The organism is Lysinibacillus cavernae, assembly GCF_009724685.1.
GTDB lineage: Bacteria > Bacillota > Bacilli > Bacillales_A > Planococcaceae > Lysinibacillus > Lysinibacillus cavernae.
The window spans coordinates 115343-230685 of record NZ_WMEF01000006.1 but is presented as its reverse complement, the minus strand read 5'-3'; the positions used below and the strand labels follow the sequence as shown (position 1 = coordinate 230685).

Annotated in this window: 114 protein-coding genes, 1 other RNA gene, 3 riboswitches and 1 other annotated feature (2 of these 119 running past the window's edge); of the genes, 66 read left to right on the top strand and 49 right to left on the bottom strand. The window is 36.3% G+C overall.

From position 1 onward, the window contains the following. Positions 1-363, top strand: the 3' portion of a protein-coding gene (locus tag GJU32_RS14240; protein ID WP_155592626.1) for an ABC transporter permease. 327 nt of this gene lie to the left of the window's left edge; only the last 363 of its 690 coding nucleotides appear in the window; its start codon lies beyond the left edge, outside the window; the stop codon is at positions 361-363. Between the two features lie 492 nt (positions 364-855). On the opposite strand, the gene GJU32_RS14235 is transcribed toward GJU32_RS14240, so the two are convergent. After that, positions 856-2121, bottom strand: a complete 1266-nt coding sequence (locus GJU32_RS14235) for an Nramp family divalent metal transporter (protein WP_155592625.1) — start codon at positions 2119-2121, stop codon at positions 856-858. A 211-nt stretch (positions 2122-2332) separates the two neighbouring features. Here GJU32_RS14235 and GJU32_RS14230 point away from each other — a divergent pair, with 211 nt between their 5' ends. From GJU32_RS14230 to GJU32_RS14200, 8 genes are all read left to right on the top strand, one after another. Next, the gene (locus GJU32_RS14230; protein WP_155592624.1) at positions 2333-3028 is read left to right on the top strand and encodes a response regulator transcription factor; all 696 of its coding nucleotides are present in this window, start codon (positions 2333-2335) and stop codon (positions 3026-3028) included. Further along, entirely contained in the window at positions 3018-4313 is a 1296-nt protein-coding gene (locus tag GJU32_RS14225) for a HAMP domain-containing sensor histidine kinase (protein ID WP_155592623.1), read from the top strand. The genes GJU32_RS14230 and GJU32_RS14225 overlap by 11 nt, the downstream gene beginning before the upstream one ends. Beyond that, complete coding sequence (locus GJU32_RS14220; RefSeq protein WP_155592622.1) at positions 4310-4981, top strand: PepSY domain-containing protein; 672 nt, start codon at positions 4310-4312, stop codon at positions 4979-4981. The genes GJU32_RS14225 and GJU32_RS14220 overlap by 4 nt, the downstream gene beginning before the upstream one ends. A gap of 90 nt (positions 4982-5071) precedes the next feature. Continuing rightward, positions 5072-5596, top strand: coding sequence for a PepSY domain-containing protein (locus GJU32_RS14215; RefSeq protein WP_155592621.1), 525 nt, complete (start codon positions 5072-5074; stop codon positions 5594-5596). A gap of 222 nt (positions 5597-5818) precedes the next feature. Then, positions 5819-5969, top strand: a riboswitch (cyclic di-AMP (ydaO/yuaA leader). Positions 5970-6087: 118 nt separating this feature from the next. Beyond that, entirely contained in the window at positions 6088-7911 is a 1824-nt protein-coding gene (locus GJU32_RS14210; protein ID WP_155592620.1) for an APC family permease, read from the top strand. Between the two features lie 164 nt (positions 7912-8075). After that, a riboswitch (purine riboswitch) is annotated at positions 8076-8177 on the top strand. After that, positions 8146-8292, top strand: coding sequence for a hypothetical protein (locus tag GJU32_RS23415; RefSeq protein ID WP_230875050.1), 147 nt, complete (start codon positions 8146-8148; stop codon positions 8290-8292). Its footprint overlaps the riboswitch before it by 32 nt. A 21-nt stretch (positions 8293-8313) precedes the next feature. Beyond that, positions 8314-8898, top strand: coding sequence for a xanthine phosphoribosyltransferase (locus GJU32_RS14205; protein ID WP_155592619.1), 585 nt, complete (start codon positions 8314-8316; stop codon positions 8896-8898). Next, entirely contained in the window at positions 8898-10196 is a 1299-nt protein-coding gene (locus GJU32_RS14200) for a nucleobase:cation symporter-2 family protein (protein ID WP_155592618.1), read from the top strand. The genes GJU32_RS14205 and GJU32_RS14200 overlap by 1 nt, the downstream gene beginning before the upstream one ends. Before the next feature lie 221 nt (positions 10197-10417). Here GJU32_RS14200 and GJU32_RS14195 read toward each other — a convergent pair whose 3' ends face one another. Continuing rightward, a complete protein-coding gene (locus GJU32_RS14195) occupies positions 10418-10573 on the bottom strand; it encodes a hypothetical protein (RefSeq protein ID WP_155592617.1) in 156 nt (51 codons plus the stop codon). A 196-nt stretch (positions 10574-10769) separates the two neighbouring features. Here GJU32_RS14195 and GJU32_RS14190 point away from each other — a divergent pair, with 196 nt between their 5' ends. After that, a complete protein-coding gene (locus GJU32_RS14190) occupies positions 10770-11291 on the top strand; it encodes a DUF2179 domain-containing protein (RefSeq protein ID WP_155592616.1) in 522 nt (173 codons plus the stop codon). 51 nt (positions 11292-11342) lie between these two features. On the opposite strand, the gene GJU32_RS14185 is transcribed toward GJU32_RS14190, so the two are convergent. Next, a complete protein-coding gene (locus tag GJU32_RS14185; RefSeq protein ID WP_155592615.1) occupies positions 11343-12632 on the bottom strand; it encodes a DUF2252 domain-containing protein in 1290 nt (429 codons plus the stop codon). A 182-nt stretch (positions 12633-12814) separates the two neighbouring features. Between GJU32_RS14185 and GJU32_RS14180 the strand changes: the two genes are divergently transcribed. After that, positions 12815-13381, top strand: coding sequence for a YitT family protein (locus tag GJU32_RS14180; RefSeq protein ID WP_155592614.1), 567 nt, complete (start codon positions 12815-12817; stop codon positions 13379-13381). A 35-nt stretch (positions 13382-13416) separates the two neighbouring features. On the opposite strand, the gene GJU32_RS14175 is transcribed toward GJU32_RS14180, so the two are convergent. From GJU32_RS14175 to GJU32_RS14160, 4 genes are all read right to left on the bottom strand, one after another. Beyond that, entirely contained in the window at positions 13417-14313 is an 897-nt protein-coding gene (locus GJU32_RS14175) for a DMT family transporter (protein WP_155592613.1), read from the bottom strand. A gap of 102 nt (positions 14314-14415) precedes the next feature. After that, entirely contained in the window at positions 14416-15576 is a 1161-nt protein-coding gene (locus GJU32_RS14170) for a PucR family transcriptional regulator (protein ID WP_155592612.1), read from the bottom strand. 171 nt (positions 15577-15747) lie between these two features. Then, positions 15748-17166, bottom strand: a complete 1419-nt coding sequence (locus tag GJU32_RS14165; protein ID WP_155592611.1) for an amidase — start codon at positions 17164-17166, stop codon at positions 15748-15750. Beyond that, positions 17156-17341, bottom strand: a complete 186-nt coding sequence (locus tag GJU32_RS14160; RefSeq protein WP_009373346.1) for a hypothetical protein — start codon at positions 17339-17341, stop codon at positions 17156-17158. Before GJU32_RS14160 ends, GJU32_RS14165 begins: the two co-directional genes overlap by 11 nt. Positions 17342-17668: 327 nt before the next feature. Here GJU32_RS14160 and GJU32_RS14155 point away from each other — a divergent pair, with 327 nt between their 5' ends. The 3 genes from GJU32_RS14155 (at position 17669) to GJU32_RS14145 (ending at position 21265) form a co-directional block, all read left to right on the top strand. After that, positions 17669-18550, top strand: a complete 882-nt coding sequence (locus GJU32_RS14155) for an EAL domain-containing protein (RefSeq protein WP_155592610.1) — start codon at positions 17669-17671, stop codon at positions 18548-18550. Then, the gene (locus GJU32_RS14150; RefSeq protein WP_155592609.1) at positions 18528-19478 is read left to right on the top strand and encodes a GGDEF domain-containing protein; all 951 of its coding nucleotides are present in this window, start codon (positions 18528-18530) and stop codon (positions 19476-19478) included. The genes GJU32_RS14155 and GJU32_RS14150 overlap by 23 nt, the downstream gene beginning before the upstream one ends. A gap of 392 nt (positions 19479-19870) precedes the next feature. Next, positions 19871-21265 (top strand): L-cystine transporter, encoded by a 1395-nt coding sequence (locus GJU32_RS14145; protein WP_155592608.1) that lies wholly within the window; start codon positions 19871-19873, stop codon positions 21263-21265. Between the two features lie 61 nt (positions 21266-21326). On the opposite strand, the gene GJU32_RS14140 is transcribed toward GJU32_RS14145, so the two are convergent. The 3 genes from GJU32_RS14140 to GJU32_RS14130 all read right to left on the bottom strand — a co-directional run bounded on the left by GJU32_RS14140 (position 21327) and on the right by GJU32_RS14130 (position 23664). Next, a complete protein-coding gene (locus GJU32_RS14140; RefSeq protein WP_230875049.1) occupies positions 21327-21623 on the bottom strand; it encodes a hypothetical protein in 297 nt (98 codons plus the stop codon). 131 nt (positions 21624-21754) lie between these two features. After that, positions 21755-22294 (bottom strand): SLOG family protein, encoded by a 540-nt coding sequence (locus tag GJU32_RS14135; RefSeq protein ID WP_196426707.1) that lies wholly within the window; start codon positions 22292-22294, stop codon positions 21755-21757. Between the two features lie 230 nt (positions 22295-22524). Continuing rightward, entirely contained in the window at positions 22525-23664 is a 1140-nt protein-coding gene (locus tag GJU32_RS14130) for a DUF418 domain-containing protein (RefSeq protein WP_155592605.1), read from the bottom strand. A gap of 103 nt (positions 23665-23767) precedes the next feature. On the opposite strand from GJU32_RS14130, the gene GJU32_RS14125 reads away from it, so the two are divergent. Next, on the top strand, positions 23768-24469 hold the full coding sequence (locus GJU32_RS14125) for a response regulator transcription factor (protein ID WP_155592604.1): 702 nt from the start codon (positions 23768-23770) through the stop codon (positions 24467-24469). Then, positions 24466-26109, top strand: a complete 1644-nt coding sequence (locus tag GJU32_RS14120; protein WP_155592603.1) for a sensor histidine kinase — start codon at positions 24466-24468, stop codon at positions 26107-26109. Before GJU32_RS14125 ends, GJU32_RS14120 begins: the two co-directional genes overlap by 4 nt. A 128-nt stretch (positions 26110-26237) precedes the next feature. Here GJU32_RS14120 and GJU32_RS14115 read toward each other — a convergent pair whose 3' ends face one another. Next, the gene (locus GJU32_RS14115) at positions 26238-27149 is read right to left on the bottom strand and encodes a TetR/AcrR family transcriptional regulator (protein WP_155592602.1); all 912 of its coding nucleotides are present in this window, start codon (positions 27147-27149) and stop codon (positions 26238-26240) included. A gap of 157 nt (positions 27150-27306) precedes the next feature. On the opposite strand from GJU32_RS14115, the gene GJU32_RS14110 reads away from it, so the two are divergent. The 8 genes from GJU32_RS14110 (at position 27307) to GJU32_RS14075 (ending at position 36016) form a co-directional block, all read left to right on the top strand. Continuing rightward, on the top strand, positions 27307-28821 hold the full coding sequence (locus tag GJU32_RS14110; protein WP_155592601.1) for a DHA2 family efflux MFS transporter permease subunit: 1515 nt from the start codon (positions 27307-27309) through the stop codon (positions 28819-28821). Between the two features lie 165 nt (positions 28822-28986). Further along, the gene (locus GJU32_RS14105; RefSeq protein WP_155592600.1) at positions 28987-30006 is read left to right on the top strand and encodes a serine hydrolase domain-containing protein; all 1020 of its coding nucleotides are present in this window, start codon (positions 28987-28989) and stop codon (positions 30004-30006) included. A 17-nt stretch (positions 30007-30023) separates the two neighbouring features. Next, positions 30024-31310: an ABC transporter substrate-binding protein gene (locus tag GJU32_RS14100; protein WP_155592599.1), complete on the top strand. Its 1287-nt coding sequence runs from the start codon at positions 30024-30026 to the stop codon at positions 31308-31310. Positions 31311-31394: 84 nt separating this feature from the next. Next, complete coding sequence (locus GJU32_RS14095; protein ID WP_196426704.1) at positions 31395-32336, top strand: carbohydrate ABC transporter permease; 942 nt, start codon at positions 31395-31397, stop codon at positions 32334-32336. 12 nt (positions 32337-32348) lie between these two features. After that, a complete protein-coding gene (locus GJU32_RS14090) occupies positions 32349-33176 on the top strand; it encodes a carbohydrate ABC transporter permease (RefSeq protein ID WP_155592597.1) in 828 nt (275 codons plus the stop codon). Beyond that, the gene (locus GJU32_RS14085; protein ID WP_155592596.1) at positions 33163-34161 is read left to right on the top strand and encodes an N-acetylglucosamine kinase; all 999 of its coding nucleotides are present in this window, start codon (positions 33163-33165) and stop codon (positions 34159-34161) included. Before GJU32_RS14090 ends, GJU32_RS14085 begins: the two co-directional genes overlap by 14 nt. A gap of 21 nt (positions 34162-34182) precedes the next feature. Then, positions 34183-35088 (top strand): N-acetylmuramic acid 6-phosphate etherase, encoded by a 906-nt coding sequence (murQ, locus tag GJU32_RS14080; protein WP_155592595.1) that lies wholly within the window; start codon positions 34183-34185, stop codon positions 35086-35088. A 46-nt stretch (positions 35089-35134) separates the two neighbouring features. After that, positions 35135-36016: a MurR/RpiR family transcriptional regulator gene (locus GJU32_RS14075; RefSeq protein ID WP_155592594.1), complete on the top strand. Its 882-nt coding sequence runs from the start codon at positions 35135-35137 to the stop codon at positions 36014-36016. An 86-nt stretch (positions 36017-36102) separates the two neighbouring features. Here the strand turns inward: GJU32_RS14075 and GJU32_RS14070 are convergent, their stop codons facing one another. The 3 genes from GJU32_RS14070 to GJU32_RS14060 all read right to left on the bottom strand — a co-directional run bounded on the left by GJU32_RS14070 (position 36103) and on the right by GJU32_RS14060 (position 40480). Beyond that, positions 36103-37185, bottom strand: coding sequence for an ABC transporter ATP-binding protein (locus GJU32_RS14070; protein WP_155592593.1), 1083 nt, complete (start codon positions 37183-37185; stop codon positions 36103-36105). Between the two features lie 105 nt (positions 37186-37290). After that, entirely contained in the window at positions 37291-38151 is an 861-nt protein-coding gene (locus GJU32_RS14065) for a PucR family transcriptional regulator (protein ID WP_155592592.1), read from the bottom strand. A 142-nt stretch (positions 38152-38293) separates the two neighbouring features. Then, positions 38294-40480, bottom strand: coding sequence for an MMPL family transporter (locus GJU32_RS14060; protein WP_155592591.1), 2187 nt, complete (start codon positions 40478-40480; stop codon positions 38294-38296). 124 nt (positions 40481-40604) lie between these two features. On the opposite strand from GJU32_RS14060, the gene GJU32_RS14055 reads away from it, so the two are divergent. Then, positions 40605-41225, top strand: coding sequence for a TetR/AcrR family transcriptional regulator (locus tag GJU32_RS14055; protein ID WP_155592590.1), 621 nt, complete (start codon positions 40605-40607; stop codon positions 41223-41225). 225 nt (positions 41226-41450) lie between these two features. Next, the gene (locus GJU32_RS14050; RefSeq protein ID WP_155592589.1) at positions 41451-41747 is read left to right on the top strand and encodes a cupin domain-containing protein; all 297 of its coding nucleotides are present in this window, start codon (positions 41451-41453) and stop codon (positions 41745-41747) included. Positions 41748-41792: 45 nt separating this feature from the next. On the opposite strand, the gene GJU32_RS14045 is transcribed toward GJU32_RS14050, so the two are convergent. After that, positions 41793-42575, bottom strand: coding sequence for a class I SAM-dependent methyltransferase (locus tag GJU32_RS14045; protein ID WP_155592588.1), 783 nt, complete (start codon positions 42573-42575; stop codon positions 41793-41795). Between the two features lie 102 nt (positions 42576-42677). Here GJU32_RS14045 and GJU32_RS14040 point away from each other — a divergent pair, with 102 nt between their 5' ends. From GJU32_RS14040 to GJU32_RS14025, 4 genes are all read left to right on the top strand, one after another. After that, the gene (locus GJU32_RS14040; RefSeq protein ID WP_155592587.1) at positions 42678-43349 is read left to right on the top strand and encodes a Crp/Fnr family transcriptional regulator; all 672 of its coding nucleotides are present in this window, start codon (positions 42678-42680) and stop codon (positions 43347-43349) included. Positions 43350-43670: 321 nt separating this feature from the next. After that, positions 43671-44099, top strand: a complete 429-nt coding sequence (locus GJU32_RS14035; RefSeq protein ID WP_155592586.1) for a helical membrane plugin domain-containing protein — start codon at positions 43671-43673, stop codon at positions 44097-44099. 45 nt (positions 44100-44144) lie between these two features. Beyond that, on the top strand, positions 44145-45329 hold the full coding sequence (locus GJU32_RS14030; RefSeq protein ID WP_155592585.1) for an NAD(P)/FAD-dependent oxidoreductase: 1185 nt from the start codon (positions 44145-44147) through the stop codon (positions 45327-45329). 158 nt (positions 45330-45487) lie between these two features. Continuing rightward, complete coding sequence (locus GJU32_RS14025) at positions 45488-46432, top strand: methyl-accepting chemotaxis protein (RefSeq protein ID WP_230875052.1); 945 nt, start codon at positions 45488-45490, stop codon at positions 46430-46432. A 52-nt stretch (positions 46433-46484) separates the two neighbouring features. On the opposite strand, the gene GJU32_RS14020 is transcribed toward GJU32_RS14025, so the two are convergent. Next, a complete protein-coding gene (locus tag GJU32_RS14020) occupies positions 46485-48146 on the bottom strand; it encodes a M20/M25/M40 family metallo-hydrolase (protein ID WP_155592583.1) in 1662 nt (553 codons plus the stop codon). Between the two features lie 240 nt (positions 48147-48386). Between GJU32_RS14020 and GJU32_RS14015 the strand changes: the two genes are divergently transcribed. Continuing rightward, the gene (locus GJU32_RS14015) at positions 48387-49115 is read left to right on the top strand and encodes an IclR family transcriptional regulator (RefSeq protein ID WP_155592582.1); all 729 of its coding nucleotides are present in this window, start codon (positions 48387-48389) and stop codon (positions 49113-49115) included. 39 nt (positions 49116-49154) lie between these two features. On the opposite strand, the gene GJU32_RS14010 is transcribed toward GJU32_RS14015, so the two are convergent. Further along, positions 49155-50402: an MFS transporter gene (locus tag GJU32_RS14010; protein WP_155592581.1), complete on the bottom strand. Its 1248-nt coding sequence runs from the start codon at positions 50400-50402 to the stop codon at positions 49155-49157. Positions 50403-50468: 66 nt separating this feature from the next. Continuing rightward, positions 50469-50733, bottom strand: a binding site (T-box leader). A 52-nt stretch (positions 50734-50785) separates the two neighbouring features. Continuing rightward, the gene (locus tag GJU32_RS14005) at positions 50786-51385 is read right to left on the bottom strand and encodes a hypothetical protein (protein ID WP_230875048.1); all 600 of its coding nucleotides are present in this window, start codon (positions 51383-51385) and stop codon (positions 50786-50788) included. 88 nt (positions 51386-51473) lie between these two features. On the opposite strand from GJU32_RS14005, the gene GJU32_RS14000 reads away from it, so the two are divergent. Next, positions 51474-52442 (top strand): quinone oxidoreductase family protein, encoded by a 969-nt coding sequence (locus GJU32_RS14000; RefSeq protein ID WP_155592580.1) that lies wholly within the window; start codon positions 51474-51476, stop codon positions 52440-52442. 52 nt (positions 52443-52494) lie between these two features. On the opposite strand, the gene GJU32_RS13995 is transcribed toward GJU32_RS14000, so the two are convergent. Both GJU32_RS13995 and pdxR read right to left on the bottom strand, forming a co-directional pair. Then, positions 52495-53301, bottom strand: a complete 807-nt coding sequence (locus GJU32_RS13995; RefSeq protein ID WP_155592579.1) for an EcsC family protein — start codon at positions 53299-53301, stop codon at positions 52495-52497. 105 nt (positions 53302-53406) lie between these two features. Further along, complete coding sequence (pdxR, locus tag GJU32_RS13990) at positions 53407-54768, bottom strand: MocR-like pyridoxine biosynthesis transcription factor PdxR (protein WP_155592578.1); 1362 nt, start codon at positions 54766-54768, stop codon at positions 53407-53409. 97 nt (positions 54769-54865) lie between these two features. Here pdxR and GJU32_RS13985 point away from each other — a divergent pair, with 97 nt between their 5' ends. Both GJU32_RS13985 and ldmS read left to right on the top strand, forming a co-directional pair. Continuing rightward, positions 54866-55456 carry a GNAT family N-acetyltransferase gene (locus GJU32_RS13985; protein WP_155592577.1) on the top strand — a complete coding sequence of 197 codons (591 nt, stop codon included), beginning with the start codon at positions 54866-54868 and terminating at the stop codon, positions 55454-55456. Between the two features lie 107 nt (positions 55457-55563). After that, entirely contained in the window at positions 55564-56736 is a 1173-nt protein-coding gene (gene ldmS / locus GJU32_RS13980; RefSeq protein WP_155592576.1) for an L-aspartate--L-methionine ligase LdmS, read from the top strand. On the opposite strand, the gene GJU32_RS13975 is transcribed toward ldmS, so the two are convergent. From GJU32_RS13975 to GJU32_RS13960, 4 genes are all read right to left on the bottom strand, one after another. Next, positions 56733-57440, bottom strand: coding sequence for an ABC transporter permease (locus tag GJU32_RS13975; RefSeq protein ID WP_155592575.1), 708 nt, complete (start codon positions 57438-57440; stop codon positions 56733-56735). The two genes, ldmS and GJU32_RS13975, sit on opposite strands and share 4 nt — an antisense overlap. Further along, positions 57437-58285, bottom strand: a complete 849-nt coding sequence (locus GJU32_RS13970; protein ID WP_155592574.1) for an ABC transporter ATP-binding protein — start codon at positions 58283-58285, stop codon at positions 57437-57439. The genes GJU32_RS13975 and GJU32_RS13970 overlap by 4 nt, the downstream gene beginning before the upstream one ends. 147 nt (positions 58286-58432) lie before the next feature. Beyond that, positions 58433-59392 carry a LytTR family transcriptional regulator DNA-binding domain-containing protein gene (locus tag GJU32_RS13965; protein WP_155592573.1) on the bottom strand — a complete coding sequence of 320 codons (960 nt, stop codon included), beginning with the start codon at positions 59390-59392 and terminating at the stop codon, positions 58433-58435. Positions 59393-59402: 10 nt separating this feature from the next. Beyond that, positions 59403-59981: a dienelactone hydrolase family protein gene (locus tag GJU32_RS13960; protein ID WP_155592572.1), complete on the bottom strand. Its 579-nt coding sequence runs from the start codon at positions 59979-59981 to the stop codon at positions 59403-59405. 238 nt (positions 59982-60219) lie between these two features. Here GJU32_RS13960 and GJU32_RS13955 point away from each other — a divergent pair, with 238 nt between their 5' ends. The 5 genes from GJU32_RS13955 to GJU32_RS13935 all read left to right on the top strand — a co-directional run bounded on the left by GJU32_RS13955 (position 60220) and on the right by GJU32_RS13935 (position 65859). Beyond that, positions 60220-61221 (top strand): iron-siderophore ABC transporter substrate-binding protein, encoded by a 1002-nt coding sequence (locus GJU32_RS13955; RefSeq protein WP_196426703.1) that lies wholly within the window; start codon positions 60220-60222, stop codon positions 61219-61221. A 278-nt stretch (positions 61222-61499) separates the two neighbouring features. Further along, positions 61500-62549, top strand: coding sequence for an NAD(P)/FAD-dependent oxidoreductase (locus GJU32_RS13950; RefSeq protein ID WP_155592570.1), 1050 nt, complete (start codon positions 61500-61502; stop codon positions 62547-62549). A gap of 80 nt (positions 62550-62629) precedes the next feature. Beyond that, on the top strand, positions 62630-63442 hold the full coding sequence (locus GJU32_RS13945) for a helix-turn-helix domain-containing protein (protein ID WP_196426702.1): 813 nt from the start codon (positions 62630-62632) through the stop codon (positions 63440-63442). Positions 63443-63547: 105 nt separating this feature from the next. Next, positions 63548-65062, top strand: coding sequence for a DEAD/DEAH box helicase (locus GJU32_RS13940; protein WP_155592568.1), 1515 nt, complete (start codon positions 63548-63550; stop codon positions 65060-65062). 17 nt (positions 65063-65079) lie between these two features. Further along, positions 65080-65859, top strand: a complete 780-nt coding sequence (locus GJU32_RS13935) for a YqhG family protein (protein WP_155592567.1) — start codon at positions 65080-65082, stop codon at positions 65857-65859. Positions 65860-65898: 39 nt separating this feature from the next. On the opposite strand, the gene GJU32_RS13930 is transcribed toward GJU32_RS13935, so the two are convergent. Further along, positions 65899-66219, bottom strand: coding sequence for an ArsR/SmtB family transcription factor (locus GJU32_RS13930; RefSeq protein WP_155592566.1), 321 nt, complete (start codon positions 66217-66219; stop codon positions 65899-65901). After that, the gene (locus tag GJU32_RS13925) at positions 66219-66641 is read right to left on the bottom strand and encodes an SRPBCC family protein (RefSeq protein WP_155592565.1); all 423 of its coding nucleotides are present in this window, start codon (positions 66639-66641) and stop codon (positions 66219-66221) included. Before GJU32_RS13925 ends, GJU32_RS13930 begins: the two co-directional genes overlap by 1 nt. 254 nt (positions 66642-66895) lie before the next feature. Here GJU32_RS13925 and GJU32_RS13920 point away from each other — a divergent pair, with 254 nt between their 5' ends. Both GJU32_RS13920 and GJU32_RS13915 read left to right on the top strand, forming a co-directional pair. Then, entirely contained in the window at positions 66896-67534 is a 639-nt protein-coding gene (locus GJU32_RS13920) for a LysE family translocator (RefSeq protein WP_155592564.1), read from the top strand. A 55-nt stretch (positions 67535-67589) separates the two neighbouring features. Continuing rightward, positions 67590-67793 carry a helix-turn-helix domain-containing protein gene (locus GJU32_RS13915; protein WP_155592563.1) on the top strand — a complete coding sequence of 68 codons (204 nt, stop codon included), beginning with the start codon at positions 67590-67592 and terminating at the stop codon, positions 67791-67793. Here GJU32_RS13915 and GJU32_RS13910 read toward each other — a convergent pair. After that, positions 67786-68469, bottom strand: a complete 684-nt coding sequence (locus GJU32_RS13910; protein ID WP_155592562.1) for a hypothetical protein — start codon at positions 68467-68469, stop codon at positions 67786-67788. The genes GJU32_RS13915 and GJU32_RS13910 overlap by 8 nt on opposite strands. 262 nt (positions 68470-68731) lie before the next feature. On the opposite strand from GJU32_RS13910, the gene GJU32_RS13905 reads away from it, so the two are divergent. The 5 genes from GJU32_RS13905 (at position 68732) to ytxJ (ending at position 71988) form a co-directional block, all read left to right on the top strand. After that, positions 68732-69616, top strand: a complete 885-nt coding sequence (locus GJU32_RS13905) for a LysR family transcriptional regulator (RefSeq protein WP_155592561.1) — start codon at positions 68732-68734, stop codon at positions 69614-69616. A 107-nt stretch (positions 69617-69723) separates the two neighbouring features. Then, positions 69724-70431, top strand: a complete 708-nt coding sequence (locus GJU32_RS13900) for a CoA transferase subunit A (protein ID WP_155592560.1) — start codon at positions 69724-69726, stop codon at positions 70429-70431. Further along, the gene (locus tag GJU32_RS13895; protein WP_155592559.1) at positions 70431-71069 is read left to right on the top strand and encodes a 3-oxoacid CoA-transferase subunit B; all 639 of its coding nucleotides are present in this window, start codon (positions 70431-70433) and stop codon (positions 71067-71069) included. The genes GJU32_RS13900 and GJU32_RS13895 overlap by 1 nt, the downstream gene beginning before the upstream one ends. A gap of 69 nt (positions 71070-71138) precedes the next feature. Next, positions 71139-71552 (top strand): VOC family protein, encoded by a 414-nt coding sequence (locus GJU32_RS13890; RefSeq protein WP_155592558.1) that lies wholly within the window; start codon positions 71139-71141, stop codon positions 71550-71552. A gap of 97 nt (positions 71553-71649) precedes the next feature. Next, the gene (gene ytxJ / locus GJU32_RS13885; protein ID WP_155592557.1) at positions 71650-71988 is read left to right on the top strand and encodes a bacillithiol system redox-active protein YtxJ; all 339 of its coding nucleotides are present in this window, start codon (positions 71650-71652) and stop codon (positions 71986-71988) included. A 48-nt stretch (positions 71989-72036) separates the two neighbouring features. Here the strand turns inward: ytxJ and GJU32_RS13880 are convergent, their stop codons facing one another. Together GJU32_RS13880 and ssrS are read right to left on the bottom strand one after the other, a co-directional pair. Then, positions 72037-72498, bottom strand: coding sequence for a hypothetical protein (locus GJU32_RS13880; RefSeq protein ID WP_230875047.1), 462 nt, complete (start codon positions 72496-72498; stop codon positions 72037-72039). A 164-nt stretch (positions 72499-72662) separates the two neighbouring features. Continuing rightward, a non-coding RNA gene (gene ssrS, locus GJU32_RS13875) (6S RNA) lies at positions 72663-72855 on the bottom strand. A 247-nt stretch (positions 72856-73102) separates the two neighbouring features. Here ssrS and GJU32_RS13870 point away from each other — a divergent pair. Then, positions 73103-73441 carry a zinc ribbon domain-containing protein YjdM gene (locus tag GJU32_RS13870; RefSeq protein WP_155592555.1) on the top strand — a complete coding sequence of 113 codons (339 nt, stop codon included), beginning with the start codon at positions 73103-73105 and terminating at the stop codon, positions 73439-73441. A 61-nt stretch (positions 73442-73502) separates the two neighbouring features. On the opposite strand, the gene GJU32_RS13865 is transcribed toward GJU32_RS13870, so the two are convergent. Beyond that, positions 73503-74015: a zf-HC2 domain-containing protein gene (locus GJU32_RS13865; RefSeq protein WP_155592554.1), complete on the bottom strand. Its 513-nt coding sequence runs from the start codon at positions 74013-74015 to the stop codon at positions 73503-73505. A 102-nt stretch (positions 74016-74117) separates the two neighbouring features. Beyond that, a complete protein-coding gene (locus tag GJU32_RS13860) occupies positions 74118-74756 on the bottom strand; it encodes a YfbR-like 5'-deoxynucleotidase (RefSeq protein ID WP_155592553.1) in 639 nt (212 codons plus the stop codon). A 172-nt stretch (positions 74757-74928) separates the two neighbouring features. On the opposite strand from GJU32_RS13860, the gene GJU32_RS13855 reads away from it, so the two are divergent. Continuing rightward, positions 74929-75369 carry a DUF2269 family protein gene (locus GJU32_RS13855; RefSeq protein WP_155592552.1) on the top strand — a complete coding sequence of 147 codons (441 nt, stop codon included), beginning with the start codon at positions 74929-74931 and terminating at the stop codon, positions 75367-75369. 30 nt (positions 75370-75399) lie between these two features. Here GJU32_RS13855 and GJU32_RS13850 read toward each other — a convergent pair whose 3' ends face one another. The 5 genes from GJU32_RS13850 to GJU32_RS13830 form a co-directional block, all read right to left on the bottom strand. Next, positions 75400-77241 (bottom strand): FtsX-like permease family protein, encoded by a 1842-nt coding sequence (locus GJU32_RS13850; protein ID WP_155592551.1) that lies wholly within the window; start codon positions 77239-77241, stop codon positions 75400-75402. Beyond that, positions 77231-77992 carry an ABC transporter ATP-binding protein gene (locus GJU32_RS13845; RefSeq protein ID WP_155592550.1) on the bottom strand — a complete coding sequence of 254 codons (762 nt, stop codon included), beginning with the start codon at positions 77990-77992 and terminating at the stop codon, positions 77231-77233. Before GJU32_RS13845 ends, GJU32_RS13850 begins: the two co-directional genes overlap by 11 nt. A 102-nt stretch (positions 77993-78094) precedes the next feature. Then, a complete protein-coding gene (locus GJU32_RS13840; RefSeq protein WP_155592549.1) occupies positions 78095-79081 on the bottom strand; it encodes a sensor histidine kinase in 987 nt (328 codons plus the stop codon). Further along, entirely contained in the window at positions 79078-79767 is a 690-nt protein-coding gene (locus tag GJU32_RS13835) for a response regulator transcription factor (RefSeq protein WP_155592548.1), read from the bottom strand. Before GJU32_RS13835 ends, GJU32_RS13840 begins: the two co-directional genes overlap by 4 nt. Positions 79768-80088: 321 nt before the next feature. Next, positions 80089-83130 (bottom strand): ATP-binding protein, encoded by a 3042-nt coding sequence (locus GJU32_RS13830; RefSeq protein ID WP_155592547.1) that lies wholly within the window; start codon positions 83128-83130, stop codon positions 80089-80091. A gap of 303 nt (positions 83131-83433) precedes the next feature. Here GJU32_RS13830 and GJU32_RS13825 point away from each other — a divergent pair, with 303 nt between their 5' ends. After that, positions 83434-84450 (top strand): GGDEF domain-containing protein, encoded by a 1017-nt coding sequence (locus GJU32_RS13825; protein WP_155592546.1) that lies wholly within the window; start codon positions 83434-83436, stop codon positions 84448-84450. 47 nt (positions 84451-84497) lie between these two features. Here the strand turns inward: GJU32_RS13825 and GJU32_RS13820 are convergent, their stop codons facing one another. Next, positions 84498-85631: a response regulator gene (locus GJU32_RS13820; protein ID WP_230875046.1), complete on the bottom strand. Its 1134-nt coding sequence runs from the start codon at positions 85629-85631 to the stop codon at positions 84498-84500. A gap of 45 nt (positions 85632-85676) precedes the next feature. Continuing rightward, on the bottom strand, positions 85677-85859 hold the full coding sequence (locus GJU32_RS13815) for a putative motility protein (protein ID WP_155592544.1): 183 nt from the start codon (positions 85857-85859) through the stop codon (positions 85677-85679). A 299-nt stretch (positions 85860-86158) separates the two neighbouring features. Between GJU32_RS13815 and GJU32_RS13810 the strand changes: the two genes are divergently transcribed. From GJU32_RS13810 to nhaC, 5 genes are all read left to right on the top strand, one after another. Continuing rightward, positions 86159-86920, top strand: a complete 762-nt coding sequence (locus GJU32_RS13810; RefSeq protein WP_155592543.1) for a 3D domain-containing protein — start codon at positions 86159-86161, stop codon at positions 86918-86920. Positions 86921-87020: 100 nt separating this feature from the next. After that, the gene (locus GJU32_RS13805; protein WP_155592542.1) at positions 87021-87572 is read left to right on the top strand and encodes a superoxide dismutase family protein; all 552 of its coding nucleotides are present in this window, start codon (positions 87021-87023) and stop codon (positions 87570-87572) included. A 215-nt stretch (positions 87573-87787) separates the two neighbouring features. Next, positions 87788-87931: a hypothetical protein gene (locus tag GJU32_RS23195; RefSeq protein ID WP_196426701.1), complete on the top strand. Its 144-nt coding sequence runs from the start codon at positions 87788-87790 to the stop codon at positions 87929-87931. Positions 87932-88325: 394 nt separating this feature from the next. Then, positions 88326-89435 (top strand): amidohydrolase, encoded by a 1110-nt coding sequence (locus tag GJU32_RS13800; RefSeq protein WP_155592541.1) that lies wholly within the window; start codon positions 88326-88328, stop codon positions 89433-89435. A gap of 279 nt (positions 89436-89714) precedes the next feature. Beyond that, positions 89715-91163 (top strand): Na+/H+ antiporter NhaC, encoded by a 1449-nt coding sequence (gene nhaC, locus GJU32_RS13795; protein WP_155592540.1) that lies wholly within the window; start codon positions 89715-89717, stop codon positions 91161-91163. A 56-nt stretch (positions 91164-91219) separates the two neighbouring features. On the opposite strand, the gene GJU32_RS13790 is transcribed toward nhaC, so the two are convergent. Then, positions 91220-92461 carry a hypothetical protein gene (locus GJU32_RS13790; protein WP_155592539.1) on the bottom strand — a complete coding sequence of 414 codons (1242 nt, stop codon included), beginning with the start codon at positions 92459-92461 and terminating at the stop codon, positions 91220-91222. Between the two features lie 80 nt (positions 92462-92541). Here GJU32_RS13790 and GJU32_RS13785 point away from each other — a divergent pair, with 80 nt between their 5' ends. Beyond that, the gene (locus GJU32_RS13785; RefSeq protein WP_155592538.1) at positions 92542-93654 is read left to right on the top strand and encodes a mandelate racemase/muconate lactonizing enzyme family protein; all 1113 of its coding nucleotides are present in this window, start codon (positions 92542-92544) and stop codon (positions 93652-93654) included. 12 nt (positions 93655-93666) lie between these two features. Beyond that, the gene (locus tag GJU32_RS13780; protein ID WP_155592537.1) at positions 93667-94347 is read left to right on the top strand and encodes a GNAT family N-acetyltransferase; all 681 of its coding nucleotides are present in this window, start codon (positions 93667-93669) and stop codon (positions 94345-94347) included. Between the two features lie 60 nt (positions 94348-94407). Here GJU32_RS13780 and GJU32_RS13775 read toward each other — a convergent pair whose 3' ends face one another. Next, positions 94408-95118 carry a Fe-S oxidoreductase gene (locus tag GJU32_RS13775; protein ID WP_155592536.1) on the bottom strand — a complete coding sequence of 237 codons (711 nt, stop codon included), beginning with the start codon at positions 95116-95118 and terminating at the stop codon, positions 94408-94410. A gap of 119 nt (positions 95119-95237) precedes the next feature. Between GJU32_RS13775 and GJU32_RS13770 the strand changes: the two genes are divergently transcribed. Then, a complete protein-coding gene (locus GJU32_RS13770) occupies positions 95238-95669 on the top strand; it encodes a DUF4395 domain-containing protein (protein WP_155592535.1) in 432 nt (143 codons plus the stop codon). A 312-nt stretch (positions 95670-95981) separates the two neighbouring features. On the opposite strand, the gene GJU32_RS13765 is transcribed toward GJU32_RS13770, so the two are convergent. The 3 genes from GJU32_RS13765 to GJU32_RS13755 form a co-directional block, all read right to left on the bottom strand. Next, the gene (locus tag GJU32_RS13765; RefSeq protein WP_155592534.1) at positions 95982-96944 is read right to left on the bottom strand and encodes a DMT family transporter; all 963 of its coding nucleotides are present in this window, start codon (positions 96942-96944) and stop codon (positions 95982-95984) included. A gap of 225 nt (positions 96945-97169) precedes the next feature. After that, positions 97170-98399, bottom strand: coding sequence for a peptidase T (gene pepT / locus GJU32_RS13760; protein WP_155592533.1), 1230 nt, complete (start codon positions 98397-98399; stop codon positions 97170-97172). A gap of 29 nt (positions 98400-98428) precedes the next feature. After that, positions 98429-99079, bottom strand: a complete 651-nt coding sequence (locus GJU32_RS13755) for a lysoplasmalogenase (RefSeq protein ID WP_155592532.1) — start codon at positions 99077-99079, stop codon at positions 98429-98431. Between the two features lie 132 nt (positions 99080-99211). Here GJU32_RS13755 and GJU32_RS13750 point away from each other — a divergent pair, with 132 nt between their 5' ends. Next, positions 99212-100891, top strand: coding sequence for a hypothetical protein (locus tag GJU32_RS13750; protein WP_155592531.1), 1680 nt, complete (start codon positions 99212-99214; stop codon positions 100889-100891). 45 nt (positions 100892-100936) lie between these two features. On the opposite strand, the gene GJU32_RS13745 is transcribed toward GJU32_RS13750, so the two are convergent. After that, the gene (locus GJU32_RS13745; RefSeq protein WP_155592530.1) at positions 100937-101362 is read right to left on the bottom strand and encodes a hypothetical protein; all 426 of its coding nucleotides are present in this window, start codon (positions 101360-101362) and stop codon (positions 100937-100939) included. A 203-nt stretch (positions 101363-101565) separates the two neighbouring features. Beyond that, on the bottom strand, positions 101566-102297 hold the full coding sequence (chrR, locus tag GJU32_RS13740) for a class II chromate reductase ChrR (protein WP_155592529.1): 732 nt from the start codon (positions 102295-102297) through the stop codon (positions 101566-101568). 360 nt (positions 102298-102657) lie between these two features. Here chrR and GJU32_RS13735 point away from each other — a divergent pair, with 360 nt between their 5' ends. Beyond that, the gene (locus tag GJU32_RS13735) at positions 102658-104181 is read left to right on the top strand and encodes a succinate CoA transferase (RefSeq protein WP_155592528.1); all 1524 of its coding nucleotides are present in this window, start codon (positions 102658-102660) and stop codon (positions 104179-104181) included. Positions 104182-104244: 63 nt separating this feature from the next. Here GJU32_RS13735 and GJU32_RS13730 read toward each other — a convergent pair whose 3' ends face one another. Both GJU32_RS13730 and GJU32_RS13725 read right to left on the bottom strand, forming a co-directional pair. Next, on the bottom strand, positions 104245-105726 hold the full coding sequence (locus GJU32_RS13730; protein WP_155592527.1) for a DASS family sodium-coupled anion symporter: 1482 nt from the start codon (positions 105724-105726) through the stop codon (positions 104245-104247). Positions 105727-105922: 196 nt separating this feature from the next. Beyond that, entirely contained in the window at positions 105923-106555 is a 633-nt protein-coding gene (locus tag GJU32_RS13725) for a glycerol-3-phosphate acyltransferase (RefSeq protein WP_155592526.1), read from the bottom strand. A 156-nt stretch (positions 106556-106711) separates the two neighbouring features. Continuing rightward, a riboswitch (SAM riboswitch) is annotated at positions 106712-106824 on the top strand. A 115-nt stretch (positions 106825-106939) separates the two neighbouring features. On the opposite strand from GJU32_RS13725, the gene GJU32_RS13720 reads away from it, so the two are divergent. From GJU32_RS13720 to GJU32_RS13710, 3 genes are all read left to right on the top strand, one after another. Continuing rightward, a complete protein-coding gene (locus GJU32_RS13720) occupies positions 106940-108241 on the top strand; it encodes an O-acetylhomoserine aminocarboxypropyltransferase/cysteine synthase family protein (protein ID WP_155592525.1) in 1302 nt (433 codons plus the stop codon). Positions 108242-108574: 333 nt separating this feature from the next. Next, the gene (locus tag GJU32_RS13715; protein WP_155592524.1) at positions 108575-108961 is read left to right on the top strand and encodes a hypothetical protein; all 387 of its coding nucleotides are present in this window, start codon (positions 108575-108577) and stop codon (positions 108959-108961) included. A gap of 478 nt (positions 108962-109439) precedes the next feature. After that, positions 109440-110426 (top strand): homoserine dehydrogenase, encoded by a 987-nt coding sequence (locus GJU32_RS13710; protein ID WP_155592523.1) that lies wholly within the window; start codon positions 109440-109442, stop codon positions 110424-110426. Between the two features lie 63 nt (positions 110427-110489). Here GJU32_RS13710 and GJU32_RS13705 read toward each other — a convergent pair whose 3' ends face one another. Further along, positions 110490-110720, bottom strand: coding sequence for a MerR family transcriptional regulator (locus GJU32_RS13705; RefSeq protein ID WP_155592522.1), 231 nt, complete (start codon positions 110718-110720; stop codon positions 110490-110492). A 156-nt stretch (positions 110721-110876) separates the two neighbouring features. Between GJU32_RS13705 and GJU32_RS13700 the strand changes: the two genes are divergently transcribed. From GJU32_RS13700 to GJU32_RS13685, 4 genes are all read left to right on the top strand, one after another. Next, positions 110877-111740 (top strand): DMT family transporter, encoded by an 864-nt coding sequence (locus GJU32_RS13700; RefSeq protein ID WP_155592521.1) that lies wholly within the window; start codon positions 110877-110879, stop codon positions 111738-111740. A 76-nt stretch (positions 111741-111816) separates the two neighbouring features. Further along, the gene (locus GJU32_RS13695; RefSeq protein ID WP_155592520.1) at positions 111817-112509 is read left to right on the top strand and encodes a response regulator transcription factor; all 693 of its coding nucleotides are present in this window, start codon (positions 111817-111819) and stop codon (positions 112507-112509) included. After that, on the top strand, positions 112487-112642 hold the full coding sequence (locus GJU32_RS13690) for a hypothetical protein (RefSeq protein WP_155592519.1): 156 nt from the start codon (positions 112487-112489) through the stop codon (positions 112640-112642). Before GJU32_RS13695 ends, GJU32_RS13690 begins: the two co-directional genes overlap by 23 nt. A 15-nt stretch (positions 112643-112657) precedes the next feature. Then, positions 112658-114862, top strand: a complete 2205-nt coding sequence (locus tag GJU32_RS13685) for a sensor histidine kinase (RefSeq protein WP_155592518.1) — start codon at positions 112658-112660, stop codon at positions 114860-114862. Positions 114863-114896: 34 nt separating this feature from the next. On the opposite strand, the gene GJU32_RS13680 is transcribed toward GJU32_RS13685, so the two are convergent. Then, on the bottom strand, positions 114897-115343 hold the 3' portion of the coding sequence (locus GJU32_RS13680) for an acyl-CoA dehydrogenase family protein (protein WP_155592517.1). 702 nt of this gene lie beyond the right edge of the window; 447 of the gene's 1149 nt are visible here — the last part of the coding sequence; its start codon lies beyond the right edge, outside the window — the gene reads right to left on this strand; its stop codon occupies positions 114897-114899.

The window sequence follows — 115343 nt, the reverse complement described above, 5'->3', positions numbered from 1 at the left end:
TTTACTTTTAGTATGATCATTATTTCCAATGCTATTATTACAACTATTTTCTGTATTGTTAGCGATAGATTTGAATTAATTCCTGATGTGCTATCAAATTCATTAATCATACAACACATCCCTTCTGTATTTATGAATGCAATTGCAGCATCGGGTATAGCTTTAATCCCATTGTATTTCGGTATGAGAAAATACTCCATTCCAACAACGATCATTTCATCTATTTTTATTGTAGCTGTGACTTCATCCAATACAGGTAACTTTACTTTGAACGATATTATTATTATTCCAATTACTTTAGCAATTATAGGTCTCGGGATTGCCTATTTAGCCATTCGAAATGTGGAGAAGGTCGACGTCTAATCAAATAAAAAGCAGGTACTCTCTACAGTCTTTTTTCTTTTACAATGAAATAAAGTAAAGCCGTTGATTTCCACTACGGGCGGACGCTTTCCGCGGGAGTCGCCGCCCTTCATTCCAATCAACTTCTACATAAAGAACTCCTTATTCATATGTTGATAAAAAGTAAATTTTCGAGGTGATTAACCATATGACGAAGAATCATAGCTAGAGGCTGCTATTGATTTTTCTTTCATATATCCGCGTAAAGAAAACTATTGAGTATGTCTTTGCGGATGCTTACTTTGCTACCACGAAATTAAAGAAACTGGCTACTCGGAATGGCAGGCAACTTAAAAGAATTCTTATGCTTGGAGATTATGTTTAACGGGTAGAAAATCACCATTTTTAAACATACTCATAGAAGAAAAAAAGACAAAAGGAATCGAGTATGAACTTCTCGATTCCTTTTGTGGACAGTCTGAAGCAGGTAATCTCTAGAGTGCCTGTTTTCTATTATCCAAATATTGTTTCCCACAGTAAATAAATATTCAATGTAACGACAATGCCAACTACAAACCAGCCTAAAATCGTTGTAATACGATGGTTGACTAGGCTACCCATGATGTCTCGTTTACTAGTAAACATAACAAGAGGGACAAGTGCAAATGCAATACCGAAGGATAAAACAACCTGACTAAGAACGAGAGCATAGGTTGCATTTACACCAGATGCAATGATTGCTAACGGAGGGATCATGGTAATCGCTCTACGTAAATAAAGTGGTATTTTTCTTCGAATGAATCCTTGCATGACTATGTCACCCGCTAAAGTACCTACAGAGGAACTAGCTAGCCCTGCAATGAGTAAACCAAGACCAAAGGAAATGGCTGCCATTGGGCCGAGAGCATCTTTTAAGCCGTTAAAGGCTACATCTAAATCTTCTACTACCATGCCTTGTGTGTGGAAGACTGCTGCGGCAATAATTAACATACTCATGTTGATGGCTCCAGCAATAACCATAGCAATGATAATATCAATAAACTCAAAACGGAAAATGCGTTTTTTTTCAGCATCATTACGACCTATAATACGACTTTGCGTTAAAGATGAGTGTAAGTAAATAGCATGAGGCATGACAGTTGCTCCTAAAATACCTGTAGCAAGTAAGAGCGAGTCTACACCGTCGAACTGAGGTGTGAACATGCCAATCGCTACATCACCCCATTCTGGCTGTGCTAAAAATGTTTGGAAAGCAAATGCTAATACGACAATTAAAACCATGCCAGAAATACCTGCTTCAAAGGCTCTAAACCCTCTTCTCTGAAGTTCTAAGATAGCAAATGAACCAACTGCTGTAATCAATGCTGCTGGAAGCATTGGGATATTGAATAATAAATAAAGACCTAATGCTGCTCCTATAAATTCAGCGAGGTCAGTCGCAATGATAACTAATTCAGCCTGTATCCATAAAAAAATGGATGTTTTTTTAGAAAAATGCTCGCGGGCTACTTCAGGTAAATTTTTTCCTGTCGCAATCCCAAGCTTTGCAGATAAAGATTGAATTAATACGGCCATTAAATTGGAAAAGGCTATAACCCAAAGTAACAAGTAGCCATATTGAGAGCCTGCAGTCATGTTAGTGGCAAAATTACCAGGATCAATATAGGCGACGGCTGCAATGAATGCAGGTCCTAGAAATGGTAAAAAGCGTCGCCAGCCTTTAATATCTCCATCTAAAACCGCCTCGGCAGACGATTTTGTGACTCGTTTGTAAACCATATTATTCCCTCGTTTCAAAAAGTATCGTTAATGAAATAAAGTTTCCTATAGGAAAATAAGATATTAGTATTCTAACGCTAGGATTTAAAAAAGTGAAGTGGTTTGTTTCAGTTGTTTTACATAAGTATGTGCAATTCTCATCATTTTCTAATTAGACTTTCACCACTAGCATCGTTTACGATGAAAAGAAAAGGATAAGGAATGATTCGACATGACCAATCGAATTTTAATTATAGAAGATGAAGAAAATATCGCGAGAGTGCTGCAGCTAGAGCTTCAATTTGAAGGCTATGAGGCAGAAATGGCCCATACAGGAACAGACGGCTTACTCCAATATCGTGAGCAACAATGGGATTTAGTCCTGCTAGATGTCATGCTTCCCGAGATGAGTGGTATCGATGTGCTAAAGCGTATTCGTGCAACAGAATCACAAACACCAGTTATTATGCTGACTGCCAAAAGTGAGGTAGAGGATAAGGTAAAGGGGTTAGATCTAGGAGCAAATGATTATGTGACAAAACCGTTTGAAATTGAGGAATTACTAGCACGTATTCGTAATGCTTTACGGTTTTCTCAAAAAGCTAGTCCACAGCAAGTTGCCATCACGTTTGGCCATTTATCTATAAATGAGCAAACAAGAGAAGTTGTTTATTATGGTAAGGGAATCCAATTGACTCCTCGTGAGTTTGATTTGTTGTTCTATTTATTAAAACACCCAAAACAGGTACTGACAAGAGAACAAATATTAGAGGCTGTATGGGGCTATGACTATTATGGGGATACAAATGTTGTGGATGTTTATATTCGTTATGTACGACAAAAGCTTGAGGCTGCTAATGAAACACCTATTATTCAAACAGTTCGTGGTGTAGGGTATGTGCTAAAGGAACATCGTTATGAGACTTAAAACGAAAATTCATCTATTAACAACATTATTAATGCTAGTTATTTTAATGGCAACTAATAGTGGAATTTATTTTTTGTATGAGAAATTTACCTATAATACGGAATATAACCAACTTCAGACACGTGCAAATGATCTAAGCTCTACATTAAGCCAGTTAAATGCTCAAACCAACCTACAGCAAGTATTAAGAGCATATATGCCGACAGAGGGTGCTATTTATATTTATGAGGGAGAGCGTTTGAAAACTAAGGTTCAGGCTTCACTCGAAATGCCAGAAGGTCCTTCCATTACCTATAAAATGCCTGCAATTTGGATAGACGGAACAGTTGTGGACATAACATTACAGCAATCCACAGAAGGAGTAAAGCGTACATTAGACTTGTTAAAAGTTATATTAGTAGTCGTTTCAGTCATTGCAACGATTCCAATCTTTTTAGCAAGCCTAGCACTTGGGCGACTTATTTTATTACCGTTAGAACGTTTAAATGCTACCATGCGTAAAAGTGCAACAACGGGAAATTACGAGAAAATGGAAATAAAAGAAAAGGGTGGAGACGAGTTAACAAACATTAACCGTACTTTTAATATGATGATGGAGAAGCTTGAGCAGCATTATCAAAAGCAACAAGAATTTGTGTCAAATGCTTCCCATGAATTGAAAACACCCATTACCGTCATTGAAAGCTATGCAAAACTACTCTTAAGACGAGGTTTTGACAATCGTGAAGTAGCTCAGGAATCATTACAAGCCATTGCCAATGAATCCTCACGCATGCATGATATGGTGCTGCAATTGCTAGAGCTAGCTAAAAATACCGAGCATCTGGACGTTCATTTTGAACAGCTAGAGCTTGCGCCGTTCTTAAATAAAGTTGCTTCACAAATGCAGCAGGCTTATCACCGTACATTTATAGTTGAGGTGGAAGTACCAAGATTTATTTACAGTGATGAAAAAATATTGAAACAACTACTCTTTATTTTGCTCGATAATGCTAGGAAATATAGTGAGGATGAAATACGTATTCTCGCAACAGAAACAACCAATGATGTACGCATTACTATTCAAGATTTTGGCATGGGTATACCAGCAGAGCATATTCCGCATTTATTTGAGCGTTTTTACCGTGTAACAGGAGATCGTAATCGTAAGACAGGTGGTTCTGGCCTGGGTCTTGCTATAGCCCATGAAATTGCAGAACAATTGGGGATAACGATAGTTGTGAAAAGTACACTTGGGGAAGGATCGAGCTTTACCCTATGTATACCAAAGGAGGGGCCGCAATGAAAAAGTGGATTTTGACGATCGTTGTTATTTTCCTTCTTTGTAGTGGCACGCTTTGGTTTATTCAATATCACTATTTTCATGTTGAACCGCTTAGCGAAGCGGAAGCTATTAGCCATATTGAAACAATCTATAAAGGTCATGTTACACAAGTGAAGAAACAAGAAAATACCTATGTGATGATCTTTACACGAGACAAAGTACAGTATACAGCTACACTCGATGTCACGACACAACAAGTGACTGATTTATCAGTGAAAGAAGGACAAACTAAACGGTTGTTAACCGAAAAGCAAATAAGAAAAATAGTCAAAAGTGAATATGACGATGTAGAAAGTGTCCTGTTAACCGATTCGGTTTATACGGTGCGTGTTGAAAAAGAGAAAAAGCAAAAAGATGTAACCCTAGATGGCTACTCGGGTGAAGTATTATCTGAGAAAGATGTGGAGCCACAAGAACAACCTGTTGAAGAGCCAATTATTTCTGAACAGCAGGCCATTCAAATCGCGCTTGAGCAATTAAAGGGTGAGGTGGACTCAGTTGATTTTGAAGAAACCTCAGAGGGTGGTTACTATTTAGTTGAAATTGAAACACAGGATGACGAAGCCACTTTTCAAATTCATGCTGTCTCTGGAAAGATTCTGTCCGTTACATGGGATGACGATCAATAAATCATTCTCATGAAATTCTAATGTTCCTCTTAGAGTTCTATCATCTTTGCTTGGTAAGCTAAGAATAGATAAAACAAAGGAGAGATGGACATGAAAAAAATGATTATGATTCCAGCATTAGTAGTTACACTTGGTGTAGGTACAGCGATCGGCTCGACAACATTATTATCAGGAAATGCTCAAGAGAAAAAGGTATTAACAATGCAGGAAATCGAAAAAAAGGCCTTAGCAGTAGTTGATGGGACAGTAGCGGATATTGAGTTTGACCAAAATAAATATCGCTCGATTTATGAAGTAGAGGTGCATACTGCTACAGAAGAATATGACTTGAAATTCGATGCCTACACTGGAAAATTACTAAAGCAGAAAAAAGAACGTCAAGATAACGATGATTGGGATGACAATATTCCAGCAGCCACAACGACTACTAAAACAATTACTAAAGAGCAGGCTATTGAAACAGCCCTAACAAAGGCAAAAGGTACAGTGACAAAAATAAAGCTTGATGATGGCATCTATGAAATTGAATTGAAAGACGGCCAGTATGAATATGAAGTAGATGTTGATCCAATTACAGGTAACATTATCAATTTTGAACAAGATATTGAAGACTAATATGGAGAGCTATCTTAAAAGTAGAGCATACTTTTAAGGTAGCTTTTGTTGTATCGCAGGAATTTACTTGGCATTTGAGGGTAAATGCATCTCTCCGTGTGTATGGAGTACTTACAATGATGTTTGCAAAAAGTCTATGTATTTCCCTAGTAAAAATGAAAAATTTTCTTCTTTACTTTTTCAATTGACAGGCGTAATATAACATCATTATAAAAGTTTCCAATTTCTAAATCGCTGAAGCAACTAAACGCGGGGGACCCATTTTTAACGGATGGCAAAAGCCATCCTTGGGGTGAATCTCTTCCAATTGGAAGGGTAGGGCTACTCAGGCCCGAATCCGACAGCTAACCTCGTAAGCGTTAAGAGCAGAAAAGAGAAGCTTGGCAGACGGATGAGCGTCTACAAGTCGTATTTAGTGATGACTTGTAGGCGTTTTTTGATGTTATTTAGAAACGCGAAACACAATCTATGAAACTAGAAGGTGTTTATCAATGAAATCCTCATTCAAACGTTATGTAATCGGAAAACCACTAAGATCCGATGCGTTAGGGGAACAAAAGCTTAGTAAAACAAAGGCATTGGCTATATTATCGTCAGATGCTTTGTCCTCAGTAGCCTATGGACCAGAGCAAATTTTAATTGTCCTTATGACAGTTGGTACTCTAGCGTTTTGGTATTCTTTACCGATTGCGGCTGGGGTCGTTGTTCTACTTGTGGCACTGATTTTATCCTATCGTCAGGTTATTTTTGCCTATCCACATGGGGGAGGCGCATATGTAGTATCGCGGGAAAATTTAGGAGTAAATGCAGGTCTCGTGGCTGGGGGGTCCTTACTCGTTGATTATATTTTAACAGTAGCCGTAAGTGTTTCGGCAGGTACAGATGCAATCACATCGGCATTTCCAAGTCTTCATCCATATAATGTACCAATCGCTATATTTTTCGTGATTTTCTTAACAGTTTTAAACTTACGTGGTGTAACAGAATCTGCATCTATCTTGGCCTATCCAGTCTATCTGTTTGTGGGCGTTATGCTATTGTTAATTGGGATTGGGCTTTACAATGTAGCAACAGGTCAGGTACCAGCAGAGCTGCATCCAAAGGTTGGGACTCCGGTTGCAGGGATTAGTTTATTTATTTTATTAAAGGCATTTGCGTCAGGAAGCTCAGCCTTAACTGGGGTAGAAGCGATTTCAAATGCCATTCCTAATTTTAGAAATCCTGCCCCAAACAATGCTGCTAAAACGCTTTTAGCAATGGGCGCCATTTTGGCAGTTTTATTTGTTGGTATTGTTAGTTTAGCTTATTTTTATGGGGTAGCACCAACAGCAGAAGCTACAGTGGTTTCTCAGTTAGCAGAAGCAAGCGTTGGTCGAAATCTCTTTTATTATATTGTACAGGGTACAACGGCAATGATTTTGGTGCTTGCTGCCAATACAGGATACTCAGCATTTCCATTGCTTGCTGTTAATTTATCGAAGGATGGTTTTATACCTAGAATATTCCAAATTCGTGGGGATCGCCTTGGTTATTCGAATGGCATTATGATGCTAGGTGTAGCTGCAATTGTCTTAATCATTTTATTTGAAGGTGCAACAGAGCATTTAATCCCGCTATATGCAGTGGGGGTATTTATTCCGTTTACATTAGCGCAAACGGGTATGATGCGAAAATGGTGGCGTGAAAAACCTAAAGGTTGGGTAGCTAAATTTACGATCAATACAATTGGGGCAGCTATCTCTTTCATCGTAGCAATGATGTTTTTTGTGACAAAAATGCCTCAAGTATGGCCGGTGTTTATCTTTTTACCAATTATCATTTTTGTATTCCATCGCATTAAGCACCATTATCAAGCCGTTGGAGAACAGTTAAGACTGAATTATGAGGAATTGGCTACTATTGAGGGGAATGTTTTCATTGTGCCAGTAGCTGGTTTTACGAAGGTAGTTGAAAATTCCCTACATTATGCTAGATCACTTAAGGTTGATAAAGTAATTGCCTTTTATGTAGCTTTCGATCAAGAAGAAGCAAAAGCTTTTGAAGAGAAATGGAAGGTTTGGCAACCTGATGTACGGCTAGTCACTTATTATTCACCCTATCGTAGTATTACACAGCCATTGATTAAATTTATTGATAAAGTAGAGCATCAATGTACTAAAACAGGTCATAAAGTAACAGTTGTTATCCCTCAATTTTTACCGAAAAAAGGGTGGCATCATATGTTACACAACCAATCGAGTCTACTTATCCGCACGACACTGTTATTTCACAGAAATGTCGTCATTATGACAGTACCTTTTCATTTATCAAAATAATACTAGCAAGCTAGAAAATAGTCTGTTATAATCAGTACGTTGATTGAAAACACGAACGTTTACAATTAAAAAGTTGCAGAATGCCATTGATTTCCGAAAAATTAAACTATTTTAGTGCGAGATATAGGTTCTTTACCGAATATAGTGATTAATTGGTTATTCTGATAGTTTCATACATTTTCACTCATATAATAGCGAGGATATGGCTCGCAAGTTTCTACCGATTTACCGTAAATGAATCGACTATGGGTAGCAATGCTTTTAGAGAACTTCAGTTTTAATGGTGTTTTCTATTCGTTTCGACGTTTTTACGCTGAATGCTTTGCTCCACTCGTAGCTGAATGGAATAAAGGTATTCAGCGTTTTTTTATTACTATTTAAAGAGAGAAGGATATAAAAGAAATGAAGTTATTACAGGACAAAATAATGCAAGAAGGTAAAGTATTATCGTCATCCGTATTAAAAGTTGATTCATTTTTAAACCATCAAATTGACCCAATGTTAATGAAGGAAATTGGCCATGAATTCGCTAACCGCTTCTCTGACCAAGTGATTACAAAGATTCTAACAATAGAATCTTCAGGTATCGCTCCATCTGTCATGTTAGGACTAGAAATTGGTGCGCCTGTAGTGTTTGCTCGCAAACGCAAATCATTGACACTTTCAGATAACCTTTATTCATCAAAGGTACATTCATTCACAAAAAATGAAACAAATGATATCTCAGTATCACGTAATTTCTTAAATGAAGACGATAATATTTTAATTGTTGACGATTTCCTAGCAAATGGTGAAGCAGTAAAAGGTTTACTTGATATTGCTGCGCAAGCCGGTGCCAATGTTGTTGGTGTGGGTATTGTAATAGAAAAAGGCTTCCAAGATGGTGGGAAATTATTGCGTGAGCAAGGTGTTCGCGTTGAGTCATTAGCAATTGTAGATTCTCTTGAAGACGGCAAAGTGACATTTGCTACGGAGGCTCGCGCGTAATGAATACCTTTAAATCAACGACGCTAGCGATTCAACATTTACTTGCAATGTATGCAGGAGCGATCTTAGTGCCACTGATTATTGGTGGAGCGATAGGCTTTGATTCAACTCAAATGACGTATTTAGTGGCGATTGATATTATGATGTGCGGGATCGCAACACTTCTACAAGTGTATTCAGGTAAATTTATCGGTATTGGTTTACCAGTAGTACTCGGTTGTACATTCACAGCTGTAAGTCCAATTATCGCTATTGGTACAAACCCAGAGCAAGGTATCACAGATATTTATGGTTCCATTATTGCATCTGGTGTAATCGTTATGATAATTGCAGGTTTCTTCGGTAAACTTGTGAAATTCTTCCCGCCAGTAGTAACAGGTTCTGTTGTATCAATTATCGGTATCTCATTATTACCAGTTGCTTTAAATAATATGGCAGGCGGACAAGGAGCAGAAGATTTTGCATCTGCCTCTAATGTCGCTTTAGCGTTTATTACACTCGTTATTATTTTAGTAATATACCGTTTTTCTACAGGTTTTGTCCGTGCTATTTCGATTTTAATCGGTATTGTAACGGGAACGATTCTAGGTGCATTCATGAATAAAGTTGATTTTAGCCCAGTTACTGAAGCCGATGCGTTGCATATGGTACAACCATTTTACTTTGGTATGCCAACATTTGATATTACCGCAATTATTACAATGACACTTGTAGCAATGGTATCTCTGGTTGAATCATCTGGTGTTTATTTTGCACTAAGTGATATTTGTAATAAAAAATTAGATTCAAAGGATTTAGCACGTGGCTATCGTTCAGAAGGTCTTGCTTCAGTAATCGGTGGGATTTTTAATGCCTTCCCATATACAACATTCTCACAAAACGTGGGACTAACGCGTATGTCAGGCGTTAAGGACCGTAAAGTTATTTACATCACAGGTGGTTTACTAGTAGCACTTGGCTTCCTACCAAAAATAGCAGCGTTAACAACGATTATTCCAACGTCTGTATTAGGTGCAGCTATGCTTGCGATGTTCGGTATGGTGATTACACAAGGTATGGGCATGCTTGTACCCGTTATGAATGAGTCAGCAGAGAATGCGATGATTGCTGCAATTGCAGTAAGTTTAGGTGTCGGTGTATCCGTAGTTCCTGGCATTTTTGATGCACTACCAACAAGCGTTTCAATCTTAACGTCAAATGGTATCGTTTGTGGTTCGGTGACAGCGATTATCTTGAATATTTTATTCAATATGATTGGGCCAAAGCATAAAAAAGACCCGATGCATGGGGAAGCGTAAAGAGAAAGTTAAATACCCCGCATATTTTGATGAAAAAGATGATGTCACCTCCTCTTAGCTAAGAGGAAGTGACATTTTAATTTGAAAAAGAACTATTTCACATTTTCATCAAACACGAGTCGAGACTTTTCGTCTTTGTATATAGAATAAGTCCACCCGCCATCTCTGAGTACTGTTTATTTTTACAAAAAACAAATAGGTTTGTTTATCAGTACAAACACTTACCCGAAAATAGTAGGGGATTTATTGTTATCGATACCACTATCAATAGCAATGACTTTCTCTTGTTCTGCTATTTTCTTATAATCATCACTCTCCACTGTTTTTGAATCATGGATTTTTTCTTCCGAATTTGCTTCGTACCATGGGTCAATCAAAAACCACTTTCCAAAAATATATAAATTTGTGCATATCACATCGCAATATAAGTGTGAAAATACACTAATAGTATCATTTGCGATGTTTAATATCGGGTTATTAGGGAATTTAAAAATAGGGTCGTTTTTAATAGAATGTAACTCTCTATTTCAACATACACTTATATATAACTACTTTGAGAAAGGTCTAGTACAAATGCAAAGTATCGTTTTAATTTTAATACTTCAATTAGTTTATGTACCTTTTTTAACATTACGAACAATATTTTTAGTAAAGAATATCACTTCACTTGCTGCGATATTTGGTATGCTGGAGATGTTAGTGTATGTATTTGGCCTTTCACTCGTTTTTAGTGGAAAACAAAGCATGTTAGCCATGGTCGTTTATGCAGTTGGATTTGGGTTAGGGATATTTTTAGGGGCCAAAATTGAGCGTAAGCTAGCAATAGGCTATGTCTATACAACCATTAATACGCAAAATAAGAATGAGGACCTGGTAAGATTTCTTCGTAATGAAGGGTTTGCGGTCACGATTTATGTTGGAGAAGGGCGAGATAGTAATCGCTATAAATATGAAATCTTAACGAAGAGAAATCGTGAAGGGGAGCTCTTTCAAATAGTAGAGCAATTTGAGCCCAATGCGTTTATTATCTCATACGAGCCTAAGTCATTTAAAGGCGGTTTCTTACTTGCTCGTATGAAAGCCAAGCAAAAGTAATTTTTATAGGTAAGGACCTCTGCTAAAAGCCGAGGTCCTTTTTTCAATAGCCTAATTAAATTTAACTTCAACCCAATTTTTAAATAAATCAAAATCTGTGTAAACCATTTCTTTGTAGCTCATGGCTTGTAAAATCGTATGTTCTACAAATACATTGCGTTCTTTGCCGATAGCTTTTAAAATTTCCTCCTCACTGTGGTAGGTAAAAACATGAGAATAATCAATATCAGCCCGTGCATGTATTTTTGCAGCAATTTGCCCCATGATTGCTGTTGTTGTAAAGTAATCCTCTAAATCCTTATAGTTTTTAGGCTTGATTTTCTTTTTAAACGGAGAACGTTCTCGAATATAAAATTCCTGTCCATTCATGGTGATATAGGATAAATGTGGGTCCTCTAAATGGTGCATGGCCTTTTGTGTCCCAACCACTCGCGCACCTTGATGTTCATAATGAGCCCAAAATAGTTCGTGATAAGGAAGGAAATAAGCCGGAATCGCTGTACGTACTTCCTTCATTTCGAGCACTAGGTCGTCCACTCCTGATGCATCTTTATCGCCTTCCACTAAGATATAGTAACGTTTTAAACCGATAGAAGCTGTGCCAGAGCCATACTTACAAGCAATATCCTTGATTTTATAAGTAGCGAGTGCTTTTGAAATGGCGCTATATTCCTCAGCGCTAACTGGTTGAATTTCTTCATTCCATAAGAATACGCGTTGTCCATCCTCGTTACTATACGAAATATCCTGTAGAAAATGGGATCGTTGGCGTTTCTCAAGCTTTTTCAATAGTTTTCTTGCTGGCCCTTTTGTATTGTCCTTTGTAAAAACCAGTGTTAGTGGATCATCCAGTTTGCGCTGAAATCGTTTTAGTTGATCGATATAGCTATTTAGAAAATGCTGGATAGCTGTTTCCTGAGCTGCATTATGTAAACCTTGCTCATCCAAATAAAGTGCAATGCTCACACTCATACGAGTAATATCATATAAATAAGAGCCGACATAGCCTTCATCAAAGTCATTGACATCAAAGACTATGGTGCCATCTTCATTTTGGAAAGCACCGAAATTGTCCATATGCATATCACCTTGAATCCAAGTGGGTCTTCTATCGGGTGTATGGAAGATTGAAGTAGTTTTTGTCATATCAAAATAAAATAAATAGGCACTGCCACGGAAAAAGCGGAATGGACTTTCAAGCATTTTACGATACTTTTCCAAACGCTGTGTATCTGTTAATTTCATTCTTTGAACGTCAAATTCCTCGAAAATCGTTTCTAATTGCCTCTGTCTTAAATTTGTTCTAGTATGTTTAACCTGTTCTAATAAAGCATGTTCCATTAAGTATTCCTCCTTTGTTAAATGAAAATTTACCTGTATATACGTTAAATAATGAAATAGGTTTCGAAGAAATTTAGCAAATGTACTCGATAAAAATCACTATTCATCTAGGGTTATTTCATAACATGTTCGATAACCTATTTTCATACTATAAGACATGCTCAGTCACGGAGGGGGGTTGTATGTATTTTAAAAAAAGTCTTGTCATTATAATAGGAAGTATTTCTTTGTCGTTAGGAATTAATCTATTCTTAACGCCTTATGAAATTCTAGATGGAGGAGTTGTAGGGTTAGCGCTAATATTACATTATTTATATAAGCTGAAAATCGGTTTAATGATCATTGTAATTAGTATTCCGATTTTTATTATTGCTTGGTTTAAATATAGAGCTTATTTTTACAATAGTGTCCATGGCTTAATTACATCTTCCTTTATAATCGATTTGCTAAAGCCGGTAAGAAATCTTGTTCATATCGATGCTCTTTACAGTGCCATTTTCGGCGGAATTCTTGTAGGTTTTGGTATTGGCTTGATGCTTCGATTTCAGACAAGCACTGGGGGGACAGATTTAATTGCTCAATTTATATGTGATAAAACGGGTATCAATGTTGGGATATTAATATTTTTTATTGATTCCATCGTCATTGTTGTAGGTGGCTTCTTATTATCCTCCACTACCTTTTTATTATCCATTATTACGGTATTAGTGGTGGGCATAACGACAAGCATTATTACTAGTAAAGTTTAATGACTATAAAAAATAGTTCCAGTATAAAACTGAAACTATTCGGGGTTTTGATTATCAAGTGTTTTCATAAGCTTCTTTTTAGGGTGTGCTGGTTTGACTTCTGCAATTAGTATAGCCAGTAAAATGAGTACTGCGCCTACAACCATTCGGCTTGTTAAGATTTCATGCAAGAAGATGACGGATAATACCATACCGAAAAAAGATTCAGTCGACAGGATAATTGCAGCCTTCGTTGCAGTTGTATATTGATTGGCCACATTTTGGAATAGGTAAGCAATGGTCGTAGAAAAAATGCCTAGATAAATAATAGAATAGATCGCTTCTTTTTCAAGCGAGGTAGGGATCTCACCTTGGCTAACGACAACAAGAACACCTATAAAGGAGGCCGTAAGGAATTGAATAATGGTTAGGGCAATAGCATCTTCCTTTTGAACAAAGAGGTTTGTACAAAAGATATCGAAGGCAAAAGCAACAGCACAAGCTAAAGAAAGTGCATCACCAATATTCATTGTCAATGTGCCTTGCAATGATAAAAAGCCGATTCCAACGATAGCTATAATCGAGCCGACTATTTCATAACCATCAATGCGGCGTTTATAAACCGCATACGCGATTAAAGGTACAATAATAACATTAACTGCGGTTAAAAATGCATTTTTAGACGGCGTTGTATATTGAAGCCCGACTGTTTGAAGGGCGAATGCTATATACAAAATGGTACCTAATAAAGCTCCCTTCCAAATTACTGATTTTGAAGCTTTTTTTAATCGAGAACCAAATAAAACTGTTAAAATAACTGAAGCTAATAAAAATCTACCAGCCATTACTTGATAAGCCGTTAAATATTCTAAGGCAATGGCCGTTATAACAAATCCACTACCCCACACGATTGCCGTAATCAATAGCATGCCATCAGCTATGTAATTTTTCATGTTTCTTCCTCCTAACTTCAATAGAATAGCATAAGGGTGAAGAAAAGAATTTGATTTTATTTCTAAATATTCAGGCGTTTTTTTGTACTTATTCCAAAGCGATTATTCTACATTCAATTTGCTGTGTAATAAGTACAATTTAACGGCTGCAGCTAAGCGTTCATAAAAAACATAATCATTATCTAGAGGCGCTACTAGTTGACGTATTTTAGCCATACGATAGCGGATTGTATTTGGGTGGCAGAAATGTGCTACAGCTACTTCCTTGATATTTCCCTTTTTCATGATATAGGTTATCGCAGTTTCCTTTAAATCTTGATCCGCCTTGTCTTCAAGTAAAGGAGCTAAAAAGGAATTGACGTAATCCATTGCAAATATTGGCTCTTTACGATGCAACTCGATTAATAAACGATCGGATGCGAGATTCTTATAATGACAGCTTGGTAGCATATCAATTTCAGCGAAAATACTGGCAAAAAAGGCTTCTCGTAAAGCAACAGGGCATCCTGTTTGGATTTCGTAGCAACCGCTATAGCCAAAAGTAATGCTATCAGTTGATATGGCGTATAATGCTAACCATTCATGTAAAACCTTTTCAAATTGAAATTGCTGAGATGTATGTGTCATGATGATAAAAAGGCTTTGTTTATAGGAACTAATCAAGCCAGATTTTACTAGAGGTTCTAACGATAAAAAGGTTTGCATCCAATTAGGGTGGATTGAATCCTTCGCTCGTAAATTTGCCACAAATACATACTTTTCAAAGGGTCTGTTGAGCTGCTGTAAAATGGACTTGATTTGCTCTTGTGCAACATCTTCCTCCATTAATCTTCGTAGAATAGTTTCTAAAAAGAACGAATAATCCTGTGTTTTGGCATAGGCCATCGTTTCTAAAATGATTTTTTCAAAAAACTCATCTCCACCAAATCTTAATATGGGGAAATTTTGTTCTTCGGCATAAGTTAAAACCTCTTCAGGCAAATTTTTAAAAATAACAGGTTTATAAGCTAATGCGCTTGCCCCAAGCTCAATTAGATTTTTAACAGCATTTAATAAATATTCAGGTTTTTGTTTTGCAAATAATAAACTGCTTAGCACAACACTGTTGGGAGTGAAAATCGTATCTCGGACATGGTGGATATCTGGTGAAAATTCAAAGTCTAAAATCTCTACATTTTGAACAGCTTTATGCAAACCGTTGTAACCAGCAACAACAGTGAAATCTTTTGTAATGGGTAGTTGTAAAAAGTTCTCTACATTCATGAGTACATCATTGCCTTTCCTGTAGTAAGCTACTTTCTTCTATTATAAAATTACTTGTTCATAAAAAACATTAATATTGCAATATTAGCATAGGTGATAGTACGCCAAACAAAAAAATCTGCTCATTCAGCGGAGTACCGTGAAGGGAGCAGATTTTTTAACACGTATTATTTAAATGTTAGCAAAAATATTTGGTTTCCTGTTTCTCAGTGGATTCGTTTGCTCAATGGCATACCCCACATTCAAAATGCGTCCTTCTTTAAAGGCAGGCCCTATAATCTGTAGACCTATTGGTAAGTTTCCTTTGAAGCCACAAGGAACGGAAAGGGCAGGTAAGCCTGTTAAGTTACTAGGACCTGTGAAGCGAATAATATTATCGATTAAATCCACTTTTTTGCCGTTTAGCTCTGCAAAATCATCACCGATCGTACTTGCTACAACAGGGAGAGTAGGGGTAATGAGCACATCTACCACATTAAAAATTTCTGTAAACTCCTGCTTGATTTGTCGACGCACCTGTTGAGCCTGTAAGTAATCGACTGCAGAAGGCAATTCACCAAGCTCAAATAGTAGGCGTATATCGTCTCCGAAATCTTGAGGTCTCTTTTGTAAATCGGAATGGTGTATAGCTGCTGCCTCGGATAGGGACGTAACCAACTCTGCCCATTCTGCATATTGTAAGGAAGGAATTCGGACTACTTCCACTTTTGCTCCTTGATCTACTAAGCTTTGAATACTTGCTTGAACAGCTTTTTCTACGTCAGCATCCACATTTTTAAAGAAGTATTCTTCATTAATGCCAATGACTAAGTCCTTAATATTGCCTGAAAGTTGCTGTACGTAATTGTCAGTTGGCACATCAATACAAGTAGGATCTCGATGATCAAAACCAGAAATGACTTCAAGCAAGCCCGCTGCATCTTTTACTGTCTTTGTCATTGGACCAATATGGTCTAAGCTCCAAGCAAGAGGGTAACAGCCGTATTTACTCACACGACCATGTGTAGGTTTTAAACCAACGATCCCGCAAGCTGAAGATGGAATTCGGATGGAGCCAGCTGTATCAGTACCAAGTGAAGCAACACTGGCTCCTGCTGCAACAGCTGCCCCAGAGCCTCCACTAGAACCGCCCGGAATTTTATCTAAATCCCATGGGTTACGAACTGGTCCATAATGAGGATTGTTATTGGTAATTCCCCAAGCATATTCATGCATACTTAATTTTCCAGTGAAAATAACACCAGCGTCACGAAGCTTTTCTACCACTGTTGCATCATAATCTGAAACGAAGTCCTGATGAATTTTTGAGGACATCGTTGTTATTTTATCTTTAAAATACAAGTTGTCCTTTAAGGCCATAGGAATCCCATGATACATTCCTTTATATTGGCCTTGGAGAATCTCCTGTTCAACTTCTTTGGCTTTTGCTAATGCCTCTTCCCGATAAAAGGCCATATAGGAATTTATTTTAGGCTGACTTTCCTCGGCAAAGTCTAAAATAGCTTTCGTTAATTCCACGGGAGATAGCGTCTTCGATGCAAGTAAAGGTGCCAACTCTTCAACGGATTTTAAATGTAAATCAGTTGTCAATGTGATCACCTCCAGGAATACTACGTACTGCGATATCTGCATCATCAATCGCAATACCTTCTAAATTGCTACGAAGTGATTGCATACCTTCCCAACGTGTTTTTAATAGTTCAAGGTGTTCAGGTTTCGGTGTAATTCCTTTGTTCTCCAATAATTGTTGAATAGACAAGCTCATTAACAGGATCCTCCCTTGAATGAATTTATATCTAAATAGGTTTCCCTACTAAGACCAATAAGGTAAAAACACAAAAAAATATAATAGGTAATATAAACCTATTATTACAATCATACACTAATAATAGTTTATATCAAATATATTATTTGTAATAGAGTGAATGTTGTGAAATATTAACTATTTTTACTTTGATAAAAAATCGTGGTTTTCGTGAAGAAATCTCTTGAAATCTAATATTAGAGCTGGCTGTTTTTACATACGATTCACAGTCTATTTACAATCAAAGGGTACAATGAATCTTAATAACCAATTTGAAGAGGTGCAAGAATGGATTCTGCTGTGGGACAAAGTATAAAAACTAATAACATATTTTCTTTTTTTAAATATTTATATCGGCAACATCAAAGTAATACGTTATATATAAAACGTTTAAAAGCATTGAAACAAATTATTCAGCATAACGATTTACATACATACTTTCAGCCTATTGTAGATTTACAATCAAAGCAAACTGTGGGATTTGAAGCGTTAAATCGACCAGTACCTTCAACATTATTTAATAGTGTGGATCAGTTTTATGAATTTGTAGGGCAAACAGATTGCGTATTTTTATTTGAATGCTTTTGTCGAAATATTTCCCTACAACGTTTCAAGGAACGCTTACACAAAGGATTGGTAGATAAAAACTTTTTAGTGTTTCTTAATATACATCCGAATGTTCTACTAGATAAAAAATATCACAGTGGAGAAACGTTACAATTATTAAAGGAGCTGGGTATTAAACCTCAGCAAGTAGTTTTTGAATTAACTGAGCGTAGTGCCGTGATAGATTTTGTAGAGTTTGAACGTGTATTATCTCATTATCGATCTCAGGGTTATCGCATAGCAGTAGACGATGTAGGCTCAGGCTACAATAGTTTAAAAACACTTATTTATTTAAAGCCAGAATTCATAAAACTAGATCGCTCATTAATCCAATTCATTGATCAAAATAGTGAGCAGCAGCAACTTGTCACATTGTTGATGAAATATGCTGAACAGGCTGATACTAAAATTATCGCTGAGGGGATTGAACGACAAGAAGAGCTTGTTTATTTGCATAGTATCGGCATTCACTATGCACAAGGTTATGCGATAGGAAAGCCTGAAATGGAAATACATATGGGGAAAATAAGGATGGGTGACCATGAAGATAGGGGAAGTCATTGAGAAGGTTCCATGTATTGATGAATTTGTGAAAAATAAAGAAGTAGATGTACTCTTTACAAGTAATCCTTCATTGCGCAGCGTTGTTGTAGTTCGTGATGAAAAACCAATTGGGCATATTACACGCACACATTTCTATCAAAAAATTGGTACTCGTTATGGCTATCATTTATTTATGGGACGGCAAAATCAGCTTATTATCAAAGAAAATCCTTTAATTGTAGAACGCAATATGCCTCTAACAGAGGTTAGTACATTAGCGATGTCTAGACCTCCCGAGGACTTATATGATGATGTCATCGTAACAAAGGACGACTTATATTATGGTATGGTTAGTATTCGAGAGCTGTTGCTAAAGCTCGTCGATACACAGGTAGCCATTGCAAGCTTTTTGAATCCATTAAGTAGTTTGCCAGGCAATAAATTAATTGATGAAAAGCTAGAAGAAGCATTAATGAGACCACAATTTAGTTTAATATATTTCGATTTAGATCATTTTAAATCTTACAATGACACATATGGTTTTAATAAGGGAGATAAAATTTTACTGTATTTAACAGATATCTTAAAAAGACATATCTGTAGTGTGGGGGATTTTTTGGGACATATAGGTGGCGACGATTTTGTAGCCATTCTTCCGTATTATGAAGTAGAAAAGATTTGCCAAAAAATCATAGATGAATTTGATGCCAACATTTTGAACTTTTATGAATTAGAGGATTTAGTACATGCACAGATTTCCAATAGGGTTGGTGAACTGGAGCCTTTAACATGCACTTCCTTATCTATTGCCGTTATTACAAATCAATATCAGTATTTTGATTCAGTAGAACATTTATCTAATGCAGTGACACACGTCAAAAAGCAGTGTAAAAAAATCACTGGAAGTTGTTACCTCATCAATAAACAAGCAACCTACTTCGTGCATTAAACGATGTGGGTTTTTTATGTTAGCAGGAGGGATGTTACGGGTATAAATTGATAATCACATAGCGATTTAACAGTTCTTGTCACCATCTTTTAAGTATTTGACTAAAATATAAATACAACCGAAATGAGCAATCCTATCAAACATATAGTTTAGCTGTATTTTGTTAAAAGTCAGCCTCATGAAAGTTTTTCGGAAGACTGTATCTAAATCCTTTCTATACTTGTTCCTTTGCCTACATCTAACTTAATTTATTGTTTTTAGGGCATAATCAAAGGAAAGAAGTCGCTTTTATTTTAGGAATTTATTAATCTTAATAAAACATACTTGAATTATAGGGATTATGGGTATATAATTCGATTACATTATTATAAAACATCTTAGGAGGCATTCCATTGTCGAATTTACAAATCATTCTTAACGTAGCAGTGTTGCTTGTGTTCGTTGGAATTTTATATGTTATGAACAAAAAACACGTTAAGTTTTCAAATCGTGTTTTTGCAGGTCTAGGTTTAGGGATTGTACTTGGTCTTGGACTTCACTTTATCTACGGTATTGATTCTGAAGTATTAGCCAAAACAACATCTTGGTACAATATTATAGGTACTGGGTATGTTAAATTGCTACAAATGGTAGCAATGCCATTAGTATTTATCTCCATTTTAATTGCCTTTACAAAAATGAAAATTGGCAAAAACTTTGGGAAAATGGCAGCTCTTATTTTAGCTATTTTAATTGGTACAACAGCGGTTTCAGCAGCTGTAGGTATTCTTTCTGCAACAGTATTTGATTTAGATGCTACACAAATTTTACAAGGTGATGCAGAAACTGCACGCGGACAATATCTTGAAGAAAAAACAACGGGCTTAGCCGCTCCTGATCTACCAACTCAGATTATTGAGTTATTCCCAGCAAATCCATTCCTTGATTTAACTGGTGCTCGTTCTACTTCAACAATTGCAGTTGTGATCTTCTCAGCATTCCTTGGTTTCGCTTATTTACGTGTGGCACGTAAGGATGAGGGAACAGCTGCTACGATTAAAAAAGGTTTAGATGCTATTTATGCACTTGTAATGGGTGTTGTAACAATCGTGTTACGTTTAACACCATACGGAATTTTAGCTATTATGGCTCGTACTGTAGCAACATCAGATTTCGGTGCTATCTACAATTTAGGTAAATTTGTCATTGCTTCTTATGTGGCACTAATCATTGTGTTTTTAGTACACTTATTAATTCTTTCACTAAGTGGTTTGAACCCAATTACGTATATGAAAAAATCTGCGGAAACATTATTATTCGCCTTTACATCACGTTCAAGTGCGGGTACTTTACCGATGAATATTAAAACACAAACAGGTCGTCTAGGGGTATCTGAAGGTATCGCAAATTTCTCAGGTTCTTTCGGATTATCAATCGGTCAAAATGGCTGTGCAGGTGTGTATCCTGCCATGTTAGCAATTATGATTGCACCAACAGTTGGCATTAATCCTCTTGACCCTGTGTTTATTATTACAGTTATCGCAGTAGTAGCGGTTAGCTCGTTTGGTGTAGCAGGTGTTGGTGGTGGTGCAACATTTGCAGCAATTCTTGTATTATCAGCTCTTGATTTACCAATTGCACTTGCAGGTGTATTAATCTCTGTTGAGCCCTTAATTGATATGGGACGTACAGCGTTAAATGTCAGTGGTTCAATGACAGCTGGTGTTACAACAGCGCGTGTTACTAAAGAATTGGATACAGAAGTATATAATAATAAAGAATTAGGTGCTCAAGTAGCAGACCTATAAGATAAAATAAGCCCCCTTAAAGGTAACACTTTAAAGGGGTTTATTATTTGATTGAATACTTTTATATTATTTTTACATAAAAATCTTTGCCGTTGATTAAGTCATTTACCTCAATATTATAATTATCTTTATAGTAATCATAAATATTATAGGCTAATCCGGAGTGCCCATTTAAATAGGTTCCCATTTTAATCTCTTTACGAGGATTATGGAAATCAAAATATAAGCGTGAATCATTGCTCATTGTATTCAAAATAGCTAGAAATTCTTGTTCTTCAATATGAATTCCCCGTGTATATCGACACTCTCTGCGATACGTATCATGAGCGACATTTACGGGAGAAGCTTCAAGAATCATTTCAATATGTTTATTCAAATGATAACAGCTCCTTTCAAAATATTGGTAGCACCCATGGGAATAATCAGCTACTGTTATAGATAGTATTTAATTCTAGTATATAATTGTCAGAAAATTATATCAATATTTTTCTACCAGTCTTGTTGCTGAATTTCTTCTGCTATCACTTGTAAATCATAGGCGTTTACTATTAAAAGAGTATAGTCATGAGATTCCATATATTTTTCAGCAAGTCGTTTGATATACTTCGGAGAACCTTCATTTTCTTCATCGTAAATTAATAAAAGACCGTCTGTATTTTGAATAATGAATTTATCCTTCTCTATAAATTGCCACGGTGCTTCGTATGGTTTTTTTGTAACGCTTGTTACAAAATCAGCTTGCGCAATCATTGCTTGATACTTTTCTTTTTTTTGGTCCTGCCAATTTTTCTCTTGCTCTAAAAAGGGTGTAATGACCGCATATTTTAAGTTTGGGAATTCTTTTTTTAGCATTAAAACAACCTCAGCACTCCAAGATTCTACGCCCTGCTGACCACTGATAATAACCCATTCGAGCCCTTCATCAAGTAATATACGGAGACGGGCTTCCAGTGCTTTTTTTATGATGACAATGCCAGGATGCTTATCATTAAAAATACCAAGTTCATGTGGTTTATAGCCAGTAATCATAATACGCTGTAACAACAAAATACCCCCTAAGCTGTATAGTTGTAGTACTAGTATACAGTAGGGGGCAAACGAAAACGAATTCCAAGATATTGTCTATTAAAATGCAAATAGTGTTAAAATCACTGCTACAGTCGCACAAATACCTAAAAACCACCATGTGTCTGTAAAGTCTTCTTTTGTGTCACTATTCATAAAAACAATTCCTTTCTAATTTACCTATATAAGTTGTTTTACTTTACCTGACCAGACCAAGACCAATTCGTCCATATTCGTAAGATTGTTTCAAATGGGCCACGTTTAAATTTCTTTAAATAGGTAAGGCTGAAAACACATTGCAAGCTGTAAACAACGATTCCGAATAAGATACCACCGAAAACGCCTAGTTTTCCGTATAATCCAAGACCATAGCCATAAAAAACAGTTGTACAAATAATGGTTTGTAGTAAATAATTGGTTAATGACAGTTTACCTACACTTTCGAATGCAGGAGCAAGTAGCTGTACAGGGCGGGTTTTATAAATTAATGCTGCAAGGCACATATAGCCAATTGCTAATAACTGAGAACCACCCATTAACAAGATGGAAGAAAAATCACTTTCTATAAAACTTACACTTTTACATACGAGTCCTATAGGAACTAGGAGAGCACCTAGCTTATACCATTTCATCTCCTCGTCCATCTTTACAAAGGCTTGCTTTTTAGCAAGTGCCATACCGAAAAGGAATAACGGTGCATAGAACATGGGTGCAAAAATTAATAGTATGAAGATGAAAGCTGGATCTTCCATTCCTGGTGGTTCAGCATTTGCACGAAAATCAAAAATTTCTAAATAGCTTCCATTAGCGTATACATCATCCGCCTGTTCAATGTAGGTATCTAGTTCCTTTTGTTCCTTTTTAGAAGCTTCCATAGAATTGTATGTTAATGCCGTTGTTAGAACAAAAAGGATACCAGCCCATATAAATAATGTTTTTGGCTTACGATTAATAAATGGGATCAAAAATAAAGTCATACAGCCATAAGAAAAGAGAATATCGCCTTCCCATAATAAAATGGAATGTAGTAAACCAAGAGCAATCAAGCCAGTTGCGCGGCGTAAAATAGACCAGCGACTTTTATTCTTTTTTCTGCGAATGGATTCAATTAATTTAATAAGCGAGAAGCCAAATAAAATAGTGAAGATAGGCATAAATGAGCCTTCAATCACAATCTTTACAAAATATAAAGCTCCATTATCTAAGGTAGAAAGATTTTTTAACTCATCTTTACCATACATCCCAAACTGGAAAATCAACAAATTCGCCATTAAGATGCCAAATAAACTAAACCCACGCATTGTATCAATGAAAGTAACACGATTAGTTGTCATTGCGTTTTATCTCCTTAATTGGTTATCTTATACATAGAATAGTTGAGGAAGCTTATGGTGAAATAATGACTACCTTAAAGTAATCTTAAAAGTAGGTGAGGAAATGCAGGAAGCATCGATTTTAGTGTTAGAGGATGAACGTGCGATTGCTGAAATGATTGAAATCATATTAAGAAAAGAAGGAATTGTAAATATTACATTATGTAACACGATAGAAGAGGCAAAAGAAGTGGTTAGTACTAAAAAATTTGATTTTTATCTATTAGATATCATGTTGCCAGATGGTAGTGGACTGGATATGGCAAACTTCATTCGGGAGAAAAGTGATGCCCCTATTTTTTATTTAACCGCAAAAAGCAGTGATGCAGATAAGCTTCGGGGTTTTATGAATGGTGCTGATGATTATATTACAAAACCATTTAACCCACTAGAACTTGTAGCAAGAGTAAAGGTACAGCTAGTGCGTTATATGAAGAAAAAGGGTGTACCAGAAAATCACTTATTTACTTGTAGCTGTTTTACTTTTGATATTGACGCAGCAGAAATAACGGTAGACGGTGTGAAGGAAATTATCAGTGGACGCTTGTTTCATTTATTGAAATATCTATGTGACAATGCAGGGCAAGTGTTATCAAAGGAACAAATATACGAACGTGTATGGGGAGATTGTTTGTTTGATGATAATACAGTGATGGTACATATACGAAAACTGCGGGAAAAAATTGAAAAAAATCCTGGAAAGCCAACGTGTATTATAACGGTGAGAGGAATTGGTTATAAACTTGTTGGAGATGTTTCGTCATGAAACCTGCTGGAAAACTAACACTCCGTTTTGTATCGTACTTCATTGTATTTTATCTGTTGATCATTTCTGGTTTTATTATAAGTTTGGTGTTTTTTGCTATATTTATTAATGACCGTGTTGGTGACAATATACATGTCATGAGCTCCTTTGAAATTGAAGATGATGCCGTTGTGGAAAAAGGAAAAACCGCTAAAATTGCCGACTATTTAGTGAAACGAGCAGAGGAAAATACAGGGCAACTTTATCTATTTGATCAATCAATGGCTATTGTTGATTATACAGGTGATGTATGTGGCTTATGTGGTAAGTCCGATAGTGAAATAATTGCATTGAAACAACCGGGCATGCACACATGGGAACTCCCTAATTATTACTTATTATTTATTCCGACCTCTCCTGTCCAACCACTTTTTGAGGAGGCACTTGAAAATTGGATGGCGACAGGGGATATTTCAGCTGTAACACTTCAACGTTTAAAAGAAAATAAAGCTAGTGTTGAAATTTATGATGCTCAATGGAATCGGACTGAGGTCACAGGCGAGCGTTATGAGAAACTGAATAAGCCGCAGTTACTAGAGGAAAAATACGATATCTTCGAGCATGAGGAGCTTAAGCAAAGCACAGCATTAGCGGATGGCGCTACATTTGTTGTGCGAATGCCTAATCCATCCTATAAGCCATTTGAAGAGCCCTTTAATAAGGCAATGGTATTGTTTATTTCTGTCTTCTTTGGTGGGCATATTATTTTGCTGCTCGGTGTTATCTTTTTATCTATTAGTATTTCACGACAATTCGTTCGCCCACTTGTCTATGTGATATCCCGTATTGAGCGACTGACCCAATTCGATTACAGTGATATAAGTGATAAGAACATACATCATAAAAAAACAGGTAAATTAAAACGTAAATTTAAACTTTTCCAACCTGTTGAGGAGTCACTCAATCACTTATCTGAACGACTTGATTCAAATGAAAGACAGATCAAGCATTCAGAACAGTTGCGTGAGGAGTGGATAACGGGTTTATCGCACGATTTAAAAACGCCCTTAAGCTCAATTTATGGCTATTCAACAATGCTTGCATCAGAAGATTATGATTGGACAAAGGATGAGATGCGTATTTTTTCACAGACCATGCAAGAAAAGGCGACATATATGGATGCACTCATTCAGGATTTAACCTATACGTACCAATTAAAAAATAAAGCCATTCAGCTTGATAAAGTGTTGCTGCCGCTAGCAACATGGTTACCACAATTCGCAGATGAACAGGTATGCGTGAAAGTTTATGGGGATTTATTGCTGCAGGCAGATGAGCTTTTACTCAAGCGGATTATGGATAATTTAATCACCAATGCGAAAAAGTATACGCCTGAAGGCACGAAGGTCATTGTAGAAGCGCAACATACTGGTAAAGAGGTGATGCTAACCATCGCTGACCAAGGTCCAGGCATTCCTCAGGAGGAGCTCGATAATCTATTCGAACGCTATTACCGAGGAACGAATACGACAGCTGATATTACAGGAACAGGGCTAGGGCTAGCTATTACGAAGCAACTCATTGATTTACACAATGGCACAATTAGTGTTCGTTCAGGGCAAGATGGCACGGTCTTTGTGCTGAAATTTCAATGTCACTAATGTTGATGTCTATGCTTCCCATGGATGCCAGATAGTTTCGAAGATGTTGTTACAGAACGGGATGTTTTTAGCCTTATTTAACATAATAAAGAGGTATCAAAGTGTTTTATTTGATACCTCTTTTTATTTTATCTGTTTTTAGTGCAGCGTTCAGCTGGTTGTTCAATTTTTACATAACGCCATAGGTTATTAGCGATGTCACGGGCTTCTGCGATATGTTCTGTTCCGACGAACGCTTTACGAAAAGGTGTAAGAAGTGATTCGATGATAAAAAGCTTTGGTTTTTCACTTTGTAGTTCCTCTAATAAGAATTGTGCATATTCCAAACCTTCCATTGTTTCGTTGTTAGATAATCCCTTCGTAAAACCTTGTAATTGTTCAATAACCATTTCCTTTGTAACCGTTTTATAATTCACTACATTTTGTATGGTATTAATCATTTCAACACTCACGATGATTTCTTTTGACTCAAGCATAGTGGGTATAATTACGCTAATATTGCGCAACGCTACACGTACAATGGCTTCTCGATTGATATATTTATAATCAGCAATAAAGACTGCACGCAGAGTGAGGTTAATCATACCGAGTGTTTGCACAGCACATTCATAGCTAATGGGGCTAATTTCTTCACCAAAGACCTGTACTAGACGATTGGCAAGCCACTCTAATTCTTGTAAGTGGTAGTTTATAATAATTTTTTTTAGTTCTTTATCTCTTGATTGGAAGACGGATTCGAAAATTTGAATTAAATTATGTTCACGATTGACATACATGAGAACAGCGACTTGCTGTGTCAATACTTCTAAATCTGTAGGATCCTTGCCATAGATGAGTTCATGGCGGCGATTACTGGCTTCTTCGCGCCCATCATCCAAAATGGCGATTAAGCATTCGTTCTTTGAAGCAAAGTGATTATAAAATGTACCCTTTGAAATTTTAGCCGCATTGATGATGTCATTAATCGACGTATCTAAAAATCCTTTTTCAATAAAAAGTTCACGGGCAGCTGTAATAATTTGTCTTTTTCTTTTGTTCATAACCTCACCTTTTTTATTATATTATACTCTTATTCTACACTTAAAACGCTTATATATCAACGTTTATAAAAAATATAAACTTATTTGTTGAAAAAAGTAGACTACGAGTATAAAATAAGTTTTATCGTAAAACACAAGAAAGAATTGAGGGATATAAATGAATAGTGAGCAAACAATGAAAAAGCCCCCTTATGGCATGATAGCTATTCTATTCGTGGGTGCTTTTGTTGCTTTTCTTAACAACACATTGTTGAATGTGGCTTTACCAACAATCATGAAGGATTTTGGGATAACCTATTCAAAGGTTCAATGGCTCGCAACGGGTTATATGCTAGTTAGCGGTATTTTAGTTCCCGCTTCAGCATTTTTTGTGACACGCTTTAAAAATAGACATTTATTTATTACAGCGATGTCGGTCTTTACTATAGGTACAATTATGGCAGGCTTCGCCCCTAACTTTGGTGTGCTGCTAGCAGGTCGTATGGTGCAAGCAGCTGGAGCTTCCAGCATGTCACCACTTTTAATGAATGTTATGCTAACAAGCTTCCCAAAAGAGAAACGTGGAGCAGCAATGGGGATCTTCGGTTTAGTTATGATTATGGCGCCAGCAATTGGTCCTACATTGTCAGGTTATATTGTTGAGCATCATGATTGGCGTATGCTCTTCCAAATGATTATTCCGTTTGCCATTATTAGTTTGTTATTTGGTGTTTGGAAATTAAGAAACGTGATGGAGACACGTGAAGTTCACTTAGATTTCCTTTCAGTACTTTTATCAACAGTTGCATTCGGTGGTATTTTATATGGTTTTAGTACAGCTGGGGATAAAGGCTGGTCAAGTCCATGGGTGTACGGCACAATTACAATTGGCTTTATCGCCTTAATTATTTTCGTCGTTAAACAATTGAAAATGGATGAGCCATTACTGGAATTACGTATCTATAAATATCCAATGTTTGCATTAGGGTCTGTCATCTCGGTCATTGTCTCAATGGCAATGTTCTCAGGGATGATTTTAACTCCAGCTTATGTGCAATCTATTCGTGGTATTGAACCATTTGAAGCGGGCTTGATGATGCTTCCAGGAGCGCTTGTAATGGGGATTATGTCACCAATTACTGGTAAGCTTTTCGATAAGTTTGGTCCACGTGTATTGGCCATTATTGGATTGACTATTACAACAATCGCTACATTCGGTTTAACGAAATTAGAAATTGATTCAAGCTACACTTTTATCGTATCGATGTATACAATCCGTATGTTCGGTATGTCTATGGTAATGATGCCTATTATGACAAACGGCTTAAACCAAATACCACAAATGATGAACCCACATGGTACAGCTATTAACAATACATTACAGCAAGTATCAGGAGCAATCGGTAGTGCTATTTTAGTTACATTTATGAATAATCGTACAAAAGTCAAAGCTGAAGAATTAATTGTCGAGGCGAAAGCAAATGCAGCACAAGCAGGTGCAGCACCTACACCAGAGCAAATGCAACAGATGCAAGATCAAATTATGCAAACTGCTTTATTAGATGGTATTACACACTCATTCTTAATTGCAGCTGGTATAACAGTGATTGCAGTCGTGCTTGCATTCTTCTTAAAACGCGTAAAGGTCGAAAGTGCAGCGGCTTCAATGGATTTAAAAAAACCAACTAAATAGTTAATAGAACCCCTGTTGCAGATAAATCATCTACCTGCAACAGGGGTTTTTTATTGTGCTCATATGAAAAAAAATTTTAGGATTGTTGTTATTTTTTATCATTTTATTTTATATGATAATACTAATTTACAGAAAATTTAGTTATTTTGGTAACGAGGTGTTTACTTGGTAGATGAATATTTAAATGAATTAGTGAGAGAACAGGAAATTCCGGGTGCAGTATTAATTGTTCAACAGCAACAAAGAAGGATCGTATCCCGCAGTTATGGTGCATATATAGCTGAAGATGGCAGCAAGCAAGCCATTGTAAGCAATACGTTGTTTGATTTAGCTTCATTAACAAAAGTTGTTGCCACACTACCAGCTATTTTATTGCTGATGAGTCGAAATCAAATCTCTGTAATAGAGCCAGTTCAAACCTATTTGCCTGAGTTTAAATATGCTGGTATTACGATCCAACATTTGTTACAGCATTGCTCAGGGCTGCCCGCAGATTTAACACCGACAGTGAAGAGGCATCACAAGCGTGACATCATGCAGGAGGTATTGGCGAGTGAAGTAGTATGTCAGCCAAATGAGCAAGTACTATACAGTGATTTGGGAATGATTTTAGTAGGGAAGGTTATCGAAAAAGTCACAGGAAAGTCTCTGAAAAGTTTCGTAGAGCAAGAGATTTTTAAGCCATGGGGTATGCACCAAACTTGTTTTCAACTACCAGAGCATAAAAGAGGGCTTGCGGCATCTACAGAAATGGTGGCAGGTAATTTTGTGCAGGGGGTTGTACATGATGAAAAAGCGCTACTATTAGAAGGAGTCGCAGGCAGTGCGGGTTTATTTTCATGTGCAGAGGATTTAGCAAAGTATGCGGAAATTTGGTTAGGTATTAGGAAGCCAACGGTTATGCCTTATGAGTGGATGGAGTTGGCCTATACGAAAACTTTCAGAAATAGGGGACTTGGGTTTGAAGTATGGGAAGGGGACTACTCATCATTTTGTTTTGGTAGGGGGTGGACCAAGGGGTCATTTGGCCATACAGGTTTTACAGGCACAAGTATTTGGATGGACCCTGTTCAAAAGGCATTTGTTATTTTACTAACGAATGCAGTGCATTATGGGAGAAATTCAAACATGAGGAGTATTAGAGAGAAGCTTCATACGATGATTTATAAAAAATTACTGATATGAAGGGTGGATAAGTTGATATGAAACAAAAGAGCAAATGGTTATTGCCGTTTCTTTTATTATTCGTTGTAGCTTTAGTAGGCTGTACCTCAGAAGAGAAAACAACGGTCTCAACAACACCTGATAAGGAAGAGAAAACAGGAGAGGTATCCTTGACGATAGGGAGTTGGCGTACAGAAGATGTTGCCAAATATGAAAAAGTAATTGCTTTATTTAATGAGCAACATCCTGATATACACATTTCATTTAACCCAACTAAAAATACAGAGTATAACACAGTCCTCAATACAGCTTTACAAGCTGGAGAAGGTCCAGATATTTTTCACTTACGTCCCTATGCAGCTGGCTTGAAGCTTGCTGAAGCAGGTTACGTTGAGAAAATAAATGGCTTAAATGGCTTGAATGCATTTCCTGAAGCAGCATTAACGGCTTCTCGTGATGAACAAGGGAATCAGTATGGCGTACCGATTAATTTAAGCTCAACCCAATTTTTCTATAATAAAAAAATCTTTAAAGATAATAACCTTGAAGTACCTACTACTTGGGATGATTTCATAGCATTAAATGATCAATTATTAGAAAAGGGCATTACGCCAATTGCAATGGGCACAAAGGAAGGCTGGTTATTATCATTGCTGCACGGTATTGTAGGTCCAGCAATTTATGAAGGAAATGACTTTTACCAAGCAGTACTTGCGGGAGAAAAAGACTTTACAGATGCGCGATTTATCGAATCAATACAAGTAATGAAGGACTTGAAAAAATATTATCCAGCCAATTCAGAAGGCTTAGGAATGGATGATATTCGTACATTGTTCGCTTTAGAAGATGCAGCGATGTTCCCACTAGGTAGCTGGGAAATTCCTGTTGTCTTAGAAATGAATCCAGATTTAGATTTAGGTTACTTCCCGATTCCCTCAAAAGAAGGCAATAAATCAGTGACAACTTGGGTAGACGGGTCATTTGCTATTAATGCAAATTCAAAAAATAAAGAGGCAGCTAAATTGTTTTTAGAGTTTTTAACGACAAAGGAATTTGGTGAGTTGTTTGTGAAGGAGTTTTCTATGATTAGTGCTATGCCTGGTATTACTTCTGATGATGCATTATTAAATGATATTAGTAATGCCACTGCAAATGAAGCAACACCATATATGTGGGTTACTAATTTTACTGGTGGGGATCCGACAACGAAGAGCTTGCTTGAAAGTGAGCTTCAAGGTATGTATTTAGGTCAAGTAACACCTGAAGAGGTAGCCGCAAAAGTGCAGGAAAACGCTAAAACCTGGTTTACACCATTTCAAAAATAATTAATGCATCAAGCCAGACCCCTGAAGCGTCACAGAGTGTAGGGGTCTTCTTGTCTCATTATCAATAAAAGGGGGCTGTTCATCATGAGAGAACCTACAGCTTCAACGTTAAAAAGAAAATCGTGGGCAAGGTGGACTATACACCTCTTCCCAATTCCGGCATTAATACTTTACGGAATGTTTGTCCTTTACCCCATATTAGCGGCATTATCCTATAGTTTTTTTGAATGGAAAGGGATGGCACGTGGAGATTTTATTGGCTTCCGAAATTTTGTGACCCTTTTTACGACAGAACCATACGGCTCCATGTTTTGGAACGCTTTCAAACATAATGTCTTGTATTTTGTCCTGCAGATGGTTGTCATGAATGGGTTAGCTTTCTTTCTTGCTTTTATTATCTATCAAAAAATTAAGGGAGCCGAGTTTTTTAAGGCGGCCTTCTTTTTACCGCGATTATTATCAGTAATCGTTGTAGGTTTCTTATGGAAGCTCATTCTGAATCCTAATTTTGGTACTTTAAATGTCATATTAGAGAAACTAGGTCTGGAAACTTTACAAAAAGCGTGGCTCGGTGATCCTGGCACAGCTTTAATTGCGATAATATTGGTCAATTGTTGGTTTGGACTAGGCTTTGGCGTTTTAATTTTCTTAGCTGGCTTCCAAGGTATACCCAGTGAGCTAATTGAAGCAGCGAAGTTAGACGGTGCAAAGGGCTTTACCTTATTACGTACCATTTATTTGCCTTTAATGGTGCCGTCTATCATGATCATGGGCATTTTAACATTTATTCAATCTTTTGAGGCATTTGAACTTGTTTATGCGATGCAAGGTTCCATGGGAGAGCCCTATTATTCTACAGATACTTTAGCTGTGTTTTTCTATCGTTTGGCATTTGGTAGTTCCACAGCTTCTGGGACGACAGCTATTGGGTTAGGGTCTGCGTTAGCGACAGTACTATTCCTATTTATATTAGTTTGTACGACGGTATTTTTACGCTTTGCCAATAAAAAGGATGTCCAAATGTAAGGGGTGTGTATAGTGAAGCATGGCGCTATTTGGGTTAGACCGTTTTATTATCTAGTAGTATTTGCCGTGGCTACCATTAGTTTATATCCTATTTTGTTAATGATTTTATCTTCATTTAAAAAGAGCGTGGACATTTATAAAAATCCATTGGGCTTGCCAACTAGCTTTAGCTTAGATACTTACCGTACATTATTGTCTAAAATTCCATTCACTACGTATTTTATGAATAGTATTTTTGTCAGCGTTATATCGGTTATATTGATTGTCGTTGTATGTTCATTGGCTTCGTTTTACATTGCCCGCTTTAATTTCTCTTGGAATCATGCATTATTCTTTATTTTCTTATTAGGCATGATGATTCCTATAAAGCTTGGAATCGTACCGCTCTTCATTTTAATGCGTGATTTAGGGCTGATTAATTCTTTGTGGTCTTTAATTTTGATGAATACCGCAACAGGGATACCATTATCCATGCTGATCTTAACAGGCTTTTTTAAAACGATGCCATATGAACTGGAGGAGGCTGCCCGTATAGATGGGGCAGGGAATTTAAGAGTCCTTTGGCATGTAGTGTTACCACTAATGAGACCAGCACTGGGGACAGTGGTTATTATCAATTTTATCGCAGCATGGAATGATTTTTTCTTCCCGCTTATTTTTATTACAGAGAAAATGAAACGGACGATACCTGTTGGAATGATGTCACTTTTTGGGGAGCATTCGGCAGATTGGGGCTCGCTTTTTGCAGGTCTAACCCTTGCATCATTACCAATGATCCTATTATTCTTTATTGCTTCAAAGCAATTTATGGAGGGGTTGACGGCTGGTGCCATTAAATAGGCAATACATTATTGGGGTAGATGGTGGCGGGACGAGAACCCGGGCAGTCATTGGTACAAAAAATGGTGAAGTACTTGCCTTTGTTGAAGGTGCAGGAACGAATATGAAATCAACGCCACCAGATGTGGTAAGGCAAGAGATTTTGAAAATACTAGCACAGTTATTACAAAAGGCAGGTTTGACAAAGAGTGATGTCTCAATGATTTTCTTATGTGTGGCAGGAGGAGATCGTTATGTAGATATAGCTCGCTGGGAAAAGTGGGTTGACACCATTTTCTCTGGTACCACCTGTAAGGTTAAGATCACCAATGATGCGGTAGCGGCACTTACTAGTGGTACATTTACACAGGAAGGCCTAGTTGTTATAGCAGGTACAGGTTCGATCGTATATGCTGTTGAAAAAAATCATCATGTCAGTCGTGTCGGAGGATGGGGCCATTTACTAGGAGATGAAGGCAGTGGTTACTATATAGGGCAAGAAGCTTTGCGTGCTATTGCACAACAGTATGATGTTCTTGGCTCGAATGGTGATGTGTTTGCAGATACTATTTTGGAGCAGCTAGCAATATCAGACCCTACTGAAATCATTACGCTAATTTATGAACATCCACAGCCACGCGTATGCATAGCCTCTATAGCTCGAACTGTATTACGTTTAGCTGAACAAAATAATGAAAGAGCGAAAGATATTATCGAAAAGGCTGTTATCTATTTAGTCCAATTAATCCAAACGATGTTGAAAAAAGAGCCACAGGTAAGCAATTTTCCTATTGTAATATGTGGTGGTTTATTTGGAAATCTTTATTTTGTTCAATGTTTTCAAGAGAAATTACAGCAAGCTACTATTCATAATCGACTAATACTACCTGAAGTACCGCCTGTAATAGGGGCTTTCATTAATGGGCTTTTCTGTGAGGGAATTCAAATGACGGAAGCTTTACAACGAACGATAAAAGAAACTTGGATGAGCATAAATGAAAAATAGCGTAGGAGGGATTTGATTCTAATGGAACGAATGACAAAACTGACGACTGAGGGCTATCATCCGGAAACAACAAATCTAGATTTAATGTCCATTGCTGAAATTGTAAAGCTGATGAATGAAGAGGATAAAAAAATTCCGCAAGCCATAGCTAAGGTTTTACCTGAAATTGAACAAGCAATAACAGTTGTTGTTCATGCACTGAGTAATGGGGGGAGATTATTTTATGTTGGGGCAGGGACAAGTGGACGAATTGGTTTACTAGATGCAGTCGAATGCCCACCTACATTTAGTACCTCCCCAAAGCTTGTGCAGGCTGTTTTAGCTGGTGGGACAGAGGCAGTGATGATTGCTATAGAAGGTGCAGAAGATGATATATCCTTAGGAGAAGCGGAATTAGAGAAACAACAGCTAACAAATCACGATGTAGTGATTGGCATTGCGGCTAGTGGTAGAACGCCTTTTGTTAAGGGTGCATTAATTTATGCACAGCAACTAGGGGCAAAAACAATTAGCTTGGTCAGTAATTCACATTCCGTCATTAGTCAGTATGCAGATATTGCAATAGAGGTGCTTACAGGGCCTGAAATTCTAACAGGTTCTACAAGACTAAAGGCTGCTACTGCACATAAACAAATACTGAATATGATTACAACAGCTACAATGATTAAGCTTGGAAAAGTCTATAAAAATTTAATGGTGGACGTCCATGCTAGTAACTTTAAATTGCGAGAACGTGCCAAACAAATTGTCTGTGAAGTTACAGGTGTTTCTTATATTCAAGCTGAAAGTGTTTTAGAACAAACGAATTTTCAAGTGAAGCTCGCGATTGTGATGTTACTGACAAATACCACAGTAGAAGAAGCGTCAGAACTATTGGTTCAATCTGAAGGGCATGTACGGAGGGCAGTGGAGTTAAGGAAGTATTGATGAGAGGGGTGAATAGTAGCTACATACTAGAAACGGAGTTGGAAAAATGGAAAAAATCAATGCTGGTTTAATTATGCTTGCGGAAATGCGGGAGAAGTTACCACCTTCGGAAAAAAAGGTGGCCAGCTATATTTTAGACTATCCAACACAGGCCATAAAAATGACCGCGGTTGAACTGGGAGAGGCGAGTCACACAAGTAGTGCGGCTGTCATTCGTCTGTGTAAGTCTTTAAATATCAGCGGTGTTCAAGAGCTGAAATTGCGTATTGCTGGTGATTTGCAACAAAAGAAAACAGTGGATCGTGACATTGAGGCAAACGAACCGTTGCAATCGATTGTAGAAAAGGTGACGATGCAAAGTAGTGAAATATTGACTCAGACAGCTAATTTAATAGATACTGCTGAATTAGAACGTGCAGTATCTGCCTTGTCACAAGCCCGTAGAATTATTTTTTTTGGTGTAGGTGCGTCGGGTATAACAGCAATGGATGCGGATCAAAAATTTTTAAGAATTAATAAAAATAGTAGGGCATTTATGGATTTACACTTAGGAGCTACTGCGGTTGTCAATGCACAGAAGGGGGATGTGATAGTGGGAATTTCCTTTTCTGGAGAAACACATGAAGTGGCCAAAATCCTTGAAATAGCTAGTGAAACACCGGCAACTACAATCAGTTTAACGCGTTATGGTAGTTCACTTGTATCTAGTTTAGCGGATATTTGTTTATATGTATCCCCAAATGTTGAAGCCACCTTAAGAAGTGGTGCAACATCCTCACGTCTTGCTCAGCTACTTGTCATTGATATTTTATTTATGGGGGTAGTGACGAGTGCCTATGAACAGACAATTGACTATTTAGATGAAACACGTTTAGTCATTCAAGGACTGCAGAAAAAAGTGGCGAAACGAAAAAATAGAATAAAGTAAACGAAGACGATTCTATTATCTATAGTATCGTCTTCGTTTTTTATCTTGATTTAGCTACAGTAGACGTTTTCCTCTAGAGCGTCCGCTTAAAGGCGCTCTTCTGTTTCGGGGTCAAAGAAGTGGATTTTTTCTTCCTTCATGACAAAAGAAACCCTATCGGATGGATGTAAATGGCTATCAGCCTGTACTCGTGCAATGAAATGTTGATTGGTTAAAGTACAATAAAGGTAGGTTTCAGCACCTAGTAATTCAGCAACATCAATGGTTGCTGTTAAAGCAAAAGGAGAAACGACATCAGTAATTTGTAAATCCTCAGGACGTATACCCATAACGATCTCTTTCCCTAAATAACTTTTTTCCTTTAACAAGGGCAAGTACATGGATGGAATAGGGAAGCTTTGCTCTCCTAAAAGGATCTCCGTATCTGTAAGTCGGCAATAGAATAAGTTCATAGATGGTGAACCAATAAAGCCTGCCACAAACATGTTCAGTGGTGTATTATATACTTCTTTTGGCGTCCCAATTTGTTGAATAAGGCCATCCTTCATCACGACGAGACGCGTAGCCATTGTCATAGCCTCTGTTTGGTCGTGGGTGACATAGATAGTTGTTGTTTGAATTCGTTGATGGAGTTTCTGGATTTCTGCACGCATTTGCACACGTAATTTAGCATCCAAATTAGAAAGAGGTTCATCCATTAAAAATACTTTAGCGTCTCTGACAATAGCTCGGCCAAGTGCCACACGTTGACGTTGTCCACCTGATAAAGCTTTTGGCTTTCTTTTTAAATAATCCTCTAACCCTAATATCTTAGCAGCCTCTTTGACGCGGTGATCTATTTCTTTTTTATCGACCTTTCGGAGCTTTAAGCTAAATGCCATATTATCGTAGACTGTCATATGTGGATATAAAGCATAGCTTTGAAATACCATGGCAATGCTACGATCTTTTGACTCCACATCATTCATTAGAACATCATCAATATATAGTTCTCCTTTTGATATGTCCTCTAAGCCAGCAATCATACGCAAAGTTGTGGTTTTTCCACAGCCAGATGGACCTACAAACACAATGAATTCTTTATTATGAATATGCAGATTAAAATCAGTTACAGCCTGAATATTTTTATCGTAAATTTTATAGATATGCTCTAACCGTAATTCCGCCATAACGCTACACTCCTTTGTAAGACATAACTTCATTGTAAATGACTTCAGCATAGAGTGATAGGGAAACAGTGCACAGTGTTGAGGTCATAAAATGTGCTGCTTGCCCTAATGTGATTCTAAGAAAATGATTGCGAGATAAACTTCTATTCGATGAGAAAATTGCCGAATGTCTTTTTGCGTCAATTGTAGAAATTTTTCTAAGCGATTTTGTAGTGTATTGCGATGCATGTACATTTTTTTAGAAGCCAATGTGATATTCCCCTCATATTCTATCAATTGCTTTATCATAAGGAGTAATTCAGGCTGAGAGATGGCATTTTTTAAGATAGAGGAGATGAAAATCTCTTTCTCATGAGAATCTATACGCTGCGCGACATATGGAACTAAAAGCTCTTGCTGTGTGAGTACATGCTTTGGTGTATAAGTCCAGATAAATTGTTGAAGTTGGACATACCAGTTAAATCGCTCCTTAGTTTTGGCTATGTCTGGTATAACATCAGACACGAACATCTTAAAATGAACCTCTAAATCTTCCATTAATGGGTTAAGATAATGATCAAAATTTAATATTTCGTCGCTATCAATACATTCGATTATGACAAATAATTGGGGATGCAGTGATAGCAATAAAATATCCTTTCCCAGTAAAGCTTCAAAGACTGTTCGGAGTAATGCAAGTGCTGTAAAATCTTTGTCGAAGTGAAGAAATAACAAACGATGTAGAGGAAGGATAGACGGGGCAATATCCGTTTGATCTGTAAAATAATCAAGCCAAACCTTATCGTTGTCATGTGGCAGGGCAATGGGGTCTGAAAATATTTGCAAAAGCTCAAATTCACTTGGTGTCACCGTATGTGTCGGGATTTCATAAAGCTGGTTGTCAAAATTAAATACATAGTTGCCATCAGTTCTACCTGAAAAGGGGTTTAATAATGGGAAACGTTGCTGTAGTTTATGAAGGTCCATTAATGCCACTCCTTTATTTTAATAGTACGTAATGAGGGTAATTTAATATAATTATATGATGAAATGTTTATAGTATTAATATAAAAAACACGGATATTAGCGAGTATGATAGACATACTTATCTAATATCCGTGTTATTCGTTTAAGCGTCTTTTTTAAATAACTTACCTGGCCAAAATGCATATTTACCTAGTACCGTTGTGATTGCCGGCACAAGCAATGGACGTACAATAAATGTATCGAGAAGCACACCAATGGCTGTAACGACACCAAATTGAACAAGCACCTGAATCGGTAATGTTGCCAACACAGCAAATGTACCAGCTAAGATGAGTCCAGCAGATGTAATAACACTTCCTGTTCGGACAACACCTTCTTCTACAGCTGTTAAATGATCAGCAGTTTGACGCTTTTTCCAAATTTCCGAAATCATAAAGATATTATAATCCTCTCCGAGTGCTACTAAAAACACGAAGGCATACAGCGGAATAGCTCCGGAAATGGCTTCTGCACCCATGATATGATGCAAGATTAACCACCCAGCACCTAATGCACCAAAGTAGGAAATAATAACAGTGGCTAATAAATAGACAGTAGCAGTAATAGAGCGTAAATAAACAAACAATAATAATGCGATTAAAGCAATCATGGTTGGCATGATCACGGTTTCATCACGCTTAGTTATTTGTTGTGTATCGTATTGACTGGCTGTTTCTCCACCAATCCAAACATGCTTCTCTGCATTAGAGAGCCCTTGTGCCTCTAACATTTTAATAACCTCTGCTTGAAGCTCCGGAATATGTGCTAATGATTCCTGAGCATAAGGGTTGATGTTGAAAGTTAATTCGTACAATTGAATAGCCGTATTTTTTTCGCCAATTTGTACATCTGCAACACTATCAATATAAGAAATATCGGCCAGTTGTTGCTGTAAATTAATTTCAGTACCTTCTGTATCAATGACTAATTGAACAGGTGCTAGCTCTCCAGGAGAAAAATTCTCTTCTATTAAAGTAAATCCTTCTCGGGACGGCATATCTTTTGGGAAGGATGATAGTAAATCGAACGTATATTGAATACGTGGAACGAATGCTGCCAATCCTCCGAGTAAGATGACTGTTACAGCAATAACGATCCATGGCTTATGCGTAACAAAATGGCCGATTTTATGACTAATCTTATGTGAAGGTTTATGCTGCTTTTTACCTTTTGTATTTGCCATTTCCTCGGTACGTGGGATGAAGGGAAAGAAAGCTACACGACCAATGATGACAAGAATAGCTGGTAGGACAACAAGTGCTGCAATTCCCATTACAAGCACGCCAAAGCTAAATGGCACGGCAAAGCGCTGGAATGCACCATAATGAGCAAGACTAAGTGTAGCTAGACCAATGACAACCGTCAAAGCACTCATTAAAATTGCACCACCTGATTCTTTGACAGTAAGCTTCATAGCAGCAGTCTTATCCTCAACATAGAAGAGAATTTCTCTATATTTAGAAATTAAAAATAAACAATAGTCAGTACCTGCACCAAACAGTAAAACAGTCATAATGGAGACTGCTTGTGAATCCTTATCTATCCATCCTTGATCAGCAAAGAAACCAAGTGTCGGACTAATAACACCATAGGCAAGACCTACAACAATTAAAGGAATAATAGCAAGTAATGGTGAACGATAAATGATAATAAGTAATACTAAAACGAGCAATACGGTTGCTATTAATAATTTCACATCTGCTTGTGAAAATAAACTGACAGCATCCGTGGCAATTCCAACTGGTCCGGAAAATCGGACATGGAGTGCGTCACTGGATAATTTCTCATCTAATTGAACTTGATTGTCTTCCATTATCTTTGTTAGATGATCTAAACTACCCTGTAACATATCTGTAGCAACATCCTTTTCAAAAAACACTGGTGTAACAATTGTTGTACCATTTTCGGAAGAGGAAGCCATTAAAGCCTGAGGCGGCATTTGATCAAATGGTGGGACCATTGTTTGATAGGCTAAAGGCTTTGCCTGAAGCTCGCTATAAACACCTTGGATAGCCGTAAAATCATCAATGCTTAGACCACTGTCACGATGCCAAACTAGTAATAGAGGTGTTCCCGCATCATTAGGGAATTGCTCAGCAATAATCGCCGCTGCTTGCTCAGACATTTCAGTATCAGGTAAATTTTTACCTGATTCACTTTCTATACTATTGATTTGTGGCCAAGCAAACGACAACACAACTACTAATAACACCCATAAGGCTAATGCTAATAAGCGTCCCTTTTTACTTGCAACCATTGAGCCCCATTGCTCAAGTGGATGTTTTTTCATGAGAAGACCTCCATTCATGTAAGTGATTTAATTATATATACTAGAAGGTTAATTAATCAACCTAGAAATATTCATATGTTATACTATGTGTAAAAAGTATGCTTAATTTAAGGAGGCGAACTTGTTGAAACAATCACCGCGTGTTCTCGGGAGACCTCGCCATGATGAAAATGCGAAACCAACAAAAGATCTTGTCCTTGAAACGGCCACAAGACTTTTTATTAAAGAAGGCTACAAAAATATTTCGATGGATGATGTAGCGAAAGCTTGTAACGTAACAAAGGCGACTATCTATTACTACTACCCAACTAAAGGTGAATTATATACATCTGCATTAGTTGCCATGATGGAGCGTATCAAGCTATCTATCCTACAAATTTTAGAGCAGCCTACACCATTTAAAGAGCGACTCGAACAGCTTGTTGCAGTGCATTTATCAGCGACTATCGATATTGATATGAAAAATTTTATGAAAGAGGCTACCATCAATTTATCGGAACCACAGCTGAAACAAGTACAAGCATCTGAAAATGATATGTATCAAACAATAGAGCAGGTAATACAAGTAGAGATGGAGAAGGGCACGATTCGAAAAGGAAATGCTAAATTTTTCGCTCATAACTTTATGGCACTGATGACCGTAGGCTATTTTAAAGATGGCGACGGTAACACTTTATTAGGATCAGTAGGTGAGACTGCTAAAGAAGTAACAAATTTCTTTTGGCTGTCCGTTCAAAATGATTAAAACGAAAAAATTATATAAAAGGAGTTATCTCATTAATTTGAGGTAACTCCTTTTATAGTGATTTAGGTCACATACATTTATAAGAATTCTCCTTTATAGTGTGGTTACAGGCTATAAGGAGTTGAAAAAGAACAGCTTTTTTTATAAGGGAAACAATTGAATATTGGGGACGACAGCCATATATATTGATCAAAATATAATGAAGTTGGATATGGAGGAATGACAATGACAATAATACAGATTCAAGCAATGTTAGAAGAAAAGACAAAACATATTGGTAAATTAGGGAGTATTGTTGGTGCAGATATTTTAAATATTCAATTGCGCGCAGGTGAAAAAATTCCAGAGCATCATACAGACAATGAAGTTCTCATCATTGTGCAATTTGGTGAAGTTCGCTTTATTGTTGAAGGTGTAGAGGAAATTTTAACACAAGATACGATTTTAGCCTTAAAACCATCTGAAAATCACAGCTTAGAAGCTATTACAGATGTTCGGGTTATTGTGATTAAATTGAAGTAAAGAAAAAAAGCTCCTAGTATGGAGCTTTTTCTATGTTCAATTTTGTTATTGTGGCAGACGTGCAACGATAGAGATGCCTTGTAGATATTGATTATGCTTCATAAACGTTTTACGCATAAACAATACACGTTTACGAGCTTTAGAGTTCGATACAATATTTTTGATAATTTTTAGGACACCGAAAATGCCTTCATCTTCAACTAAACGTTTGGGATAGAGGAGATGCATGGGTGCTGTTTCTACATGCTCTATAATAAAGCCATGTTGTCTTAAAATAGCTTGCCATTCTTCTACTGTTAATGGTAAGGCATTTACCTTAATAGCGTTAACTAGATCTTTACGAATATGTTCACGCTGCATGCTATCGATGGTAGAAGGTGTTAAGCACATTTCATGTATGGCATATGTGCCACCAGGCTTTAATAATCTTTTTGCCTCACTAATTATGGCATTTTTCTGTTTAGTAGATTGCATGGTCAACATTGCTTCGCCGTATACAACAGTAGCACAAGTATTTGGCAAACCCGTTTGCTCAGCACTACCAACAATACAACGTTGATTTTCTCCATTTAAATAATCGTTTACCTTTTTAGCAGCTTCCTCATCACGTTCAACAGCTATATAGCTTGGATTCTTTTCTAATGTCATTTTTGCAGTAATACCAAGCCCAGGTGCAAATTCCACTACAAAGTCTCGTTCTGTAATGGCTAAATGCTCAAGCATTTGTCGTGTCATTTGAATGCCACCAGGGCGAAGTACGGTTTTTCCTAAGCTTGCAAGCAGCCAATGCCCAGGCATTTTTTCATAATTTAAAGTATGTTTATTCATTGTTGAAATCCTCCTTTTATTGAAAACGATTATTATTCTCATTATTATATAGGTAATGCAATCATTAATAATGTGATCTATATCAAATTTGGAGGTATATAAATGGGCTGCCAAAAACAATATTGCTTTTCAAAGGTTCCAATATTTCAAAGTTTAAAAGATCATGAGATGGAAGAAGTATCACGTACTATTACACATCAACATTTTGATAAAGGGGAAATTATATTATTTGCAGGTGATCGCAAGAAAAAATTATTTATTGTTAGGCATGGACGAGTAAAAGTATCTCATATATCTGTAGATGGTCGAGAATATGTAATGAGAGTATTGGAAGCAGGAGACTTTTTTGGTGATGTCACATTGTTTAGTGATGAACCGCAAAAATCGACAGTAGAGGCTCTGGTAAAAACAGAAATTTGCTCGCTTGATGGTGAGGAACTTATGAAAATATTAGCAGGTACACCAGTTACCTTGTTTCATATGCTCGCTCAGCTTTCTGCACGTTTAGAGGAGACGGAAAATCAATTGAGTGAAGCTGTTTCTAAAGAAGTAAGCGAAAGACTGGCTGCTTTTATCCTAAAATCGGCTGCTACGGTCAAAAGCGATACATTTTTATTGTCACTTACAAAAAAAGATTTAGCCTCCTTATTGAATACTACAAGAGAAACATTAAGTCGCCGCTTGTCTGTATTTCAAAAGGAAGGGTATATAGAGATGACAGGAAAAAGAATTAAAGTTAAAAATTATTATGCGTTGGAAAATTTATTATTGTAAGGCAGTTAATAGTTGACAAAATCAATGAATTTTGAAAAGATTGTCGAAATTGTGATTTAGCTCATTGAAATAATGTACAAACAGTCTTATAATGAATGTTGTAATGTCACCAAGACAAGATAAGGATGGTATTATGATGCGCTTTTTACAAAATAAAGTTAACATTATAATAACGAGTCATACGAATTGCTATCCAGCCCTTGAGACTGGTGAATGTATAAGATATACGTGCTGTAACGACTGTTAAGATCGACCTTAATGGTCTTTTTTACATGTAAGCAATAAAAAAATAGTATTAGTGATGGCAAAGGAGAGTTCAAAATGTCAGAATCGAATAACCAAATACAGGCTGAGCAATTAACTGTGAGTAAAGAACAATTAGATGTGCTAGATCAATTATTAAAGCCTGAAGTTCAAGAATCTCTTACTACTTTAGTTGAGCAATTACCGAAGCTAACTGAAATGATGACGTTATTAACAAAATCATATGAGTTTGCTCAAGCTGTTGCAACTGATGAAGTACTTAAAAATGATACTGTTGGAGCAGTAACAGAATTCGCTGGACCAGTAGTAGGCACTGCGAAAAACCTTGCAGCCACTGCAATTGAAGCCAAAGACCGTGCATCTGAAAGCCAAGAAGTGATTGGTTTATTCGGTCTTGTGAAAATGTTAAAAGACCCACAAGTTCAAAATGTTTTCCGTTTCGTTAATGCTTTCTTACAAGTAAACGCAGAACGTAAAGCTAAATAAGACTAGAGGTATATTCAATTCGTAAGGACGGAGGATTAATTAATCATGTCAAAAGAAATCGTCATCTTAGGTGCAGGTTACGCTGGCGTTTTAACTGCATTAACAGCACGTAAGTATTTATCAGCTGATGAAGCTAAAATTACTGTAGTAAACCAATTCCCAACACACCAAATTATCACTGAGCTTCACCGTTTAGCTGGTGGTACAATTGCAGAAGGTGCTGTTGCTTTACCACTTAAAAAAATCTTTAAAGGTTTAGATATCGATCTACACATTGCGAAAATTACAAATTTCAATGTTGATAATAAAAAGGTTGATTTAGATAATGGCTATACATTAACTTACGATACACTTGTAGTATCTTTAGGTAGCCAAACTGGATTCTTCGGTATCCCTGGATTAGAAGAAAACTCAATGGTTCTTAAATCAGTAAATGATGCCAATAAAATTAACAAGCATATCGAAGACCGTATTAAAGCATATGCACAATCTAAAGATGAAGCAGATGCAACAATCGTTATCGGTGGTGGCGGTTTAACAGGTGTTGAGCTTGTTGGTGAAATCGTGGACAACTTCCCGAAAATCGCTGCAAAACATGGTGTTAACTTTGCTGATCTTAAAATTAAACTTGTTGAAGCTGGTCCTAAAATTTTACCAGTACTTCCAGATGCACTTATCCAACGCGCTACTGAAAGCTTAGCAAAACGTGGTGTAGAGTTTATTACAGGTACGCCTGTAACAGGTGTTGACGGTAATGTCATTTCGCTAAAAGACCGTGAACCAATTGTTGCAAATACACTTGTTTGGACAGGTGGGGTAGCTCCACTTCCAATGGTAGGTGAATCAGGTCTAGCAGCTGATCGCGGTAAAGCAACAATTAATGAATTCTTACAATCTACATCTCATGAAGATGTATTCGTTATTGGTGATGCATCTGTAGCATTACCAGGTGACGGAGGCCGTCCACTATACGCTCCAACTGCACAAGTTGCATGGCAAATGGGTGAATGCGCTGGTTATAATGTATTTGCACAATACAAAAACCAAGAGATGAAATCATTCTCAGCAGTAAACTCTGGTACACTTGCGAGCCTAGGTCGTAAAGATGCTGTTGCTACAATTGGTGCTAGCAACACAGAGCTTAAAGGTCTTCCTGCAACATTAATGAAAGAAGCTTCTAATATTCGTTATTTAACACATATTAAAGCTTTATTCGGTTTAGCATATTAAGAAAAAAATATCACTACTATCACAATTTTGCGCTGATAGTAGTGTTTTTTTTTTGAAATTGTCTACAATTGAGATATTTGTTTATTATTCACTTTAAAACCAGTAAAATAAGTACATATTCAATAATCTATTTTCTGAGGTGATGGGCTGTGTTAACAATGTTTCAATCAAAAAAAGAAGATATAGAGCAATTTAAGGCTAAAATTGATGAACTGAATGCAAAGCTGGATAAGAAAGATCATGAATTTCAGATTTTTTTAAATGAGCTACATAAAGAACTAATTTCGACGATTGGACAACATGATATAGTTAATAACCAACATATCATTTTAGGTGAAATGGTTACTGGAATATTAAAAGAATTTAATAAAGTAGAAAATAGCACTATTCAATCAAATACAATATCTGAACATGCCCTTGAAAAAGGAAACTCTTTAATTGTTTCATCAGATAAAATGGTTTCGTTATCTATCGATAGCAAACAAGCGGTTAAGGAAGTTCAGCTTGTAATTGATGAGCTAGGTGAGCAATCAAGAAAAACAACGAATAGCATGAACCATTTAAGTGAACGCTCAAAACAAATAACGGATATTGTGAAAGTAATCAGTGAGATTTCTAATCAAACCAATTTGCTTGCTCTTAATGCATCAATAGAAGCAGCACGAGCTGGTGAACATGGAAAAGGGTTTTCAGTTGTTGCGGAAGAAGTACGAAAATTAGCAGAAAATACAAAATCAAGCACAGAGGATATTGTGAACCTTACGAAAAAAATAGAAGATCAAATCTCTGAAGCCTATGAAGATAATAAAAATAATATGCAATTAGTGACGGAGGGGCTACAAAAAAGTACGGATACCTCTGAGCAGATTAATGTATTACTCCAAATCATTATGAATGTGCAAGGTGAAGTGAAGGAGTTGCTTCAATATATAGATAGCCAAAAAATATCGACAGAAGATGTCATGAGTAAATTCCAAACGACGACAGCGTTATTTGATGAAACGAATAAAGTTTTAACAGAACACATTGATGAATCAGAAGTTGTAACAAAAAAATTACTAGAAGCTGTGGATAAAGTGAAATGCTTCCCAAATAAAATGTAGATACATAAAAAGCACCATTCTATTTCAGCAAATAGAATGGTGCTTTATTATCTTAAAGATTTGATTTGAATAACGCTCTAGTTGTTTGCTGTATTAGCTTTGGCAGAACGCCAAAGGAATAAGGTTTATACACTCGCTCAGTCCATTTGTGACCGTCTTTCCCATAAACACCCATTGTAACGGAAGGGATATCTAGTGTTTTTATTTTTTCAAATGGTAGTGGATAAAGTGTCTCCCATTTTGGGAAATTATTAAGCAACGCATGTAGTTCTTCTTGTGTTGCATGTATAGATAAAAAACTTCCATCAGCCAAGTAAGGGAAAAATCGTTTAACTTGGAACTGCTCACCCGTTTCACTAGCCATCTCATCGACAACTTGTGAAATGGTTTGTTTTAATACTTGATCCCTTACCACATTTTCCTTTAAATAATTGTGTGGTAAAAACGGTGGTGCAAAGAATAAGACAACACGAGGTTTATGTTCTGGGTCTGCCTTTTGTAGGGCATCCACGATGGCAAATGATTGTTGGCGTAATTCTTTTCCTGTATTCTTTTTCAATATATCCGTAATAATAAGCTCTGTCTGAATGCCTTTTTCATTTAAATATGAAATTAGTTCATCATACGTCACAACCTCAATATGCCAAGATAAAGGGCTTTTAGGTACATTGGAGCGTTCAACATATTTCTCATATTGAAGTTGTAAATATTGTTCTGCCTCAGTACATGCCTGCTGTGTAACAGATTTAAGTTTTTCAACGACAAGATCTGGTGATTCTTCATATAAGAAGTAGTTAAAATAAATTTGGCTTATGGATGCCGTTTGAACTGTATAGGATTCCTTTGTATCACGTTGATATAAACAAGTAGGTGGGAGTATCGTTTCACCTGCAATTTGCTCAGTCATTGCTAAATTATTATGAATACGCTCCGTAATTTTAGCTGCTATATAGTTTGGATCAATACCACTTAATGTATCGCCTACATGCACCTCACGTCCATAAATATAGAATGATGGAAGTAGCTTGCCAGCAACCCCTGTATAAATATAACGATGTGGGTCGCCACCGTATAAAGGTGTTGTAAAATCTGTATTGATGGCCATTAGAAAATCCAGCTCTTGTTCTATTTTTAAACGGCTAAGTTCATCCAATGCATCAATAATCCCATCATGCTCAGATTCTTCACCACCATTTAAAATAAGAAGTAAGTTGCCCTCTAATTGTTCAAGATGATGTGCGAAATAGTGTATATTTGCAATATGAACGGCAGCTCCACTTTTCATATCTACAGCTCCACGTCCAAACATCCAATCGCCACTTTGAGCATCCTTCTTTACATCAGCATTGCCTTCAGATATTTTAAAGAATTCCTCAAGCTTGGAAGGAGAAAAAGCAAACTCTTTCAAATGACCATAATCCTCTATATCAACAGTATCTAAATGAGCGTGATAGATAATTGTCTTTTTAGTTTCTTTAGGACTTTTAACGAAGGCAAAGAGATTTTTACGTCCTATTGGATCATGTTTGACGTTTGTTGTCCAAAGAAATGAAGGATTTTCATGGTAGTAGGGAAATGCTTGCATTTTTTCATAGATAAACTCAATAATTTTTCCTTCACCATGAGTACCATTAATGCTATTAATAGCTACTAATTCTTTTGTAAGCTCTTCAATTTGTGTTGCGATTGGTAATTGTCTTAGTTGTTGATACATATATTTTGCTCCTTTTTTGTTCGACTAGGTATCATTCAAAATAGCAACCGTTTTCACTAAATGTTTTCGTTATATGAAAATTAATCCGTATAGTGGAATATAAGTTCATCATATAAGAAAATAACGTAATCGTCAATTTTAGTTTTTATAAAATTCTGTGTTTTTTTATTAAATTATTGGCTTATATGTCTATTTAAATGAGTAAAAATTCGTTAAAATGAATAATAGGGGGGAGTAGTGATGATTCAATCCATTGAAAGAGCAATGATGATTATTGATGTACTAGCTAAACAACCTAAGAAATTCTTTTCTGTTCAAGATATCTACAATGAAACAGATTTACCTAGCAGTACAATTTATCGTTTATTGTATACATTAGAAACTTTCGATTTAGTAGAAAGAAATGAGGAGAAAAAGGAATTTCGTTTAGGGTATACATGGTTACAACTCGGAATGAAAATGTACCATCATACGAATATTCGTGAAAAAGCTCATCCATTATTAGAGGAGCTTGCAAACAAGGTTCGTGAAACTACATATCTAAATATACCAAAACAGTTTTCCTCAATTATTATTGATCGAGTAGATAGCCCAAAAAATGTCCGTATCATTGATATGATTGGTGAAAAAATTCCATATCCCGTTGGGGCAGCCAATAAAGTGCTACTGACTTTTTCAAATAGAGAAGTACAAGCTACTTTTTTTGAGAATATGAATGTTCTTGAGAAAAGTGAGTTAATGGAACAACTTCTCCTCATTAAAGATAAAGGATACGCTATTAGCTACGGAGAAAAAACAAAGGGAACTGTTTCTGTTGCCGCGCCTGTTTTTGATTTGGATGGTAAACCAATTGCAGCAATCAGTGTAGAATGCTTTGAGTATGAAACAGATGTTGAAAAATTAGAGAGTATTGCAAAAGAGGTAACCAAAACAGCATACCTTCTTTCACAAGAATTGGGGCATATGTAGATAGGTCTTTCCCACTTAAGGAAAAGACCTATTTTTTCTTTAGTCACGAAATTCGGAAATGTTTTCATAGAAGAGTGACTTAGAAGGTCGTATAGCTAATAGGAATAAAATGATGGCTACAATTAACATAACAAGGGAAGCACTCATGACAACAAAACGGATTGTAATTATCTCTGCAGCAACGCCATAAAAAGCTGTCAATAGTATGATGAATAGAGCTTCAAAGAAACCATAAATACTTCCTATTCTTCCCATGCTTTCGGCTGGGATATTATTTTGATAAAATGTGTAGAATCCTGTATTCGCAAAAGCAGTTGCAAATGATAATAGAAAGCAACCTAAAGCAGCTATAGGAAATGTATAGGAAGAAGTAAACACCAAATAACCTAATGCTGTTAGAAGAGACCCCATACCAATCAGCCATGCAGTAGACACCTTTTCAACGATAGTGGAATTAGTTATAGAGCCCACTAATACACCTACACCTGCAATGCTGACTAAAATCCCATATTCCCCCTCAGATAAAGCAAGCACTTGAGTTGCAAAAGCAGCCTCTAAAGAGTCAGTTGCTGTCATTAAGACGATAATGCCACTAAATAACAAATAAATCATCGTAATATAGGAATTTTTTAAGCTAAACTGTATGACCATCTTCCAATCATGGAGCAACACTTTATTAAGTGAAGATTTTTCTGTATCACTAAAAAAAGCTAATTGTTCATGTGCTTCAACATTCGGCATTTTTGTCGTTATACAGGCCGATAAAAATAAAGCAATAGCATTTAAGTATATAGCCATATTTGGCGTACCGAGTGTAAATAGAAAACCGGCAATGGCTGGCCCAGTTAGAAAAGCGCCAGAGTCCAGCAAGCTGCGTAGTGAGTTAAAACGCTTCCGGTGTGCTATAGGTATCAATTTAGTGATATAGGTCATAGAGGTTGGATGATACATAGAACTAGCAGCTGTAATGATAAAGACTAAGGCATAAATCCACACTAAGCTAGAAAAGAAGGGAAGTATCACAATTAGTATAGATTGAAAAAAATTTAAAAGTATCATTAGATTTTTTTTATTAAAGCGATCGATTAGGCTCCCTGACCAAAAATTAGTGAACAAGGATGAGATCGCTCTAACAATGTATAAGCCAGAGACAGCAAGAGCTGATTCTGTAAGATTTAATACAATAAGATTTAAGGCGATAAAATAGATCCATCCTCCGATGCTGGAAACACCAATACTACATAATAGGATGGCAGGATAGCGCCAGGCCTCTAAAGATTTCTTCATATAAATTCCTCCCTAAGCAAAGTCATGATTTGCAAAATAAAAAATCCCACCCCCAAGACCATTAGTCTTAGGGACGAGATTGCGGAATTTATACTCACGTGGTGCCACCCTAGTTCACTATTATGTCGCCATAATAGCCTTTTCAGTACGGCATAAGTGCCTATGCTTATACTGTAACTCTTTAACGGGAGTTCCCGTCGCACCATCATTCAAATAGAAATCCTATGCGCTACTCCGAGGCTTGTTTCAATAATTCGTTCTTGCTCGTTTTCAGCGACTCGAGCTCTCTGGGAAGAACAGCCTTATTTACTCTTCTCTTCAATGTATTTTTGATAGTGTAGCATATGTATCTAATTTTGGTAAAGAGTACTATAAAAATATTACTAATTATTTTGTAGAAAGACTTTTAATTGTGTCATAAGGGACTGGCAAAATTGAATGGATAAAGCAACATTAGAAGCGACTTCAAGTGAATGATCGAGGTTTTCATAAACGACAAGATCCAATGTAGTTAGCTGTGCTACTTTTTCCTGTGAATAATGGGGGTCTGCTGTACCGATTGCCAAAAATGCTTGTTTGTCTAGTAGATTTGTCATTGTATGCTCCAGGGACAGCAATGGTGTGAAGAGTACATAACAAGTAGAGAAAGCGGAAGCCTTCTGCATATAAAAGTCGATAATAGGCAAGGTTCCTAATGATTTTCCCAGGTAGATGACTTTTGAGTAGGATTTTGATTGTATGATATGCGCTACAAGAGGATCGACGACGCTATAAACCATTTTCGATATAGCTTGTGGTTCCTGTTCGAATTGGTGTTGCTCAAATGTATAATTAATTTGGATGACAGCAAAGCCAAGCTCTAGCATAAGAGACCTAGCATAATAAAGTATAAGTTTTTCATAATTATAGCCGGTACCAGAAAACATAAAGCATATCTTATCACTTTTACTGTCAAAAAAGTCGTAGGATACACCGTTGTACATACATTGCTGTGGTTTGATTTTTATGAAGATTCCTCCATCACTTCTATATTTAGTATATAATTTTACTATAACAAGGAGGGAGACAGACATGAAAGCGATTGTTATGAATGAGTTTGGTGCATCTGATGTTTTAAGATATATAGAATGTCCAAAGCCTAGTATCTCTAAAGACGAAGTCCTAATACGCACAACGTATACGAGTGTGAACTATGCGGATATAAAAAACCGTACAGGCAATAAGGCTAAAGCCAATTTCCCGATGATTCTTGGTTTAGATGTTGCAGGTGTTATAGAAGAGGTTTTCGATGATAACAGTAATTTTCAAAAGGGCGATCAAGTCATCGCATTTCCGAAAAATGGAGCTTATGCAGAATTGGTTGTAGCGAAGGAGCAACTTGTTTATAAAGTTCCAAGTGATGTACCTCTTGAGAAGGTGGCAGCTGTACCAACTGTGTCATTTTTATCGTATATCTTAACACATCAGATAGCACCTATTCGTCAACAGGATTCGGTTTTGATTCATGCTGCTTCTGGTGGCGTTGGGACAATGCTCATTCAAATGGCAAAAAAGCTAGGGGCTAAACAGATTATTTGTACGGTGAGTAATTTGGAGAAGGCCGCTATTGTTTATCAACTTGGTGCGGATCACGTTCTTACTTACGATCAATTCAGTACACATGTCAATCAACTTACAGATGGTAGTGGTGTTGATCTTGTGTTTGATTCCATTGCAGGGGCTGTAACAGAAGAAAGTTTAACTTGTTTAGCACTTTATGGCACACTTGTACAATTCGGCAATAGTGGTGGCAGAGCAGGAAATATAAAAACATCTGATTTACATAGTAGCTGTCGTAATATAAAAGGATTTAGCTTAGGCATGACTAGAGCTTCGAAACCAGAAATACTACAACAAGTTGCGCAGGATATTTTTACTTTATTAAAAGAGGATAGTTTCCAAGTGCCAATTGCTAAAGTTTTTGCCTTAGAGGAAATGCAAAAGGCACATGAATTGATGGAAAGTCGTCAGCATCAGGGAAAAATTCTCATTAAAATATAAAAAGTTAGGAAAAAGATGACGCTCAAGTAGGAAAGAGTGTCATCTTTTTTTATCAACTTTCTAATTCATTTAATTTTTCATAAATACGTCTTTTTCGGTAGAGCATAATGCCTGTCTCAGCAACATCTTGAATCATCCCTTTATTGGCAAAGGCACCAAAGACCATGCCGGCAATTGGAATCATTTGAAACAACTTTTTCCAGCCTAGCTGATCTCGATACGTGTAAAATACTTCCTGCCATCCTTGAAGTTGTGAAATCATATTATCAGAAGCCTTTTGAGTGCTATTCATAGTAGCAAGCTCCTGTAAAATTGCTTCTTTACCAACAATATCAGCAGAAGTAAACTGTAGGCACTTGACAATAAAAATACGCTCCATTTTATCATTAGGGTCATAACCATGAATAATCGCTATTTCTTGCAATGTTTTTAGCGCTGTCCCTAAAATAACAGGAATATCAATAGCCAAAGTAAAGATTCCACCAAATCCAGTAGAAGCTCCTTGAACGGTAGCGAATTTCACACGCTCATTTTGTAATTTATCACTGAGGGTAATCATGTCCTCTAAAGGAATTTGTCCAATATCAGATATAGTCAAAATATGCTGTGTAGAAGAATGGTTGCGAATTTTTTGCATCATGGCTTGTTCATTGATTAAATATTTTCCGCCCGACTGAATATAATTCCCTAATTCATCCACTAGTAAAGCAATTTTATTTTGAATAAAGGCAGGTGTCATTTTATCTAATAGCTTGAATGGTATTCTTCCTAATTTCTCCCAAAACCATAAATCCTTTTGGTCTTTTTCCCACACTTGAATCTCTTGTAAATGCTGTTCTAATAGCTCACGATTCTCCATTATCTTCTAATCCCCTTATGTGTCCATATACCTTTACATACGAAAAAAAAATGATAAGGTTTCGCATTATTAAAAGAGGATTTCGACAAGTTAATGAAATCATCGTTATTGCCAAACAGAAGCAAGAAGTGCAATGCCATCATTAATTTGTTGAAAAGTCAGTCCACCGTAGCCCATAAGGACCATTGCTTCTTTCATTCCATTTTGATAAGAGGAAGAGCATGGGTAGACTAGAATTCCTACCTCTTGTGCAAGCTCGATCGCTCTTTCTTCAGAGAGATGTTGGGGTAACTTCATGACAATATGTAGCCCAGATTTTTCACCGATTACTTGAAATTCGTTTGAAAAATGCGTAGAGATGGCTGTTAGTAAAGTTTGTTGTTTTTTTCGATAAATCGTCCGCATTTTTGCTAAATGCTTATCAAATAATCCTTGGGCTAAAAAATCTGCTAAAACAAGCTGATCCACTTTGGAGACAACGGACTTTTGCTCATGATGAAAGTTTATAAATGCTTGCACTAGAGATTTTGGCAGTATCATATAACTAATGCGTAAAGATGGAAGCAACGTTTTCGAGAATGTTCCGAAATAGAGGACATGATGAAGCTGATCCATTTTTGCTAAAGAGGGGATTGGAAGCCCCTTATAACGAAATTCAGCATCATAATCATCTTCTATAATAAGTGCCTCGTTCGATTGAGCCCATTGTAATAATGCAGCTCTTCTCTCCATTGTCATAATCATGCCCAAGGGAAATTGATGTGCTGGTGTTGTGTATAACATGTGAATTGTTTTTTGAGGAAGTGTAATACCCGATTTATCCACAGGTATTGCTACTGTAGACAATCCACATTGTTGTAAAATCGCACGTACTCGTTTAAAGCCTGGTTCCTCTAAACCAACACGAGTCGTTGAACCAAAGAAGTGACAGAGGGCTTGAAGCTGGCTTTGGGTTCCACTATAAACAAACACTTGCGAAGCATCACAAACAACCCCACGGGAACGTTCTACATAGCGAGCAATCTCTGTTCGTAAAATTGCCTCTCCTTCCCATGGGCTTGTTGATAAGTTATTCATATTAAAATGCTTTTTTATAAGCTTGTGCCAAACGGCGTAAGGAAAAGCCTTGTTATCCACATGCCCATTATTAAAATCATATTGTATGTCGTTTGGAGTGATTATACTCGGGGGAGAATCATGTTGCTGTACTTGTTGTAACCAATCTAATTCAAAGGGAGCGATATAATAACCTGATCGCTCCTTGCTATAAATATAGCCTTCTGCAAGTAATTGTTCGTAGGCTTCCTTTATGGTATGTACACTTACATCCAGTGTTTGAGAAAGAGCCCGTTTAGAAGGTAATTGCTCATGAGCGAGTAACCTTTTCGATAATATAGACTGCTTTATTTCTTCGTAGATTTGTATATATTTTGGTGAATCGCCCGTAAATGAAATGGCAAGCTCCACAATAAAAACCTCCTCTGGTATGGCTGATTTTTTAGTAATTGGTTATATCTATCATATCAATTTTATCGTTAAATAACTAAAAAAGGAGTGAAGTGTTGTGGAATTTATCGCATTAGAAAACGAAGTAGTAAAACTAAAACCTTTAGAGCCGTATGATATACAAGGGATATTAGAGGCAGGGAGTTATCCAGAAATTTGGTCTCACATGTCCACAGCTTTAGAAAAAAGGGAGGATGTGAATAACTTTGTGGAAAACGCACTAATAACAAGAAGCGGAAAAACAGAATTTCCTTTTGTTATTGTGGATAAAAAATCAGGCGATATTATAGGATCTACTCGATTTATGGATATTGATGATAAACACCAGCGCCTAGAAATAGGTAATACATGGTTGACACCCTCATACTGGCGCACAGCTATCAATACCAATTGTAAATATTTATTATTACAATATTGTTTTGAGCAACTTCATTTACAAAGAGTTCAAATAAAAACCGATCATGAAAATGTCCGTTCTCAAAAGGCTATTGAGCGTATAGGTGCAACAAAAGAAGGTATACTGCGCAATCATATGATTCGCAAGGATGGAACAACTCGGCATACAGTCATGTATAGTATTACAAAAGAAGATTGGCCACAGGTAAAGAAACATATAGAAGAGCTATTAGTTCGATTTGCTGGGAATTAGGAATAATATGGTATTTTAATAATCTAAAAAACTATTTTTTCTTATAAAAAGTGTCAAAAAACAATGGGAGGGGTAGAGTACCTAAAACTTGAAAGAGGGTAATCTACTTGAAACCAAAATTCACATTAAGACAAATTTACGGTGAAAATGCTGTCTATACACCAAGAACACCTTACAGTGATAATCCGTGGATGATGGACGATCCACATAAGCTAGATGCTATAACTTCTAGAGAAGTAGCTATTGCTGATATCCCTGTTTTAGTACACCGAGCCACACAAACCGAAAAAGCCCAAGCGCTTCATCAATTAGCGGGGTTACCGTGGGTCCAACAACCTTATAGCTACGACACACAGGAGGAGTATTTGGCACAAATTCAATCTTGGTGTGAGGAAGGTAAGGCGATTGTTTGTCAGTATATACATGACTTGGAGCACATGGATCGTCAATGCTACTGGATGGATGCGGAAAAATTTAATGAGCTGAATACAAAAGCATATATTGATCATTTAATCGATAGCAAATTTGTGCCAAGTCGTTTAAATGTTGAGACCCATAAACTCTCGGATGCCATAAAAAATTGGCAGCCACCTGTTGTGCTAAAACCTGGAGATGATTCTCCAACATCAGGAGGGTATGGCGTCACCATATGCCATAATAAAGAGGATCTAACAGAAGGATTACGGCAATTTCGAATGACTGGGACTGAAAGTATAATAATTGAAGAGCTACTAAAGACAAAGGACAATTATAGCTGTCAATTTGTTTATTCAGAGGAGCTAGGCATTCAATACTTAGGAGCTTCCCAGCAAATAACGGATGACAATGGCATATATCAAGGAAACATCATTGTAGATAAAGTGCCTGAAAAAGTAATTGAAGCAGGAAAGCATATTATGAAACGTGGAGTAGAGGAAGGCTTTGTTGGTGTGGCAGGCTTTGATTTAATTGTCACAGAGGCAAGTGATGTTCAAGCGATAGACTTAAATTTTCGTCAGAATGGTTCTACCTCGATGCTGATGTTTCATGATGCTTTAGGCAAGCCTATCAATAAATTTGCTTCTTATGCAGCACAAAATCCGCAAAAGAATGACTATTTCTTTCAAACAATTAAACAATTTATTGAGCAAGGAGTTTTGTTTCCTTTATCTTTTTATGATGGAGATTATTTTGAAGAGCCCGTTCCTTCTAGATTTGTTGGTATATGGTATGCAGATACATTAGATGAGATTGAAATGCTTGAGCAGGAATTATTAGATGAAGAAAAGAATGGTCATTAATCGACCATTCTTTTCTTATAGATAATTGCTGTGAAAAACCAAGAAAGAAGAGACCAGATAATAATGGTAATGAGAGGAATAATCACATCTGTGATGGAATACTTACCTTCTAACGCATCCGCTAAAAGTAATAATTGTGTGCTAGGCAGCCACTCAGCTATTTTTAGGATGGGATAAGCAGTTGCTAAAGTTAGGGCAAGTGGTCCAAACGAGAAAATAAAGACAACTGGTAAAACGATAATTGATCCTTCCATAATGGATTTAGCAAATAATCCACATAATGTCCCAAGTGCAATATAGAAGACTGCAGAAAGGATTAATGCAATCGATAAAACGAATAGATTGGCAGGCGTATATCCGACAAGAAAAATAGACATTGCAAGAACGACAATAGTGACGATCAGAACAAATAAGCTTTTACCAATTAAAATATCGCCAAGTGAAGCAGGGGAAAGCATGAGACTACGCAATGTGTTTTTCTCTTTTTCCTCTGCTATTAAACAGCATTGTATATAGGTTGTTACCATCGAGAAGGTAATATTGATTGGTAGGAAATAAGCATTTATAGAAGATGTACCTGATTGATTATATAAGAATGCTAAAATAAGTGGCATAAGTACCATTATTGATACGGCATAGTTACGTGAGAATTCCTTATAGTCTTTCACCAATATAGCTTGAATACGTGTCATTGAAATATTCATACTAAATCACTCCCTGTTATTTGCATAAAAATATCACCTAAAGTCGGCTCGTTTGTATTGATTCTTGTCACTTCGTTGGCTTGCATCCATTGATACAACTTCTCTGCATCCTGAGAACCATTTTGGATAATTTCTTGTGTACCATTTTTGAGTTCAACTGTAATGGAGTCGGTGCCAAATTCCTGCTTTAAGTCATTAGGAGCACCAATTGCCCGAATTTTTCCCTTATGTAGGAAAGCCACACGGTCACAAAGTATTTCTGCCTCACCCATATCATGTGTTGTTAAAAAAATGGTTGTACCCATGTTATTTAATTTTCGTAAACCATTATAAATATGCTGCGTATTGACAGGATCAAGTGCAGAAGTAGGCTCATCTAAAAATAATAATTCGGGTTTATGCATAATAGCGCGAGCAAGTGTAACACGTTGAATCATTCCCTTTGAAAGCTGACTGATTTTCTTTTTTCGATCTGCATATAGGTTCACAAAATCTAGAGCTTCTTTTACAGAAGAGTCAGGTAGCTGATATAAATTACTATAAAGTAATAAATTCTCCTCAATTGATAGTCTAGTATACAAACCGCTATTATCTGTTAAAATACCAAAACGTTTACGATTTTGACTTTGTTTCATTTCACTAGCTGGTTGCCCAAATAATAGAACGCTGCCAGCAGTTTTATCTGTTTGTGCGGTTAATATTTTAATAGTAGTTGTCTTGCCAGAACCACTTGGACCAAGAAAGCCAAATATTTCACCTTTCTGAATCGTAAAGGAAACATCTTGTAATGCAGTTTCTTTATTAAATGTTTTTTTTAAGTGTTGCACATCAATCACAGTGTTCATGTGTAAACCTCCCGTTTTGTTGTTGATGTCTACACTATAAACAACAAGCAAAGGGTTTACAGCAAAAATAGGGTGAAGGGCAGAAAAATGACCTTCAGTGGAACCATATTAGAGGTGACAGGAGTCGTTTATTTCCTGGGAAATCTACTAAATTCCGAGTATTTCCTTTAAATCAGCTAGTTTATTTTTCGACAGTGGGACTACAGTCTTTTCAGTGCTGTTGAGCGCTAGACTATAGCTATTACGCGTCCATGTAATGATTTCCCGCACTTTTTGTAGATTCACAATATAGGAGCGGTGGCTTCTAAAAAAGCCGAATGGTGTCAATTTTTGCTCTAGCTCATTAAGCGATAAAGAACACGGATATGCTTCACCTGCTACATAAACAGAAACGCCCCCCTCAACACTTTCAATATAATCAATTTCAGGTGGATTAAATAAAATAATCTTGTCATTTTTCTTTGTAGGAATTTTATCAAGTCGGATGGGTGTATTTTCAAGTGGCTGAGGAGGTTGTTCGTTTATTTCATCCTCTTTCACATCCAATGCATGTAAACCTGCTCCGTCTAGCCTATGTATAGTTGTACTTGTAATCATTAAATCTTCTAGATTATTTGATAATAAAATGATAATTTTTTGCTGTTTTATAAGATTGTTCAATAACTGTTGGACATTTTGTTTAGAAAATTCATCTATATTTTGAAAGGGTTCTTCTAAGATTTGAATAGGTGCTTGATGTAGATACGTATTCAATAACTTTAATCGCTGTTTTTCACTATTAGACAGTTTACTAATTTTACTGTTCTTTTGATTAGTAAGGCTAAATAGCTTTAATAAATTCTCTGTTTCGTCCGTATTACGATTAAACAGTTTTAAAAAAAACTGGATATTCTCACGAACAGTGAGGCGCTCATATAAAGCATTCTCACGGAAATATGTAAAAGTATCTTCTCGTTTCATAAACCAGTGCATTAATGTATGTATTTTTGAAACATCTGTGTAGATACCAATAATGGTGCCGGGCTGTAAGGAAAGGTGAAAATTTGGATAAATAACGTTCCCTACCTCGATATATGGATCAACCAGAATATCAATATTTTGTTTCATTTTGTTCCTCCTAAAGTTTTTCAGCTTGCAAAAAGCTCTTGATGTCACCGTGTGCCTGCAAGTAGCTTCTTTGGCAATAGTTTGAGTTATAAGCATCCATAAAACCATGTAATCCTTGATATTGTTTAGTGTGAACATTTTCTATGTTAACAAGTGCCTTCTTTAATGTGTGAACATCAAAGCTACTTTCATAGCTAGGTAGAACGACTAAAGTAGGACAAGAGGGTATAACATCGAGGTATTGACGTATACGTGAACCATATACACATATTATTCGATGTAGAGGGAGTGTTGCCAATCTCCAGGCTAAAGTTGCTCCTACACTATAACCAATTAATACCACCTCATCGTAATTCTCAGACGCCTTCAATAGATTTTGTGAAAGCAACTCAAGAGGGGTGTCAAAGCCAACTGTCTGTAAAAAATAATCATAAGCTTGTTTTTCTTTCTCATAAGAAAAGGAAAGTCCCTCTGGATAGAGCGAGATAAAGGAAACGGAAGTGTCTTCATCACAGTATGCTTGTACCTGTTCTTTTATAAAATGATTAACTCCATAAATTTCATGTAATATGAAAATTTTTCTTTTCATTGTGACCTCTAATATCTTTTTTCCAATAGTGTATCAAAAAGTAAGTATAACGTATATTTAGCTTTTAAAATGAACGGTGATCACAACCTTCAAAAAGTTCAAACATGGACATTTTTACATTCATGCACAAAAAAACACAAATTCATTATTCAAGCATTATATGTACTCAAAAAAACGGATTTGCTATTATCTGTTTGATAATAATTCTCACTGTAATGAGATTAAAGGAGGATATATGATGAAAAAATCTGTGATATTGATGCTACTCTTTGCTTTACTAGCAGTATTGCTAGTTGCTTGTAATAATGCTGAAGAGAAGGTTGTGAATCAACCCCAAAAAGAAGAAGGTGAGATGAAGGAAGAACCGTCCAGTTATCCTCTGACATATACGGATGCTATAGGGAAAGAAGTAGTTATTGAAAAAGAGCCACAGCGTGTTATTTCGCTAATGCATGTATTGTATCCAGATGTTTTACTAGCATTAGATACGAAGCCAGTCGGAATAGCGAATGCTGATACGATGTTCAATTTGTGGGAAGCCTATCAATCTTTTACGAAGGAACAAAAATTTGCTGACATTGGAGATGTTAAAAGTCCAAGTCTCGAAAAAATCGTAGAACTAAAACCGGATTTAATTTTGGCTGCATCGGGTGTTCATGATCAGCTATATGACCAATTGTCAGCAATAGCACCTGTTGTTTATTTAAATCAAAGAGCGATGTCTACTGATCAAGAGTTAGCTGTAACAGAAATTTCAAAGGTGTTAGGAAAAGAGGAACAAGGAAAGGCGTTACTAGAAGAGGTCAGCAAAAAAATCACAGACAGTCGTGAGGCTTTAAAGAATTTTACAGCCAAAGGAGAAACAGTGGTCTTTACATCCGTAAATACGAAAGAGGGATTTTGGATTTATGGCAAGAATATTGCGCCAACCAATTCTGAAAATGGTTTAGGTATTAAAGTTCCTGAAAATTATCCTGAAGATATAACGAAGGAAGTAAGCATGGAGGGGATGTCAGTCTTAAATCCAGAGCACCTATTTATTTTTCTGGATAAAAGCGGCATTACCATAAGTGAAGATGAATTTTTAAAATCCTATGAAGAAAGTGCGGTATGGAAAAACATCAATGCAGTGAAAAATGGAAATATCTATATTGTCGACCGCTCTTTATTTGCACAGGATGCACCGATCGCAACCATGTATGGGATAGATGTAGTTGTAGATATTTTAAAAGATAAATAGAGCATGTTTAAAATGTAATAGTATGTCTAAAGCATACTATTTTTTCCTATTACATGAAGGAAACGAATATAAATTTTATTACTAAATAGTGACAGTATCTGTATTTAATTAATGTTATATGACAATTTTATTTGATAATGATTATCATTATCGTATAATGGAATTAAGGAGGAAATGTAAAGCAGTATTATATGAATAAAAGTACACAGTAGGGTTGTAGTGAAGTTGCAGTCCAATTGTTGGAATAGGTAATGACAAAATGAAAGGTGTGTTAAGTATTGTTAGAACAAGAATTATATGATGTAACAATCATTGGTGGTGGGCCAGCAGGTTTATATTCTAGTTTTTACTGTGGGTTACGTGAGATGAAAACAAAGCTAATTGAATCACAGCCTCAACTAGGTGGGAAAGTTCATGTTTACCCAGAAAAAATGATTTGGGATGTTGGAGGTGTAACGCCTATTTCAGGGGGACAACTAATTAAGCAATTAGTTGAGCAAGCCTTAACGTTTAACCCTTCTGTTTATACAAATGAAAAAGTGCTGTCAATTGCCAAAAATGAAGATGGTATTTTTGTGATTACAGCTGAGTCAGGAAATATTCATTATTCCAAAACGGTTATTGTCGCTATCGGCGGTGGTATCCTGAATCCTCAAAAAATTGAAATTGAGGGTGCTGAACGCTTTGAAGTGTCTAATTTAAATTACACAATTAAATCCTATGAAAAATTTAAAGATAAGGCAGTTATTATTTCCGGTGGTGGTAACACAGCAGTAGACTGGGCATTAGAGTTAATGGAGATAGCCTCCAAGGTCTATCTAACCTACCGAAAGGATACATTGTCTGCACATGAGGCTCAAATTACAGAGCTTACAAATAGTTCGATTGAATGCCATTTCAATTCTGAAATTACAAAGTTGATTGCAGACGATCAAGCAGGAATGATTAAAGCGATTGATTTAACAAATCATGAAACAGGCACTGTAACGGAAATTCCTATAGATGAAGTGGTCATCAGTCATGGGTATGTACGTGATAAAGAGTTATTAGATAATAGTCCGTTAGCAATTGATCGCAAAAATGATTATTTTATTGCTGGCACAATTAATAGTGAATCATCCATCCCAGGTCTTTATGCTGCAGGTGATATTTTACATCATGATGGTAAAATCCATCTAATTGCAGCAGCCTTCCACGATGCACTTCACGCAGTAAATAGTGCGAAGAAATATATTCAACCTGATGCTTCAGAGGGTGGGATCGTTTCTTCACATAATGATATTTTCAAACAACGTAATCGCAAGCTGTTACAGGAAAGTTTAAAATAATCAATCTTAGGAGCACTAATGTACTGTTGGTGTTCCTTTCTTTTTTTCTTATCATGCTTAAGAGAAGGGAGGCATTCAGAATGGATACACAAGAAATTATTGAATTTTATACAACTGCGCCTTTAACATTTATTGATGTCATTACAGAGAAGATTTCTTCCGAAACGGTCGTGATGAATTATACGACGATGACGAATGCAGCAGGTCTATTATTTCCAATTAACGGGGTAGCTGATGTGGTAATCGCAGGTACAAATTATCGATTAGAAAAAGGACACGTTATCCATGTTGGTCCAAATTTGCCGATACAACGAACAATTACGAGCGATACTAAATTCGAGTATGCTGTCATTCATTTTCAGCTATCTGACGGAGAAAATTCAAAGTTCCCCCTATATAACCACCATTTTGCTTTACAGGTAGGAGAGCAGATTAAATTAATGAATATGTTACAGCAGTTAATACAAAATTATCTTATGCGCAGTCATTTATCATTTCTTCAATCTAAAGCTCTCTTTTTGAATATTTTAGAAGAAATTATTTTATTGATTAAAATGATGGACTATCAATATAAAAAAGAAAATATAGCGTTAATTATGGAGTATATACAAGAAAACTTTACAAAGAATATGACTGTTATAGATATCGCCAATCATTTTAATATGGAACGAAGGAAACTAACCTATCTATTTGAAAAAAGAATGGGTGTTAGCCCTAATGTTTATCTTACTGATTTACGTGTTCAAAAATCTAAGATGTTATTAAGCACCTCTCATTTATCTGTGAAAGAAATAGCAGAAAGTGTGGGCTACACAGATTATTTTTATTTTAGTCGTGTATTCAAAAAAGTAACCAGTTTATCGCCTAGCGAATTTCGAAAACATATGAAATAACAAACACCTAATGGAAAAATAACTTTCATTGGGTGTTTTTCATATAGAAAGAACATAGCTTTTCTTTTTTTGGACAACCTAAGATAGAAATAATGACATGAGGTGATGATCATGAAAATAGAAAGGTCGTCCGAGTGGGGAGAAGGCTTTATCAATCGATTAACTCATCTTGAAAAATGGCAAAGTTGGACATTATATAAGATGAACTATGATATTGTGAAAATGAAATTAATCCCTGAGTTCACAGGATTACAAGCTACAAAGTATTTGCCCAATTTAAAGCCACTAGCGCACCAGCTAGAAGCAGCAGAAACAGTCATTGAACGCATGAATGGAAAAGCTATTTTAGCCGATGAAGTAGGTCTTGGTAAAACGATTGAAGCGGGTTTAATTTTAAAGGAATACCTTATTCGAGGTCTTGTCAAAAGGGCATTGATTTTGGCACCTGCTTCTCTAATTAATCAATGGATAGAAGAGTTAAATTTAAAATTTCATATACCTGCCATCGCTTATAAAAAAAATTGTCCAATAGAGCGCTATGATGTACTGATTATGAGTATGGATACTGCTAAAAAGAGCCCACATAGAGAGCGTATTTATGAGCAGGATTACGACATGATTATTATTGATGAGGCACATAAATTAAAAAATAATAAAACTCAAATTTATGAGTTCGTACAAGGTTTAAAGAAAAAATTCTGCTTATTACTAACTGCCACACCTATTCAAAATGATGTTTTCGAATTGTATTATTTAATTTCATTATTAAAGCCAGGCCATCTAGGCAACTATGATACCTTCCAATCGGCCTTTTCAGCTAGTAAGCATCATTTAGAACATGATGATTATTTAAAAGAATTGGTCAATCAGGTAATGGTGAGAAATCGAAGAGAAGATACAGGGATTGAATGGACAAATCGTTGTGTTCAAATTGTGCCGATTACATTTACGCAGGCCGAGAGAGAAGTCTATGATATGCTTGGAGCCCTTGAAAATACAGGCTCATTTTCGTTAATTACATTGCAAAAGGAAATGTGTAGTAGCAAGGAAGCCACAGCACTTACACTAACTAATATGCTAGAAGATCATGTGCAGTCACAAGAAATTGAAGCGCTTTTAACAAAATTAATGGCTTTAGACGTGAATTCAAAGGCAATAAAGACACTCGAAATTGTAAAAGAAGCACAGGACAAGGTTATTATATTTACGGAATATCGAGCTACTCAAATCTATTTGCAATGGTACTTACATTCTAATGGCATAACGAGTGTGCTGTTTAATGGTAAGTTTAATAAAAATAAACGAGATTATATGAAGCATCTCTTTAAAGAAAAGGCACAGGTACTCATTGCGACAGAGGCAGGAGGAGAGGGGATTAACCTTCAATTTTGTCATCATGTAATCAATTACGATTTACCATGGAATCCAATGAAGCTAGAGCAACGAATTGGTCGTGTCCATCGTTTGGGACAGGAGCATGATGTTCATATATATAATCTTGCTATTGAAAATACCATTGAAGAAAAAATCTTGGAATTACTTCATACAAAAATTGATGTGTTCGAGAAAGTTGTTGGTGATTTAGATGCCATTTTAACAAACTTTAAAGAATCAGTATGAGGTAAGGAGGAGAAACCATGTATCCGCAACAAGTCCATCACTATTTAAAAGAATTTTTCATTGAAAATGACTGTGCGATTTTAGGAGAAGAAAATCATTATTTAACAGTTCAATTAACGATAGATATTGATAAAAGGATTATGAATAGGCCATTTTATTGGCAGTATGTAGAAGCGACTAATAGTGAGCCAAACCCAGCTCAAGTAACCTTCATTACCAATCAAACGGCAATAGCTAGTAACGTATTTGGCGAAGTTATTCATTATGGTTCACCGCGTTTAAATCAGCTTTTTCTAGCGACTAGAGAGTTAGGTGCCTATGTACAATTGTTTGAAAAGGTTGATAGTGATATGGGACAGGTCATACTAACGCCTTGGTTAGGTGTTAATTTTAAAGTTTCCTATTGCTGTGATCGCACAAAAGAAACGCTTTATTCATTAGGTATCAATTTATTGACGGGTGTTATTAAGGAGGATTTCCATGAAACGATTTGTTCATCGGAATTTGACACAGAGCCCGCAGATAATGTATTTCATGTGCAATATATTATAAAGCCAATCCGAGCACTGGAAAGATTAAATGATACGGTTGACACAATCATTGAGCGAGATGATCATTCATGGGCAACAGAAGCACAAAAAAGATGGCAACGAGATCAACGAGTCTTAGATTATTTTTATGAAGAAGTAGAAGATAAACCAGAATGCTATGAAATAGAAAAAAAAGCATTAGCGGAGCAATATGAATCCAAAATTAAAATAGAAATTATGAACGGTGGATTATTTTATCTCTTTTAAATGAGGAGCTGTCTAACATAAAGACAGCTCCTTTTACTTTTAAACATCTTCAACCATGCTTTGCAACTGGGCCAATTTGTTGTCCCAAAATAAATGGAAATATTGGAGCCAATCTTCAATTTCTTTTAAACGATCACTATGCAAAGTATAAATTTTCTCTCGGCCTTTTTTTTGAGCAGAAATTAGCTCTGCTTGCTCTAATATTTTTAAATGCTTCACGACAGCCGTTCTACTAATATCAAAATGCTCAGAAATATTGGAAATAGGTCTATCGCTTGCTGCGAGGAGCTGTAAGACATTTCTTCTTGTAGGATCAGCAATTGCTTGAAAAACATCATATTTCACTGCTGATTGCGTCATTAGGATTCAACAGTCTCTTTCAATTTTTGATTAATAATCATTGTCCAGCCGCCATCCATTTTTGTACGTACAGCTTTAGCAGTAGTGTTCGCTTTAGGAATAAGGTGCGAAGCTCCCTTCCAGCCACCATGTGTTAATGTAAATTCTGTTTGCTCTCCTACTTCTTTTAGCTCAAAAGTAACGAACCAGCCGTCATGATCCCAGGCGAATCTTAGAAAATGTGGTGCATCTACACTTTCTACTTTACATGGAGATGGACCAAACGGTGATTGAATAGTGAACTCGTGGCCTTCAATGGGTTGAAAGTCATTTGGCATAAACCAAGAGGCAATCTTTTCAGCGGTTGCAACAGTTTCCCATACTTTTTCGATAGGGGCATTTAGTGTAATTGTTTTAACAATATCCTGTAATTTTTCAGTCATATTTAGTTACTCCTTTTTTATTAATTAATTACGTATCGGTGTAATTGCCGCTGGCGCTTCGCTTTTCGGGCGGGTAAACAATGCAACCAGATTTTTATCACGCTAGATAAAATACAACCATAAGGTGTTATGAATATATAACACCTTATGGTTGTATGTCAACGAATTAAATAAAGTAATTTGTATCTATCTGTAGGTCACTGCTTATGTTACAATTATTTTTATAATTTTCTGACAGAAAGAGAGGGAGTAATATGGTCAACATTTCTGTGTTTTTAGTTATGTGCATTTTACTCATTATTTTACCTGGTCCCGATACAGCCATTGCAACAAAGAACACACTAACTGTAAGCAAAAAGGGAGGTTTACAGACGATAATAGGTTCATGCTGCGGTTTATTGATTCATACATGTGCAGCAGTTATTGGACTTTCCGCTATTATTGTTAAATCAGCTTATATATTTTCCGTATTAAAATATATTGGTGCGGTTTATTTATGTTACTTAGGCATCAAAACCTTATGGACGCTTCGAACAATACGCACACAACCTCCTGTTGTACAAGACGAGGAAAATATAGATCACCATTATGCTCAGCAGTCTTGCTTCAAGCAAGGGTTTCTAACAAATGTAACAAATCCAAAGGTTGCTGTGTTTTTTCTAACATTTCTTCCCCAATTTGTAGACGGTACGAGTGGAACGTTTTTTCCGTTTTTAATAATGGGTCTAATTTACACAGCCTTAACAATGTTATGGTTTGTGTTCTACGTGTACCTTTTAGATCGAATCAGTGCATTTATGAAAAAGCCAACTACAAAAGCCATTATCGAAGGAGTAACTGGAGCTGTGTTAATTGGCTTTGGTATAAAATTAGCATTAGAAAAAGCCCATTAAATGGTGCTACCCCCCCAATGTTAGTGTAATAATCTAACTTTGGGGGTGTTTTTATATGGCGAAATATAGCCAAGGTTTTAAATTAAAGATTGTTCAAGCGTATTTAAAAGGGAATCTAGGATACCTATTATTAGCGCAAAGATATGGTATTCCATCTCCAACTCCAATCAAACGTTGGGTTAGGGTTTATAAAGCTTTTGGGGAAGAGGGTTTACAACGGAAAACAAAGCATGAAGAATATTCTTTTCAATTCAAATAGAAAGTTCACTTGTGACAAATATTTTATTGGTCATAGCGAACGTTAATAGCGTATTGATGATAATGGTTTTTGTAACGCCTTGTTGTTGAATAATAATTTTTGAAAACTTTAAGTTAGCCACACGGCTGGCTAAAATATATTCCTCTGCTTCAGTAATTCGTCTACCATCAGGATGGTTCCCTAAAACAAAATGGCCAGCGTAAGAATTTTTTAGCACATTAGGATGCATGGATTGGTAATGGACCTCCATAATGGTATCTATTTCCCCCATATAATACTGAGTCACTAAATAATTTTTTAAAGCCCCTTTAAGGTCAATCGCGATAGCTGTATCAGCTAAAATTGTCCGAAAATAAACAGGCACGATATTAGCATCTTTAATGTTTGGTTTTACTTCAATACAAATTTCACCAGAGTGTTGTACAAATAGTTGAACAATTGCTTGATGATTATCACCTGTTAAAGTGACAATAGTTTTTCCAAAATGTAAGCTTCGAAAAAAAATACTTTCATCCGTCATATAGCCAGCAGCAATATGACGATTCTCGATATGTAGTGATTTCGCTTTTATCCCTAAAACGTCTTCACAGTTTTTTAGTTCATAAACGTGTTGTTGAAATGTAAAACCTAAATAATGCCTATTAACGATTCGATTTTCAAGCAATTGTTTCAACATCTGCTCCATCTCCAATTTTTGATAAATTAAGACAATATTCTTAATAAATTGTAGGACATACAACTCTCAAAAAACTCACCATATGTCGAAAACTTGTATATTTTGACGGAGGTAAAAAGCTCTGAAGTTCTCTTGATATGAAGAATTTCTAAGACGAATCAGCTAATAGAAAAGGATAAAAAGAAATGATAGAGAATGTATTACTAAACAGGAATTCTAAAAATCTTTTCATAACAAATACGAATAAATGAGGAAGATAGTTATGGAATTACGAGATTTAAAAGCATTTATGGCTGTTGTTGAACATGGAAGTTTTACGAAGGCTGCAAATGAAACCTTTGTTTCACAACCATCATTAAGCAAAAGCATAAAAAAATTAGAAGAAACATTGCACGTTGAACTTTTGAATAGATCTACTCGCAATGTAGAGGTAACAGATGCAGGCAGTGTTGTCTTTCAGCAAGGACAAAAAATAATGCACGCTGTACAAGAATTACATATTTTACTAGATGATTTATTGAATATTAAAACAGGCTCTATCAAGTTAGGGATTCCACCTTTAATTGGCACTTTATTTTTCCCTGAAATCGCTAGGAACTTTCACCAACAATATCCAGAAGTGCATTTGGAGCTTGTCGAACGGGGTGCAAAAATGGTTGAAACGCTAGTTGAAAATGGTGAAGTTGATATGGGTATCGTTGTATTACCAGCAGATGAAAGGAAGTTTACGGTTCAATCATTTGTAGAGGATCAGTTTTTTGTATTTATGAATGAATCGCACCCGTTTGCACAGCAAGACTGTATAGCTTTGCAAGATTTAAGAAATGAAACGTTTATTCTCTTTGCAGAGGAATTCACGCTGCATGACTATATCATTAAATCATGTGAAAGCATTGGTTTTACACCAATCGTTGGTTATAAAAGTTCACAATGGGATTTGATTGTCGAATTAGTATCCTCCAATTTAGGAGTTACATTGTTACCGCACTCAATTGCTGCCAAGCAAACAAATTCCAATGTGAAAACAATTCCATTACATAATTTTGATATGCCATGGCGTTTAGGGATTATTACGAAGAAAAATACATATCAATCTTATGCATTAAAACAATTACTCAAAACAATTCGTAGGAATGAAGAAAATTAATTTATTCCAATTAAGAATAAATAGTATTCGAATTAATTCCTTTACTTGTAAAATAGCGATGATGTAGAATTTTTCTTAATAAACGAGCAAATTTAGGAGGTTTCAATATGGGGAATGGGAAAGTGTGGAGTTCTTTTGAAGAAGCTATCGCGGATATTAAGGATGGAGACACATTAGCTGTAGGGGGCTTTGGGCTATGTGGTATACCAGAAAAATCAATTGCAGCGTTAGTACAACAGGGGACAAAAGATTTAACGGTTGTCAGTAATAATTGCGGTGTAGATGACTGGGGGTTAGGTTTACTGTTAGCTAACCAGCAAATAAAAAAAATGGTTGCTTCTTATGTAGGGGAAAATAAAATTTTTGAACAACAATTTTTAAGTGGTGAGCTAGAAGTAGAATTAACGCCTCAGGGAACACTTGCAGAACGTCTTCGTGCAGGTGGTGCAGGAATTCCTGGATTTTATACAGCTACTGGGGTTGGAACGCCAATTGCTGATGGAAAAGAAGTTAAGGTTTTTGCTGGTAAAGAGTATATTTTGGAAGAAGGAATTGTCGCTGATTTTGCACTTGTAAAAGCATGGAAGGCTGATAAACTCGGTAATTTAGTATATAGAAAAACATCACGCAACTTTAATCCATTAGCTGCTATGGCAGGGAAAATTACTATTGCCGAGGTAGAACAGATTGTGGAAGTGGGAGAACTTGACCCAGACCATATTCATACACCAGGGGTTTTTGTACAGCGTGTGTTAGTAGGTGAAAATTACGAGAAACGTATCGAGCGTTTAACGGTGAAAAAGGGGGAAGCGTAATGGATACAAGGCAAAAAATTGTCAACAGAGCAGTAAAAGAAATAACAAACGGTATGAATGTCAATTTAGGTATAGGTATCCCAACACTTGTTGCCAATGCAATCCCATCCGATTATGACGTGATGTTACAGTCCGAAAACGGCCTTCTTGGCATTGGTCCCTATCCAGTAAAAGAAGACTTAGACCCTGATTTAATTAATGCGGGGAAAGAAACGGTCACGGCAGTTCCTGGGGCATCCTTCTTTGATAGTGCCGAATCATTCGCCATGATTCGAGGTGGTCACATTGACCTTGCCATTTTAGGTGGTATGGAAGTATCAGAAACAGGAGATCTTGCTAACTGGATGATTCCAGGGAAAATGGTAAAGGGAATGGGTGGTGCGATGGACCTTGTCGTTGGAGCAAAAAGGGTCATCGTTGTCATGGAGCATGTCAATAAAAACGGTGAATCTAAAATTAAAAAGGAATGCGAACTTCCATTAACAGGTAAAGGTGTTGTGCATCGATTAATTACAGACCTAGCTGTATTTGATTTTACGAAAGATGGAATGCAACTTATAGAATTAGCAGAGGGCGTTACTTTAGAGGAAGTAAAAGAGAAGACAGCTGCTTCGTTTAGCGTAGCTTTAGCAAAATAACTTCAGACCTAGGACTGTTCCTTGCGCTATTGACTCACTCTACAATAGTCTAAAAAGGGAGCAAGAACGATGGAACAAAAATGGACAAATGAATTAGCGGTAGCACAGGTTCGAATCGCAAGGCCAACAGATCAATTAAAGGAAATTGAGCGTTTTTACTGTGAAGGCGTTGGATTAAAGAAAATTGGATCTTTTACAGGACATCGCGGTTACGATGGTATAATGATTGGGCTTCCAAACGCAAACTATCATCTTGAATTTACAGAGCATGTTGAAGGGAGCCCGTGTCCTGCACCAAGTAAGGACAATCTGCTAGTACTTTATATTCCAAACGTCGAAACTATTCACCGTATTGTCAAACGACTATCATTAATGGGGTACCCAGAAGTAGAGCCTGAAAATCTTTATTGGGCAGAGAAAGGTATAACCATTGAAGATCCTGATGGTTGGCGTTTAGTATTAATGAATACAGAAGGTATTTAAATAAGAATAAACAACACGAGCTATAAATGTAGGCTCGTGTTGTTTTATGATATCCAAAATACCCTATGCAGTATATAATTTAAATAGGAGGTGTCACATGCAACGAATAAGGACAATTGATAATTGGAAAGAAATATTAGAACGTTCTAGGAGCAAAGCTTGCCTTGTATTAAAATTTAGCATGACATGTATTAGTAGTATTTCAGCATTAAAAGAATTTAAAGCATTAGCAACGGATCTACCTAAATATCTTGTCATCGTGCAAATGGATAGAGTGGTTTCCAATGCTATTGCATGCGACATTCAGGTGAAGCACGAATCACCGCAGCTATTAATATTGCAGGATGGCAAAGGAATTTGGCAAGCAACTCACTACAAGATAAAGCAACCTCTGTTAGTGGATGGTATAAAGCAGTATGTAAAAACAACAACGTAAAAAAGATACCCCTCAATACATTTTGGGGTATCTTGATTCTTGAAAGGACTAATCCTCTAAAGCTTTATCTTCGTGATAGTTAGTAGCGCTGGATTCAATATCCACCTGTAGATAATTGGTCCAATCCACTTTGTTATAATCTTCTTCACTAAAATAGATATTTAAGACCTCTGTCATCGTTTTGTCCCCATCAGGCTCAGTGAGTGGAGCATACCAAGTGATAGCTGGTGTCTTAACACTTTTTAGCTTGGATAATTCAGCAAAAATTTTAGTGGAATCCTTCAACATCTGACTTTTCGATCCCTCTGTCACATCTGTATCCTGAATGGAAATCGTCACAACACCTTTGGATTCTTCCACAGAGAACTCATTTTTAACGATCACACCCACAATATCTTCAACAGAAGTGTTTTGATCGACCGCTACTTCCTTTGGCTCCGCACTTTTTCCACAAGCTACTAATAGTAGTGAAGCGAATACCATTAGATAAATCAATTTTTTCAATAGCATAACCTCCCTTGTTACTCCATATATGCGCAAAATGGGAGGGAATTATACAGTATAAGAGCAGGTTATTTATACTTTTTTGTATTATAACTTTAACGCTAATAATGCTATGTAATAAAAAAAGCACCTTAACCATTCGGCTAAGGTGCTGTATAGGCAATATAATGTAAAAAGCCGCGTATGCCGTAGTTATTATAGAAAGTTTTAAACCACCACTCCTCAAAGTGGGTGTTCGCAGAAGTTTTCTTGCTTATCCTCATGCACCGTAGTGTGAGGCCCGTCATTCCAACTCCAATAATAAAACTCCCTTTTACAGCTTAAAGGTTAAAACTTAATATTATACGAACAATGCAGCCTTTATGGATATAATAAAGCATGATGAAAAAACATGCAAGTAAGATGATTGCAGTAAATTAGTCAATGGGCAAGTGTTCCAAATTGTAGGATGCGTAACTAGAAATTCCTTTAAATATGCGCAAATGCTTCATATTTTTTTCACAAATGCGAACAAAAAATACGAACAACCTTTGCTTATTATGGTTGACTATGTAAAGATAGGAGCATAAAGAGAATTTACTTAGCAAAAATGTAAAAGGAGGAAGCGGAAATGGCAGCTTACCCAAATTGTCCAAAATGTCATTCTGAATACACGTATGAGGATGGAACAAACTTTGTATGCCCAGAATGTGCGCATGAGTGGAGCATGGATGCAACTGAACAAGAATCAGTTGGAATGATTGTAAAAGATGCAAATGGCAACCTGTTAGCTGACGGCGATTCAGTTACTATTATTAAGGATTTAAAGGTGAAGGGAAGTTCTTCTACTTTGAAAATAGGGACAAAGGTAAAAAGTATTCGTCTTGTAGAAGGTGATCATAATATTGACTGTAAAATTGATGGCTTTGGTGCTATGAAATTAAAGTCAGAATTCGTGAAAAAAGCATAACGACAATCAGCATGCACCTAAACTTCTGTGACAAGTTTAAGGTGCATGTTTGTATAAGTACTTATTTAAAGATTCTGCGTAACAGAATGGCAAGAGCAGCGCCTAATAAGGCAAAAATCGTATGTAAAAGAGCGATGTAACTAGCTCCAATCACCAATGCTCCTAATTCTGTTAAGGAGTAAGAGGTCGTATAGAGCCCATTATTTAGATTGTTAATGATGGCCCAGACAAATACAGGTACCGAACTAATAATAAAAACAATCCAGACATTTTTATAGAAAAGGTAGGAAAGACAACCGAAAAGTGCATACGAGATCACAAAGCCTTTTTGATTCCCAAGCAAGGATGAGTTAATGGCAAACATAAATGATAGTACGATAAAGATGATATGAAAAAAAGATAATGTTCTTTTCATGGGTAAGTATTCATTTTGGATTCGCTGTGAATGAACGAGCTGCTGACATTGCGGACAATTCGCTAAATGCTGCTCTATAAAATCTATCGTCGGTGCTTGGAGCACTTGTTTTTTATAAAGAGGTATTAAATCTTCTATAATTGAGCAATCTTGTGACAATACTTTCCCTCCAATCAATCTCCCCCCATTATACGACTTTTTTTAGAAAATAAAAAAAGCCTTCCATGATTTTTCAATCGGAAAACTTGTACATGCACCTTATTATTTTGCTGTTAGTACTTCATTTGTTAATGCTTGAATATCAATATGAGTTTTTTCCTTTACTGCATCCTTTAAAATTTCTGTGCGGAAGTAATGAACTGTCGCTTCAAGTGGAATTGCCAAAAGCTTTGAAAGGGCTGATTGATACATATAGACAAATTCTTTGTCCGTGTTACCACGCTTTAATTCGGCAAAAGCTTCATAAAATTGATCAAGCTTATCCGCGAACTCGAGTAACCGACCCTCTAAAGTACTGTCCTTACCTTCCTTCATACGTTCAAAGAAAATTGCCTGAAACTCTTGTGGGATTTCATTGATAATAAACTTTTCCATCATTTTTTCTTCCACATGTGCTAGCATTTGCTTCAGCTCTGGACTAGCATGTTTTACGGGTGTCTTAATATCACCAATAAAAACCTCAGCAAAGTCATGGTTGATGGTTTTTTCATATAAAGACTTCCAATCAACTTTTACGCCGTTCATTTCTTCCAACGTTGCGAAGAACATTGCATATTGTGATACTTTCCAAGAATGGGCTGCCACATTGTGCTCCTCAAACTTGAAGCGACCAGGGCAACGAATAATCCGCTCTAAATCATTAAGGCTTGTAAAAAATTGATGAATTCCTATAAAAATCACTCCTTTTTGTTCTATAAGTGCATGTTACTATAAACAATACCCTCTTTGTGTAGATTTCAAACAATTTAACAATGATTCAAGTTGTGTTTACAAAGGATTCACAATTGCTGATAAAGTAGGTTTAGGTGGAATGCTATAATGTAGGAGACTGATGAAAAGGGGCGTACACATCATGTTTTCCATTTATACACTACTTCTTTATATACATATTTTAAGTGCTGTTCTTTCGATTGGGCCTTTGTTCGTTGTGCTAACCGTCGTAAAAAAAATGCGCACAGCCTCCAACGGTGAAATGTCACCATATATCGAAGCCTTTAAGGGCGCCATTGCTATTGTCAAACATTCAGGGCATGTCCTAGTAGCATCAGGTATTTTGTTAATGTGGCATGCTGGCTATCATTGGCGTACTTCATGGATTGTCATGACGTTCCTTGTGATGCTTGCTTCTATTGTATTTTTAGCTAGAGCGTTTAAACGGACATTACGTACATTTAATACACCTGCTTATGACCAACAGCAATTTGTGTCACTTTTGCAACGGAAGACATGGATGTACATCTTATTATTGCTTATCATGCTTTGGTTAATGGTAGCAAAACCAATTCTTTGGTAAAAAAATCGCACCCTCATGGAGTGCGATTTTTTAGCTTACTAAGCGTTTGAAATAATTTTTACGAATAAATAAGTAACTGATGAAGAACAGAATAAAGAAACAGCAAGAGCTAGCCATTGAAATTTGTAAAAAAGCTGTGGAGACCATTGTTCGCATAGCTACTAATGTAGTAAGCAATAGTAAAATGGCTATGGAGAACGGTACAAATATAAGAATTGCCAATTCTTTAGAAACAACTGTGGCTAATTCCTTTTTAGAAAGTCCCAACTTTCGGATGCCAATATACTTTTCTTTTTCCTGTAGCAATGTTGTTTGTAAATAGAAGTAAAGTATACTCATGGCAGCACTTAAGAAAATTAAACTTAACATAGAGCCAATAAAGAACATAACACTTTTGATAAACATTTCCGTGTCATATAAATTGATTTTGGATGTTACGTAACGTTCACCAGGCAATGATGGTATGGCTTCGGTAATTGTATTCGCTAATTCTGTATGGGCGGTCCAATTGTCCAACTCATAAATATAGGTTTTATAAACAGGGTAGTCGATCGCTTGGTAAATGTCATCAGGCACAATGAAATAGCTTTGCTGGAAACCAGTAGATAGCAGATTTTGTTCATTGATTTTGACCAGTTTAAATGATTTTATATATGGATCGTTAGTATTGTTTGTTGTGGGTGCTACGCCTCGACTCCCTGCAACAGCAATAAATTCATCTTTCCGTAGAGTAATTTCTTGATGTTGTAACAGGTTGTAATCAGATAATGCCATATAGCCAAGGCGTTTATCCTCATTCGATTTGAATTCAATAAAGTATTTGCTTGCTTGAACGGTTGATAGTTTTTCTTCAAGATTGTCGAGATCAGCCTTTACCATATTTTCGTCAGTTTTTGGATCAGCAATGTATTGAAAGCTATACGGATAATTTTCTTCACTATCCTTTTTCACATTGTAATAAGAGCTAAATAAAATGCTTGTACATAGAAAGACACCACTTAATAGTATCGTAATTAGAAATAGCATACTTGCATGTGACTTCATTTTTGCATTTAAATTGGATGCTAACAGCATATTTGTTTTGCGTAAATAGGCAGATGACTTCTCAAAGATTTTTAAAAATAGTCTTAACCCTTGAGCGATGACTAAATAGATTGTACTAAGAAGACTAGCGAAAAATAACAGATAATAAAAAACGTCTAAACTTTTTACAAGGGCATGTTCGATTTTAAGTAAATAGGCTAATATAGCAGTCATGCTGATACTTAAAACGAATAAAAGAGGATGTGGCTTAATCGATTTCTCAATAACCGTATCACTTTTTAATAGCTGAATAGAGGCTTCTTTATTAATAAATTTCGTTACGACCTTTGATATCACTACGAATAAAATAAGAAATAATCCAATTGTTAAGCCAATTGCTTGTAAGGGCATATACATACCGAATGTATCTGCTTTTAAAACAACTTTTGCTCCCATTAAGAAGAGGGGAGTAATGACTAGCCCAAGAACGATAGCTGCCACAATTGCTAAAACACCAATTAACAGGTTTTCTCGATATACGAGCTTACGAATTTGCTTCATGGAAGCGCCAGTTATCATAAAAATACCTAGCGTTTTTGTCTTTTTTCGTAGAAATGCCATAATCGAATAAGCGATGTAAATAAAAGAAAATAAATAAACGAGCAAACTGGCTAACATCAATGAAATGCCAAGTGTTGAGTTCGGATCTAAGCTTTTCAGGCTTGGATGAAAGGCGATAACAGAAAATAGAAAGAAAATAATAATGGAAAACATACTACTCAAGAAATAAGAAACATATGTCCATTTATCACGTAAAATATTTTGGAGGACAATGTGATTAAAGCTCATGATGCCCACCACCTAAAAAAGCAAGAGTGTCCATTATTTCTTGGTAAAATTGCTTGCGATTGTTGCCACGATGTACCTCATTGTATAACTTGCCATCTTTAATAAATATAATACGATTGGCAAAGCTTGCTACATAAGGATCATGTGTCACCATGAGAATAGCTGTTTTTAGCTCCTGGTTAATGGAGGTAAATAAGTTCATCACATCATTGACGGCTTTGGAATCAAGATTTCCTGTAGGCTCATCAGCTAACAATAAACTAGGCTCATGAATAACAGCACGTGCTATGGCTACTCGTTGCTTTTGCCCACCAGATATTTCGTAAATACGTTTGGGCAGTAGCTCCTCTATGCCAAGAAATTGAGCCACATGCTTTAAACGTTGACGCATTTTGGAGGCTGGTAAGCTATCTAATGTTAGTGGTAATAAAATATTTTCTTGCACTGTTAATGTGTGGACAAGGTTAAAATCCTGAAAAACGAAACCTAATTCAGAACGGCGAAACTTTGCAAGCTCCTCATCAGTTAAAACATAAGGATTTCTATTATTAATCAAGATATCGCCAGCAGTAGGACGATCAATAGTAGATACACTATTTAAAAATGTCGTTTTCCCACTTCCTGAAGGTCCCATGACAGCTACAAATTCCTGTTTGCGTAACTGAAAATCAATGCCGTTTAATGCTTTGTATGTGATCTCTCCAATATATTCTTTTTGCAAATTGGTCACTTGAAGTATTGTGTTTTCCAACTTGAACAACTCCTTTATGTTAATTTAATAGCTTAAGTATAAAAAAGGAGCGATAAAAAACCTATTTAGCTTGATGACATGAAGATGACAAAGTTGTCATGTTTATTTTTTCCGACTGTTTGAAAAATTGATGGAAAAAGTAGTGACATGATCAAAAGATTGTAGCGTGAAGGGGTGCTCTAAAGTAGTTAGAATCTTTTTCGCTAAATACAATCCAATACCTGTTGCTTCACCACTCGTTCGTCCCTTTATTCCCGTATAAAATAAATCGAAGACACGCGATATTTCACTGTCAGGAATTGTCTCACCATGATTTATTATTTGTAAAGTTGAACTATCGTATTGAATGTGGATAGTGCCGGCTATCTCACTATATTTAATGGCGTTATTTACTATTTGATATAGGACAATTTTTAACCATTTTCGATCTGAATAAATAATTTGGTCTTCAGTAAGTGTCATTTTGGGGAAAATTTCTCTTGCGATAAAGTAATCTTTCAAATCATTGACGACCTCTTGGACGAGCCTTTTTAAAACAATGGGTTCAATTTTTAAATCAGCTACTAAATTAGATGTGCGTTCATACGTTAATAGCTGATTGAGAGTAAACGTCAGCTTATCGCATTCTTTACTAATGGTTTGCCATTGCTGTAATTCGCCAGAGGTTTTGTTGGATGTCGTTTGAATGACTAATTGAATAACAGATAATGGTGTCTTCATTTGATGTACAAAATGGGATAGAACAAGTTGTTTTTCTTGTGCTTGCTCCTCTAATCTTTGTTGTTGTGTTAATAATAAATACTTCATTTGACTCAGCTTGCTGCTATAGGCTTGCTCAATTGGAGAGCGCGGTTCAAATAGATAAAGATCATCCTGTGTTTGGGCATCTTTTTGTAAATGAGTATATAATTTTCTTCTACGATAATAACGACCTAATAGCCAAATAATGAACAAAAAACTGACAAGGAAGATAAAGTAGTTATAGTTTGATGAAAGGTCATCCAAGGCATGAATGATCCAAGGTAATAATAGGAAGCTTATTCCATAGAGAATGATGATACTTAGATGATCTCGAAAGAATAGTTTCATTTTCCTTCCTCCACTAATTGATAACCAAGACCGCGAATGGTTTTAATTTCAAGCTTAGAGTGGATTGCCTCCATTTTTCTACGTAGTCGACCGATATTCACTGACAAAGTGTTTTCCTCAACAAAGGTTTCATCATCCCAAATAGCACTTAATAGCTTTTGGCGAGGCACAACATTTGGGTAGGCTTCGAATAATACCTTACTCAGCTGCATTTCTTTTAACGTTAACAAACTCTCATTACCCTCCGCTTGAAGACGGACGATATCTGGATTTAATGTAGTATTAGCTATTGTTATGGTAGTTGTTTCAGCTGAAGCATACTCACCGTATGTACGTCGAAGCAGCCCATTAACCTTTGCCATAAAGACATCTAATGAAAATGGTTTTGTGATAAAGTCATCAGCGCCATTTTCAATCCCATATACTTGATCAATATCATTTACTCTGGCAGAGACAATGATGATTGGACATGTTGAGAGTTGGCGGATTTTCCGTGACCAAAAATAGCCATCAAACGTTGGGAGATTGATATCCATAATGACTAGATGTGGTTGGATGGCATTAAATTCTTCTATGACGTGCTGAAATTGTTGGACAATATGGCATTCAAACTGATATTTGGATAAATGCTCGACAATCAGTGAAGCAATATTTGCATCGTCCTCTATTATGTATATTTTGTACATATCTATCGACCCTTCCTTATTTCTATATTTATAATGTACCCTGATTTCCATAAATCTATAGAAAATTGTAACTTGAAACATGAAAGAAGAGCCACCACAAACTCCATTAGAGAATGTAATGACTCATATTTATTTCGATTCAACAAAAGTTTTTTGTTTATGCTTGTTTGTCTAGTGTTCAAAAGCCCCCTGAACTAGAGGATACCGTCAAAAAGCAGCACATTCTTTGGCAATGATGTTGTGTAGCTCCAAGTCCTAGCGAATGTCTTAGGACGTTACGGTTTTAGGTTAACTTCTATTTGTCAGGCACAGCATAATTATTTATTTTTTTGGAATATGGAAAGTTATATTCGTACCTTTATTGATTGTACTTTGAATTTGTAAACTTTGACCATAAATTCTTTTAAGGCGTGAATCTGTATTTCTTATACCAACACCATCGCTTGCGTTTTCACTACCTGCTTGTAAATCGGCTAATAGGCCAGGGCTTATTCCCACACCATCATCGATTACACTAATTGCTACGTAATTTGTGTAATCTTTAATGCGGATACAAATGGTACCGCCTTCTTCATTCTTCAAAATTCCGTGTCGAATTGCATTTTCAACTAAGGTTTGTAACGAAATAGGGGGAATTTCAATCTCTATCCCATCATCTATCTCCCATTCAACATGGATTAATTCTCCAAAACGCTGCTGTTTAATGTAAAGATAAGAGTGAACTAACTCTAGTTCATGCTGAAGTGGTACAACCCGTTGAAGATTTCGAACATCGAAGCTCCCATGTAAATACTCACCAAAATGATGCATTAAATCAATCATTCTATCAGTGTCTATTGTGCTAAGGGAAGCAATGGTATTAAGCGTATTAAATAAAAAATGCGGCTGGATTTGAGCTTGAAGCCAAGCGCTTTCTAAATGTAATTGTTGTTGAATGCTGTATTTTAAATCAATTAAAGCCCGACTTCTTACTTTTAACTCTAATGAATTAATTGGTTTCGTTACATAGTCATTGGCTCCATAGGAAAAGCCGGTATAAACATCTTCAGGATGTTTACGTACAGTAAGTAATAAAATAGGCAATTCAAGAAGTGAGTAATGTTTTCTTATCTCTTGGATTAAAGCGTAGCCTGAAATATAGGGAAGCATTGCATCAACAACAACTAAATCCCAGGATTCATGCTTTATGCTATCTAAAGCCTTTTCACTGCTTGTAACAGTAGTAACAGCATATTCAGATGTCGAAAATACGCTCTTCATCGTTGTTAAATTCATTGGATCATCATCAACCATTAAGATTTTGAAGTGCTTTCCTGCTGATATGGAGGGCTCTTTTTCTGCCATTGATAACTGTGTAATTTCTTGATTCATAATGGATGTTTGAACTGTTTTCGAATTTTCTTCAGCAAGTGGTAATGTAAAATAAACATCTGAGCCTTTATTAGGAATAGATTTTATACGCATTGTACCACCATGTAACTCAATTAGTTTTTTTGAAATCAGAATTCCTAATCCAATGCCTTCTTCATTTTCATGCCCTTGTTCATAAGGAGAAAACAGGCGACTTTGTACAAATTCATCCATTCCAAGCCCTGTATCACGGATATGGATAATGGCCATATGCTGCTCTTCACGTGCAGTAATTTCTATAGAACCCTCGCTTGTAAATTTAATGGCATTATGCAAAAGGTTAAAAAGAATTTGAATGAGGCGATTTTCGTCAGCTATCACATTTGGGAAATTTCTAGGAATAGACGATACCATTTTTATTTGTTTTCCGCTTGTAATAAAGCGGAGCATATCAAATACACCATGAACAGCACCATGAAGGTTAACATTTTGAGTATGGACATGTAAATTACCTTCTTTTAAGCGAGTAAAATCAAGTATGTCATTTAATGTGAAAGACATACTTCTGCCAATATCTATAAGATGTTTAAGATTTTGATGATCTTCAGCAACAAGTCTATTCTGTGGATTATCATATATGGACTGTCCAAGTGTAATCATTTTATTCATTGGGCTCCACAATTTCTGTGCATTGCTTGCTAGAAATTCATCTTTTAAAGTATCGTCTTTTTGTAGTTTTTCGACTAACTTATGTATTTGCTGAGAGTTCTCATGGAAACGTCTGAACCAATAGCTAGAAAAACCAAGCATAACGAATAAATAATCAAATGGATAAACAGGAATGTCGAATACGTAGACAGATTTGATAAAGCCCCATATAATGCCGTTTGTTGTACCGATAGCTGTTAGAGCAATTAAAGCAGAGCTCCTTTTTTGGTTTTCTATATATTCTCTTAAAGCTAGTACCACTACATAGAGAAAGGATACTACGAAAAGTACGAAGAAAAGAATTTTAGTAGGCACCAACCAAGACATTGGTAGAACAATAATTAATGATACTCCTAGAACATAAAAGCCAAAAATCCATTGAAAGGTTTTAGTATTGTGATAGTTGACCAATAGGACTCTCATAAATTGCAGAAAAAAGAAGGATGATCCTAGAAATATAATAGAAGATAGTTTATAGGACCATACATAATTAAAATGAAGCCAATCTAGCAGAGAGCAATCAAATGTAATTAATTCATCAGCTAAAGGTAGAAGAAAACCAATTGTGAATAGTAAAACGATAGGTTTTTTATAAATGAATAAAAACACAAGTATGCTAAAAAGAGCAAAAAGTAACAGCATTACTACAATTATAGAAAGCGATAGGCCTGTAATTAATTGATGGTGTGTCATAGCGGATGCAGTGCCGAATGAAATTTTTTTATTAATAATAGGGTTTTTAAATGTATCAAAATTAGAAATATGGATTACTATGTCAATTTCAAGTTGCTCATCAGTAAAATATACGGTGTATGGTGAAGCATGACCTTTATGATCTTGAGCGTTATTAGCCACTTTACCTGATTGTCCTACTAGTTCACCATTTATATACAATGCAGAGGCGGTTGAAATAGCAGGAATACGGATTGCATATCGATTATTTGTGGCAGAGTTATTAAGTAGAACTTTTAATCGATAAGTTCCATAGGGTTGATTTGTTTTCTCATTTTTTTTCGTAGGAACAGTTTGGACAATACCCTTTTTAATAGTTGCTTGATTAGTGCTTTCCTTGCTTTCGGGATTGATGAATAGCCCAGGGTAGTATAGCCATTCTCCGTTTAAGTAGAGAACTTCATCATTTAATATTGTTTGAGAGTTAACATCTAAAATACCTTCTTGAGCACTAGGTTGATGATCAGAGGGGAGGAAAAAGTTTAACCATAGTAAACGAAAGGAAGTAAGGGCTATAAAAATGGCAATTACAATAAGTAGATGTCGGATAGTTGTTTTTTTCAACACAGACATTGTGTCCTCCTAATGGCTTTCTGAAATAAAGCATAAACTCTATCTACCATGCCACGAATTTCAAAAAAAGGAAATGATATAGTTGGTAAAAGAATACTTTAAGCCTAAATAAATAGAACTATATGGAGATTATAGTTCTATTTATTTTTTTCTTTCATTCTGAAAAAAGTAATATTTCATTAGTTGTTAAGTATTCTTTAAGTGGTATGACGTATGATGATTGAATAAATATAGTAAAGTTTGAGTTGAAACATAGATAAGATTTTAACGAAAAAATCATCTCAATGGGAGAAATGATCTATTGTGGGTAAGTTCAAGTTAAAGTTATCGTTTCTTATTGTTAGTATGACGATAGTAGTTGTACTCGCGGCATCTAGTATTAGTATTTGGAGTAGCTATCAAAATTTCAATGAAATTTTGAAGGAAAATAAAGCAGACATGCAAGCAACCTATGTAAAGGAAGTTTCAACAATTACCGAAGACTATTTACAGGGATTTGTGACAGAAGATATGTCATTAGATCCGTACGTGGAGCAGGTAGTTGATACTTTACTTGATGAAAGAGTTGTTTCTTTTCGTTTGTTTTTTAAGAAAATCATTGTCCCTATTATTATAGTAATAGCTGTAGTAGTGGGGCTAGCTATATGGTTAGCTCTAAAAATTACGCGACCTCTAAAAGACCTTTCAACAAGAATAGAAATAGGGGAAGGGATACAGGGGACTGAGGAGATTACTGATTGGTATTATGAAGCAAAGTTGTTAAAAAAGAATGTACGGAATATGATGATTTGCTCAGAAAGTAAAATTACTGATTTAACGGAGCAATTGAACTTAGACTCATTAACAGGGATTCCTAATCGCAGAATAATGGATCAAACTTTACAGGATTTGATTGTAAATAAAGTCCCGCATTCCATCATCTTAATAGATTTAGATGATTTTAAAAGTATAAATGATACATATGGTCATACAGTAGGGGATGAAGTGCTAAAAGCTTTTGCTAATCATATGCAGAGCAGCATGGAGGAACAAGATTTGTGCTTTAGATATGGCGGAGAAGAGTTTATGGTCATATTGCCATCAAGGAACATAGACGAGGCGGTACAATTAGCAGAAAACTTACGGATTAAACAAGCTTTACAAGAAACAGTGTGTGGTAGACCGGTGACGATGTCTGCTGGCATTACTGCATTTACACCAAACGTCCAGAGTCCTAATCAATTAATAGAAATTGCAGATCATGCTTTGTATAAGGCCAAACAATCAGGAAGAAACTGTTTATGTGTAGTTGGGAATATGAGACAAATGATTATTAAATAATGGGAAAAAGCATGCTAGTGTTCAGTACTAGCATGCTTTTCGTGTTATCAGCTTGTTTCAAACTCTTTTTCTTGTTCCTGTAAAACGGTCTGAAAAAGATCTATTGTTTCTTGACTAGGTGAAACATTTAATTCTGATAATAAGGTGCTTTTAAAAGAATGGTAAATTTTTATGGATTCTGCACGATTTCCTATTTCAGAATAATGCATGATTAATTGTTGGATGGTTTTATCAGAATATGGATTTAACTCTAAGGCTAATAGTAACGAACGTTCTCTACTTTTTACATCCTGATTTTTAGTATAATAATGGTTCAATTCATCAAGTAACTGAGTAAATTGTTTGTTCATTAAATTTGCTTTACTGGCAGTCCATGAATAGTCCAATGTAGCCATAAACTCCCCCTGATAATTTTGAATGAGTTCCTCAGCCTTCTCTATAGCTAATCTTCCTGTTTCTGCTTTATTATTCAAAATGTACTCCAAATCATGGGCATCACATTGAAAATCGTCTAGTTTCAACATATAGCTACCGTTAGTATACTCAACTACATCCAAATATCCATATGTTGAAAGCGTCGTGCGCAAGTATGAAACAGTAGTGTGCAATTGGACTCTTGCTTTTTTATATTCCGTATCACTCCATAGTGTATCAATGATGGTATCACGAGGCACGGGCATATGAAGCTGTATAAAAAGGAATGCAAACAATTCTTTTGTTTTAATAGTTCTCCAATGAATAGCTTTTTCATCATAAGAAACGACAAATTCTCCAAAGCATTTTATCATAAGTGAAGGTTTTTGATGTGGTTGAGTAGGTACTGATTTTATTTCTGTCTGGAACAGTTCTTGAACTCTATTAATGGTCATTTCTAGACGAGATTTCGAAATAGGTTTCAATAAATAATCTAGAGATGGTACATCAAATGCTTGAACAGCGTAGTCTCTATAGGCAGTTACAAAAACAATACAGATATTTTTATCCCAAGTTTTTAATAATTGTGCAACTTCTAGACCGTTCATACCTGGCATTTCAACATCTAAAAATGCTACTTGAAAATCCAAGGTAGGTCCTTCTGTAAGTAAGTCTTTTACTGTTGTAAAAGTTCCTATGACCTCAATGTCCTTAAATTTGTTTAAATGTTTTGCTATGTTAATAAGAGCTAATTGCTCATCGTCCATCACGATTACCCGGACCACATAAGGACACCACCTTTCAATATATTATCAGATTGAGATGTCTATTATTGATCCTTTATACGGATGAGTAGGAACTGATTGCTGAGGTATATCTTGTAGTAATTCAATAGCTGTAGACGTATTTAAATTGAGTGCGTTTTGCATGACGCTCAACTGTACGGTTTGTTGAAGCTCCATCAGCTGTGATGACATGAGTGAATTCATTTCCATTTCTACATTCCCTCCTTTTCTTCTTTTATCGGTAAAAATAGCAAATGTCTAATATAAAAAAAGTCCTAAACTATTGCTACTAATTTATAGACTTTTTCCTCTAAATTATTTAAATTACCAAAAAAATAAATGAAATTGTATATTTTTCCGTTTTTATAGTAATAATTCCTAATATCAGGCAAACAGCCCTGAGTTATTAATTTGCAAACTTAGTGTTACTTACATGGTAGAGCGTTCAACTCTAGTGTGCTAGCAACAGATTTGCAACAAATAATAAAATAATGGAGGTATTACTAATCATGAAGAAAAAAGCATTAGCTTTAGCAGTAGCGGTGACCTTTGGTTTGAGTTTGTATGCGAGTCCTTCCTCCGCTGAGGACAAATCACCAAGTAATATACTATGGGCAATTCCCCAGATTTATAATTTAACGGTTGGAGAATTCCAGCAACTAAATGAGATGGAGTCGTTGTGGTTTTATCCAGAGCAGGATTTAGTGAAGGACACGACAACAAAAATAGAATCTGCAGAAGATGAACATGTCATCATAGGCGGTGACACATTATTTTCAATAGCCCGTACAAATAATGTAACTGTAGATGAGTTGAAAACATGGAATAACCTTGCTTCAGATTTAATCTTTGTTGGTGAATCATTAGCTATTAAAGCTTCATCTGCGAAACCGAAACCCAAGACTTCTGAAGGCACTGCGTCTACAAAGACTGTTACAACAGCCAAAACGAAACCGACAAGTGCTCCAACAACTGGATCTGGTAAAACATTAACAATGCGTGCTACTGCTTATACGGCATATTGTGAAGGGTGTTCAGGCATTACGGCGAATGGAACAGATATAAGATCAAATCCTAACTTAAAAGTAATTGCAGTTGACCCACGAATTATTCCTCTTGGTACGAAAGTTTGGGTCGAAGGCTATGGCGAAGCAATAGCAGCCGATACAGGAGGGGCAATTAAAGGGAATAAAATTGACGTATTTATTCCTACAGAAGGACAAGCGCTCCAATGGGGTGTTAAAACAGTAACGGTAAAAATTTTAGATTAAATGTTAAAGGGATTTCTCAAGCTTTGGGGAATCCCTTTTGATATATGTGCATAAGTATTGGGATATTTGGAAACCATCAAAAATAGAGGAGGTATTTTTTATGAAAAAAATGAGTTTATTTAGCCTTTCTTTATTAGTTTTTATTGGTGGTTGTAATTTCTTTGATAAGAAAGAAGAAAAAGTGACAGTAAATGCGCCGTCTCCCTTAACAGCCACTGCAAAAGTGATTGGTGCAAATAACGAAAGTTATGGGAATGCATATTTTCAGGAAGAAGATAATGGCGTTATGATGACGTTGGCATTAACTGGTTTACCACCAGGCACAAACGGCATTCATATTCATGAAGTAGGGAAGTGTGAGCCGCCTAAATTTGAATCAGCTGGTGGACATTTTAATCCAACCAATAAGGAACATGGTAAGCTTAACCCTAACGGATACCATTTAGGGGATTTACCAAATTTAGAGATAGGCGAGGATGGCAATGTCGATCTTAACTTCTTAGCAGAAGGGTTAACATTACAAAAAGATCAACCAAATTCTTTGTTAGATAATGATGGTAGTTCCATTGTTATCCATGAATCAGCAGATGATTATAAAACTGACCCAGCAGGTAACTCAGGGGCAAGAATTGCTTGTGGTGCTATTCAATAGAATGAAGTTTAAGACTGTATCTGATGGACATAAGATGCAGTTTTTTTATTGCCATTTCCCCTAAAAAAGAATGGCACAGTAATTGTGAAAATTAATCTATTTATGCGATAGGTTTTATATTTATAATGCATAATGCGTATGTTTTATTGCAATTTACTAAAATTCTATTGTATAATTCTTTTATCAGAAAATTCAATTAAATAAGGAGTGATACAATGGGTAAACTGTTAAATTCAAAATTTGAAACGTATTTAATGGATCAAGAACTTGAGTTCGATGAAGCGGAAGAGAAAAATGAAGAGCGCATGGTAAAGGTGGAATATGAAGAATATCCAGAAGGTTTTTTTACAAGTTTATAATAAGTATTTGATGGGCCATGTTAAAAGTGGTAATAACTTTTAACATGGCCTATTGTTTTTTTTGCCCTATTTTTCTTGATTCAGCATTCATCTTCGGGAGAAAGAATGCTTTTTTTGTTTTTTTCAGGGGGAGTTCAAATAGCCCCGCTGGTTGCAGTAATGATGGTGTACCAACAAGATGTGATGGTCTTAGGCTAACTTCTACTCGTCAGCTCGAAAGAATTTGGACAACATTATGCCGTGGCATAATTGATAGGGTGATTATAAACTACTTTTTAGGAGCATGTTAATGAATTATGTCGTTTAGTATTCTTTATGGGTCTAAAGGTATATGTACTTTTCTCAAATAGATTCATGTATAATGGGAAACAAAAATGTGTATAGAGGTGTAGTTATGTCAAAAGCTTTAACAGTAGAAGAAACGATTTATCAATGGTTTGATCATTTTCACAAATATCCAGAAGTAAGCTGGAAAGAGTTTGAGACAACTAAAAAAATTGCTTCGATACTGGATGAATTAAATGTTACTTATCGTTTACTAGGTGATGTACCTGGATTAATAGCTGAAATTGGAACCGGTGATGAAATCGTCGCAGTACGTGCCGATATTGATGCTTTATGGCAAGAAGTTGATGGAAAATGGCAGGCGAATCATTCTTGTGGTCATGATGCCAATATAACAATGGTTCTTGGTGCATTATTACTACTGAAAGATCGCCCATTGCAACATCGTGTTCGTTTCATTTTCCAACCTGCGGAAGAACTAGGAAATGGTGCATGTGCAGCGTTTGATAGAGGAGCAGTTGATGGGGTATCGCATTTATTCGGAGTGCATTTAAGACCAATTGAAGAATTACCACTCGGTAAGGTTTCACCAGCTATCCACCATGGTGCTGCTTATTTTTTAGAGGGGACCATTCATGGCATTGATGCACATGGTGCTAGACCTCATCAAGGTAAAAATGCTATTGATGTCATTATGGCTGTGCAACAGATGCTACACAGTATTCATCTATCACCGTTTGAACCACATTCTGCGAAATTAACAAAAATTATTGCAGATGGCGGTAGTACGAATATTATTCCTGGTAATGCTAGTTTTTCAATGGATATTCGAGCGCAGCAAAATCAACAACTTGAATTGCTCCGCAGTAAAATTGAGTCTGGATTAAAATCTATACAGCAACAATTTGATATAGACATGAGCTGGAATTGGTTAGACTTTACTCCAGGTGCTGAAGTTTCACCAATCGCAGCCAAAATGGCGAAAGAGGCAATTATTGAAACATTAGGTGAGGAACATTTAGCAGATGAAATAACGACTCCTGGTAGTGATGATTTCCATTTTTATACAGTGAAGAAACCTGAACTAAAAGCGGCAATGATTGGAATTGGGGCTAACTTAGCACCAGGGCTCCATCATCCAAAAATGACATTTGATCGTAGTGCATTAATAGATGCTTCAAAAGTACTCGCATGTGTATTAGAAAAAAAAACTGAATAATAAATTTTTAAAAGCTATATAAAAAAATGAAAATATTTTTTAGTATAGCTTTTTTTGTATGAACATTTTTCGAAATGCATGGATATTCAAGCATTTGCATTGTTTTTAATTGCTACTTGAAAGCGTTTTATTACGCTAAAATAAAGGGATTTGCTAGAGAAGCATAAATTTTTTGCGTTGACTTTTAATTTTTTGAATATTAAGCTAAAAAACGTAAAAAATTATTTGCGTCTTTAAAAAACCGGAATGGAATTTGGTGCAAAAAAAGGGGATGGAAGAATGAAAAAGGATATTAATGCAGGTTGGGCACTACTAACTTTTGCGATAATGATTATTACAATGTTGATTACAGTAGTTGTTTTAGAGCAAAGTCCTCACGTACCTCTTCTTGTCGGCACAACTGTAGCAGCAATTGTTGCCAAAATGCATGGATACAAATGGACAGAAATTGAAGAAATGATGTATAAGGGGATACGCCTTGCGTTACCTGCCATCGTCATTATTATTTTAGTAGGGTTGACAATTGGGGCATGGATTGGCGGCGGAGTTGTAGCAACGATGATTTTCTATGGCTTAAAATTGATTTCCCCAGCGTGGTTCTTAGTTACAATCATGCTGTTGTGTTCAATCGTGTCATTAGCCATCGGTAGTTCTTGGTCGACAATGGCAACAATTGGTGTCGCAGGTATGGGTATTGGTTTAAGTATGGGAATACCGGCAGCAATGATTGCAGGTGCGGTTATTTCAGGTTCATACTTTGGTGATAAAATGTCACCGTTATCAGATACGACGAATCTTGCGGCGGGATTAACAGGTACTAACTTATTTGAGCATATTAAGCATATGCTTTATACAACAATTCCAGCATTAATTATTTCACTTGTTGTTTTTGGAATTTTGGGTAGAAAATTTGCGGATGTTTCTATGAAATCAGAAGAAATCTTAACAACGTTAAAAGTGATGGATGAAAGCTTTGTTATTTCGCCTTTACTATTGCTAGTTCCAGTAGGGGTTATTGTATTAGTAGCTAAAAAGGTGCCAGCGATTCCAGCTTTAATAATTGGGATTGTATCAGGTTTCTTATTACAAATTTTTGTACAAGGTGGTTCAGCAGCAAGTGCTGTGCAAGCATTACAGGCAGGGTTTGAAATCTCTACAGGTAATCAAATGGTGGACGAGCTATTTAACCGTGGTGGTTTAGATTCAATGATGAATACGGTTTCAATGACCATTGTGGCGATGACTTTTGGTGGTATTTTAGAGTATTCAGGGATGTTGAAAGCTCTTATGAATGTAATCGTGAAGTTTGCTAAATCTACGGGGAGTCTTATTGCTTCAACAATTGCAGCGTGTGTCACAACGAATGCGACATGTTCAGAGCAATACATTTCAATTGTAGTCCCTTCACGGATGTTTGCAGGTGTTTATCAGCAACGAGGCCTACATTCTAAAAATCTATCTCGTGCTTTAGAAGACGGGGGAACATTAACATCTGTTTTCTTCCCATGGAATACTTGTGGTGTGTTTATTTTAGCGACATTGGGTGTAGGCGCTATGGAGTATGCACCATATGCCATTCTTAATTTCATGGTACCTATTATTTCCATTATCTATGGATATATTGGTTTTGCTATTGTTAAATTAACCCCAGAAGAAATGGCGGAAGCAGAGAAACGTAAAAAAGAACAAGAAATGGAAAACACTGATAATATGGTAATGGTTGATTAATGATATGAATTCTCGTAGATGCTTGTCCATTTACGAGAATTCCTTTTTACAGTTGTTTAATAGGTTGCAAAATTCAATTCATATATTGTACGAGGGCGACCTTGTTGATGAGTCATTTCTTCGCCTACAACTTTTGCGTACCCATTATCGACCAATTTTTTAATAATACGTTCGGTTGTACGTCGAGTTACTTGTAGGTATTCGGATAGATTTTGTGATGTGAATTGGGCTATTTGACGTTCATTACTGAAATTAATTATTTTAGAAATGTTTAATGGACTTAAACTTGTGAGCTTAGCCATTTGTAAAACGTAAGGATCATCTGTTTTTAAAGAAAGTTTACCTTCTGAATTGGGAAAAGGTCCTAATAGATTTTTATGCTCATCGAGTATATAAATCTCAAAAGGTTTAGTAAATGATAAGGCGTGTTGAGCATTTTGTGTGGCTTCCATTATGGAGTGCCCATAGCCAAATGATAATTTAAAAGGTTGTTCAATTTGCTGTATTAGCTTTTCTAAGTTTTCTTTTTCAAGAGCATGTTGTAAATGTCCTGCAGTCGTGTATAGCTCAAAAGAATGTGTTGAAATTTGCTTGTACGTTGAGAAGGTAGCTTTTACAATTTGGCTTAAAATAGTTGATTCGATTGAAGAATCTTCGGGAATTTCTAAAAGACCTACTACAGCCTTAAATGATTCAGATTTCGTTAATAGTGATTTAGATTTTGTTTCTTCAAGACATTGAATAATAGAATTCGAGGTATCTAACATCCGCATTGCTGGTATTTGAAGAGCTTGTAAATCATCGAAAACACTATGAATACTTGTAATGACAAAATCAATGCTTTTAGCATTCCATAAGGCGATATGGCTTTGTAATATGTTCTCAGTTGGTTCTGTAATCGATATATGCTGAACATACGGCTTCTGGCCAACATATTCTATTTCTGCTAAAACATTATCCACAAATGCTGGATTCATTACATCAATGGAAATTCTGTTGATGGATACAGCCTGTTTGGCTACAAGGGATAAGAGTGTTGTAGAAATGGCTGTTTCATCTTGCTTAATATAATTCCAAGGTATTGGTATGTCTGAAAGTAAGGATTGGGCATGCAAGTAGGGTAATGTTCCTCCGAATAATAGTGCATCACAAGGTTTAATTTGCTTCATTAATGTAGGTGCTTCAGAGGGATGGCTGTATAGATAAAATTCTAATTGAATATTATCTATGTTTTGTGCGATACTAATAATACGTTTCATAAATGCTTTAGAACAAATAATCGCTATTTTGGTAGACATGGGCATCGTTCCTTTTCTATTTTTTTAAATATTTAACGACGTATTAACGACATGCATAACAACAAAGGAGACTGATTATTATGAAAATCCAACAAGTAGAAATTTTTGCCATACATTTACCGCTAATTGATCCATTTATCATTAGCTATGCTACATATGATACAATGCCGTCTATTATATTAAAAGTAACAACTGATACAGGTATTGTAGGCTATGGTGAAGCAGTGCCTGATGAACATGTAACCGGTGAAACATGGGAAAGCACGTATGCAGTGCTACAACATCAACTTGCACCTGCCGTTATTGGAGAAAATCCAATGGCGTTTGAAAAGCTACACGATAAAATGAATAAAGTTGTGAAAGATGTACCTGCAGCAAAAGCAGCTATTGATATCGCTTGCTTCGATATCGTTGGAAAAGCATTAGGAGTTCCAGTATACCAACTTTTAGGTGGACGTTATCATGAAAAGTTCCCAATCACACATGTACTAAGTATTGGAACGCCTGCAGCAATGGCAGAAGAGGCTGCTAATCGAGTAGAAATGGGCTATCGTTCATTTAAGATGAAGGTAGGTACAGAGGTAACGCTTGATGTTGCACGTATTAAAGCTGTACGTGAGCGAGTAGGTGAAGATATTGCTATCCGTGTAGATGTAAATCAAGGATGGGGGAATGCATCTACTACATTACAAGGTTTACGTGCAATGAAGGAATTAAATATCGATTGGTTAGAGCAGCCAGTGGATAGTGAAGATATCGATGGCATGGTCGAAATTAAATCCAAATCTGATGTAACATTAATGATTGATGAAGGACTTCGTGGCGTACGTGAAATGCGTGAAATTATTGCCAAGCGTGCGGCGGATAAAGTAAATATTAAACTAATGAAGTGTGGTGGCATCTATCCTGCTATGAAGCTTGCAGTAATGGCAGAGATGGCAGGGATTGAATGTCAAATTGGTTCAATGGTTGAATCATCAGTTGGTTCTGCTGCAGGTTTCCACGTAGCGTTCTCTAAGAAGATTATGACAAGTGTAGAATTAACAGGTCCACTAAAATTCTCTAAAGATGTGGGGAACCTACATTATGATGTGCCATTTATCTGCTTAAATGAACAACCCGGCCTAGGCATAGATGTGGATGAAGATGTAATTCAGGAATTATGTAAGTTCTCAACAGTTGTAACTGCCTAAGGGAGGCGTAATATGAAAAAAATTTATGAAGGTATGCTTGGTGATACATCATTTTTTATTACAGAATTAACGCCTCAGCATTTACAACAAATTGAGGAGTTACAGGTTGAAGTTTATGGAGCATTAGAAGACCAAAGTATATTGCAACCGTTAAGCACAGAGGAATTTGACTATATTCTAAATGGCAATGGAATGATGATAGGGGCCTATGTAGAGGACGAGTTGATTGCCTTTCGAGCACTGTTGAATCCGCCTATTGATGAGGAACATCTTGGCTATGATTGTGGAATTGCGGAAAATGAGTTTAATCGTGTTCTATATCAAGAAATATCGAATGTTTCCCCAAAATATCGTGGTTACGGCTTACAGAAGACATTAGCTACAGTAGTGATGAATACTATCGATTTAGAAAAATACGATTATGTTTGCTCAACAGTAAAGCCATATAATATTCCAAGCTTAAAAGATAAATTCTCACAAGATCTTGTTATTAAAGGTTTAAAAATTAAGTATGAAGATAAGTTGCGTTATATTTTCTATAAAGACTTACGACGAGAGCTCCCAGTATTTACTGAGAAACATGTAATATCGATGGGAGACACAACTACACAACAGCAACTTTTAAAGCAAGGCTATCTCGGTACGACTATGTATGAAGAAAATAATGATTGGTTTATTGTATACAAAAAATAAAGCAAAAAAGCTTTACCTTCCGCATGGATTTATGGGGAGGTAAGGCTTTTTTATGTCACACTATTTCTTCATTGGACAAAATCCACAAGCCATTAATCCTGGTATATCTTTCGAAAAACAACATGATTTGCGCACAGGTACGTTTACTAGGTTAGTTGGACTTTGACCGCCTGTATATTGTGCCCACCAAGATTTATTGGAGAAGCGTGCCCATGTTTTAGGATTTTCTAAGACCTCAATATCTTCCATGGCTTGATCGGCTAAACCGGGATTAGATAGCATTATATGATAATGCCATAGTAAATAGCCAAAGAAATTTTCCCAAATCGTAAGGGGGGAGATAGAAGTTACTTTTCGAAGCTGTTGGACAATTACGTGACCATCATAAAGTATTTTCTCGATGACAGCCTGGCGCTCATTTTCATCGACATAGCGCCAGTCATTTGGATTAACGAACATGGCCACAGTAAAGCTGTTGAATTCCTTTGCGGCATCGAAACGCAACTCAAGTGGTTTACCATCCCATACCTCATCATAAGTAGCCAGCATATAAAATTGCATAGCAAAAAACATGCCATAGCGGCGAGCAAAATGAGAAATAGCTGCTGTTTCTGTAGCTGCATCTGTAATCCCCATCATGAGGTTTAAAAAATCAGGATGGTAAAAGTCTTTATGTATATCAGCTAAAGTAAATAAAGTCCGCTTAGGCTCAGTTGTATAAATGCTATAGGCGTTTAATTGTTGAACTTGATCCATCGTTAAAGCTGGCATGGTCATCCTCTTTTCCTTTGAACTTCTGTTAATTTCATTATAAAGTAATCATTTTTGCTTCACAAATGGAATGTCATATAGTAAAATTTATTAAACATATGCGAAAGGTAGGTTTTAGAGTGTCACAGCCTTATGCAATTCCAAGACCACTAGTTCGACTCAATCAATGGACCATTCTTTTAAGTGTTATCTTATCGTGGCTAACAGGAGTCATATGGATTCTAATCATTCCACTAGCTGCGAATTTACTTGGGATCTTATGCAATTACAATCCAATCATTCGTTTTGGGAAGCTGTTTTTAAAAAACCCCCCATCTGCCTATATTCCAGAGGATGCACAGCAACAAAAGTTTAATTCCAGTATTGCTAGCTTTTGTTTAGCAGCTGGTTTGTTAGCTTATATAGTAAACTGGCAGGTTGTAGGCTATATCTTTACTGGCATGGTTGCAATAGCGTCGTCAATCGCAATAGCAGGTTTATGTATTGGTTGTTTTCTACATTTTCAGTTGAAGCAATGGCAATATCGACGCACGTTAAAAAAATCTTTTTAAAAAAATAAAAAATTTATTAGATTATTATTGACAATTTAATTGATAATGATTATCATTATCGTATAAAGATTATTCCTCGGCTACAATACAGTGTAGAGAGGATGAACTTTAGCTACTTTTCTCCAGAAGTTTGCTAGTTCATGATTACGCTCCTAAAACCCCCCTCATTTTTTGGGAACGTGAAAATCTCAGACGGCTCATTCTAATTTTAGAATGGAGTCGTCTTTTTTTATGTAAATCCATTATGCTTAGCGTGTTGTGTCAGAAGCTCGCTCACTGAATTTAGAAAAAAACAGCCCAGAACAAGGACTGTTAGGAAGATGTATTTTGCTGAACAGCATTTTTCTTGCCAATGATCATTGTATAGTAACTATGTAGAAGCATACCAACAATGATGACACCAAGACCCGCAAGTGCAATTGGGCTAGGGAAGGCAATCCCTAATAATAATACTTCGCCAATAATAACAAATAGAATTTCTGTTGACTGAGTTGCTTCCACAGCAGCCAGTTTGCCTTGATGTTCTCTTACACGATCTGTTGCTATGAAAAATAATACGGTTGCAATGACACCTGAACTTATTCCGACAAGTAATGATTGGAACAGCTGACTTGCTGAAGGAAGTCCAACAGTCAGAACGGCATAAATAGCCATGATGATCCAAGCGGGCAACGAAGCAATCGTCATGCCTAGTACACGCTGAAAGGTATCGATTCGTCCACCACAAACTTCCATCATTTTACGATTACCGAGAGGGTAGGCAAATGCAGCGACGATGACAGGCAAAATGCCAAGCATTAAACTCCTAAACGAAACCGATTGTGCATGAGGTATTTGAATAAGTAGAATACCTACTAATATGACACATGAAATAAGAAGAGAAATGAAAGGTATTTTTTGACGTACTGTTTTTCCAGCAATAACTGAAACAAAGAGGGGAGCTAATAATACACCAGCAACGATTGTAAATTGCCACGTTCCAGAAACTAGCCAACCTGGACCAAAAGCTGCGGCGAATGTTAATGGTGCGTAGAATAAGACAAATCCAACAAAGCTCCACAGTAGCCAGGCGATAGGCTGTGTTTTCATTTCTCCAGATAATTGTGACATGCCTTTTCGATAAAAGACAATGACAAGCAAAAAAGGAAGCATAAAGAAATATCGCAGCGATGCACTCCAGAGCCAGCTACCACCTTGCATTTCCATTGCATGATTTAAAATAAATGTCACAGCAAAGAACAGGGAAGCTACTATACCCAATGCAATTTCTTTCATGAAGATCACCTCAATTTGAGTTCATATTAAACTCTTATGTAATTTGAATATTCAGTAATTAATACCGAAAAAATTACGAAGAAAGGTAATGACCTCTCTCCGTAACTATAACATTATCAATTAAGTTTCATTGAGTCCAGATTTTTTCGAATAAATACGAGAAAATTTAAGACATACGTAGACTGAATCACTTTTCAGTAGGTAACGAGACAACACATTAAAAATTTATTTTGGTTGTTGTTCAAAAAGCTGAACGATTTCAATGATAACTTGTGTTGCCTTTTCCATTGTTTCGGCAGATACATATTCAAATTTACCATGCATGTTTTCGCCACCAGCGAAAATGTTTGGTGTTGGTAAGCCCATGTATGATAATTGCGAGCCATCTGTACCACCGCGAATTGGCAGGGTATTTGGGATAATATCTAATTTTTCCATTGCAGCGCGTGCGATGTCAACAATTTCTTTTACAGGCTCAATTTTTTCGCCCATATTATAATATTGATCTTCAATTGTAATACTTAAGGCATTTTCTCCAAATTGTGCTTGGATTTTGGCTGCAGCATCACGCATTAATTGTTTTTTCTCTTCGAATTTTTGGCGATCATGGTCACGTACGATATAAGATAGCTCAGTATGTTCAAGAGCTCCTTTAAAACTCATTAAATGAATAAAACCTTCATAACCTTCAGTCTTTTCAGGAACTGCATCAGCAGGCATTTCATTTTGGAAGGCAATGGCCATTGTGATGGCATTCACCATTTTATTTTTTGCAGAACCAGGATGTACACTTGTACCTTTTGTGACAATCTTTACGCCAGCAGCATTGAAGCTTTCGTATTGTAGTTCACCAAGTGGTCCGCCATCCATAGTATAGGCATAGTCTGCTCCAAATGCAGGAACATCAAATTTATGAGGACCACGACCAATTTCCTCATCAGGTGTAAAGGCTACGCGTATTTTACCATGTTTAATGGTAGGGTTTTTGATGAGGTACTCCATTGCCGTGATAATTTCAGCAATACCTGCTTTATCATCGGCACCTAACAGTGTAGTACCATCAGTTGTAATAAGTGTCTGACCAACGTAATTTTTAAGCTCAGGGAAATCGGTCGGGGACATTACTAAATTTTCATTTAATTGAATGTCTCCACCATCGTAATGATCAACGCGCTGAGGGTTTACATTTGTGCCAGTAAAGTCTGTAGTGGTATCAACATGTGCTAAAAAGCCAATAGTTGGTACTTCTTTATCTGTATTAGCTTCTAATGTTGCAAATAAATAGCCATTTTCATCTAATGTAATATCTGTTAAACCAATTTCAGCAAGTTCATCTTTCAAAACATGTAACAGATCAAATTGCTTTTGTGTAGAAGGAGTAGTTTCGCTTGTGAAGTCTGATTGTGTATCAATTTTTGCATAGCGTATTAATCGCTCAATTACTTGTTCTTTCATAAGTATGGCCTCCTAATGTGTATGTGTAATTATTGTAACACTTTACTTCGGATTTCGGAATATTGAAGGACACTTAAAGCAATAAGTAATTGGGCGCTATAATAAGTCAGCATTATTACCTCATGTGAAAAAGCTAGTGGCATGACAAATTTATTAATAGCTAAATAGGAATCGGAAGCAATAAATAACAGCGCACCAATTGTTGCGAATTTAGAGCCTGTTTTAATGGCTGTCCAACCCATCATTAAAATGACCGAAATATAGGCAATCACTGCTATACCAAGTATTGTTTCACCTGTTTTAAAGACAGACCCGGCAATCCATATTGCCATGCACACACCATAAAGTAGTAAGAGTATCTTCGCCCAAGTTGGTACTTGTCGCTCGTTTGCAGTAGAGAAAGCGAAAATATAAAAGATATGGCCAATAAGAAAGCTAGTCAGACCAATTAAAAACCACTGCAATGTATAGTCACCAATCATACAAAATATAAGCCCGATGATAATCAGTAGTTGATATTTTTTAATATGTAATGGTTTTTGAATCGCAGCTAAAATTATGATCAGCAGCATGGGAATAACTTTAAAGATTAGTTTTAAACTTTCGGCAATATGGGAAAAGAGAAAAATATAATACAGACCAAACAATATAATGAAACCTATTAATAATTTTTTAAACAAATTTTTTCAGCTCCTTTCCTTTTGAAATTCTTTATTTATGGTAAAATTCCTTTCTGTACAACGTATGTTTGAAACTTTTTTAGTATGTAACCGTAAATAAGTAGACAGAAAGCTGAAGAGAGGATGAACCAAATGACTAAGCTACTGATAGCTTCTGCAGTCATCGCATTGATCGCAAGTGTGTTAGTTACACCGCTTATTACGAAGAAGCGAGAAGATGGAAAATCGAGAAAGGTGATTGGATACTTTTTTATCGGTATCTTTGTGCTAGGATTTTTAGCAACAGGTATCACTTTATATGTGACAAAAATTGATGTAAACTGGCTTGTTTTTTGGCCAGCTATTATTGTATTAACGTTAGTTGGCGCCATGCTTGCAAGTGGTACTGAACGGAAAATAAAAGGCGCTTTATTTTTAGCAAGTTTAGGTGTAGCTGTTTATGTATTATCAGCACCTTTATGGAATGCGAATGAAAAATTTAATTCCTCAGAAATGAAGGAAGAAGTTGAGATAAAACCATTCGATGAGACACAAACACCTGCAAGTGTTCCGCCGAAATTTGCTCGCAATAAAATGAAAAAGGCTTTCGGACAAGTGCCAAACACTAGTTACTATGAGTTAGGACGTTTACAAATTCAAAAGGTGAAGGGTGAATATGTTTACATTGCACCAGTTGAGTTTTCTGGATTCTTTAAATGGATGAATGGCGATACAACGCCTGGTTACTTTATGATGAGTGCTACAGATTCGGCGGATAATCCTAAATTCGTTAAAGAGGAAATGAAGTATGTTCCTTCCGCATATTTAAATGCTAATTTAGAACGTCATATTCGCTTACAACATCCATTCCTTATTTTTTATGGGGATGTTCAGCTTGAAGTAGATGATGAAGGAAAGCCTTATTACATTCGCTCTTACGGAGAATTCGTCTCTGCACGTAATGGCTTTGATGTGAAAGGGATTGTCTTAGTTGATGCACTAACAGGCAAATCGGAAGTGATTAAACTTGACCAAATACCTGAATTTATTGATGGTGCTGTATCACCAGAGACAGTAAGTTTACAAAACAGTTATTTTGGTAAATATGTTCATGGTTTTTGGAACAGTATGTTTGGTAAAAAAGATGTAAAAATCCCTTCCGATGAAGGAACAGAATCGAATGTTAGCCCAATTTTCGATGAGAAGGGTGATATGTATTACTTCACAGATTTTACAAGCCCTAAAGAAGGTGTAGATTCAATGTTAGGCTATTCCTTAACAAATGCAAGAACAGGGGATGCAAAATACTATACAGGAAATCTAGATTCAAGTTATATGGATTCACAAGGTAATTTACAAATTATCGAGAAGAAATTTATTGAGAAAAAATGGGCTGGTGAAATGCCAGTGTTGTATAACTTTTATGGTGAAGCTAGCTGGCTGACAGCAGTGCTGGATTCCAACGGCTTTTTACAAAACTATTTCATCGTATCTGCAGCCAATCCTGAAATTTCCGTTTATGCTACTACGCCAAAAGAGGCACTAAAATTATATAAAACTGCCTTGAGTCGTGGAGGAAATACAGTCGACGGCAGTTCAAATGCAGAAGAGAAGCAAGTTAGTGGGAAGGTATTACGTGTATACAAAGAACGTCTAGGAGATTTTACGACTGTATCTTTCTTATTAAATAATGGTGAAAATTATTTAGTAAGTGCCGAAACAGAACCTTTAGTCATTTATTTACAAGAGGGTGATGAGGTAATTCTTACTTACGGTGATACAGGGGAGCAGTTTTTACCAGTTCGTTCTCTCATTATTAAAGGGTTACAATAGAACACAAATAAAAGGCGATCTTAGTCATAGCAAGATCGTCTTTTATTATGGCGTTTGTTCGTGAATATAATGTAGCATTTTTTCTTGATGATTTACAAAGAGTGACTTTGCATGATCATTTAATGAAAAGATCTCCTGTAAATACCCTTGTAGCAATCTATTTTCGTATTCAAAAGACTGATAGTTTTCATTTTCTAGAATAGTGGTTAATAAAAGTGTATGTAAGACAGCTACTTCTAAATTCTGTGTATTCGTAACGAATTTTAAATTGAGAATAGACGTATGGGAAACAAACTGATTGACATAATCAATGTAATTTTTATACGACGATAATTCGATGTGTGGTTCTAGTCGTTTTCTTAGCAAAGTACAAGCATTATTTAATTCTTCTATTTTTAAAAATAAACCTCTTACACTTCTCTTATGCTGTTGTTCTAAGGTACGAGCAAGATGTTTATTGATATAGGACATTGTTTTTATAACTCCTTTCTTCAATGGTGATCATTTATAAATATGAATGGAATAGCTGGAAAAGGGAAGTGTCTTTTCGTTTAATTTGTTACTGTATCTTCTATATATATCGAGACAAAATCACTAGCCTTAATATAAATTGATAATGAAATTATGAAAAAAATAGGGTTATTATCATACGATAGTAACCCTATTTTCGAAAATCATTTCCAATTAAAACCTTTTGTTGCTAAAAACTCTTTTATATGTGGGCGTCGTTGTTCGATTAAAAAATCAGCCATCTGTTTTGTCCAGTTATCAATTTTTCTGTTCGATGATCGACTATTATAATACATTTCCATTGTCTCATTATAGGCTGGTAATAGTTCTTCATATTTTTCAACATTGTATTCATTTTCATGTAATACAGCAGACACAGGTAAGCGTGGTTTTACTTCATTGCGACGAGCTGGTACACCGATTGTTAGACCGAACAATGGGAAAACGTAATCAGGGAGATTGAACAATTCACTTATTTCAGAAGTATTATTACGTACTCCTCCAATATAGCAAATTCCATACCCCATTGATTCTGCTGCTATAACAAAGTTCTGTGCAAACAATGATACATCAGCTACACCAACAAGGACATTTTCAGCTGAATCAGCCACAATGTCTACCCCTTCTAATTTCCCAGCCATTTGAAGTCGTTTGAAATCAACGCAAAAGACAAATGCACCGCCAGAAGTTTCGTATTGGCGTGGATTACCAGAGAGTAAACCTAATTTTTCTTTTTTGTCTGCATCTGTTACCCATATCACACTATAGGCTTGTACAAAATGTGATGTTGCAGCCATTTGTGCTGTCGCAATTAATTCTTCGATGGTTTCTTTTGAAATCGGTTGGCCATCATAAATGCGTACTGAGGAATGACTGCGTAATAATTCTTTAACCATTTAATTACTCTCTCCTTTGTGCTTGTATATCATGAGCATAGCACGCTTTGTCGTCAAAATCGAATGAAAAAAGGATGTATAGTTATATTTAAATAGTTAGCAAATGTAGAAATTATCTCGTAAAGTAAAATATTTCATTTAATATAGATTAAATATTCTAAATAGTATAAAATTATTTGAGCGACTGTTTATTTGGTTGTGCTACCAAAAATTAGATTATCTTTATTCAATAAATGTTTGTGCGACATTGGTTGTTTAAATTACCTTTGAATAAAGATAAAGTCTCTAACGGATGTCACGGATTTATTGGAACCAAATATGCTAGTTGAACAAAAATAAAGTGGGATGGAGGAATAAGGAATGGAAGAAAAGTTAGTGAAAAAGCTTCGCCACGAACAATTGCGGAGCAAGGTAGTAACAGCAGACGAAGCAGCATCTTGGATTAAGGATGGTATGGTATTAGGGATGAGCGGATTTACACGTGCTGGCGATGTAAAAGTCGTACCTCTTGCACTTGTAGAGAAAGCTAAAAAAGAGAATTTCCAAGTAGATATATATACAGGTGCATCTCTTGGTCCTGAGGTGGATCAATATCTGGCAGAAGCAGGTGTTATTCGCAAGCGTGGACCTTTCCAAGCAGATGCTGGTATCCGCAATAAAATAAATAGCGGTGGCATCACATTCGTTGATGCTCATCTATCTCATAATGCTGAGCTTGTTCGTCAAGGTATTATGGGGCCTATTGATTTTGCGATTATTGAAGCGGCTGCTATTACAGAAGACGGCTTATTAATTCCTACAACTTCAGTTGGTAACTCTCCGATTTTTGTGCAAGAAGCAGACCAAGTCATCATTGAATTAAACGTAGCACAACTTGATGCATTAGAAGGTGTACATGATATTTTCGTACCTGCGCCACAAGGGAAACGTGACCCAATTCCTTTACAGAATGTATCAGATCGCCTTGGTATAATTGGTATTCCATTAGATTTAGATAAAGTAAAAGGTATCGTCATTTCGGACATATTAGATGCGCCATCAACTATTGTTCCTTCTGATGAGGAGACAGATGTTATGGCTAATCACTTATTAAATTTCCTACGAGAAGAGATAAAAGTAGGTCGATTAACAACAAGTTTGCGTCCTATTCAATCAGGTGTAGGCTCAGTAGCAAATGCTGTATTGTTAGGCTTTAAAGATTCTGAGTTTGAGAATTTAGAAGTTTATTCGGAAGTACTACAAGATGCAGTATTTGAATTAATTGATGCAGGGAAAGTGAATTTCGCTTCTGCTACTTCTATTACCCTTTCTGAGCAAGTAGGAAACCGTGTATATGGAAATTTTGAAAAATATGCAGATAAATTAGTATTGCGACCACAGGAAATTTCGAATCAGCCAGAAATTATTCGCCGACTCGGATTAATTTCAGTGAATACAGCACTGGAATTAGATATTTACGGAAATGTTAATTCAACTCATGTTTCTGGTACAAAGATGATGAATGGCATAGGGGGGTCTGGTGACTTTGCTCGTAATGCACGCTTAGGGATTTTTGTAACAAAATCCTATGCAAAGGGTGGCAACATTTCAAGTATTGTTCCAATGGCTTCTCACGTGGATCATACGGAGCATGATGTTGATGTCATCGTAACTGAACAGGGTGTTGCGGATTTACGTGGACTTGCACCGAAAGAACGGGTAGCACTTATCATTGATAACTGTGCACACCCTGATTATCGCGAGCAATTGTGGCAGTACTTTAATGATGCCAATGAGGCAACAGGAGGTCATCATACACCACACGACCTAGAAAAAGCGCTTTCATGGCATGTGAATTACGCTAAAAGTGGTACCATGAAGGACCCTACGTTCTCGAAACAATAGAGTTCCATAATAAAAGCCTTGAAGGACAGTTTATTTGTTCCTTCAAGGCTTTTGGTGTTTAACTTAAAGTAATCCAATCCATTTCCAATAAGTTGCGGAGAACAGAAGAATGAGGAGGAAGCCGATAATCGTTAATGGAATACCGGATTTCAAGAAATCTTTTGTTGTAAACGCTCCTGTACCATAGGCAAGCATATTTTGTGGTGCACTGATTGGTAGTAAGAAACCAAAGCTAATGACGAATTGTTGCACGATGACGAATCCAACCTGATCAACATTAGTTGTTAATGTTGAAGCTAAGACAATAAATACAGGTATTAGAGCAGAGGCTAAGCTTGTTGCACTTGCAAAGCCTAAATGAATAAGAATATTAAATAGTGTTACAAGTGCAATAGTTGCCAGTATCGGCATTGAATCTAGACCAAGTGAACCAAATACTTTATCTGATAACCATGATGCACCTTGCGTATTTAGTAAAATTGTTCCTAGCATAATACCTACTGCAAAAACGATAATTGTCCCCCATGGAATATGAGGTTCAACTTCTTTCCACGTATAAACACCGATTTTGGGCATTAATAGAATAGCTATAGCGATAATTGTGACAGTTGTTGTGTCAAATGGATGCAGTTTACCTTCAGTTGCCCAGAAAAATAGTAAAACTAACGATGTAATGATTAAACGAATTTCGGGTGCTTTTAATGGGCCAAGCTCTGCAAGTTGTTTTTTGATTACCTCTTTACCACCTTCGATATTATTAGTCTCAGGCTTAATGAGAGCAATCATAATGAAAAATAAAGCTACAGACATAATGATTGAGAAGGGGGCAGCATAGAGCAGCCAAGCACCCCAAGAAATGCTCACATTAAATTGTTCTTGAATAAAGTTTAAAGCAACCATATTTTGAGCAGCTGCAGTCTTTATACCGATATTCCAAATGGAGACGGCTTGTACCGAAGTAATGACAAGTAATGCAGCGAGTCGGCTATCACGCGGTAAACCAAATGCTGCGACCATTCCAAGTAGTATTGGCACTACTGCGCCAGCACGTGCTGTAGCAGAAGGAACAAAAAATGCGAGGGCTATAGAAACTAAAATGGCACCGAATACAATAGCTTTCGTTTTTGTTCCTACAAGTGAAAGGATCCAGAGAGCAAGTCGTTTATGTAAGTTGGTAATCTGCATTGCTGCTGCTAGAAAGAGAGCTGCTGCTACTAATGCGACAGCGGAATTACTAAATCCACTTAATGATAGTTTTAAAGCACCTGCTGTACCTAATTCATTGGTAGGATCGTCAATTGTTGGAGCGAGTCCTAGTAAAACCGTTACGAGTGCAATGATCATAGCTGAGCTGACAGGATATGAAACTGCCTCTGTTACCCAAAGGATGACTGCGAATGCTAAGATGGCTAAAGCTCGTTGTCCAGCTATAGGTAAGTCACCGTTATTAGGTAAAAAGGTAATGATGATTAATAAAGCGAAAGCCAAGCAAATCCATAGTGGCTTTAAATTACGTTTCGTAGCTTCTTGTTCAGGTGTAGACATATTTTCTCATCCTTTCTACGATAAATATGACGATTATTATCCATAACATCGGTCAGTAAAATGTTTTATTAAGATAAGAATTTGTCTATTGTATTGTAGAAAGACTATGTGTGTAAAATTGGTGTTTTTTACAGCGATATGAGTGTATAAAGAGAAAATACATGGTCACACAAAATACAAAAATATCCATAAAATATTATTTATTTTTCTTAAATGCAGACGTTACTTTGGGCTCTGTGCCATTGACCAATCGTTTAAAATTTTCAATGTGCAGGATCATCGCTATGCCAAAAAGAAGGAGAGCAATAATGGTTGGTCCGAATCCAGGAATCCATAAATAAGTTGCTGTACAAAAAACGAGATAAAACTCTAGTACACCGACAATTAAATAGTTTGTTGCAAAGGATAAAATGACAAACAAAATAAGTGCAAATAAACCAATCTTCCAATCAACAGCAAGTAAAATACCGATAATGGATGCAGTTCCTTTCCCACCATTGAAGCCCATATAAAATGGGAAATTATGACCCAAAATGACCCCAGCAGCAATAATGTACGTTAGAAACCATATTTGCTCTTCTGTTAAATGTGTAATATCTGCTAAATACAAGTGTGCACCAATAATTGCGGCAACGCCTTTGCCAATATCAATTAGGGCTACTAAAACGCCATATTTCCAGCCGAGGGAAAGCGTAGCATTGGAGGCACCAGCATTGCCATGGCCAGCTTTTTTTAAATCCACCCCCGATAAAAATTGTGCTACTTTAGAGCCGTGAATACAGCCAATTAAATATCCGATAATAAGAAAAATGATCACGGCTTTTACCATAAAAATACTCCTCTCAAAATTTTTTCTAAAAATAGTGTATGCGTTCATATTACGTATAAGAGCAGACAGAAGTTTCGGAAAAAATAAAATTTACATATTGACAGAAAAAATCTCTATGTTTATACTGTGTAACAACGATGGAAATTGAATCACATACTCTTATCAAGAGCGGCGGAGGGATAGGCCCTATGATGCCCGGCAACCAGTAAGTGACGAACTTACTAAGGTGCTAATTCCTACAGATTCTTATTGGATCTGGCAGATAAGGGGAGGAAAACTTGCAACCGCAACCCTCTTCTTAACTGAAGGGGGTTTTTGTTTTCTACAGAAAAATCCTCCTCATCTCCGGTACCATCGTAAAAAAATAACCATTGGAGGTACACAATGACAAATTTTAAACCTGAAACATTGCTGTTACATGGTGGTCAAGAGCCTGACCCAGTGACGGGCTCTCGAACAGTTCCTGTCTATCGCTCAACGGCTTTCGTATTTAAGGACACTGCTCATGCGCAACGTCTTTTTGCCTTAGAGGAAGCGGGGAACATTTACACACGTATTACTAATCCGACTGTTGATGTTTTTGAAAAACGTGTGGCTTTATTGGAAGGTGGAACAGCAGCAGTAGCACTTTCATCTGGTGCAGCGGCTATCGCATTTTCCATTTTAAACCTAGCTGGAGCTGGCGATGAAATAGTAGCAGCTAGTTCTTTATATGGTGGTACTTATAATTTATTTGCTAACACATTACCAAACTACGGTATTAAAACAATTTTTGTAGATGAAACAAACCCAGAAAATTTCAAAGCGGCGATTACAGATAAAACAAAAGCTGTCTTTGCTGAAGTTTATGGTAATCCAAGTTTAAAGGTTTTAGATATTGAAGCGGTAGCTAAAATTGCACATGACAATAGCATACCATTAATTATTGATAGTACATTTGCTTCTCCTTATGGATCTACACCAATTGAATACGGTGCAGATGTTGTTGTTCACTCAGCAACTAAATGGATAGGTGGTCATGGTACAACTTTAGGTGGTGTTGTTGTAGACGCTGGTAAGTTTGATTGGACTGGTGGACGATTCCCAGGTTTTACGGAGCCAGATGCTTCTTACCATGGTTTACGTTACGGAATTGATACAGCTTCGGCTGCTTTTGCTACGAAGCTCCGCGTACAGTTATTACGTGATTTTGGTCCAACATTAAGTGCAGATGCAGCCTTTAATTTATTGCAAGGTTTAGAAACGCTTCATTTGCGTATCCCTAAACATAATGAAAATGCTTTAGCAGTTGCTGAATATTTACGTAACCACCCATCTGTGGAGTATGTAAACTATAATGGCCTTGAAGATTTTGCGACACATGATTTGGCAAAAAAATATTTAAAAAATGGCTTCGGTTCTGTGCTTACATTTGGCATTAAAGGTGGACGTGAAGCTGGACGAAAACTGATTGATCATGTAAAGCTATTCTCTCATGTAGCAAATGTAGGAGATGCCAAGTCGTTAATTATTCACCCTGCATCCACTACACATCAGCAATTATCAGCAGATGAACTAATTCAAGCTGGCGTAACCGAGTCGCTCATTCGCTTATCTATCGGTTTAGAGGCAGTAGAGGATATTATTGCTGATTTAGAACAAGCCATTACGCAGGCAACAGCGACTGAACAAACAGTAGAAGCTTAAAGAGTGTAAGGGAGAATGTTGTAGCGTTTACGTATTTTCTCATTCGAATTGCCTCATTTGGTAATGCGTCAAACGTTGCTACATCAACCAATTACTGCATCCGTTAATTATCAGAACCTTTTTAAAAAATAATACCAAGTAATTTTATATGTATTATTGACTTAATCAATTCCGTGCTATATACTAGGAAATAAGTTAAGAATACGAAAATTCTTGTTATAAGGGTAAATGTTTTCATAAGTGCTCCCCCACTTTTGAATATATAGAGGAAGAGTAGTTACATAGCCAGTGACTGCTCTTCCCCAAAAAACTGATGATAAAGGAGTGTTTAAAATGGGTAACATCTATAGTGCACAAAACATTGCATCCTATCTAATTTATGAGCTGAATGAAGGTCATGTCTTTGTAAACAATCAATCCATTCAACACCTACTTACATCAGTCGAAAGAAAATGGCAGCAAGTCTTTGGTCATACAGCATTTCAAGAGCATGTTGTTGCTGAAGAGGAGTGCTGTACTGTAAAGGAAGTTTTTGAGGCATATGAACATTACGGTGTGAGTCATATTGCACTTCCTGCGACAGAGCTTTACTTAAAATACGGTACATTTCAATTAGTGGAACGTACGTATGCGATACCTAATTTTACAGTAGAAGAAATTAGTCTTGTTCAACAAGTATTAACACAATATCGTTATCAATTGCTTTCCAAAGCAAGTTAAACCCCTCATATATTTGAGCTCATTCTCTGCTGCTACAGGGAATGAGTTTTTTCTTTAGAGGTTCATACAAATAGTAAACAAGATTAAGGGTGTCTGAGCATACATATATAATAGAAGAAAGACATTCATTTATTTAAATGTAAATAGTCAATATTTGTTCAAATCTTATAGATAAACTAAAAAAACGTATAATAAAGGGAATGAAACCGATTTCTTTTGCACGTCTAGAGAAAACAAATGTCCTTCCTAGAAAGATTTTTCTTGTGAAAAGTATGTATTTGCGTTACAATTTTCTTTAAGTTAAATTTTGAATTATTTGAATTTGTATGTGTTCCAACACATACTGAAATGGCGAAACTCATACAAGGAAGAGTTGTTGGCTAAAACCTGCGGTTGGTGTCAAATTGTCATGACACAACCCCATGGAGAAATTAGCTTTGATGAAACTGCGGAATGTAAGTTGGAGGGAATAACAAGAATGGCAACTATAAAGGCAGCGATTTTAGGATTTGGAACGGTAGGCCAGGGGATCTATCATATTTTAAATGAAAAGCGAGAAGAACTAAAAAATAAATTAGGTATTGAATTAGAAGTAGCAAAGATATTAGTGACAGATACTAGCCGTGAGCGTGTACCAGGAACAGCACATTTAATGACAACAAGTATGGATGATGTATTAGCAGAGCCAGGTATGCAGGTTGTGTTTGAAGCGATTGTTAACGAAGAGCCTGCATACAGTTATTTAAAGCGAGCGGTTGAGCATAAATGTCATGTTATTACAGCCAACAAAGTGATGTTTGCAAAACGAGGTTTAGAGTTACAGGATCTTGCAAAAGCAAATGGAGTTTTTGTAGGCTATGAGGCAACTACTGCAGGTGGCGTACCAGTTATAAAAACAATGAAGAATATTTTACTTGTCAATGATGTAAGCCGTATACAAGGAGTGCTAAACGGCACATGTAATTATATTTTAACAAAAATGCGTGCACAAGGTTGGTCATTCGAAACAGCTTTAAAAGAGGCACAGAGCTTAGGCTATGCAGAGGCAGATCCATATAATGATATTTCGGGTCAGGATGCATTTAAAAAATTAATGATTTTAAGTGCTTTGGCATTTGGAGAGCAACCTGATTGGGCGGATGTAGAAGTCATTGGAATAGATAGCATCTCTGCTGAACAAGTGCGTGAAGCGTGTGAAGATGGCTTGCGTTACCGCCATGTAGCTGAAGTAGAAAAACTGGTTGACGGTAAAATTATCGCTAAAGTTGGTCCGCAACTAGTTGATAAAGAACATCCACTCTATCCGGTCGATGATGTGTTCAATGCAGTGGCGTTAGAGACTAACTATATTGGTACATTAACATTAGTTGGCCCTGGAGCTGGGATGTACCCAACTGCGAGTGTTATGGTAGAGGATTATGCAGAAATCATTGGTAAAAGAGCAGGCTTTGTTGTTACAATCTAATTAAATTATTTTTTAAAATTGTCCACCATTCTACAATGCTTGATTGTATGAATGGTGGGTTTTTTAATCTTCATCTTTCACGTCAATATCCTCTGGAATGGGGGTAGAACGCCAAATTTCAATTTCTTCTTTAATACGTTCTAATTGTCTAAAATAAGTGCTAAATTGACCACTATTTATGAGAATTTGTTCTCCATCGTAAACAGAACGGATGCGCCCTTCATAAATTAGACGCATTACTTGATCCTCGGGCATGCCAAGGTCAATAGCTGTCTCTTCAATTGTTTTGTACATACGAATCGCTCCTTTTACTGTATTTATTATAACGTCCATTGAACAGAAAGCATACTGTGGTAAATGAAAGAAAAAGTAAAAATGGTAATTGTTTGATTTTGGATAAATATGTATTATTAGTATTGATGGAGTCATGAAGCGAGGATGATTCGATATATGTTAAATCCATTGTTGGTATTACTAGCAGCCATCTTATGGGGCATGACAGGAACAGCCCAAACATTTTTAGATCAGGGAATATCTCCTTTAGCGGTGGCCACTGTTCGTTCAGCAATTGGTGGCGGTCTATTATTAGCCATCACCATCTCATTACGGAAAATTAACTTTCTAAACTGGTCATGGAAATGGACGATTTTAGCCGCGATCAGTATCGCTCTTTTCCAAGGTCTTTTCTTTTCATCCATACGTCTAACAGGTGTGGCCATTGGAACTGTTGCAACAATTGGCAGTGCGCCAGTATTTTCCGGTGTTTTAGAATGGATTATTTGGAAAACGCGTCCGACAGTGGTATGGGGACTTGCTACACTGATGACGATTATCGGATGTCTTTTATTATTTATGAATAATGGAGATGAAACAGTTCACAGTGATGGGTTCGGATTAGCGCTTTGTGCAGGCTTGTCCTTTGCCTTCTATACAAATATAAGTAAAAAATTAATGGCACAGGAAGATGCATTACCAGCAGTCGCTATGACATTTTCTCTTTGCACTATATTTTTACTGCCGTTTTCTTTAGAAAATGGAGTAGCCTGGTTAGGGAACATACACAACTTATGGACAATGCTGTTCATGGGAATTATGTGTACAAGCGTAGCGTATTTACTGTTTTTAAATGGTCTACAAAAAATTAGTTCATCAACAGCTGTAACACTTTCATTAGCAGAGCCATTGACGGCTGCGATTCTTGGCGTATTTTTAGTAGGAGAACAATTAAGTATCCTGTCCTGGCTGGGTGTAGCAATGTTATTAGGCGGCATTGTTGTTTTAACCATAGGTGGGAGAAAAAAACGAAAACCTTAAGAAATTCTTCATTTTTATAATAGCAGGTTTTTAAGATTTGCAAGGTACACTGATATTTGAGAGCGAGGTGTATATCATGACGAAATTAACAGTTCTTGTTACAGATGACGATCAAGATATTCGTGATGGTATTGAAATTTATTTAAAAAATGAAGGCTATCATGTCATTAAAGCAGCAGACGGCCAAGAAGCACTAGAAAAACTAGAGAACAATGAAGTACATTTAATTATTTTAGATATCATGATGCCAAATATGGACGGAATTACAGCAACCTTTAAAATAAGGGAAGAGCGTAATATTCCAATTATTATGCTGAGTGCAAAGGCGGAGGATGGCGATAAAATCCATGGATTATCAGTTGGAGCGGATGATTATGTGACGAAGCCATTTCATCCATTAGAACTATTGGCACGAGTGAAATCACAGCTACGACGTTATGTGCAACTAGGGACGTATAGTGAAGGAGCGACAAAAGTGGAAATTGACGGACTTGTACTTGATGAAGAAGCAAAAGAGGTCATATTAGAGGGTGAACCTGTTCGACTTACTCCAATAGAATATAAAATTACGGAATTATTAATGAAAAATGTCGGGCGTGTTTTTTCGATTCGTGAAATTTATGAACGTGTTTGGAATGAAGAAGCGTACAATGCGGAAAATATTGTAGCTGTTCACATTCGGAAAATACGTGAAAAAATTGAAGCTGATCCGAAGAATCCTCGCTATTTAAAGGTGGTATGGGGCGTTGGCTATAAAATGGAAAAATAAACTAGAGAAGTATATGACAATTGCAGGGTTTATAGCTGGTGTTGTTGGACTCATTTATTTTGGTATTTATGCCTTTCAAATTGTCAATTCTCGCTCCTCAGAGGTTTTACAGTTGCTTGAAAGAATTTTTTAGAGGGGGGTTAGAGACATGGTGAAAAAATGGAAGTCCCTTCTGGTGTTAATGTGTTTCATTTGGACAATTTTCGGTATCTTTACTTTTTGGCATCTGGGTTATCAATATATCGGTAAATCTTATTTCGAATCGGAAAATTTCCAGCATGAAATCGATAATTTCACAGCAGAGTTAGGGCCGTTAGTAATAAATGTACCAAATGCTGAAGATTTGAAAGATAGCATAGAGATTACGCAAACAGAAATAGAGGATCATCGTAATTATTATGGTACATTAGGGCAACAAATCGATAATATTAAACAACAATACGCACAGCGTATTCAGGAAGCAGTAGATGCGAGTGCGACGGAATTACAAACGAAGCTAGAGACTGAACGTGATAATAAAATTAAAGATATTACAACAAACTTTGAAAATGATGAACATGTCCGAAAGAAAATTCTTGCTGAAAAACAAGCACTGGTCGATAAATATATTAAAGCAGTACAAGGTGAAGCGAAGAATTTTGGAAAAATGTACGACTATTGGTCTTATGAGTTGGTGAATACTGAAACCGGCGAAATACACAGTGCAGGTAATGTTTCAGAAACTAGTGCCTATAAAATAAAATATTCAGAGCGCAATCCATTATATGCAGGGAACATTAGTAATAATTTAAGTTATATATTTAACAATACAGAAACATATGTGGATGTAGAAAGTTTTGATGAAACAACTGAATATACGGGTGTTTTAACCATCTCAAAAAAAGCAGTTCAATCATTAGGTGTTTTGCAGGATTATAATCGTTTTCATCGTAATCAATATACCTTTTTCTTTGTGTGGCTCTCTAGTATAGTAACGGCAATCTTTGCTTGGAGAGGTCGTAAGGGTGTGCTACAAACGGTCAAGGGTATGAAGGAAAAAGAAATTTTAACTAAGATAAAATTCGATTATCAAGTTATTCTAGTGTTGATTACAGGCTTTATGTATCTTATTACTTGCCAAGTTGTTTTACAATCTATTGAATACACTTACGCTTATAATTATCAAAATAATTATGTACGATCTATACTAGATTTTGCCTTTAAATTAGCTGTGCTATTTGTTATTGGCAGTGCTTTCTTCGTGCAATTAATTTGGTTGTATCTAAGAGTGGATACTTTGAAAAAACTAGAAGAAAATGTGAAATCGAGTTATTTATGGTCACTTGGCGATTCGATGACTGATTTATTTATCAATCGTTCTATAGCATTGCATTCATTTGTCATGATAGCTGCAGCCTTCTTTGGGGGAGGTAGCCTTGTCGCTTCTATGTTAAGAGGAGGAGGTTTCCCAGTTCTTGTTCTTGGTATGTGTATGTTCATAGGAATTCCAGCTTTGATTGTTTTCCTGTCAAGAATGGGCTATCTAAATCGCATTATGAAGGATACGAAGGATATGGCTGAGGGGCGTTTAAACCGAGATGTGAAGGTGAAAGGGAAGTCACCGCTTGCGGGTCATGCAGAAAATCTTAACCATTTACGAGAAGGTGTTCGTACGTCCATGCATGAGCAGGCCAAAAGTGAGCGTTTAAAAACAGAGTTGATTACAAATGTGAGTCATGATTTACGAACGCCATTAACTTCTATTATTACGTACACGGATTTACTGAAAAAGCCTACTATTACAGACGAAGAACGTCAACAATACATTCAAATTCTTGATAAAAAATCTGAGCGTTTAAAAGTGCTGATTGAAGACCTTTTTGAAGTGTCGAAAATGGCAAGTGGTAATATTGAACTTCATCGCAGTCGCGTAGATTTGACGCAGCTTATCCAGCAAGCGGTAGGGGAGCATAAAGAGGATTTAACGCAGTCACATTTAGATTTACGAATGACGATGCCGCACGACCCAATTTATGCATATGTGGACGGTCAAAAGTGGTGGAGACTTATCGATAATTTAATTGTTAATGTTTTAAAATATGCGTTAGAAGGAACACGTGTATACGTGACGTTGAAACGTACAGCAGATGGTGATGCTGAATTTACAGTGAAAAATGTTGCGAAGTATGAAATTAGTGAAAATGCTGAGGAATTATTTGAACGTTTTAAACGGGCAGATGCTTCACGTCATACAGAGGGCTCAGGGCTTGGATTAGCCATTGCGCAATCTATTGTCGATTTGCATGGGGCTCGAATGAGCATTGATGTGGACGGAGATTTATTTAAGGTAATTGTTCGGATTCCAGCAGTATAATGATTAAAGGCGGCAAACTTCTGCCGCCTTTTTATTATAAGCCTAAATTTTTGGCAATGATCACTTTCATGACTTCATTGGTACCTGCATAGATGGACATAACAGGGATATCCCTATATCTTCTAGCAATCTTGTATTCCTCCATATACCCATAGCCACCATGTAACTGCATACATTGCGTGGCAAGCTCACGTGCATTTTCAGTTATCCAATATTTTGCCATGGATACTTTTGTTACAACATTTTGTCCTGCAATATGCTCTTCAATCAAGGTTTCTAAAAATGATTTTCCGAGCTCAATCTTCGTTGCCATTTCAGCTATTTTAAATTGTGTATTTTGGAAGTCCCCAATTGCCTTACCAAAGGCTTGGCGTGATTTTACATAGTCTAGTGTTAATGCAAGCATATCCTCTGCTGCTGTTTGGGCAGCAATGGCTACTGCTAATCGCTCTTGTTGTAGTTTTTCCATCATATAGTGAAA

What these genes read in the sequence shown, in the direction of transcription:
- GJU32_RS14235 (WP_155592625.1), bottom strand. Translation starts at nt 2,121, where the DNA reads ATGGTTTACAAACGAGTCACAAAATCGTCTGCCGAGGCGGTTTTAGAT.
- GJU32_RS14230 (WP_155592624.1), top strand. Translation starts at nt 2,333, where the DNA reads ATGACCAATCGAATTTTAATTATAGAAGATGAAGAAAATATCGCGAGA.
- GJU32_RS14225 (WP_155592623.1), top strand. Translation starts at nt 3,018, where the DNA reads ATGAGACTTAAAACGAAAATTCATCTATTAACAACATTATTAATGCTA.
- GJU32_RS14220 (WP_155592622.1), top strand. Translation starts at nt 4,310, where the DNA reads ATGAAAAAGTGGATTTTGACGATCGTTGTTATTTTCCTTCTTTGTAGT.
- GJU32_RS14215 (WP_155592621.1), top strand. Translation starts at nt 5,072, where the DNA reads ATGAAAAAAATGATTATGATTCCAGCATTAGTAGTTACACTTGGTGTA.
- GJU32_RS14210 (WP_155592620.1), top strand. Translation starts at nt 6,088, where the DNA reads ATGAAATCCTCATTCAAACGTTATGTAATCGGAAAACCACTAAGATCC.
- GJU32_RS23415 (WP_230875050.1), top strand. Translation starts at nt 8,146, where the DNA reads ATGAATCGACTATGGGTAGCAATGCTTTTAGAGAACTTCAGTTTTAAT.
- GJU32_RS14205 (WP_155592619.1), top strand. Translation starts at nt 8,314, where the DNA reads ATGAAGTTATTACAGGACAAAATAATGCAAGAAGGTAAAGTATTATCG.
- GJU32_RS14200 (WP_155592618.1), top strand. Translation starts at nt 8,898, where the DNA reads ATGAATACCTTTAAATCAACGACGCTAGCGATTCAACATTTACTTGCA.
- GJU32_RS14190 (WP_155592616.1), top strand. Translation starts at nt 10,770, where the DNA reads ATGCAAAGTATCGTTTTAATTTTAATACTTCAATTAGTTTATGTACCT.
- GJU32_RS14185 (WP_155592615.1), bottom strand. Translation starts at nt 12,632, where the DNA reads ATGGAACATGCTTTATTAGAACAGGTTAAACATACTAGAACAAATTTA.
- GJU32_RS14180 (WP_155592614.1), top strand. Translation starts at nt 12,815, where the DNA reads ATGTATTTTAAAAAAAGTCTTGTCATTATAATAGGAAGTATTTCTTTG.
- GJU32_RS14175 (WP_155592613.1), bottom strand. Translation starts at nt 14,313, where the DNA reads ATGAAAAATTACATAGCTGATGGCATGCTATTGATTACGGCAATCGTG.
- GJU32_RS14170 (WP_155592612.1), bottom strand. Translation starts at nt 15,576, where the DNA reads ATGAATGTAGAGAACTTTTTACAACTACCCATTACAAAAGATTTCACT.
- GJU32_RS14160 (WP_009373346.1), bottom strand. Translation starts at nt 17,341, where the DNA reads ATGAGCTTGTCTATTCAACAATTATTGGAGAACAAAGGAATTACACCG.
- GJU32_RS14155 (WP_155592610.1), top strand. Translation starts at nt 17,669, where the DNA reads ATGGATTCTGCTGTGGGACAAAGTATAAAAACTAATAACATATTTTCT.
- GJU32_RS14150 (WP_155592609.1), top strand. Translation starts at nt 18,528, where the DNA reads ATGAAGATAGGGGAAGTCATTGAGAAGGTTCCATGTATTGATGAATTT.
- GJU32_RS14140 (WP_230875049.1), bottom strand. Translation starts at nt 21,623, where the DNA reads ATGATTCTTGAAGCTTCTCCCGTAAATGTCGCTCATGATACGTATCGC.
- GJU32_RS14135 (WP_196426707.1), bottom strand. Translation starts at nt 22,294, where the DNA reads ATGATTACTGGCTATAAACCACATGAACTTGGTATTTTTAATGATAAG.
- GJU32_RS14130 (WP_155592605.1), bottom strand. Translation starts at nt 23,664, where the DNA reads ATGACAACTAATCGTGTTACTTTCATTGATACAATGCGTGGGTTTAGT.
- GJU32_RS14125 (WP_155592604.1), top strand. Translation starts at nt 23,768, where the DNA reads ATGCAGGAAGCATCGATTTTAGTGTTAGAGGATGAACGTGCGATTGCT.
- GJU32_RS14120 (WP_155592603.1), top strand. Translation starts at nt 24,466, where the DNA reads ATGAAACCTGCTGGAAAACTAACACTCCGTTTTGTATCGTACTTCATT.
- GJU32_RS14115 (WP_155592602.1), bottom strand. Translation starts at nt 27,149, where the DNA reads ATGAACAAAAGAAAAAGACAAATTATTACAGCTGCCCGTGAACTTTTT.
- GJU32_RS14110 (WP_155592601.1), top strand. Translation starts at nt 27,307, where the DNA reads ATGAATAGTGAGCAAACAATGAAAAAGCCCCCTTATGGCATGATAGCT.
- GJU32_RS14100 (WP_155592599.1), top strand. Translation starts at nt 30,024, where the DNA reads ATGAAACAAAAGAGCAAATGGTTATTGCCGTTTCTTTTATTATTCGTT.
- GJU32_RS14095 (WP_196426704.1), top strand. Translation starts at nt 31,395, where the DNA reads ATGAGAGAACCTACAGCTTCAACGTTAAAAAGAAAATCGTGGGCAAGG.
- murQ (WP_155592595.1), top strand. Translation starts at nt 34,183, where the DNA reads ATGGAACGAATGACAAAACTGACGACTGAGGGCTATCATCCGGAAACA.
- GJU32_RS14075 (WP_155592594.1), top strand. Translation starts at nt 35,135, where the DNA reads ATGGAAAAAATCAATGCTGGTTTAATTATGCTTGCGGAAATGCGGGAG.
- GJU32_RS14070 (WP_155592593.1), bottom strand. Translation starts at nt 37,185, where the DNA reads ATGGCGGAATTACGGTTAGAGCATATCTATAAAATTTACGATAAAAAT.
- GJU32_RS14065 (WP_155592592.1), bottom strand. Translation starts at nt 38,151, where the DNA reads ATGGACCTTCATAAACTACAGCAACGTTTCCCATTATTAAACCCCTTT.
- GJU32_RS14060 (WP_155592591.1), bottom strand. Translation starts at nt 40,480, where the DNA reads ATGAAAAAACATCCACTTGAGCAATGGGGCTCAATGGTTGCAAGTAAA.
- GJU32_RS14050 (WP_155592589.1), top strand. Translation starts at nt 41,451, where the DNA reads ATGACAATAATACAGATTCAAGCAATGTTAGAAGAAAAGACAAAACAT.
- GJU32_RS14045 (WP_155592588.1), bottom strand. Translation starts at nt 42,575, where the DNA reads ATGAATAAACATACTTTAAATTATGAAAAAATGCCTGGGCATTGGCTG.
- GJU32_RS14040 (WP_155592587.1), top strand. Translation starts at nt 42,678, where the DNA reads ATGGGCTGCCAAAAACAATATTGCTTTTCAAAGGTTCCAATATTTCAA.
- GJU32_RS14035 (WP_155592586.1), top strand. Translation starts at nt 43,671, where the DNA reads ATGTCAGAATCGAATAACCAAATACAGGCTGAGCAATTAACTGTGAGT.
- GJU32_RS14030 (WP_155592585.1), top strand. Translation starts at nt 44,145, where the DNA reads ATGTCAAAAGAAATCGTCATCTTAGGTGCAGGTTACGCTGGCGTTTTA.
- GJU32_RS14025 (WP_230875052.1), top strand. Translation starts at nt 45,488, where the DNA reads ATGTTTCAATCAAAAAAAGAAGATATAGAGCAATTTAAGGCTAAAATT.
- GJU32_RS14020 (WP_155592583.1), bottom strand. Translation starts at nt 48,146, where the DNA reads ATGTATCAACAACTAAGACAATTACCAATCGCAACACAAATTGAAGAG.
- GJU32_RS14015 (WP_155592582.1), top strand. Translation starts at nt 48,387, where the DNA reads ATGATTCAATCCATTGAAAGAGCAATGATGATTATTGATGTACTAGCT.
- GJU32_RS14010 (WP_155592581.1), bottom strand. Translation starts at nt 50,402, where the DNA reads ATGAAGAAATCTTTAGAGGCCTGGCGCTATCCTGCCATCCTATTATGT.
- GJU32_RS14005 (WP_230875048.1), bottom strand. Translation starts at nt 51,385, where the DNA reads ATGTACAACGGTGTATCCTACGACTTTTTTGACAGTAAAAGTGATAAG.
- GJU32_RS14000 (WP_155592580.1), top strand. Translation starts at nt 51,474, where the DNA reads ATGAAAGCGATTGTTATGAATGAGTTTGGTGCATCTGATGTTTTAAGA.
- GJU32_RS13995 (WP_155592579.1), bottom strand. Translation starts at nt 53,301, where the DNA reads ATGGAGAATCGTGAGCTATTAGAACAGCATTTACAAGAGATTCAAGTG.
- GJU32_RS13975 (WP_155592575.1), bottom strand. Translation starts at nt 57,440, where the DNA reads ATGAATATTTCAATGACACGTATTCAAGCTATATTGGTGAAAGACTAT.
- GJU32_RS13970 (WP_155592574.1), bottom strand. Translation starts at nt 58,285, where the DNA reads ATGAACACTGTGATTGATGTGCAACACTTAAAAAAAACATTTAATAAA.
- GJU32_RS13965 (WP_155592573.1), bottom strand. Translation starts at nt 59,392, where the DNA reads ATGAAACAAAATATTGATATTCTGGTTGATCCATATATCGAGGTAGGG.
- GJU32_RS13960 (WP_155592572.1), bottom strand. Translation starts at nt 59,981, where the DNA reads ATGAAAAGAAAAATTTTCATATTACATGAAATTTATGGAGTTAATCAT.
- GJU32_RS13955 (WP_196426703.1), top strand. Translation starts at nt 60,220, where the DNA reads ATGAAAAAATCTGTGATATTGATGCTACTCTTTGCTTTACTAGCAGTA.
- GJU32_RS13945 (WP_196426702.1), top strand. Translation starts at nt 62,630, where the DNA reads ATGGATACACAAGAAATTATTGAATTTTATACAACTGCGCCTTTAACA.
- GJU32_RS13940 (WP_155592568.1), top strand. Translation starts at nt 63,548, where the DNA reads ATGATCATGAAAATAGAAAGGTCGTCCGAGTGGGGAGAAGGCTTTATC.
- GJU32_RS13935 (WP_155592567.1), top strand. Translation starts at nt 65,080, where the DNA reads ATGTATCCGCAACAAGTCCATCACTATTTAAAAGAATTTTTCATTGAA.
- GJU32_RS13930 (WP_155592566.1), bottom strand. Translation starts at nt 66,219, where the DNA reads ATGACGCAATCAGCAGTGAAATATGATGTTTTTCAAGCAATTGCTGAT.
- GJU32_RS13925 (WP_155592565.1), bottom strand. Translation starts at nt 66,641, where the DNA reads ATGACTGAAAAATTACAGGATATTGTTAAAACAATTACACTAAATGCC.
- GJU32_RS13920 (WP_155592564.1), top strand. Translation starts at nt 66,896, where the DNA reads ATGGTCAACATTTCTGTGTTTTTAGTTATGTGCATTTTACTCATTATT.
- GJU32_RS13915 (WP_155592563.1), top strand. Translation starts at nt 67,590, where the DNA reads ATGGCGAAATATAGCCAAGGTTTTAAATTAAAGATTGTTCAAGCGTAT.
- GJU32_RS13910 (WP_155592562.1), bottom strand. Translation starts at nt 68,469, where the DNA reads ATGTTGAAACAATTGCTTGAAAATCGAATCGTTAATAGGCATTATTTA.
- GJU32_RS13905 (WP_155592561.1), top strand. Translation starts at nt 68,732, where the DNA reads ATGGAATTACGAGATTTAAAAGCATTTATGGCTGTTGTTGAACATGGA.
- GJU32_RS13900 (WP_155592560.1), top strand. Translation starts at nt 69,724, where the DNA reads ATGGGGAATGGGAAAGTGTGGAGTTCTTTTGAAGAAGCTATCGCGGAT.
- GJU32_RS13895 (WP_155592559.1), top strand. Translation starts at nt 70,431, where the DNA reads ATGGATACAAGGCAAAAAATTGTCAACAGAGCAGTAAAAGAAATAACA.
- GJU32_RS13890 (WP_155592558.1), top strand. Translation starts at nt 71,139, where the DNA reads ATGGAACAAAAATGGACAAATGAATTAGCGGTAGCACAGGTTCGAATC.
- ytxJ (WP_155592557.1), top strand. Translation starts at nt 71,650, where the DNA reads ATGCAACGAATAAGGACAATTGATAATTGGAAAGAAATATTAGAACGT.
- GJU32_RS13880 (WP_230875047.1), bottom strand. Translation starts at nt 72,498, where the DNA reads ATGCTATTGAAAAAATTGATTTATCTAATGGTATTCGCTTCACTACTA.
- GJU32_RS13870 (WP_155592555.1), top strand. Translation starts at nt 73,103, where the DNA reads ATGGCAGCTTACCCAAATTGTCCAAAATGTCATTCTGAATACACGTAT.
- GJU32_RS13855 (WP_155592552.1), top strand. Translation starts at nt 74,929, where the DNA reads ATGTTTTCCATTTATACACTACTTCTTTATATACATATTTTAAGTGCT.
- GJU32_RS13850 (WP_155592551.1), bottom strand. Translation starts at nt 77,241, where the DNA reads ATGAGCTTTAATCACATTGTCCTCCAAAATATTTTACGTGATAAATGG.
- GJU32_RS13840 (WP_155592549.1), bottom strand. Translation starts at nt 79,081, where the DNA reads ATGAAACTATTCTTTCGAGATCATCTAAGTATCATCATTCTCTATGGA.
- GJU32_RS13835 (WP_155592548.1), bottom strand. Translation starts at nt 79,767, where the DNA reads ATGTACAAAATATACATAATAGAGGACGATGCAAATATTGCTTCACTG.
- GJU32_RS13830 (WP_155592547.1), bottom strand. Translation starts at nt 83,130, where the DNA reads ATGTCTGTGTTGAAAAAAACAACTATCCGACATCTACTTATTGTAATT.
- GJU32_RS13820 (WP_230875046.1), bottom strand. Translation starts at nt 85,631, where the DNA reads ATGGACGATGAGCAATTAGCTCTTATTAACATAGCAAAACATTTAAAC.
- GJU32_RS13815 (WP_155592544.1), bottom strand. Translation starts at nt 85,859, where the DNA reads ATGGAAATGAATTCACTCATGTCATCACAGCTGATGGAGCTTCAACAA.
- GJU32_RS13810 (WP_155592543.1), top strand. Translation starts at nt 86,159, where the DNA reads ATGAAGAAAAAAGCATTAGCTTTAGCAGTAGCGGTGACCTTTGGTTTG.
- GJU32_RS13805 (WP_155592542.1), top strand. Translation starts at nt 87,021, where the DNA reads ATGAAAAAAATGAGTTTATTTAGCCTTTCTTTATTAGTTTTTATTGGT.
- GJU32_RS23195 (WP_196426701.1), top strand. Translation starts at nt 87,788, where the DNA reads ATGGGTAAACTGTTAAATTCAAAATTTGAAACGTATTTAATGGATCAA.
- GJU32_RS13800 (WP_155592541.1), top strand. Translation starts at nt 88,326, where the DNA reads ATGTCAAAAGCTTTAACAGTAGAAGAAACGATTTATCAATGGTTTGAT.
- nhaC (WP_155592540.1), top strand. Translation starts at nt 89,715, where the DNA reads ATGAAAAAGGATATTAATGCAGGTTGGGCACTACTAACTTTTGCGATA.
- GJU32_RS13790 (WP_155592539.1), bottom strand. Translation starts at nt 92,461, where the DNA reads ATGTCTACCAAAATAGCGATTATTTGTTCTAAAGCATTTATGAAACGT.
- GJU32_RS13785 (WP_155592538.1), top strand. Translation starts at nt 92,542, where the DNA reads ATGAAAATCCAACAAGTAGAAATTTTTGCCATACATTTACCGCTAATT.
- GJU32_RS13780 (WP_155592537.1), top strand. Translation starts at nt 93,667, where the DNA reads ATGAAAAAAATTTATGAAGGTATGCTTGGTGATACATCATTTTTTATT.
- GJU32_RS13775 (WP_155592536.1), bottom strand. Translation starts at nt 95,118, where the DNA reads ATGCCAGCTTTAACGATGGATCAAGTTCAACAATTAAACGCCTATAGC.
- GJU32_RS13765 (WP_155592534.1), bottom strand. Translation starts at nt 96,944, where the DNA reads ATGAAAGAAATTGCATTGGGTATAGTAGCTTCCCTGTTCTTTGCTGTG.
- pepT (WP_155592533.1), bottom strand. Translation starts at nt 98,399, where the DNA reads ATGAAAGAACAAGTAATTGAGCGATTAATACGCTATGCAAAAATTGAT.
- GJU32_RS13750 (WP_155592531.1), top strand. Translation starts at nt 99,212, where the DNA reads ATGACTAAGCTACTGATAGCTTCTGCAGTCATCGCATTGATCGCAAGT.
- GJU32_RS13745 (WP_155592530.1), bottom strand. Translation starts at nt 101,362, where the DNA reads ATGTCCTATATCAATAAACATCTTGCTCGTACCTTAGAACAACAGCAT.
- chrR (WP_155592529.1), bottom strand. Translation starts at nt 102,297, where the DNA reads ATGGTTAAAGAATTATTACGCAGTCATTCCTCAGTACGCATTTATGAT.
- GJU32_RS13735 (WP_155592528.1), top strand. Translation starts at nt 102,658, where the DNA reads ATGGAAGAAAAGTTAGTGAAAAAGCTTCGCCACGAACAATTGCGGAGC.
- GJU32_RS13730 (WP_155592527.1), bottom strand. Translation starts at nt 105,726, where the DNA reads ATGTCTACACCTGAACAAGAAGCTACGAAACGTAATTTAAAGCCACTA.
- GJU32_RS13725 (WP_155592526.1), bottom strand. Translation starts at nt 106,555, where the DNA reads ATGGTAAAAGCCGTGATCATTTTTCTTATTATCGGATATTTAATTGGC.
- GJU32_RS13720 (WP_155592525.1), top strand. Translation starts at nt 106,940, where the DNA reads ATGACAAATTTTAAACCTGAAACATTGCTGTTACATGGTGGTCAAGAG.
- GJU32_RS13715 (WP_155592524.1), top strand. Translation starts at nt 108,575, where the DNA reads ATGGGTAACATCTATAGTGCACAAAACATTGCATCCTATCTAATTTAT.
- GJU32_RS13710 (WP_155592523.1), top strand. Translation starts at nt 109,440, where the DNA reads ATGGCAACTATAAAGGCAGCGATTTTAGGATTTGGAACGGTAGGCCAG.
- GJU32_RS13705 (WP_155592522.1), bottom strand. Translation starts at nt 110,720, where the DNA reads ATGTACAAAACAATTGAAGAGACAGCTATTGACCTTGGCATGCCCGAG.
- GJU32_RS13700 (WP_155592521.1), top strand. Translation starts at nt 110,877, where the DNA reads ATGTTAAATCCATTGTTGGTATTACTAGCAGCCATCTTATGGGGCATG.
- GJU32_RS13695 (WP_155592520.1), top strand. Translation starts at nt 111,817, where the DNA reads ATGACGAAATTAACAGTTCTTGTTACAGATGACGATCAAGATATTCGT.
- GJU32_RS13685 (WP_155592518.1), top strand. Translation starts at nt 112,658, where the DNA reads ATGGTGAAAAAATGGAAGTCCCTTCTGGTGTTAATGTGTTTCATTTGG.